The sequence below is a fragment of the Streptomyces sp. NPDC024698 genome (assembly GCF_055559015.1).
The window spans coordinates 625892-709535 of sequence record NZ_JBVHLK010000001.1; the positions used below are offsets into that span (position 1 = coordinate 625892).

Here is an 83644-nt window from a genome sequence, read left to right on the forward strand (position 1 = left end):
TCCTCGACAACGTCCTCTTGGGGGCGGAGGGCCGCGAGGCCGCCCAAAGGGGCCGTTCCGCCCTCGCCGAGGTGGGCCTCGCGGGGCGCGAACGGGCCTGGCCGAACGAGCTGTCCGGCGGCGAGGCACAGCGCGCCGCACTGGCACGCTCGCTCGTACGCGAACCCGAACTGCTCCTGGCGGACGAGCCGTTCGGAGCCCTGGACGCGCTCACCCGGATCCGGATGCATGTGCTCCTGCGCGAACTGTGGGAACGCCACCGGCCGTCGGTGCTGCTCGTCACGCACGACGTGGACGAGGCGATCGTGCTGGCCGACCGGGTGCTCGTCCTCGACCACGGCCGTATCGGCCTCGACCTGTCCATCGACCGCCCGCACCCCCGCTCGTACCGCGACCCGCTGCTCGGCGAATACCGCGAACGCCTCCTGACCGCCCTCGGGGTGACCGAGGACGTGACCGGACCGCGCCCGGACCCGGAGCAGGACCCGACCGCGACCCCGGCGACGACGGACGGCGCGGCCCGGAACGACGTGTCCGCGCAGCGGAAGGAGAAGCGCCCGTGACCAGCCCCCGCCGGCTCCATCTCAACGCCTTCCTGATGAACACCGGCCACCACGAGGCCTCCTGGCGGCTCCCGGAGAGCGACCCGTACGCCCATGTCGAGACGGCCCACTACGTGCGTCTCGCGCGGATCGCCGAACGGGGCACCTTCGACTCCCTCTTCCTCGCCGACGGCCCGGTCCTGTTCAACAGTGTGGGCCAGCGCCCTTCCGGCTCCCTCGAACCCATCACCCTGCTCACGGCGCTGGCCACCGCGACCGAGCACATCGGTCTGATCGCCACCGCCTCCACGTCCTACAACTCCCCCTACAACCTGGCCCGCAGGCTCGCCTCCCTCGACCACATCAGCGGTGGCCGGGCGGGCTGGAACATCGTGACCACGGCCGGCGCCGAGGCCGCCCGCAACTTCGGTCTCGACGACGAGCCCGCGCACGCCACCCGCTACGAACGCGCCGCGGAGTTCCTGGACGTGGCGCTCAAGCTCTGGGACAGCTGGGAGGACGATCTCGTCCTCGCCGACAAGGCGGCGGGTGTCTGGGGCGACCCCGGCAAGATCCATCCCGCCCGCCACAAGGGCACGTACTTCAGTGTGGAGGGCGCCCTCAACGTGCCCCGCAGCCCGCAGGGGCATCCGCTGCTCGTGCAGGCCGGCTCCTCGCAGGACGGCAGACGGTTCGCGGCCCGGTACGCGGAGGCGGTGTTCACCGCCCAGCAGACCCTCGCGGGCGCCCAGGAGTTCTACGCCGACCTCAAGTCCCGTACCGAGCGGGCCGACCGGAACCCGGACCACGTCAAGGTGCTGCCCGGCATCGTCCCGGTCATCGGCTCGACCGAGGCCGAGGCGCGCGCCCAGGAGTGCGTCCTTGAGGACCACATCGTGTACGAGCACGGGGTGAACCGGCTGGAACACCTGCTCCACCTGGAACCGGGCACCCTCGACCTGGACGCCCAACTGCCCGGCGGTCTGCCGCCGGAGGACGCGATCGAGGGGGCCAAGAGCCGCTACACCCTGGTGGTGGAACTGGCCCGGCGCGAGCGGCTCACCGTGCGCGAACTGATCGGCCGGCTCGGCGGCGGGCGGGGCCATCTGACCTTCGCCGGCACGCCCGGACAGGTCGCCGACGCGATCGAGGAGTGGTTCCGCGGCGGCGCCGCCGACGGCTTCAACATCATGCCCGCCGTGCTGCCGTCCGGTCTCGACCTGTTCGTGGACCACGTCGTGCCGATCCTGCGCGAAAGGGGCCTGCTCCGCCGGGAGTACGGCCCCCGGCAGACCCTGCGGCAGCGCTACGGACTCCCCCGCCCGGCCAACCGGTACACCACCTCGGTGTCCTCCCCTCCCGGCCCGGCCACCACCGCGGCCGCCACCGTTCCGCCCGCCGGCGTTCCGGCCACCGGCGTTCCGACCACCTCCACCGCACGCCCGATCCGCCGTCCCGAAAGGACCCGCACCTCATGACAGACATCGAGATCCAGAAGGTCACCGCGAACATCGGTGCCCGTGTCCTGGGCGTCGACATCTCCAAGCCCCTGGACGACATCACCGCCGCCGCCCTGCGCACCGCCCTCAACGAGCACAAGGCGCTGGTCTTCGACGACGTCGACCTGGACGACGAGGGCCAGCAGGCCTTCGCCCGCCACTTCGGCGACCTCACCACCGCGCACCCCACCGTGCCCGCCGTCGAGGGCGCCCCGAACGTGCTGCCGGTCGACAGCGAGCGCGGCCGCGCCAACCACTGGCACACCGACGTGACCTTCGTCCTCAACCCGCCGCAGGCCAGCACCCTGCGCAGCATCACCGTCCCGCCGTACGGCGGTGAGACGCTCATCGCCAACTCCGCGGCCGCCTACCGTGATCTGCCCGAACCGCTCCGCGCGTTCGCCGACACCCTGTGGGCCGAGCACACCAACGACTACGACTACGCGGTACCGGACGAGACCATCGACGAGGAACAGGCCGCGCAGCGCGCCCAGTTCACGTCCATCACGTTCCGCACCGCGCACCCCCTCGTCCGGGTCCACCCGCTGACAGGTGAACGCGGCCTGTTCATCGGCGGGTTCGCGCAGCGGATCGTCGGACTGTCGGTGGGCGAGTCCCGCAAGATCCTCGATCTGTTCCAGGCCTATGTCACCCGGCCCGAGAACGTCCTGCGCTGGCGCTGGTCCCCGAACCAGCTGGTCCTCTTCGACAACCGGATCACCCAGCACTACGCGATCGACAACTACGACGGACAGCCGCGCCGTCTGCACCGGGTGACCGTCGCCGGCGACGTGCCGGTCGGCGTCGGGGGCGAGGAGAGCCGCTCGATCGAGGGCGACGCCTCGCACTACACCGTGGTGGCCGGGTGACACCGTCCCGGCTCGGGTGACGTGAGACGGACGAAGGACGGCCCCCGCGAGGATCCCGCTCGCGGGGGCCGCCTCGTCACGGCTCGCTCGGCACGTTCAGCGAGAGCAGCGCCGCCGTCCCGTCCGCCATCCGGAGTTCGGTGACCGCCCCGTTGCGCAGGCCCGGCAGGACACGCCGGTACTCGCCCAACGGAATGGACAGCGCCTTGCACAGCACCAGGCGCAGCAGGGTGTTGTGGGCGACGACCAGCACGCGCCGGCCGGGGTGGGCGTCGGCGACGCGGCGCAGGGCGCGTGTCCCGCGGGCCGCCGCCGTGCGCGGATCCTCCGCCTCGGGGAACGGGTAGGACACCGGATCGGCCCGGAACGCCTTGGCCCGGACCGGGTTCTCCCGCTCGAACTCGGCGAGCGTGCGGCCCTCCATCACCCCGAAGTCGCATTCGCGCAGGCCCGGTTCGCGGTGCGCCACGAGTCCGAGGGCGCGGCACGCGGGCTCCGCGGTGGCGGCGGCTCTGGACATGGTCGAGGTCCAGATCGCGTCGACGGGGTGCGCGGCGGCCCAGCGGCCGAGGGCCTCCGCCTGGGCACGGCCCTCCTCGGTGAGCTGGACGTCGCTCACTCCGGCGTAGCGGTTCTCCGCGTGCCAGACGGTCTGCCCGTGCCGGACCAGGAGGAGGGTCGTAGCGCGGCTCGTAGTACTCATGAGGCGGAGTATCCAGGGCGGGCGGGGCTCGCGGGCGCTGCGCGGGAAGTCCCGGGACACGGCCGGCCCGTTCGCCCGTCGCGGGCCGCGCGAACGCATACGCTCGCGGGGCCGGCGTCCGGGTGTTCCCTCCCCGTCCCCCGTCCGCCGCGACAGTGACGGTTCTCGTACGGAGGTGTCGTCGTGGATGTGCGCTGCCCGAACTGCGGAGGTCCGCTCCAGCCGTTCCGCAGGCTCACCCGTCAGGAGCAGGAGGAGGTGCGCCGGATCAAGAGCGTGGACGATCCGGCCGCCTACCATCGCTGCACCCGCCCGGGCTGCCGCCGCTTCCAGCGCTGGAGCAACTGGCGCGACGGCGACAACTTCCCGGAGCCCGGGGCCTCCTGACCGGAGGCCTCCAGGTCCAGGTCCAGGTCCTCGTGACCGAAGGCCTACAGGTTGCTGAAGTCCGGCCCCGCCGTCCGCGTGCGCTTGATCTCGTAGAAGCCGGGCACCGAAGCGACCATCAGCGTGCCGTCCCAGAGCTTGGCCGCCTCCTCGCCCTTGGGGGTAGGGGTGACGACCGGGCCGAAGAAGGCGAGCTGCTCGCCGTCGGCGCCGGGGACGGCGATGACCGGGGTGCCGACGTCCTGGCCGACCTTGTCGATGCCCTCCTTGTGGGAGGCGCGCAGCTCGGCGTCGAACGCGAAGTCCTCCTGGTCGGCGTAGTCGATCAGGTCGGCGGGCAGGCCCACCTCTTCGAGGGCGCCGGCTATCGCCTCCTTGGTCGGGCCCGCGCCCTCGTTGTGGAAGCGGGTGCCGAGCGCGGTGTACAGCGGGCCGAGGACGTCCTCGCCGTGCTTCTGCCAGGCGGCGGTGACCACCCGGACGGACTGCCAGGCCGTGGTCGCGAGCATCTCGCGGTAGTGGTCGGGCAGTTCGTCGAGCTTGGGCTCGTTCAGTACGGCCAGGCTCATGATGTGCCAGCGGACCTCGATGTCACGGACCTTCTCCACCTCAAGCACCCAGCGCGAGGTCATCCAGGCCCAGGGGCACAGCGGGTCGAACCAGAAGTCGACGGGGGTCTTGCCGGTACCGGTCTCGACGGTCTGCTCGGGCATGGCTCTCCTCGGAACGGGGTGTTTCCCTGGGGAACACCGGCACGCGCCCGCACCATTCCCGGCGCGTCCGTGAGATTCCAGGGTCGCCATGGGGATTCCCCTGTGTCGCCGCCGTCGCGGTGCCCGCCGCGAGGAGCCCATGGCAGGATCGCCCTGTTCGCACATGTCTATGACGCCATGAGGGAGTGCAGCCGTGCCCGGTGAGAATCTGTCCCGCGACGAGGCCCAGGAGCGGGCGGCACTGCTGTCCGTCGACAGCTACGAGGTCTTCCTCGACCTGCGCTCGGCCGTCGGGGAGACGGAGTCCGGCGTCCCGGACGGAGGCCCCCGCACCTTCCGCTCGGTCACCACGCTCCGCTTCCGCTGCGCCGAGCCGGGCGCGGCGAGTTTCGCGGACCTGATCGCGCCGAGTGTGACGGCCGTCTCCCTCAACGGCAGGGATCTCGACCCGGGTGAGGTCTTCGACGGCTCCCGGATCCGTCTGGAGGACCTGGCCGCCGAGAACGAGCTCGTCGTGGACGCGCGGTGCGCCTACTCCCGCACCGGCGAGGGCATGCACCGCTTCGTCGACCCCGAGGACGGCGAGGTGTATCTGTACACGCAGTACGAGCCCGCCGACTCGCGTCGCGTCTTCGCGAACTTCGAGCAGCCGGACCTCAAGGCCCCGTTCCGCTTCGAGGCACGGGCCCCCGAGGGCTGGACCGTGTGGAGCAACGGCGCCGGCGAACTCACCGACGGCGTGTGGACGTTCGCCGAGACGAAGCCGATCTCGACGTACATCACCGCGGTCGTGGCGGGCCCGTACCACTATGTGACGGACTCCTACTCCCGCACCTTCGACGACGGTACGAAGCTGGAGATCCCGCTCGGCGCGATGTGCCGCAAGGGCCTGGCCCCCCACTTCGACGCCGACGACGTCTTCCTCGTCACCAAGCAGGGGCTGGACTTCTTCCACGACCACTTCGACTACCCGTACCCGTTCGGGAAGTACGACCAGGCGTTCGTGCCCGAGTACAACCTCGGCGCGATGGAGAACCCGGGGCTCGTCACCTTCCGCGAGGAGTACATCTTCCGCGGCAAGGTGACGCAGACGTCGTACGAGGCGCGGGCGAACGTCATCCTGCACGAGATGGCGCACATGTGGTTCGGCGACCTGGTCACCATGGTCTGGTGGGACGACCTCTGGCTGAAGGAGTCCTTCGCCGACTTCATGGGCACGTTCGCGAACGTCGGCGCGACCCGCTTCACCGACGCCTGGATCACGTTCGCCAACCGCCGCAAGGCCTGGGCCTACCGCGCGGACCAGCTGCCGTCCACCCACCCGATCACGGCCGACATCCGTGACCTCCAGGACGCCAAGCTGAACTTCGACGGCATCACCTACGCCAAGGGCGCCTCCGTGCTGAAACAGCTGGTGGCGTACGCCGGGCAGGACGCGTTCCTGGAGGGCGCCCGCCGCTACTTCAAGCGGAACGCGTACGGGAACACCCGGCTCGGCGATCTGCTGTCGGCGCTGGAGGAGACCAGCGGACGGGACATGGCCGCCTGGTCCCGGTCCTGGCTCCAGACCGCGGGCGTCAACTCCCTCACTCCGCAGGTGATCCTGGGCGCGGAGGGGCGCGTCACCGAGCTCGCGGTGCTCCAGGAGGCTCCCGAGTCCCACCCCGAACTGCGCCCGCACCGGGTGGCCGTGGGCCTGTACCACCGGGAGAACGGCGACGGCCCGCTCGTGCGGTACGCGCGCGCCGAGGCGGACGTCGACGGGCCCCGCACGGTCGTCACCGAGCTGGCCGGCGCGGAGGCCCCGGCGCTCGTCCTCGTCAACGACGACGACCTCACGTACTGCAAGATCCGCTTCGACGAGGGCTCGCTGGCCACGCTGCGCGAGGCGCTCGGCGAGATCACCGACCCGCTCGCCCGCGCGCTGTGCTGGTCGGCGCTGTGGAACCTCACCCGCGACGCGATCGTGCCCGCCCGGGACTTCATCTCCCTGGTGCTGCGCTTCGCGGGCCGCGAGTCCGACATCGGCGTCCTTCAGATGCTGCACGCCTGGGCGAACTCCGCGCTCGTCAACTACGCGGCGTCCGACTGGCGCGAGGAGGGCGGGGCGCTGCTCGCGGACGGCGCGCTGAAGGAGCTGCGGCTCGCCGAGCCGGGTGGCGAGCACCAGCTCGCCTGGGCCCGTTTCTTCGCCGTCGCCGCCTCCGGCGACGCCGATCTCCAGCTGCTCCAGGGCCTGCTGGACGGAACGGCGAAGATCGACGGTCTCGTGGTCGACCAGGAACTGCGCTGGGCGTTCCTGGAGCCGCTGGCCGCGCGGGGCGCCGCCGACGAGTCCGTCCTCGCCGCCGAACTCGCCCGCGACGACACGGCCTCCGGCAAACGGCACCAGGTCCGCTGTCTGGCCGCGCGTCCCTCGGCGGCGGTCAAGGCACAGGCCTGGGCGGCCGTCGTGGAGTCCGACGCGCTGTCCAACGCCCTGGTCGAGGCGACCATCTCCGGCTTCGGCCAGCCATCCCGGCGCGATCTGCTGGAGCCGTACACCGCCAGGTACTTCGCCGCGATCGACCGTGTCTGGGCGGAGCGGTCCATCCAGATCGGCATGGACGTGGTCCGGGGGCTGTTCCCCTCGCTCCAGGACTCGCCCGAGACCCTCGCGGCGACGGACGCCTGGCTCACCTCGCACGAGGACGCCCCGCCCGCGCTGCGCCGGCTGGTCCTCGAGTCGCGGGACGATCTCGCGCGGGCGCTGCGGGCGCAGGCCCGCGACATCGCCGCCGCGGGCTGATCACCCGGTCCGGACGGGACCCGGCAGCGGAGGGCACCGGCGCCACGGGCGTGCGGTGCCCTCCGCCGTGCACGGGTCCGACGGCGTGCCCGGGGTGCGTTGATCGACTGGTCCGCTGATCCGATGCGCGCATTGGTTACGAGATGCAGGTATTCAGAGCCGTAACCCCTATGAACACGCGACGGGACCAGCGTCTTTCGGCGGCCGAACACGCGTGCTTCCCGCAGCGGTTGTCCCGATTCTCCGACGGGCGGGTAACAGGGGTTAGGAGGCGGCACCACAGCGGGAACCCCCGGACCATGAACCACGGCGCCCCGCTCTCCCCCCGCACCCACCGCCCCTCGTCCCCCGTGCAGCACCGGGTCCTGACCACCGCCCAGTTGCGCGGCCACGGCGTGACCACCGCGGACGCCACCGAGCGGTGCCGTCCCGGGGGACCCTGGCAGCGGATCCTGCCCGGCGTGTTCCTGCTGCGTCCCGGCCCGCCGACCCCCGAGGAGCGGCTGCACGCGGCGCTGCTCTACACGGCCCGTCCCCCCTCGGCCCGCACGACGGCGCGCGTCCCCGCCCAGCCCGGCTCCGAGGAACCGCGCACCCCGCGGCCCGGCGCGGACGCGCTGATCACCGGTCTCGCGGCACTGGCCCTGCACGGTCTCTCCTGCGCCCCGGCGCTGCACTCGCTCGACACGATCGACGTCCTGGTCCCCCGGCTGCGCCGGCTGCGCTCGACCGGCTGTGTCCGCATCGTGCGCACGACCGTGCTGCCGGCGCCCTCGTTCGTGGCCGGGGTCCCGGTCGCGGCCGTCCCCCGCGCGCTGGCCGACGCGGTCGCCGAGCTGCCCGACGCGGAGTCCGTGCGCGGGCTGCTGACGGAGGCGGTGCGCCGCGGTTTCTGCGAACCGCGCTCGGTCGTGGAGGAGCTGACGGCGGCCCGGCTGCTGGAGCGCCCGCACGTCGTGGACGCCGTGGACTCACTGGTGGCGGAGGGCAGGGCGATCGCGGAGAACCGGCTGTACCGGATGGTCTTCGAGCACGGACTGCCCGACCCGGTCTGGAACGTCGACCTGCGGCTGCCCGGCGGCCCCGGCCTCGGCGGCGCGGACGCCTACTGGCCCGAGCAGGCGGTGGCGGTCGAGCTGGACACCCGGACCCCGCTCCAGGGCGCCGAGGCCCAGGAGTCCGAGCGGGCCCGCAGGCGCGAGCACCTGGAGCGGCTGGGCATCACCGTCGTCCACGTCACCCCGCGCGGGCTCAGGGACGGGATGGAGCAGCAGGCCACCGTCGTACGGACCGCGCTCATGGCCGCGACCGACCGCGATCCGGCCGCCTATGTCGTGGTGCTGCCCCGGTCGTGACGGACAGGGCGGTGCCCGGAGGGGAGGGTGGGGGCCCACGGGCTGTTCGCGTGGGCCCCCACCCGCGTCCCACGGGCCGCCCGCGTGGGCCCCGCCCGCGTTCCGGTGGCGTTGTCAGTGCCTCGATCTACTGTGGTGCGAGCGGGAATTCCCTGACCGGAGCCGGCTGGAAGCGCCCACGCCGACGAGCCGGAGACAAGCGACAGGAGAGCGCGATGACGACCCTGCCCGACCGCCCGAACACGGCGTTGCTGGTGATCGACATGCAGCACGGGGCGGTGGACGGTGCCCATGATCTGGCGGCGGTGACCGCGAACATCGGCGCGCTCGTCGCCCGGGCCCGCGCCGAGGCGGTGCCGGTGATCTGGGTGCAGCACTCCGACGATCACATGAAGTACGGCAGCGCGTCCTGGCAGTACGTGCCGGAGCTGGTCCGCGAGGAGGCGGAGCCCGTCGTCCACAAGAACTACGGCGACTCCTTCGAGGCCACCGATCTGGACGCCCTGCTCGGCGAGCGTGCCGTCGGCCATCTCGTGGTCACGGGCGCCCAGACGGACATGTGTGTCCGCTCCACCCTCCACGGCGCCTTCACCCGTGGGTACGACGTGACGCTGGTCGGCGACGCCCACACCACGGAGGACCTCACCGCGTACGGCGCCCCCGCCCCGGCCGAGGTCGTCGCCCACACCAACCTGTACTGGAAGGGCCAGCGCGCGCCCGGCCGGCGCGGGAACACCGTCGAGACGGCGAAGGTGAGCTTCGCCAAAAGAACCGAGGGCTAGGAGCGGCTCGCCAGGGGCCGGGCCGGTTTCTCAGCCCTTCTTGAGGATCAGCTCGGTGTTGCGGTCGCGGGAGGCTCCCGACAGGTCGGTACGGGAGCCGGGGGCGTTGAAGGAGAGCTCGCGGTACAGGGCGGCGAGGCCGGTCTGGGTGAGGTCGGAGAAGTCCGTGGCGTGCGGGGCCGAGGACTCGATGAGGGTGGTGAACAGCGAGAGCGTGCCGTCCTTGTTGTCGACCAGTTCGATGATGCGGGCGAGCTGGGGGAAGTCGATGTGGGAGGCGGTGGAGATCTCCCAGAAGGACCGGTTGCCCGCGGCGGCGTGCGGGATGATCTCGTTCTTGTGGGTGTGGCCGTTCACCCAGGCCAGGGTGTTGCTGAAGCGCGCGAGAAGGGCGACGACCTCGTCACCGCCGTGCCGCCTCTCGGCCGGGTGCGCGGGGTCGGCCTGGGTGTTGTGCATCGACTTGCTGGTGTGGTGGCTGAAGACGATGGCGTACGAGTCGTGGTTGTCGCGCAGTGTCTTCTCCAGCCAGCGCAGCTGCGCCGTGCCGATGGAACCCTCGTAGTGGCCGCCGGGGTCGGTGCTGTCGAGGCTGATGCCGATGACGTCGTCGGCGATCCGGAACGTGTAGTACTGGGTGCCCGCCGCGAGGTTGGCGGAGGAGTAGCCGTGGCCGATCGGGCCCGGTCCGGTGTGGGCCGGGTCGAGGTGCGCCTTGAGGTACTCGGCGGGCGTGAACGGGGCGCGCCTCTCGTCGGGGGTGACCGAGCGCATCTGCCGGGCGTGCGCCTGGAGCAGGGCGTGGAACGCGGCGCCCTTCGGGCTGGTGCCGTTCTTGATGCTCTTGGCGAGCGCGCTGCCCGCCGCGGCGTCCAGCGACATCAGCTTCTTGCCGCCGACGGCGAACTCGGTGAGGTACGAGTCGCGACGGGCTCCGTAGACGCCCATCAGGAGCGCGTCGTGGTTGCCGACCGTGGAGTACCAGGGCACGTTCAGACCGGGGCTGCGCAGCTCGCGGATGGCGGCCGCGAGGAAGCCCTGGATGCGCGGGAAGCCGATCTGCTTGTCGACGTCGCGCAGTGCCGCGTCGGGCTGCCAGTACCCCTTCAGGCCGCTGGACTGGACGCCCTCGTAGTGCCGCGGGTCACCGCTGTTGGGGGTGATGCGGCCCCCGCTCATGACCTTCAGGAACCAGTCCAGTTCCGTCTTGGAGTTGTTGTCGGTGTTGTCCCCCGTGGTCATGACGAAGTGCAGCGGGGATCCGGTGACGGGAGCTCCGTGCAGTGAGTTGACGCGCTCGACCAGCGAGACCGCGCCCGCGACGGTCAGTGCCTCCTGCGGGCGCCAGGCGCCCTTGTTCTGGGCGCGCAGGAACTCCGGGCGCAGCGGGTGCTGGGCGTCGACCAGGTGGAGGTCGGTGAGCTGCACGAACGAGGCGAGCGCGGTGCGCCGGTCGGCCCGGCCCGTCTTGGCCGGGGCCAGTTCGTCGCGTACGACCCGCTTCCAGCCGGCGCCGTCGCCGAGCCTGCGGTATCCGGTGGAGCCGGAGCGCGGGGCGGCGACGCTGCTGAGGGTCGTGCCGCGGGTGTACGGGGCGAGCGGGCCCGGTGCGGTGCGGCCGGTCGCGGCCGCCTGGTCCTGGGGGTGGGCGACGGAGTCGGCGACGGGTGCCTGGGCGGCGGTCGCGGCGTGCGCCGGAGACTGCCCGCGCAGGGTCAGGCCGATCCCCGCGGAGAGGGACACCGCTCCGGTGGCGGCCAGCAGGGTGCGGCGGTTGAGGGCGGGTACGGTGGCGACAGAGCGTATGCGCGGCATGGCGCGGTCTCCCCGAGTGCGAACGCGTCGGCAGTGGTCGCGGGGTGTTCGACTGGCGAACTCCCCGCTCGTACTGGATCGTTGGCACTGGGGATGACCTGCGCGTTAACTGGACGGCAACGGCCGACGCCGATCACCGTACGTGGATCTCGGCGCACCCTGGGCGTCCATGGAGTCCCCTCCGAACGGCCCGGGGGCGGTCACTCCGTGTTCATCTGACGGGGTAGGGGAGGTGAATCCGGCGGCTGGGCGGGGCCGTTCAGGGATTCGCCGGGGAGTAGGCGGGTGCGGACCAGCGCAGCGGGCTGGCGGCCGGTGTCTCGACGGTCGCGGTGAGGGTGAAGCGGAGGGTGCGTTCGCCGTCGGGGGTGAACTCGGTGCGGGCCGTGCCGGTGAGCTGGAGCACCGTTCCCGTGGTCCAGTCCAGGAAGAGCAGGCCGGCGCGCGGGTCGGCCGTGAGGTTGCCGAGGCTCAGGAACATGGAGTTGCCGGGGTAGTCGCGCCAGCTCAGTTCGCCCGGGGCCTCGACGCGCACGAAGCCGGGGTTGCCGCCGCGGTGGCTCGCGTCGGCGCCGTGCGGGTGGACGGTGGCGAGGAAGAAGGTGTCGGCGCTCTCGACGAACTCCCGCTGGGAGGGGGTGAGTTCCGTGCCGCGCCGGGCGGTGCCCGCCGTGCGGCCGGTCACCGTCTCGTACGTCTCTCGCTTCTGGAGGTACTTGGGGCAGTTGGCGAAGACCTGGTCGGCCTCGACCGCGAAGCCGCGCGGGGCCGGCCGGACCCGGCCGTTGAGGCGCATACGGCGGCGGGTGCGCGGGTCCAGGGCGATGGTGCCGACGGCGGTGCCCTCGGCGGCGAGGGCCTCGGTGAGCGGATCGCCGGCCGGGAGGCCGCCCGCGACCGAGATCCGGTGGGCCCCGGTGACCCGTACGAATCCGGGCTCCCCCGTGAGCAGCGAGGCCCAGACGCCGCCGCTCGCGGCATCCGGGGCCCGCTCCGCCCGGGTGCCGCTCCCCGGGGCCGCGGCGCCGACGACCAGCATCGGCTGGAGTTCGAGGAAGGCCGCGGCCACCGGCCGGATGCCCTGGCCGACGGCGCGGCCCACATGATCGGCGAGGTCGCGCACGCCCACGCGGTCCTGGATCGTCCGCGAGCCCGGGTGATACGTCATGACCGCTCCAGAGACTAGAAGAAACCGCAGGTCGGCGCGGACGCGTTCGGTGCCGGGGCCTCCTCGGCGCCGCTCGCCGCGAAGATCTCCAGACGGGTGCCGTCCGGGTCGTGGAAGAAGATGCCGCCCGAGGCCGCGCCCTCGCGGTGGGCGACCACGCCGTCGTGGGCGAACGACGCGCCGTACGCGCGCAGGGCCGTCTCGTACTCCCTGACCCGCTCGACGGATTCGGCTTCGAGGGCGAGGTGGTGCAGGCCCGCCAGGCCGCCGTCGTACGCGCCGCGCGCCTGCTGCCAGAGCGTGAGCACCGGGCGGCCGTCGCCGGACAGGGGGCCGAGGAACGCGTACCGCCGCTCTCCGTCGTCGTCCTTGCCCTCGCCGAGCACCCCGAATCCGAGGACGTCGCGGTAGAAGGCGAGCGAGCGGTCGAGGTCCGTGACGTTCAGGCCGACGTGGCCGGTACGCAGTGTCATGACAGTGCCTTTCCGCCGGTGGGGGTCCCGTCGAGAGACCTAACCCTTGTCGTTGACTTTAGAAGTTAGAATCGAGAACGTCAACCGGTGACCTACTCTTGAGCGGTTAGCAGCGAAGGGAGACTCCATGTCCACCAGCCCCGACCCCCGCCCCCTCACCGGCGAGCCGGTCTCGCTCGACCTGCTCAACACGCGCTGGGTCCACGAGGGCGCGGTGCGGGACCTGCTGGCCGACACCGAGGGCCTCGCGGTCTGGCTGGCGGGCAACGGCCTCGACTTCCCCGCCGACGACACCGTCCTGCGGCACACGCTCGAAGCCCGCGACGCCCTGCGCGCGGCCGTCGACACCCCCCGCGGACAGGACCCCCTGTTCCCGGCGCAGGCCGCCGCCCGCGTCGACGCCGTCCTCGCCCACGGACGCGTCCGGCTGACCTTGACCGGTCAAGGACCGGGTGGGACCCCGGAGTTCGACGACCCCTCCTGGGGCCCGGCCTGGCTCGCCGCGCGCGACTACCTGAAGCTGCTGGAATCGGCCCCCGACCGCATCCGCCGCTGCGCCCACGAGGCATGCGTCCTGCATTTCTTCGACACCTCGCGCAACGGCACCCGCCGCTGGTGCTCGATGGCGGCCTGCGGTAACCGCGCGAAGGCATCCCGCCACTACGCGCGCACAAAAGAGAGCTGAATCGACAAAGAGAGACGTTCGGGTCGTCCCGGATATCCCCTCATAGCGCGGAATCGACGGCATGACGCATGGCGGAAGTGCGCCATGCGTCCATCCCCGCTTGGTCAACTCTCCCCAAACAACTGCCCCTTGAGTAAAGCTGAGCGGTCATCCGGGCTCACATTCCGGACTGATGCGACCGGTCCCACAGGAAGCGCCGGAACCGGCCGTTCCACGCTCGTTCCTTTACCTACAAGGGATGCAGATGATCTCCGACCCTCAGCGCGCCCCCATATCGGGCGCGAGACGCGTGGCCCGCCTGGCCATGGCAGCGGGCCTGGTGGCCGCGCTGTCCGCGGCCGGGCCGATACCCATGGCCTTCTCCGCGGACGCGGGCGCGCCCACGGCCGACCCCGGCACCAAGTCCGCCGCCGCGAAACTCGGTTCGAACGACGCCGACCTGCTCGCCGAGGCCAAGGCCAACGGCGACAAGAACGTCACGATGATGATCGCGACGGCTCCCGGCCAGACCGAACAGGTCGCCAAGGAGCTGAACGCCGTCAAGGGCGGCTCGGTGGGCCGCAGTTACGACAAGCTCGGCTACGTCCGCGCCACCGTCCCGACGAGCAGGGCGGACTCGGCCATCGCCGCCGCCGTCAAACTCCCCTCGGTACACGGGATCGACCTGCGCCAGGAGATCGCGCTGGACGACCCCACCCCGAGCGCCGACACGGCCAAGCACGGCAACAACGCCTCCACGGCCGCCACTTACTCCGGTCCGGGCAAGGACACCCCCGCGAAGAACCCGTACAACCCGTCCTTCGAGACGGGCGCGGTCGACTTCGTCAAGGATCACCCGAAGGCGGACGGCCGGGGCGTCACCATCGGCATCCTGGACTCCGGCGTCGACCTGGGCCACCCCGCGCTCCAGAAGACCACCACCGGCGAGCGCAAGATCGTCGACTGGGTCACCTCGACCGACCCGATCGTCGACGGCGACGCGACCTGGCGCCCGATGATCACCCCCGTGGCCGGGCCCACCTTCACGTACAGCGGCAAGACGTGGACGGCGCCCGCGGGTTCGTACGAGATCAGCACGTTCCGGGAGTCGGCGACGGCGGGCGGCGACGCCGCGGGCGACGCGAACCGCGACGGCGACACCACCGACGCGTGGGGCGTGCTCTACGACCCGGCGGCGGGCACGGTCACCGTCGACCTGAACAACAACAACGACTTCACCGACGACACGCCGATGAAGCCGTACAAGGACGGCTACCAGATCGGCTACTTCGGCACCGACAACCCGGCGACGGACGTCGTCGAGCGGCAGCCGTTCGTCGTCGAGATCCGCAAGGACGTGCCGATGGACCCGTACGGCGGGTCCTGGATCGGCAAGACGGCCGACTTCGTCAACATCGGTGTCATCGAGGCCGAGCACGGCACCCACGTCGCCGGCATCACCGCCGCCAACGGCCTGTTCGGCGGGAAGATGAACGGGGCGGCCCCCGGCGCGAAGATCGTCTCCTCGCGCGCCTGCACCTGGACCGGCGGCTGCACCAACGTGGCGCTCACCGAGGGCATGATCGACCTCGTCGCCAACCGTGGCGTGGACATCGTCAACATGTCCATCGGCGGTCTGCCCGCGCTCAACGACGGCAACAACGCGCGCGCCGAGCTCTACACGCGTCTCATCGACACCTACGGCGTCCAGCTGGTGATCTCCGCCGGCAACTCGGGCCCCGGCGCGAACACCATCGGCGACCCGGGCCTGGCCGACAAGGTCATCTCGGTCGGCGCGACCATCTCCAAGGAGACCTGGGCCTCCAACTACGGCTCGCAGGTGGAGAAGAAGTACGCGATGCTGCCCTTCTCCTCGCGCGGCCCGCGTGAGGACGGCGGCTTCACGCCGACGCTGAGCGCGCCCGGCGCGTCCATCAACTCCACCCAGACCTGGATGCCGGGCTCCCCGGTCGCCGAGGCGGGCTACACCCTTCCGGCCGGCTACTCGATGCTCCAGGGCACCTCGATGGCCTCCCCGCAGGCCGCGGGCGCCTCGGCGCTGCTGCTGAGCGCCGCGAAGCAGAAGGGCATCAGCCTCACCCCGGCCGGCCTGCGCACCGCGCTGACGTCGACCGCCCACCACATCAAGGGCGTTCAGGCCTACGCGGAGGGCGCGGGCCTCATCGACATCAACGACGCCTGGGACTCCATCAAGGACGGCGCCACCGCCCACGACTACACCGTGAAGGCACCGGTCGACACCGCGATCGACTACGCGCTGAAGACGCCGGGCTTCGGCACCGGTCTGTACGACCGCGAGGGCGGCCTCAAGGCCGGGCAGCGCAAGACGTACGACATCACCGTCACGCGCACCTCGGGCGCGGACCGGCCGGTCCGGCACGAGCTGTCCTTCGTGAACAACGCCGGCGGCACCTTCCGGATCCTCGGCAAGGACGAGGTGAACCTCCCGCTGAACCAGCCGGTCACCGTCAAGGTCCAGGCCGCGCCGGAGTCGGCCGGGCTCAAGAGCGCGATCCTGGAGGTCGACGACCCGCGCACCGAGGGCGTCGACAAGCAGATCCTGTCGACCGTCGTGGTCTCGACCCCGCTGAAGTACACCTACAGCGCGTCGAGTTCGGTGCAGCGCAACAGCACCACCTCGTACTTCGTCACGGTCCCTGAGGGCGCCAAGTCCCTGGAGGTCGCGATCGGCGGGCTCAAGGACAAGAGCCAGACCCGGTTCATCGCGATCCACCCGTACGGCGTCCCGGTCGACAACACCAGCACCCCGTACTGCTACAACAACTACCTCGACGGCAACGGCTGCAAGCCCGACGTGCGGTCGTACGCGGACCCGCAGCCCGGCGTCTGGGAGGTCGAGGTCGAGGCGCGTCGCACCTCGCCGCTGCTCGACAACCCGTACAAGCTCGACGTCGCCGTGCTCGGCGCGGCCTTCGACCCGGCCGTCGTGACGGTCCCCGAGGCCAAGGTCGGCACCCCGGCCACCGCCTCCTGGACGGTGAAGAACAACTTCGCCGCGCTCGACGGCAGGCTGAAGGGCGGCCCGCTCGGTTCCTCCAAGACCGCGCGGCCGACCATCACCGAGGGCGCGACGCAGATCACCACGGTGGACGTGCCCGCGGGTGCCGCCTCGCTCGACGTGGCGATCGGGAACGTGTCGGACAACGCCGCCGACCTCGACCTGACGGTGAGGAACGCCGCCGGGACCGTGGTCGGACAGTCGGCGGACGGCGACTCGGAGGAGGCCGTCTCCATCGCCAACCCGGCCGCCGGGACGTACACCATCGAGGTCGCGGGCTACTCGGTCCCCTCGGGCTCGACCGCCTACGACTACCGGGACGTGTTCTTCTCGACCGCGCTCGGCACGGTCTCGGTGGACGACGCGACCCCGGTGAAGCTCGCCACCGGCGCCTCGGCCACGGTGTCCGGCTCGGTCACCGCCGCCGCGGCGGCGCCCGAGGGACGCGAGTTCTTCGGTCAGGTCCAGCTGGTGAACGCGCGCGGCACGGTCGCGGGCCTCGGCAGCGTGAAGATCGAGAAGGTCACGCCGTAGCGGTGTGATCCCCGGCCGCGCGAGCGGACCGGGGCAGGGGGCGGGCGTCCGGGAACGGGGGCCCGCCCTTTCGCGTGCCACCGGCCCGGCCGATGCCCTCGCCACGGCGGCGACCCCGGCCCGGCATCCCGGCCGGCGCCCTCGCCCCGGCACCGACCCCGGCCCCGGCGGCGTTCTTCACCGTCAGGTCGAGGTCGGGGCCGCTGTCACTGCTCGCACCGCGTTCCCCGTGCCTGTGGGAGGGCCTTGACGATCCAGGACCGGTCGCGGGCGATCTCCTGCTCCCCGGTGGTCCAGATGTCGGGGGCCGAGGCGTGCCGCTGGATGCCGACCAGGACCTCCTCGCCCTCGTGCAGCCGGGGGCTGACGTTCCGGTCCATCAGGAAGGTGACCTTCTTCCCGCCGGTGGCCGGCTTGTAGTAGTGGTAGACGTCGAGCGTGATCCGGTCCTGCGCGGTGCCGGGGACCGCGGCCAGCCCGGTGACCGTGCCCTCCACGATGAGCCGGGAGCAGGCGATGTAGCCGGGGGCACTGAGCGAGCCCCGACTGCCGCTGTCCGCCTTGGCGCCGGCCGCGCTCTTCTCGTCCGCCGCGTCCCCGCCGCCCTGGGTCACCAGCCAGCCCAGCCCGACGACCATCGAGGCCACCGCCGCCGCGGCCAGGGCGCCGGCCCCGGCGGCGAGGACGCCCCGGTGCCGTGCGCGCTTCCCCGGGGCGCCCCCCGGACGCCCGTCGCCCGACCTCCGCGACGCCCGGGACCTCCGGGCCCCTCTGGCGTTCCGGGACCCGCCGGCCGGCTCGGCCGTCCGACCGGAGCCCGCCAGCGCGTCACCGATGACGACCAGCTGCTCCCGGAGCACCTCCACGTCCGCGGCGGCCGACCGGTGCTCGGCCATGAACAGGACGTCGTGGCGGGCGCCCTCGGGCAGCTCGGCGTCCGTGATCGCGGCCAGCAGCGGGTCCAGACCTTCGTACTCGGCCACGTCACACCACCTCGTCCTCGTGCAGGCGGGCGCGCAGGGCGCGGACCGCCGTGTGCAGCCTGCTCTTGACCGTGCCCTCGGGCACGCCGAGCTCCTCGGCGATGTCCCGCACCGGCAGGTCGGCGTAGAACCGCAGGACGAGGACCTGGCGCTGGGCGTCGGGCAGTTCGTCCAGGCCCTGGGCGACGGCCAGCGAGAGCACGCTGCTCTCCTCCTCGCAGGACCGGTCCGGCTGGCGCAGCGAGGCCAGCCGCTCGCCCAGCCGCTCCTGCCGTCGCTTGGCCCGGTGCCAGTCCATCGCGAGGTTCGAGGCGACGACCGCGGCCCACGCGGACACGTCGCGCGGCGCCTCGTCCCCCTTGGCGGCTCGCTCCAGCAGCCGCAGCCGGACCTGCTGCACCCCGTCCGGCAGGTCCGCCTGCGGCACGCCTCCGAGCGCGAGCACGGCCCGCACCCGGCGTTCCTGCGTCGCGTCCAGGGGGTCGTCCGCCCCCGCTTCCCGACGTGGCCTTCTGCGCAGCACAGCGACCCCTCCCCTCCCCGCGTCCCCTCTACGACGCCGGTGCGGGCCGAAACGTTCGCTCCGGCGCGAGGCGTACGTCACACCGGGCGAACGGCCCCACCGGTGTCCGCACCGTACGGCTTGCGGTGGCCCTCCGTCGCCGGGCGATTTCTTCGTACCCGGACGCCCGGCCGCCGCAGGAACGGGCTCCGCCGGACGTGCGGCCGCGTCCCACGCTGTGAGCCGCGCGACGAAAGGATTGGACACGCGGGCCCCGGTCAGACGCATGATGGAAGCGCTGGACCACGTAGAACGCACGTCAAGGGAGTCGCCGTGAGGGTCGGAATCGTCGGAGCCACCGGGATGGTCGGCACAGCCATGCGCAGGATTCTGGTCGAGCGGGACTTCCCGGTCGACGAACTGCGTCTGTTCGCCTCGGCCCGTTCGGCCGGGACGGTCGTCGACGGGGTCACGGTGGAGGACGCTTCCACGGCGGACTACGCGGGCCTGGACATCGTGCTGTTCTCGGCGGGCGGTGCCACCTCCAAGGCGCTGGCCGAGAAGGTCGCCTCCCAGGGCGCGGTCGTCATCGACAACTCCTCCGCCTGGCGCAAGGACCCCGAGGTCCCGCTCGTCGTCTCCGAGGTGAACCCGCACGCGATCGCCGACCGCCCCAAGGGCATCATCGCCAACCCGAACTGCACGACGATGGCCGCGATGCCGGTCCTCAAGCCGCTGCACGAGGAGGCGGGCCTCGAAGCCCTGATCGTCGCCACCTACCAGGCGGTGTCCGGCTCGGGTGTCGCCGGTGTGGCGGAGCTGCACGGCCAGGCGCTGAAGGTCGTCGCCGACGCCGACAAGCTGACCCACGACGGCGAGGCGGTCGACTTCCCCGAGCCGCAGGTCTACAAGCGGCCCATCGCCTTCAACGTGCTCCCCTTCGCCGGTTCGATCGTCGACGACGGTCTGAACGAGACGGACGAGGAGCAGAAGCTGCGCAACGAGTCCCGCAAGATCCTGGAGATCCCCGCCCTCAAGGTCTCCGGCACCTGCGTCCGGGTCCCGGTCTTCTCCGGCCACTCCCTCCAGGTGAACGTCCGCTTCGCCCGCCCGATCTCGGTCGAGCGCGCCACCGAGCTCCTCGCGGGCGCCCCGGGTGTCGTCCTCTCCGACATCCCGAACCCGCTCCAGGCCGCGGGCAAGGACGCCTCGTACGTCGGGCGCATCCGGCAGGACGAGACCGCCGAGCACGGCCTCGCGCTGTTCGTCTCGAACGACAACCTCCGCAAGGGCGCCGCGCTGAACGCGGTCCAGATCGCGGAGCTGGTGGCGGCCGAGCTGAACGAGGGCTGACACCCGCGTCCATCACACGCCCGAGGGGGCGGTGCACCGGCCGGTGCACCGCCCCCTCGAGGTTTCGCGTGCTCCTAGGCGGTCGCCGACCTCGCGTCCGCCGCCTGTGCCTTCAGGGCCCGCTCGACGCCCGAGCGGGACTCCGAGACGAGCCGCCGCAGGGCGGCGTTGGGCTCGGCCGCGGCCAGCCACTCGTCCGTCTTGGCCAGGGTCTCCTCGGTGATGTGGATGCCCGGGTAGAGGCCGGTCGCGATCTGCTGCGCGATCTCGTGCGAGCGGGCGTCCCAGATCTCCTTGACCACGGAGAAGTACTTGTCCGTGTACGGGGCGAGCAGCTCACGCTGGTCGGCCTGCACGAAGCCGCCGATGACCGCTTCCTGCACGGCGTTCGGGAGCTTGTCGGACTCGACGACCGAGGCCCATGCCTCCGCCTTCGCCTCCTCCGTGGGACGGGAGGCGCGGGCGGTGGCCGCGTGCCGCTCACCGGCGGCGGTCTTGTCGCGCTCGTACTCGGCGGCGATCTCCGCCTCGTCGAAGCGTCCGACGGTCGCGAGCCGCTGGACGAACGCCCAGCGCAGCTCGGTGTCGACGGCGAGGCCCTCGATGCTCTCGCGGCCTTCGAGCAGCGCCTCCAGGAGGTCGAGCTGCTCGGGGGTGCGCGCGGTCAGCGCGAAGGCGCGCGCCCAGGCCAGCTGGTGGTCGCCGCCGGCCTCGGCCGCGCGCAGGTGGGCGAGCGTGGCGTCGGTCCAGCGGGTCAGCAGCGCCTCGCGGGCGGCCGGGTCGGCGTACAGCTCGATCGCGAGCTTGACCTGCCGGTGCAGCGACTGCACGACACCGATGTCGGACTCCTTGCCGATGCCGGACAGCACCAGCGCCAGGTAGTCGCGGGCGGCGAGTTCGGCGTCGCGGGTCATGTCCCAGGCCGAGGCCCAGCACAGGGCGCGCGGCAGGGAGGACGCGAAGTCGCCGAGGTGCTCGGTGACGTACGCCAGGGAGTCCTCGTCGAGACGGACCTTGGCGTACGACAGGTCGTCGTCGTTGAGCAGGATCACGGCGGGGCGGCGCCTGCCGGCGAGCTGCGGTACGGCGGTCAGCTCGCCGTCCACGTCCAGCTCGATGCGCTCGTCGCGCACCAGCTTGCCGCTCTCGGCGTCGAGGTCGTAGAGGCCGACCGCGATGCGGTGCGGGCGCAGCGTGGGCTCTCCCTGGGCGCCGGCGGGCAGGGCGGGGGCCTCCTGGCGGATGGCGAAGGAGGTGATGACGCCGTGGGCGTCGGTCTCGATCTCGGGCCGCAGGATGTTGATGCCGGCGGTCTGGAGCCACTTCTGCGACCAGGTGCCGAGGTCGCGTCCGGAGGTCTCCTCCAGGGCGCCGAGCAGGTCGGACAGACGCGTGTTGCCGAAGGCGTGGGCCTTGAAGTAGGCCTGGACGCCGCGGAAGAACTCGTCCATGCCGACGTAGGCGACGAGCTGCTTGAGGACGGAGGCGCCCTTGGCGTACGTGATGCCGTCGAAGTTGACGAGCACGTCGTCGAGGTCGCGGATCTCGGCCATGATCGGGTGGGTGGAGGGGAGCTGGTCCTGCCGGTACGCCCACGTCTTCATGGAGTTGGCGAACGTGGTCCAGGAGTGCGGCCAGCGGCTGTCGGGGTGGTAGGCCTGACAGGCGATGGACGTGTAGGTGGCGAACGACTCGTTGAGCCAGAGGTCGTTCCACCACTCCATGGTCACGAGGTCGCCGAACCACATGTGGGCGAGCTCGTGCAGGATCGTCTCGGCGCGCAACTCGTAGGCGGCGTCGGTGACCTTGGAGCGGAAGACGTACTGGTCGCGGATGGTGACCGCGCCCGCGTTCTCCATCGCGCCCGCGTTGAACTCGGGCACGAAGAGCTGGTCGTACTTCGTGAACGGGTACGCGTAGTCGAACTTCTCCTGGAACCAGTCGAAGCCCTGTCGGGTGACCTCGAAGATCGCGTCCGAGTCGAGGAACTCGGCGAGCGAGGGGCGGCAGTAGATGCCGAGCGGCACGGACTGGCCGTCCTTCTCGTACACGCTGTGCACGGAGTGGTACGGGCCGACGATCAGCGCGGTGATGTACGTCGAGATCCGCGGCGTCGGCTCGAAGACCCAGACGTCGTCCTTGGGCTCCGGGGTCGGCGAGTTGGAGATGACCGTCCAGCCGGTCGGCGCCTTCACCGTGAACTGGAAGGTGGCCTTGAGGTCGGGCTGCTCGAAGGACGCGAAGACGCGCCGCGCGTCCGGCACCTCGAACTGGGTGTACAGGTAGGCCTGCTCGTCGACCGGGTCGACGAACCGGTGCAGGCCCTCACCGGTGTTGGTGTAGGCGCAGTCGGCGACGACGCGGACGACGTTGCGCCCCTCCAGGAGACCGGGCAGCGCGATCCGCGAGTCCTTGAAGACCTCGGCCGCATCGAGCGGGTCGCCGTTGAGGGTGACCTCGTGGACGGCCGGGGCGACCAGGTCGATGAAGGACTCGGCGCCGGTCTCGGCGGAGTCGAAGCGCACCGTGGTCACGGACCGGTAGGTGCCGCCCTCCTGCGCGCCGGAGAGGTCGAGATCGACCTCGTACGAGTCAACGGTGAGCAGCTTCGCGCGCTGCTGCGCCTCTTCGCGGGTCAGGTTTGTGCCAGGCACGCGGTCATCTCCTCGTTATGTGTGGGTTGCGCCATCCTTCCACGGGACCCGCACACAGCGCGATGTCCGTTTCCCGCCGGTGCCCGGCCGTCGCGGGCGTGAGCCTTGGAGCATGACGACGTACACCGCACGGCCCATCGGCGCTGCCGCCCTGAAGGAGCTCCGTGACACCGACGACGCCGGCCGCCGGCCGGTCCCGCTGACCGATGGGGAGGGCGGCTCCCCGCTGCGCTGCTGCCTGCGCCGCAGCGAGCCCGGGGAGCGCGTCTCCCTGGTCTCCTACGCCCCGCTGCGCCGCTGGGCGCGGGAGACGGGGGCCGATCCGGGCCCGTACGACGAGACCGGTCCGGTCTTCGTCCACGCGGGCGCGTGCGCGGGCCCGGACGGGGACGGCCTTCCGTTCACGAACGCCCGTCGCACGGTCCGCCGCTACTCGGCCGCGGGGCACATCCTGGGCGGGCAACTGGTCGGGGAACCGGCCGGGTTCGGCGCGGCCTTCGCGGAGGCGTTCGCCGATCCGGAGGTGGCGCTGGTCCATGTGCGGGCGGTCGAGTACGGCTGCTTCCTGTACGAGGTGCGCCGGGACCGATAGCCCAGGCCCGACGGCTCCGAGAGCGACGGCTCCGGGAACGCGCCGAGGGAGTCCCCGCGCGGACCGATGCGGGGACTCCCTCGGCGAAGGCCGGTGCGAAGCGGGCGGGACTCAGCCCTGCTTCGGCTGCTTGTGGGACTTGTCGAGGACCATCACGAGGGCGGTGATGCCCCCGAACAGCACGAGCGGCAGCGCGACGTAGAGGCCGAGCGTCTCGATCACGCTCAGGCCGGAGCCGGGGTCGTCGCCGTCGTCGCGGGTCAGCGCGAGCGCGGGGGACGACATGAGCAGCATCATCAGCGTCGTACCGGCCGCCAGGGCACCGGCGCGCAGAGCGTTCTTCTTGTCCACGGTGCAAACGTAGCGAACACCCGCCGGGGCCGCGCGCCCGGGGGTGCCGTACGGAGGTCACGGGGCCCGGCGCGGGGAGCCGGGGGGACTCCCGGGCGCCCCGGCCTGCCCGTTCTCCGCCCGCACCACGTCGATCAGGGCGTGCAGCCGGGGCGAGGCGGCCAGCTGCTCCAGGGTCACCGGCGCGCCCTCGGCGTCGGCGACGGGCAGGCGCCAGTTGGGGTACTCGTCCCAGGTGCCGGGGAGGTTCTGCGGGCGGCGGTCGCCGACGGCGTCCGGGAGCCAGACGCCGATCATCCGGGCCGGGGTGCGCAGCAGGAAGCGGTGCACGGCCTGGATCTCGGCCTCCTCCGCGGAGGCGGGGGCTCCGCCGCTCGGGCCGCGCAGCAGGCCGAGCCGGGAGAGCAGCGCCAGCCACTCCCGGACGTCCGTGGCCGCGGCCTCCCGTTCCTCGGCCAGGGTGCCGGTCAACAGCCCGAGCCGGTCGCGGAGTTCGACGTGCTCGCCGGTGAACCGGGCGGCGGTGGACGGCAGGTCGTGGGTGGTGGCGGTGGCCAGGCAGTCGGCGCGCCAGGCGTCGGGGGGCAGGGGCAGGCCGTCCCCGTCCCAGTCGCGTTCGAACCACAACACCGAGGTGCCGAGCACTCCGCGTTCCTGGAGGGCCTCGCGCACCCCGGGCTCGACCGTGCCGAGGTCCTCGCCGATGACCAGTGCTCCGGCCCGCGAGGCCTCCAGGACGAGGACCGCGAGCATCGCCTCGGCGTCGTAGCGGACGTACGTGCCCTCGGTGGGCGGCTGTCCCGCGGGGATCCACCAGAGCCGGAACAGGCCCATGACATGGTCGATGCGCAGGGCGCCGGCGTGCCGCAGGAGCGCGCGCAGCAGCCGGCGGTAGGGGGCGTAGCCGCAGGCGGCGAGCCGGTCGGGGCGCCAGGGCGGCAGACCCCAGTCCTGGCCGCGGGCGTTGAAGGCGTCGGGGGGCGCGCCGACGGACATGCCGGCGGCGAAGTACTCCTGCTGGGCCCAGGTGTCCGCGCCGTCGGGGTGGACGCCGACGGCGAGGTCGTGCACGAGTCCCACGCTCATGCCCGCGTCGCGCGCGGAGCGCTGGGCACGGGCGAGCTGGGCCTCGGTGAGCCAGGCGAGCCTGCTGTGGAAGTCGACGCGGCCGGCCAGTTCGCCCCGGGCGCGGACGGTGGCCGGGGAGCGGGGGTCGCGCAGTGCCACGGGCCAGTTCCGCCAGTCGGAGCCGTGCACCTCGGCGAGCGCGTACCAGGTGGCGTGGTCCTCCAGTGCCTGGCCCTCCTCGGCGAGGAAGGCGGTGTACGCGGCCTGCCGTCCGGGTCCGAGCGGCACCGCGCACACGGCTTCGAGGGCCTCGCGCTTGAGGTCCCACACGGCGTCGCGGTCGATCAGCGCGCCCTTGCGCAGCACGCCGTCGCGCAGCCGTCCGGCGCGCTCCAGGATCGCCGCCAGCCGGTCCCGGTCCTCGGCGTAGGGGTATTCGGGGATGTCCTCGACGCGCAGGTGCACGGGGTCGGGGAAGCGGCGGGAGGACGGCCGGTAGGGGGACGGGTCGGTGGGGTCGCCGGGGACGGCCGCGTGCAGGGGGTTGACCTGGACGAATCCGGCGCCCAGGGCGCGCCCGGCCCAGGAGGTCAGCTCGGCGAGGTCGCCGAGGTCGCCCATGCCCCAGGAGCGGCGGGAGAGCAGGGAGTAGAGCTGGACGAGCAGTCCGTAGGTGCGTCCGGGCGGTGCGGGCAGCCGGGTGGGGGCGACGACGAGGTGGGCGTCGGCTTCGCGGCCGTCGGGGGCGGTGGCGCGCAGGGTGTGGACGCCGGGCGGAAGGTTCTCGGCGGACGCGCTCGACGCGCCCTGTTCGGTGGTGACGCGCAGGCGGGTGCCGGCCGGCAGCCCGGCGAGTCCGGCGGGGGCGAGGCCGCCCCAGCTCACCAGGGTCGGGGGCAGCAGCCGCTTCGCGGTCTCGGCCTCGTGCAGCGCGAGGGCGGCGCCGACGGCGTCCGGGGTGCTCGCGTCGACGCCGAGCGCCGCCAGGATCGCGACGAGCGCGCTGTCCGGGGCCGCGACCGTGCGGCCCGGGGAGGGGCTGTACTCGGGGGCGACACCGTGCAGTTCGGCGAGCCGGGACAGGAGGGTCCGCGGGGCCGGCTCCGATGCCGTGCGCGGTGGGCCGGCGGGCCCGGTGGGTGCCATCAGACCCCCGAGGCGGCGCCGGCCGAGGTGGGCTCGCTCGTCAGATGCGCGGCGTCCGCGAGCGGCGGCTCGCTGGTCAGCGGCTCGGCGTCGGGCAGCGGGGGTTCGCTGGTCAGCGGCGCCGCGAAGCAGGCGCTCTCCGAGCCGGCCGGACAGGGGTGGGCCCCCTCGGGCTCGGCGGACGCCCGGCTCGCGCGCGCGCCGGGGACGGACGGCCCCGCCGCGCGTTCGGACAGGGCCGTGAGGAGCAGGTGTGCCGATGCGGCCACGAGGGCCTCCTTGTCGAGGTCGGATACGGCTGCCGGGGGCATTCCGGTGGTTCGTGCCGGAAACGGATACCCCGGGCGGTCATCGCAGCCCTACCCCGTGGGCGCGAGAGCAGACGCGACCGGACGGACAACGTGCTTCCCCTCACACGCCGCCGCCGTCCCGCACGGTCCGGGCCATCCCTCCGGGCTGGGGTCTACCGCCCCTCAGGGCTGGGGTGATACCGCCCCTCCAGGCTGGGGTAATACCGGCACTTCGGCCACTCTCGTTGACACCTTCACCACCCGAATGGTGGGCTCGACGCCAACCGACGCCGTGGCCGGTACGGCCGGCTACGAGGGGGATCCGTGCGACTCGGGCGTGGCAGTGGAGCGACCGCACTGGCGTTCGCCGTGGTCGCGAGCGCGTTCGCCGCGGTTCCCGCCGCGGTGGCCGCGCCGCACGCTCCGGCGGCCTCCGCGGACGACGAGCCCGCCGGGAGCGGGGTGCCGACCGGGAGCGGGGTGCCCGCGGTCTGGCCCCGCCCGCAGTCGCTGCGCGCGAACGGCTCTCCGGTCACCGTCACGGACGAGGTGGTCCTGGTCACCCCGGCGCCGGAGAGCTCCGGCGGCTCGGGCCCGGCGGGTTCGTACGCACCGGGCGTCCCCCTGACCCCGTACGCCCCCGGCGTGAGCGTCGACGCGAACACCCCGGACAGCGACCTCGACCCGTACGCCCTCGAAGCGCTGCGCGCCCTGCTGCGACAGGCCGGTGCGCGCACGATCACGACGGCGCGTGACGGTGACGCGCTCCCGGCGCACGCTCTGGTGGTGCGCCTGGGCGCGGACCCGGCGGGCACCGGCGGGCCGGGCGCGGGTTCCTTCGGCGGCGCGCGGACCGCGCCGGGCTCCCTGGAGCGGGCGCTGACGGCGCTCGGCTCCGCGCCCCGCGCCGACCTCCCCTCCGGCGGCTACCGGCTGGCCGTGGGCCGCGCCGACGGCCGGGACACCGTCGCCCTCGCGGGCGTCGGCGAGGACGGCCTGTTCCACGCGGTGCAGACACTGCGCCAACTGCTCGGCGCCGACGGCCGGATCGCCGGTGCCGTCGTCCGGGACTGGCCCGGCACCGCCGTGCGGGGGGTCACCGAGGGGTTCTACGGCAGCCCGTGGACCCCTGAACAGCGCCTCGCTCAGCTGGACTTCATGGGCAGGACGAAGCAGAACCGCTATGTCTACGCGCCCGGCGACGACCTCTTCCGGCAGGCGCGCTGGCGTGAGCCGTACCCCGCCGGGGAGCGCGCCCGCTTCCGGGACCTGGCGGACCGGGCACGCCGCGATCACGTCACGCTGACCTGGGCGGTGGCCCCCGGGCAGGCGATGTGCTTCTCCTCGGACGCCGACGTGAGGGCGTTGACGCGCAAGCTCGACGCCATGTGGGCGCTCGGGTTCCGGGCCTTCCAGCTCCAGTTCCAGGACGTCAGCTACACCGAGTGGCACTGCGGGGCGGACGCGGACGCGTTCGGCTCCGGGCCCGCGGCGGCGGCGAAGGCGCAGGCCCGGGTGGCGAACGCCGTGGCCCGGCATCTCGCCGCCCGGCACCCGGACGTGGCCGCGCTGTCCCTGATGCCGACCGAGTACTACGAGGACGGCTCGACCGACTACCGCCGGCGGCTGGCGGGCGCCCTGGACGAGCACGTCGAGGTCGCCTGGACGGGCATCGGAGTCGTGCCGAGGACCATCACCGGCGGCGAACTGGCGCGCACCCGCTCGGTGTTCGGCAGCCATCCGCTCGTCACCATGGACAACTACCCGGTCAACGACTACGCGCAGGACCGGGTGTTCCTCGGCCCCTACCAGGGGCGCGAGCCGGCCGTGGCCACGGGTTCGGCGGCCCTGCTGGCCAACGCGATGCCCCAGGCGGAGGCCTCCCGCATCCCCCTGTTCACGGCCGCCGACTACGCCTGGAACCCGCGGGACTACCGGCCAGAGGAGTCCTGGGAGGCCGCGATCGAGGACCTCGCGGGCCAGGACGCCCGGGGCGCGGACGCGCTGCGCGCGCTGGCCGGGAACGAGGCGTCCTCGGTCCTCGGCGGCCAGGAGTCGGCGTATCTGCGCCCGCTCATGGACGCGTTCTGGCAGACGCGGACGACCACGGACCGGGCGACGGGCGACCGGGCCGCCGAGCGGCTGCGCGCGGCGTTCACGGTGATGCGCGAGACGCCGAAGCGGCTGGCGGGCCGCCCGATCGCCACCGAAGTGGGTTCCTGGACCCAGCAGTTGGCACGCTACGGCGAGGCCGGCGAGACGGCCGTCGCACTGCTGGACGCCCAGTCGGACGGTGACGCGACGGCCGCGTGGACGGCCTACCGCGCCCTGAACCGGCTGCGCGCCGAGCTCGCGGCGAGCGAGGTGACGGTCGGCGCGGGCGTGCTCGACCCGTTCCTGACACGGGCCCGCACGGCGTACGAGCAGTGGGCGGGCCTCGGCAACGAGTCCTCCACCGGTCCCGGCACCCCGAAGGACCCCGGAGCGAGGAGGGACGGCGGCACAGGCACCGGCGGCTCCCCGAAGGACACCGGCGGCGCGGCGGACGACGGCGGGACCGCGCCGAGCGGCCCCGCCCCCGAGGACGGCGCCGGCCGGGACGGCCGTGCCGTCCTGCTCCCCCGCCCCCGCGTCCTCACCGACGTGAGCGTGCTCACCGACCCGGGCGCGACGGGCCTCGTCGAGGGGCACGTCCCGGGCGAGGGCTGGCGGTATCTCGGCGACCTCACCCCTGGCGGCGCGACGGAGCTCGGGTCGGCGCGGATCGGCACGGCGGGCGTGCGCGTGGACGCGCTGCGGGTCGTGGGCCCGGAGCGGTCCGAGGTCCGCCATCTCGTGCCGTGGTTCGCCGACACCCCCGCCGCCGCACTGGAGCTGGCCCGCTCCACGACGGACATGGAGATCGGCGGCACGGAGCGGATCACGGCCCGGCTGACGTCACTGCGTCCCACCGGGGTCAGCGGTGAACTGACGGCGCGGGCTCCGAAGGGCATCCGGGTCAAGGTCTCGCGGCCCTCGCCGACGCTGGCGCGCGGCGCCGTCGTCGACAGCCTGGTGGAGGTCACGGTCCCGCCGGGGACGCCGTCGGGCACGTACGAGGTGACGGTCGCCTTCGGTTCGCAGACCCGCACCCTGACCGTCCGCGCCTTCCCGCGCACGGCGGGCCCCGACCTGGCCCGCACCGGCACGGCCTCCTCGTCCGCCGACGAGACCCCCGACTTCCCGGCCTCGGCGGCCGTCGACGGCGCCCCGTCGACCCGCTGGTCCTCCCCCGTCGACGACGGCGCCTGGTGGCAGGTGCGGCTCGCGGAGCCGGCACGCCTCGGCCGGCTCGTGCTGAGCTGGCAGGACGCGCACCCCTCGGCGTACCGCGTCCAGGTCTCCGCCGACGGGCGCGTCTGGCGCACCGCGACGACCGTGGACGACAGCCGGGGCGGGCGGGAATCGCTCCGCTTCGACGAACGGGACGTGCGCTACGTGCGCGTCCAGGGGCTGCGGCGGGCCACGGCGTACGGGTACTCGCTGTGGTCGGCCGAGGCGTACGCGGTCGCGGACTGACCCCGGGGCCGGGGTGCCACCGGCGATCCGCGGCCGGCCGTTCCGTGCACGTTGTCGGCCGTTCCGTGCGCCGTGACTGGCCGTTCCGTGCGCCATGACCCGCGGCCGGCCGGGCCGCGCCTCGCGGGGACCGCTCCCGGGCAGGTGTGCGGATCGCCCGCCCGGAGGAGGCGTGGCCCCGTGTGTCCCCTGACGGCCCTCGTGACGCTTCTCACCGGGCCCGCCCCCGTTTCCCGCGCCTCGGGCGGGTTCGGGACGGCCCCACCGCGCGTGTTCGGCGTGGCGATCGTCACGGGCCCCGGGGCCGTTCGGGCGAGCTTCCGGCGCCCCTGCGGCACGCGGGCAGCACCGGGTACCCGTACGGCACGGGTGGCGGCTGCCGGAAGGCACGGGGGTCCTCCCGGGCAGCCGGAGCCGGCGGCTGCCGAGGCCGGCGCCGCCAACGCGAAGACCCGGACCGTCAGGCTGAGATGCCGTCGATCCGGGCCATGGCGTCGTCCGCCCCGTACGGTTGCAGGTAGGGCATCCAGCGTGGGTCCCTGTGCCCGGTTCCGATGATGCGCCACGCGAGCCCCGTCGGCGGGGCGGGTTTGTGGCGCAGGCGCCAGCCGATCTCGACCAGGTGGCGGTCGGCCTTGGTGTGGTTGCAGCGGCGGCAGGACGCCACCACGTTGTCCCAGGCGTGCTGACCCCCGCGTGAGCGCGGGATGACGTGGTCGACGCTGGTTGCGACGCCACCGCAGTACATGCACCGGCCGCCGTCGCGGGCGAACAGAGCTCGCCTGGTCAGCGGGACGGGCCCTCGGTAGGGAACCCGTACGAACCTCTTCAGCCGGACCACGCTGGGTGCGGGGACAGTAACGGTCGCGCTGTGCATGAAGGCGCCGGATTCCTCGAGACAGACTGCCTTGTTCTCAAGGACGAGGACGAGCGCGCGGTGGAGCGGTACGACGCCGAGCGGCTCGTACGACGCGTTGAGGACCAGGACGTGCGGCACGGATGCCTCCTTGTACGCCGGCGGCGCGTGGCTCGCGCCGGGACGATCTGTAGGTCAGTCTCCCCTCATGCCTGGTGATGGCGCCACCATGTCCCGGTAACGGGCTGGGAGTGTTTTCGACCACATCCCCTACATCCCCAGGTGAGCACGGTCTCTCCCCTCAACATGACAACGATCCACACACGATGCCCCGTTAGTGTGGTGGTTCCGCCCTGACGGCACCCCTGTGTCCCCGCCGCGGGCGGACCGCTACGCCTGGAGGTACCTGCTGTGTCCTTGTCCGTCCTATCGGCCCTGGTCGCCGGTGCGAACCCCTCGCCGTCACCCTCGACGTCGACCGGCCCGCTCACGGTGACCCCCACGCTCCAGGACGCCCAGGAGAGTGCGACCCACGCCGCCAGCTGGGTCGAGGAGAACTGGTCGACCTGGCTGGCCATAGGTCTGCGCGTCCTGCTCATCCTGGTGATCGCCGCCGCACTGAGAGTGTTCGTGCGCCGGTCGATCACCAAGCTCATCGACCGGATGAGCCGCACCGCCGAGGCCGTGGACGGCACGACGCTCGGCGGTCTGCTGGTGAACGCGGAGCGCCGCAGGCAGCGCTCCCAGGCCATCGGCTCGGTGCTGCGCTCGGTCGCCTCCTTCCTGATCATGGGCACGGCCGCACTGATGATCCTCGGCACGTTCCAGATCAATCTGGCCCCGCTGCTCGCCTCGGCGGGTGTGGCCGGTGTCGCGATCGGTTTCGGCGCCCGCAACCTGGTGACGGACTTCCTCTCCGGCGTCTTCATGATCCTGGAGGACCAGTACGGCGTCGGGGACGTGATCGACGCTGGGGTGGCCTCGGGCGAGGTCATAGAGGTCGGTCTGCGGGTGACCAAGCTGCGGGGCGACAACGGCGAGATCTGGTACGTCCGCAACGGCGAGGTCAAGCGCATCGGCAACCTCTCCCAGGGCTGGGCCACGGCCGGGGTGGACGTCACGGTCCGCTCCTCGGAGGACCTGGACCACGTCCGGTCGGTCATCAACGAGGTCGCCGAGACCATCAGCAAGGAAGAGCCCTGGAACGAGCGGCTCTGGGGCCCGGTCGAGATCCTGGGCCTGGACAGCGTCCTCCTCGACTCCATGGTGGTCCGGGTCTCGGCCAAGACGATGCCGGGCAAGGCCAGCTCCGTGGAACGCGAGCTCCGCTGGCGGATCAAGCGCGCCTTCGACGCCGCCGACATCCGCATCATGGGCGGCCCGACCTCCCCCGTGGAGGAGGAACCCCTCGACCCGTCGGCCGCGGTGGCGGCCCCGTCGGCCCTGGGGAACCCGGCCTCTCCCCAGTCGGAGGCGACGGCACCGATCCCGTCCCCGGCGTCCTCGGCATCGGCGGGCGTGCCGAAGTAGGACCGAGGCGGCAGTACGCCCGAAGGGGCGGCACCCGGGACATCCGGGTGCCGCCCCTTCGGGCGTACGGGCCCGGGGCCCGTGAGTCGGCGCTCTTCACACGACCCCCGCATTCCGGCCACATCGTTGAACCGTCTACTGTCACCCCAACAGCGGGCCCTTGTTCTGGAGCTCAACGCCCAGGGGACCGCCTCGAATGTGGGGAATCCATGCGCAAATACGCCATCGGCGCCGTCGTTTCCGGCACCCTGGCCGTGTCCGCCCTGGCCGCGCCGTCCGCCACGGCCGCCACGCCGGACATCTCCTTCTCCAACGCCGTGGTCAACAACGGCAAGGCCATCGTCGTCGGCACCAACGCCGTGGTGAGCGTCCCGGTCAGGTTCACCCTGGTCCACCCGGTCGGGCTCGTCGTCAACAACATGACGGAGGACCTCGACTCCGAGGGCACGACGAACATGGCGGGCATCGCCCTGTACCGCGGGACGACGCTGGCCAAGGCGGTGAACGAGATGGAGCCCGACGACTCCCCGAAGTGCACCCCGACGGCGACGACCGCCACGACGGTCACCGAGTCCTGCACCGAGGTCATCGCCGTCGACCCGCAGAACTACCTGTACGAGGCGGCCGACGCGGGCACCTGGAAGGTCGCCGGCTTCTACGGCCGCGTCAGCGTGGGCAGCGACGACGACGGCAACCACGTCAGCTTCGACTACGGCTACGACATGTGGGGCATCCCGGGGACCGCCCAGGTCAAGCGCGCCGCCCGGCTCACGGTCAACGCCGGCCCCGAGCCGGTGAAGAAGGGCGGCACGCTCACCGTCAAGGGCACGCTGACCCGCGCCGACTGGTTCAGCGGCAAGTACACCGGCTTCAAGGGCCAGCCGGCCGCCCTCCAGTTCAGGGCGAAGGGCGCCACCGCCTACAAGACCGTCAAGACGGTGACCTCCGGCACCGCGGGCGCCCTGAGCACCACGGTCAAGGCCTCGGCCGACGGCACCTACCGCTACACGTTCGCGGGCACGACCACCACGGGCACCGCCACCGCCACGGGCGACTACGTCGACGTGAAGTAACCAGGACCGGCCCCTGCCGGGCCCACCCCGAATCGCCCCCGCGAACGACGCACCCGTCGGCCGCGGGGGCGACTTCGTTCCGCCCCGCGCACGCCGCCCGGGTAACGACTCCGTCGTCTCGGCGGCATTCTCTCTTGACGCCTCCGCCCCCTCCGGCCTACTTTCCTCGCACGGCAATAGGAAACTTTCCTAACAATGATCTCGCGGTGGACTTCCCGAAGGCCTCCCTGGGAAGCTGGTCGGTCGAGAAGGGCAGGTGGCAGACATGGCAGGTTCCGCCGGCACGCCGGGCACTCCGCGCGTCCTGCGCGCGATGAACGACCGCGCCGCCCTCGATCTGCTGCTCGCGCACGGCCCGCTCTCCCGGACCCGGATCGGCAAGCTCACCGGCCTGTCCAAGCCCACCGCCTCCCAGCTCCTCGCCCGCCTGGAAGCCGCCGGGCTCGTCCTGGCCACCGGCACCAGCGAGGGCAGGCCCGGCCCCAGCGCCCAGTTGTACGAGGTCGATCCGAGCGCCGCCCACGCGGCGGGACTCGACGTCACCCCCGAGCGCGTCCTCGCCGCCGTCGCCGACATCACCGGCCGCACGGTCGGCACGTACGAACTGCCCACCCCGGGCCGCCGCCCCGCCCAGCCCGTCGTGCGCCAGGTCACCGAAGCCCTGGACGGCGCGGTGAAGGCCGCCGGGCTCGCCCGGGACGACGTCCGCCGCCTGGTCATCGGCACCCCCGGCGCCTTCGATCCCAACACCGGCCGGCTGCGCTACGCCTCCCACCTTCCCGGCTGGCACTCCCCGGCCCTCCTCGACGAACTGGCCGCGGCCCTGCCGATGCCCGTCGAGTACGAGAACGACGTCAACCTCGTCGCCATCGCGGAGCAGCGGCTCGGCGCCGCACGGGGGCACGAGGACTTCGTCCTGCTCTGGAACGAGGGCGGTCTCGGCGCGGCCCTCGTCCTCGGCGGACGGCTGCACCGCGGCTGGACCGGCGGCGCCGGCGAGGTCGGTTTCCTCCCGGTGCCCGGCGCGCCCCTGGTCCGCCAGGTGACCCGGGCCAACAGCGGCGGCTACCAGGAGCTGGCCGGCTCCCAGGCCATCCCGAAACTGGCCCGCGAACTCGGCATCACGGACCTGCCCACGGGCCCGTACGCCGAGGTCGCGGCCACCGCCGTCGAACGGGCCGCCGCCGTCGACACGGGTCCCTACCGCCAACTCCTGGAGAGGTACGCGACCGGGCTCGCCACCGGTCTGGCCTCGCTCGTCTCCGTGCTCGACCCCGAACTGGTCGTCCTCAGCGGGGCCTCGCTCACCGCGGGCGGCGAACCGCTGCGCGCCCTGGTCCAGGCCGAACTGGAGGAACTGGCCGCGTCCCGGCCGCGCCTCGTCGTCGGTGACGTACACGAACACCCCGTGCTGCGCGGCGCGTTGGAGAGCGCCCTGGCAGCCACCCGCGACGAGGTCTTCGACACCTCCCGCTGAACCCGCCCCGACCCCTTCGACGCCCCGCACCCCCGACCCCTTCGACCCCGCCGCGGGCCGGCGCCCGCCCGCCCCGCCCGGCCCGCACCTTCCCGTGTCCCGCCCCGTCCCTCGCAGGGAGATCTCGCCATGCCCGGAATATCCCGAAAGGCAGCCGTCGCGCTCGCCGCCTCCGCCTCGATAGCCCTCCTCGCCACCGCCTGTACCGGCCAGCCCGACAGCGGCGGAGGGGACGACGCGTCCAAGGAACAGACGATCAACTTCTGGCACGGCTGGAGCGCGGACAACGAGGTCGCGGCCGTGAAGTCGCTGGTCGCGGGCTTCGAGAAGACGCACCCCAACATCCACGTGAACGTCGTCGGCAACATGACCGACGACAAGATCAACCAGGCGCTGCGCGCGGGCGGCGACAAGGCCCCCGACGTGGTCTCCTCCTTCACCACCAACAACGTGGGCAAGTTCTGCTCGTCCGGCGCCTTCGTCGATCTGAACCCCCGCTTCAAGAAGGCGCACATCGACCCCGAGGCGACCTTCCCGAAGGCGATGAACGAGTACACCCAGTTCGACGGCAACCGCTGCACGGTGCCGCTCCTCGGTGACGCGTACGGGCTCTACTACAACAAGGACGCGTTCAAGAAGGCCGGGATCGCCTCCCCGCCGAAGACGTGGTCGGAGTTCGAGACCGACGCCAAGAAGCTGACGATCACCAAGGGCGACTCGTACTCCCAGCTCGGCTTCATGCCGGACTACCACGGCTGGGAGTCCACCACCGAGCACTACTTCGGGCAGTTCTCGCCGACGTACTTCGACAGCAGCGGCAAGTCGAACATCGCCAAGGACCCCGCCTTCGCGGCGGGGTTCACCCTCCAGAAGAAGCTGGTCGACGAACTCGGCGGCTTCAAGAAGCTGGAGACCTACCGCTCCAAGCTCGGTGACGAGTGGGGCCCCAAGCACCCCTTCCACACCGGCCAGGTGGCCATGCAGCTCGACGGCGAATGGCGGCTCGGCATGGCCGAGGAGGCCAAGCCGGACTTCGAGATCGGCGTCGCCCCGCTGCCCGTCCCCGACGACCAGGCGGACCAGTACGGCAAGGGCTACATCACCGGCACGATCGCGGGCATCCCGTCCACCAGCCACAAGCAGAACGCGGCCTGGGAACTGGTGAAGTACATGACCACGGACACGGACGCGGTGGTCGGATTCGCCAACGGCATCCACAACGTGCCCTCGACGCTCGCGGCCCTCAAGTCGCCGAAGCTGACGTACGACCCGCGGTTCAAGACGTTCCTGGACATCGCCTCGAACCCGAACTCGACGACGACCCCGGCGTCCATCAACGGCGGCACCTACCTCGTGACGATCCAGCAGTTCGGATACGACTACGAGAGCGGCAAGGCCAAGGATCTGAAGGCGGGCCTCGCGGCCACGGCCCGGCAGATCGACACGGACATCGCGCAGGCGAAGTAGCCGCACGGACATGAGTACTGTCACGCTCGCCTCCAAGCGCCGCAGGTCGGCGCTTCGGACCCTCGCCTTCATGTCGCCCTGGCTGATCGGGTTCGCGGTCTTCTTCGCCTACCCGCTGATCTCGACCGTCTACTTCTCCTTCATGCACTACGACGGCTTCAGGCCGCCGACGTGGAGCGGGACGAAGAACTGGCGCTACGTCTTCGAGAACTACCCGCTGTTCTGGCCCGCGTTGCGCAACACCCTGTGGCTGGTCCTGGTCATGGTGACCCTGCGGGTGGTGTTCGGACTCGGCGTCGGACTGCTGATCACGAAGATCAGGACGGGCACGGGTGTCTTCCGCACCCTCTTCTATCTGCCCTACCTCGCCCCGCCCGTGGCCGCCACCATGGCCTTCGCCTTCCTCCTCAACCCCGGTACGGGACCGGTCAACTCGATCCTGGACAAGGTCGGCATCACGGCCCCCGGCTGGTTCAACGACCCGGCCTGGTCCAAGCCCGCGCTGACCCTGCTCGCCCTGTGGGGCATCGGCGACCTGATGGTCATCTTCATGGCCGCGCTGCTCGACGTGCCCACCGAGCAGTACGAGGCCGCCGAGCTGGACGGTGCCTCCGCCTGGCAGCGGTTCCGGTACGTCACGCTGCCGAACATCTCGCCCATCGTGATGTTCGCCGTGGTCACCGGGGTCATCCAGACCATGCAGTACTACACGCAGCCGCTGATCGCCGGGAAGGTCGCCTCGGGCGTCATCCAGGGCGCCGGAACGCAGTTCGAGCCCGGCTATCCCGACAAGTCGACGCTCACCCTGCCCCAGCTCGTCTACAACCTCGGCTTCCAGCGCTTCGACTACGGCTCCGCCTGTGTGGTCGCGCTCGTGCTGTTCGCCCTGTCCATGGTGTTCACCGCGTTCCTGATGCGGCGCCGGGGCGGTCTCATCCAGGCAGGTGACTGACCGATGACCCACGTACTCGACCAGCCGGCGGAGCTGGCGCAACCCCTCTCCCCCGCCGAACGCACCGCCCGCCGAAGGGCCCTCCTGCAATGGGTCGCGGTCCACTCCCTCGGCGTCGCGGCCGCCCTCTTCTTCGTGCTGCCCTTCGTGTTCGTGTTCCTGACCTCGCTCATGAGCGACAGCCAGGCACTGAGCCGTGACCTGATCCCGCACACCTGGGAATGGGGCAACTACAAGAAGGTCTTCGACACCCCCGGCTTCCTCACCTGGTGGAAGAACACGCTGCTGTACGCCGGTGCCGGCACGGTCCTGACGGTCGTCTCGTCGATCCCCGTCGCCTACGCGCTCGCCAAGTTCCGCTTCCGGGGCCGGAATCTGTCCCTGATGCTGGTCATCTCGATGATGATGCTGCCGCCGCAGGTCGTGATCATCCCCATGTACCTGTTCTGGGCGAAGCAGCTGGACCTGTCCGGCACCCTGTGGCCGCTGATCATCCCGATGGCGTTCGGGGACGCGTTCTCCATCTTCCTGCTGCGCCAGTTCCTGATGACCATCCCGAACGAGTACCTGGACGCCGCCAGGGTCGACGGCTGCGGGGAACTGCGGACCCTGCTCAAGGTCGTCCTGCCGATGGCGAAGCCGGGGATCGCGGCCGTCGCGCTCTTCCAGTTCTTCTACGCCTGGAACGACTACTTCGGCCCGCAGATCTACGCGTCCGAGAACCCGGGCGCCTGGACGCTGAGTTACGGCCTGGAGTCGTTCAAGGGCGCGCACCACACCGACTGGAATCTCACCATGGCCGCGACCGTGCTGGTCATGGCCCCCGTGATCCTCGTGTTCTTCTTCGCGCAGAAGGCGTTCGTCGAAGGCGTCACGCTCACCGGAGTGAAGGGTTAACCATGAAACTCACCGTGGTCGGCGGAGGGTCGACCTACACCCCCGAACTCATCGACGGCTTCGCCCGGCTCAGGGACACTCTGCCCGTCGAGGAACTCGTCCTCGTCGACCCGGCCGCCGAGCGCCTTGAACTCGTCGGCGGCCTGGCCCGCCGGATCTTCGCCCGGCAGGGCCACCCGGGCCGGATCGTCACCACCTCCGACCTCGACGCGGGCGTGGAGGGCGCCGACGCCGTGCTCCTCCAGCTGCGCGTCGGCGGCCAGGCGGCCCGCGAGCAGGACGAGACCTGGCCGCTGGAGTGCGGCTGCGTCGGACAGGAGACGACCGGCGCGGGCGGCCTCGCCAAGGCGCTGCGCACGGTTCCGGTGGTCCTCGACATCGCCGAACGGGTCCGCCGTGCCAACCCGGACGCGTGGATCATCGACTTCACCAACCCGGTCGGCATCGTGACGCGCGCCCTGCTCCAGGCCGGCCACAAGACGGTCGGCCTGTGCAACGTGGCGATCGGCTTCCAGCGGAAGTTCGCCGGCCTGCTCGGGGTCTCCCCCACCGACGTCCATCTCGACCATGTGGGCCTCAACCACCTCACCTGGGAGACCGGTGTGCGGCTGGGCGGGCCCGAGGGCGAGAACGTGCTGCCCCGGCTGCTCGCCGAGCACGGGGACGCCGTCGCCGCGGACCTGCGGCTGCCCTGCACCCTCGTCGACCGCCTCGGCGTGGTCCCCTCGTACTACCTGCGCTACTTCTACGCCCACGACGAGGTGGTCCAGGAGCTGCGCACCAAGCCGTCCCGGGCCGCCGAAGTCGCGGAGATGGAAAGGCAGTTGCTGAGCATGTACGGCGATCCGGCGCTCGACCGGAAGCCGGAGCTGCTGGCGAAGCGGGGCGGCGCGTACTACTCGGAGGCGGCCGTCGACCTCGCCGCCGCGCTGCTCGGCGGGGGCGGCAGCCCCTACCAGGTGGTGAACACGCACAACCGGGGAACCCTGCCGTTCCTGCCGGACGACGCGGTGATCGAGGTGCAGGCCGCGGTGAACGCCAAGGGGCCCTCCCCGCTGCCGGTGCCGACCGTGGACCCGCTCTACGCGGGCCTCATGGCGAACGTGACCGCGTACGAGGACCTGGCCCTGGACGCCGCTCTGCGCGGCGGCCGCGACCGGGTCTTCCGGACGCTGCTCGCCCACCCCCTGGTCGGCCAGTACGCCCTGGCCGACACCCTGACCGACCAGCTGATCGCGCACAACCGGGAGCACCTCGCGTGGGCATGACGTCGACGGAAACCGGTGCCGGGACGGCCGCCGGGTCCGGTCCCTCGGACACCGGGTCCGATCCCGCGGGCCTCGTCCTGGCCATCGACGCGGGCAACAGCAAGACCGACGTCGCCGTGGTGGCAGCGGACGGCCGGGTGACCGGCACCGCGCGCGGGGGCGGGTTCCGGCCCCCGGCCGTCGGTGTCGAGACGGCGGTGGACGTGCTCGCCGACGCGGTGCGGCGGGCCTTCGCCGAGGCGGGCGTCACCGCCGTCGGCCATGTCTCCGCCTGTCTCGCCAACGCCGACCTCCCGGTGGAGGAGGAGCGTTTGGCGGAAGCGCTGCACGCGCGCGCGTGGGGCGCGGGGGTGGAGGTGCGCAACGACACCTTCGCGATCCTGCGCGCCGGGATCGCCGAGCCGCGCGGTGTCGCCGTGGTCTGCGGGGCCGGCATCAACTGCGTCGGCATGCGGCCCGACGGCGAGACCGCCCGCTTCCCCGCCATCGGCCGCATCTCCGGTGACTGGGGCGGCGGCTGGGCTCTGTCGGAGGAGGCGCTGTGGCACGCGGCGCGGGCCGAGGACGGCCGGGGCGGGGAGACCGCCCTGGCCCGCACCCTGCCCGCGCACTTCGGCCTGGACTCCATGTACACGCTCATCGAGGCCCTGCACCTGGAGCACATCCCGGGCGCGCGCCGGCACGAGCTGACCCCGGTCCTGTTCACCACCGCGGCCGACGGCGACCCGGTGGCCCGCGCGATCGTCGACCGGCTCGCGGAGGAGGTGGTCGCGATGGCGACGGTGGCCCTGAACCGTCTCGGTCTGCTCACCGAGGAGACCCCGGTCCTCCTCGGCGGCAGCATCCTGGCCGCCCGTCACCCCCGGCTCGACGACCGCATCCACGAACTCCTGGCCGTGCGCGCCCCCAAGGCGGTCCCCCGCGTGGTCACCGCCCCGCCGGTCCTCGGGGCGGCGCTGCTGGGCCTGGACCACGTACGGGCCGCGGGCGAGATCCACGCGCGGGTACGGGCGTTCTACGAAGGGGGCTGAGGGGGCCCGCGGGGCGGACGGCGCCGAGGCGGGCGCGCGCGGCCCCCGGAGCGCCGTGACCTGGCACGAAGGGGCGGGAACCAAACGGATCCGGAACACGTGTTCATGAGAAGGGGGGTGGCGCGGGGGAATCGTGCTGCGCCGTGATCCGAACAAGATCCAGGCAAGGCCTGTGCGGATGCCGGTACGGGCGGCGATACTTGCCGCCGTGCACGTACGCCGCCGGCCGCGCCTCCCGCGTCCGCGGTGGGCGTGACCGAGCGGATGACCATGGGGGAGGTCGACAGTGACACACCCGCCTGAGGGCAGCGCGGCGCCACCGGGGCGGGGCGCGCCCACGATGCCGGCCGTTCCGGCACAGTCCGGCTCCCCCCGGCCGCCCGACGGATCTCCCGTGCCCCGGGGCGGGTTCGGCCCCCCGCGAAGCGCTCCCCCCGCGCCCCCCGGCCCCGGCGCGCCGCCGCGGCGCACGGTGTGGGCCGAGGGCGTGGACCGGCTGCGCGCCGCGGCGACGACGGAACCGGGGCGGCTGCGGATCATCGGCGCCGTCCTCGCCCTGCTCGTCGTCGCGTTCGGCGCGGTCACCGCCTGGCAGATGACGGAACGTTCGGCCGCCGCGGACAACGTGCTGCACCGCAGCCAGCCGCTGAGCGCGAGCGCCGCGGACATCTACCGCTCGCTCGCCGACGCCAACACCGCCGCCTCCAGCGGCTTCCTGGCGGGTGGTCAGGAGACCCAGGAGACCCGCGAACGCTACGAGCAGGACATCAGGACGGCCGCCGCGAAGCTGATCACCGCGGCCAACAGCTCCGAGGCGGGCTCCCCAGCGGCGAAGACCATCTCGCAGCTGAACGAGCTGCTGCCCGAGTACAAGGGCCTGATCGAGCGGGCCCGTGCCAACAACCGCCAGGGCTACCCGCTGGGCGGCGCGTATCTGCGGTACGCGAACGACACGATGCAGCAGCAGATGCTCCCGAAGGCCGAACAGCTCTATCTGAGCGAGAACCGGCGGCTGAACGCCGACTACGCCGACGCCAAGCCCTACCCGTGGGCCGCGATCGCCCTCGGTCTGCTCGCGCTCGCCGCCCTGGTCTGGGCCCAGCGCCGCAACTACCGCCGTACGAACCGGGTGCTGAACCAGGGCATGGCCGCCGCGACCGCCGCGTCCCTGGTCGTGCTGCTGTGGCTCACCGTCGGGCACACCCTCGCCCGCTCCGGTCTCGACGAGTCCTACGACCACGGGGTCCTCTCCCTGAACGCGCTGCACAACGCGCAGATCGCGTCCCTGAAGGCCCGGGGCAACGAGAACCTCACCCTGGTCAGCCGGGGCGCGGAGACCAAGGTCCTGGCCGACGGCAAGACGACCGTCGACCTGTACGACTACAACTTCGACCAGGACATGAAGACGCTCACCCGGCGCCTCGCCGTCGCGGCGAGCCTCGCGGACGACAGCGCGGGCGAGAAGCCCGTACAGGCCGCGACCGCGAACATGAAGGTCTGGAAGCAGCGTCACGCGCAGGCCCGCAGGGCCGACAACGACGGCGAGTACCAACTGGCGCTCGACCGGGTCATCGGCTCCGCCGACAAGAAGCCCACGCGCGTGTGCTTCGACGGCGTCGACTCCAGCCTGAGCACCGCGCTGACGCACGAGCAGGACGAGTTCCGGCGGGCGGCCGGCGACGGCCTGGGAGCCATGACCGGCCTCCCGGTCGGCGCGGCGGTCCTCGGTGTGCTGGCCGCCGCGGGCGCGGTGCTCGGGATCGGCCGCAGGCTTTCGGAGTACCGGTGAGAGGGGGAGCGGCGATGATCGCACGACGGCTGAGGGCGAGCCTGCGGGGCTGGGGCGGCGTGGGCGCGATGGCGCTCGCCTGCGCGACGGCGCTGATCCTCGCGCTGATGCTGCCGGACTCCGCCCGCGGGAACGGCGGCACGGCCACCGGCGGACCGGGCCTGGCCCTGGGCACCCAGGCCAAGGCCGCCCGGTGCACCGACCCGCAGAACCAGAGCCTGCCCCCGTCGGGCGCGGACGGGCCGACGATCGACGCCATCAAGAACCGCAAGGACCGGCGGCTGATCGTCGGCGTCGACCAGAACAGCTACCACTGGGGCTACCGCGACCCGAACAACCCGAAGGCCGGCGGCGACCTGGAGGGCTTCGACATCGACCTGGTGCACGCGATCGCCAAGAGCGTCCTGGGCGACGAGAACGCCGTCCAGTTCCGCGCCATACCCACCAGCCAGCGCATCCCCGCGATCCAGAGCGGCAAGGTCGACATGGTGGTGCGCACCATGACGATCACCTGTGAGCGTCTCGACCAGGTCGCGTTCTCCGCGCCCTACTTCAAGACCGGACAGCAGGTGCTGGCCCCGGTGAACTCCACCGTCACGGGGTACGACAAGAGCCTGGCAGGCAAGAGGATCTGCTCGGCCGCCGGATCCACCGCGAACGACCGTCTGACGGCGGACCGGCGCGCGGGCACACTCGCCTCCTCCGCGATCGTCCTGCCGCCCGTGCCCAACCAGCTGGACTGCCTGGTGCGCCTCCAGCTCGGCGAGGCCGACGCGGTGGTGACCGACGGCGCGCTCGCCGCGAGCCAGGCCGCCCAGGACCCCACGGTCGAGCTCAAGGGCGGCGCTTTCACCACCGAGTACTACGGCGTGGCGATGAAACAGGGCGCCAAGGATCTGGTCCAGCGGGTCAACCAGGTCCTGGCCGACTACCGCAAGGACGGCTGGCGGCAGTCGTACGACAAGTGGCTCGCCCCGACCCTCGGGCCCGACTCCAGCTCGGAGGATCCACCCTCCGCCGAGTACAGGCAGTCCGCCTGACACGACGGAAGAGTCGACCCGGCCGCACACCCCGAGCGCGCCGGGAACGCACGAGAACGAGAGGTGATCGATGGGCGTCACGGGACCCCCCGGGCCGGTGATGGACCGGGACGAGGCGGACCGTGCGCTGGCGCGCCTCGGCGCGGAGCACGAGGCCATCGAGACCTCGCTCCTCGCCCTCCAGGACCACGCGGGCCGAAGACTCCTGGAGGGCGCCGAACTCACCGGCTCGACCCAGGAGCGCTGGGCGTCAGCGGAGGCGTCGATCACCCTGCTGTGGGCGTACTTCGACGCCTACAGCGACGCGCTGCGCTCCGCGCGCGAGATCCGCTCCCGCCGGCGCTGGTCCAGCCGTGAGGACCTGGTCGAGCTCACCGAGCTGCTGCGCGGTTCGGGCATCACGGTCGCCGGTTCCACCACGGCCACCGCGAACGCGCCGACCCTGGCCGGCACCGGCAAGCTCAGCGAGCGGTTCTCGCTCGCGGCCCTGGTGGACCGGATGAACGAGCTGTACGCGTCCTCGCTCGACATGGTCGTCACCGCGGACGCCGTCTGGTCCGCGCTGCCCGCCCGGATAGATTTACTGGCCGCGGAGCTCCAGCGCACCCGCGCGCTCGCGCACTCCGTGGGCGTGCGCCCCGGCGAGCACCCCTCGGGCGACGACCTGGAGCGGATCACCAGGACCCTGACCGTCCTGCGCGAGCGGGTGATCTCCGACCCGCTCGCCTTCTGGGTTCCCGCGCAGGGGAGTTCGGCCCCGGGCGGCGGGCGTCCGGACACCACGGCGTACGACCGTGAGGCGCGCGCCCTGGAGGAGGTGCGCCGGGAGATCGACGCGGTCCTGACGGTGCGCCAGGACGCCGAGGCGCGGCTGGTGAAGCTGCGGGACGTGCTCAGCCGCGCCGACCGCACGCTCGCCGAGGCGCGCAGTGCCCGCGGCGAGGTCCTCGCCAAGATCGCCGCGTCCGAGGTGCCGGCGGTCAGCGGTCCGCCGACGGCGCTCCAGGAGCAGCTCGCGACGGCCGCGGAGTACCGCAGGCACGCGCAGTGGCACCGCCTCTCGCCGCTGCTGGAGGCGCTGGAGGAGAAGGCGGAGGACGAACTCCTGCGGGCCCGCGAGTCGTTGACGGCGGTCACGCAGCCGCTGGCGGTCCGCGCCGAGCTGCGCGGCCGCCTCGACGCGTACAAGGCGAAGGTCTCCCGGCTCGGCTTCGCCGAGGACCCCTTCCTGGTGGAGCGCTACGACGCGGCCCGGCGGATGCTGTGGAGCGCCCCCTGTGATCTGCGGGTGGCGGAGGAGGCGGTGCTGCGCTACCAGCGGGCGGCGGCCGAGGTGCTGAGCCCGCCGGTGCCCGAGCAGGGCGGACCTCATGACCGTGCGGACCGGAGGGGGCCCGACGCGTGAGCGGTGAAGGGATGCGGTGTGAGCGAGCAGCCGGTGAGTGAGCGGACGTGCGGCCGGCCCGGCTGCGAAGGGTCGTACGAGGACGTGGGCGGGGGCGAGCTGTACTGCGACACCTGCGGCCTCGCCCCGGCCGAACAGACCTCCGGGTCCGCCGGGTCCAAGAGCGTGCCCGCGCAGGGGTCGGGTGAGGGGCCCGCGGGTGAGCGGACGTGCGGCCGGCCCGGCTGCGAAGGGTCGTACGAGGACATGGGCGGGGGCGAGCTGTACTGCGACACCTGCGGCCTCGCCCCGGCCGAACAGACCTCCGGGTCCGCCCGGTCCGGGAGCGTGCCCGCGCAGGGGGCGGGCGCGGTGGCGTCCGGGTCCTCCGCGCTCGGCGCGGCCGGCGCCGACAGCGGCAGCGTGCGCGGCGGTTCACCCGCCAGTTCGCGGACGTCCTCGCGCTCCTCGCAGTCGCGGCGCTCGGTCTCCGGCAGGCTGTCGCGGTCGCTCACGGGCCGGTCGACGGGCCGCTCGGTGTCGGTGCGCAGCTCTGGTTCGACGGCCTCCTCCTCCGGGCGGGGCCGGCTCGGCGCCGGACTCGTCGAGGTCCCCGGCGTGCCGCGCCCGGACCCGCGCGCGATGGTCCTGGAGAACCCGGAGGTGCCCGAGCGCAAGCGGTTCTGCTCGCGCTCCGACTGCGGTGCCCCGGTGGGGCGTGCGCGCGGCGAGAGGCCCGGCCGGACCGAGGGGTTCTGCACGAAGTGCGGTCACCCGTACTCGTTCGTGCCGAAGCTGCGCACGGGTGACGTCGTGCACGGCCAGTACGAGGTGATGGGCTGTCTGGCGCACGGCGGGCTCGGCTGGGTGTACCTCGCCGTGGACCGCGCGGTGTCCGACCGCTGGGTCGTCCTCAAGGGTCTGCTCGACACCGGCGACCAGGACGCGATGGCGGCGGCGATCTCCGAGCGGCGCTTCCTCGCGGAGATCGAGCACGCCAACATCGTGCGCATCTACAACTTCGTGGAGCACCTCGACCAGCGGACGGGTTCGCTGGACGGGTACATCGTCATGGAGTACGTGGGCGGCAAGTCGCTCAAGGAGCTCGCCAACGGGCGCCGTACGGCGGACGGCAAGCGCGACCCGCTGCCGGTGGAGCAGGCCTGCGCGTACGGCATCGAGGCCCTGGAGGCGCTCGGTCATCTGCACAGCCGCAATCTGCTGTACTGCGACTTCAAGGTCGACAACGCGATCCAGACCGAGGACCAGCTCAAGCTGATCGACATGGGTGCCGTGCGCAGGATGGACGACGACGAGTCGGCCATCTACGGCACGGTGGGCTACCAGGCGCCCGAGGTGGCCGAGGTGGGCCCCTCCGTCGCCTCCGACCTGTACACCGTCGCCCGGACGCTCGCCGTCCTGTCCTTCGACTTCCAGGGCTACACGAACGTCTTCCTGGACTCCCTGCCCGACCCGGACAACATCGAGGTCTTCCGCCAGTACGAGTCGTTCTACCGGCTCCTCGTGCGGGCCACCGACCCCGACCCGGCCCGGCGGTTCGCCTCGGCGCAGGAGATGTCCGAGCAGCTGACGGGTGTGCTGCGCGAGGTGGTCTCGCTCCAGACGGGGCGGGCGCGGCCGGCGCTGTCGACCCTGTTCGGGCCGGAGACCAGGGTCACCGACACCGAGCTGTTCGAGAAGGCGGCCGGGGACGTGTCGAGGCTGGGGGGCCGCGTGGTCCCCGTACGGGCGAAGAAGGGCGCGCTCGCGCCGCCCGTGGGAGTGAACGGGGCAGGGCCCCTGCCGCCCGGCCCGCCGGCCTCCGCCGCCCTGGTCAGACCCGTCCGGGCGGCGGCCACCGCGCTCGCCCTGCCCGTGCCGCGGGTGGACCCGGGCGACCCGAACGCCGGTTTCCTCGCCGGGCTCATCGCGTCCGCGCCCGCGGAGCTGATCGCCGCGCTGCGGGCGGCCCCGGCCCCCTCTCCGGAGCTGCGGCTGCGGGAGCTGCGGGCGCTGCTGGAGATGGACGGGACGAGCGCCGCGGGTTCGGCCGTCGACGCGCTGGAGGCGGATCACCCGGACGACTGGCGCGTGGTCTGGTACCGCGGGCTCACAGCGCTCGCGGCCGGCGAGAACGAGACCGCGGCGCTGTCCTTCGACGCGGTCTACGACGCCTTCCCGGGCGAGCCCGCGCCGAAGCTGGCCCTCGGGGTGTGCGCCGAGGTGCTGGGCCAGCTGGACAACGCCGCCGAGTACTACCGGCTGGTGTGGACGACCGACCCGAGCTATGTGAGCGCGGCGTTCGGGCTGGCCAGGGTGCAGCTCGCGGCGGGCGACCGCGCCGGTGCCGTACGCACGCTGGAGTCCGTGCCTGAGTCGTCGATCCACTACACGGCGGCCCGGGTCGCCGCCGTGCGGGCGCGGTTGCGGCAGCGACCGGTCACCGAGGCGGCGGCACCGTTCCTGGACGAACTGACCGCGGCTGCCGGGCAGGTGGAGGCGCTCGACGGCTTCGGTCTGGACGCGGTGCGGCGGGAGCAGTTGTCGACGGAGGTCCTCGGCTCCGCGCTGGACTGGGTACTCTCCGGTAGCCAGGGTTCCGCTCCGGCTTCCGGAGTGGGAACCGCGCTGCTCGGCAGTGAGTTGGACGAACGTGGCCTCCGTTTCGGCCTCGAACGTTCGTACCGGACGCTGGCCCGGCTCGCGCGGGGCGGCGAGGAGAGGATCGACCTGGTGGAACGCGCAAACCGTTACCGCCCCCGGACGTGGGTGTGATTGATGTCCCAGATGCCCCAGCCGACGGCCCTTTCGCGGTGCCCCAGTTGCGAGGAGCCGCTGGAGGCGGCCGACCGTTTCTGCGGTGCCTGCGGCTACGACCTGTCGACGGTGTCCGCACCGTCGCAGGACCACCCCGCGATCGCCGTGAACGGCGGCGCGGCCGGTCTCCCGCCGGCCGCCCCGTCCGTGGACTGGCCGCTCGCGGAGCAGCCGGGCAGCACGGACACACCCGCGCCGGTGCACCGTGCCGCCGACATCCAGGGCACCGATTCGGGTGGCTCCGAACTCCCGCACCCGGAGCACCCGGTTCACGCGCATCACCCTGACCAGGAAGAACACGCGGAACGCCCTGAACACGCGGAACACGCACAGGGTGATCCGGCGGGCGTCCGGCCGCCGGCCCCCAGGCGGCCCTCGGGGCAGCCCACGGGCGTGCGCTTCGACCGGCCCTCGGAGCCCGACGAGTACCCGCTCGCCCCGCCGGCCGGCGGCACCGGCCGCGAGGTCCCCGCCGATCCGCGGACCGGAGACCTCCCGGCTCCCCCCGCGGGAGCCAAGCTGTGCGTGGCCTGCCGCGCGGGCCAGGTGGACACCGACGGCTACTGCGAGAACTGCGGACACGCGCAGCCACGGGAACGGGACCACATGGAAAAGGAGTTGGGCGCGGTCGCCGCGGTCAGCGACCGGGGCCTGCGCCACCACCGCAACGAGGACGCGTTCGCGGTCTCCTCGACCGCGCTGCCCGACGGCTCCCCCGCCGTCGTGGCGATCGTCTGCGACGGGGTCTCCTCCGCGACCCGTCCGGACGAGGCCTCGCTCGCCGCCTCCCACGCGGCGAACGAGGCGCTCCTCGCGGCTCTTCCGCTGGGCACCCATCCGCAGACGGCCCTGCACGAGGCGATCGTCGCTGCCTCGGAGGCCGTCAACGCGCTGGCGGGACCGGACACCGCGCAGGGCGAGCACGCCCCGCACGTGAACGCGCCCGCCTGCACCATCGTCGGCGCCCTGGTGACGCCCACGCTGCTGATCGTCGGCTGGGTCGGCGACAGCCGCGTCTACTGGGTGCCCGTCGACCGCACCTCGCTGCCGGCCCGGCTCACCGAGGACGACTCGTGGGCCGCGCAGATGGTCGCCGCGGGCCTGATGAACGAGGCGGAGGCGTACGCGGACGAGCGTGCCCACGCGATCACCGGCTGGCTCGGCGCCGACGCCTACGAACTGGAGCCGCACACCGTCTCGTTCAAGCCGGACCGGCCGGGTGTGGTCGTGGTGTGCACCGACGGGCTGTGGAACTACGCGGAGACGGCGGAGGAGATGGCCGAGATCGTCCCGCTCGACGCCGCCGACAGGCCGCTGCACGCGGCCCAGGTTCTGGTCGGCCACGCCCTGGACGGCGGGGGCCACGACAACGTAACAGTGGCCGTCATGCCGTTCCCCGCCCCCTCGCAGGGGGCAGGATCGGCCTGAGGCCGCGAACGAACGGGGGCGGCCGCGGACCGGAGGGGACCGGTCCGCATCCAGTCAGCACCTCCGCCGGGGGCGGAGGCCCGAGGGGGACACAGTAGGCATGGCCAATTTCTCGAAGTCGAACGTGCCACAGTTCTCGGTCGACGTGTACCAGAACGAGTACCTGCCGGAGGGCGGCCGCGAGGTCAACGCGATCGTCACGGTGAGCGCCACCGGCGGCGGCACCGTCGGAAGCGCGGTCGCGGCACCGCACCTGTACACGGCTGGCCAGGCACCGGACGCCGCCGTGGCGATCATGGTCGACTGCTCGGGCTCGATGGACTATCCGCCGGCCAAGATGCGCAACGCCCGCGACGCCACGGCCGCCGCGATCGACACCGTGCGCGACGGGGTCCACTTCGCCGTGATCGGCGGCACGCACGTCGCCAAGGAGGTCTATCCGGGCAACGGACGGCTCGCGGTGGCGGACCCGGCCACCCGCGAGCAGGCCAAGCAGGCGCTGCGCAAGCTGAGCGCGGGCGGCGGTACGGCGATCGGCACCTGGCTGCGGCTCGCCGACCGGCTGCTCTCCTCCGCGGACGTGTCGATCCGGCACGGCATCCTGCTCACCGACGGCCGCAACGAGCACGAGTCGCCCGAGGACCTGAGAGCCGCGCTGGACTCCTGCGCCGGACACTTCACCTGTGACGCGCGCGGGGTGGGCACCGACTGGGAGGTCAAGGAGGTCACCGGGATCGCCTCGGCGCTGCTCGGCACCGCGGACATCGTCGCCGACCCCGCCGCCCTCGCCGCCGACTTCACGCACATGATGGAGACGGCCATGGGCAAGGAGGTCGCCGACGTGGCCCTGCGGGTGTGGACGCCGGTCGGCACCGAGATCAAGTTCGTCAAGCAAGTGGCGCCCACCGTCGAGGAACTGACGGACCGTCGCAGCGTGGCCGGCCCCCGCGCCGGCGACTACCCGACCGGGTCCTGGGGCGACGAGTCGCGGGACTACCACGTGTGCGTCCAGGTCCCGACGGCCGCGATCGGCCAGGAGATGCTCGCCGCCCGGGTCTCGCTGGTGATCCCGCACAGCGACGGCTCCGTGCAGAACCTCGGCGCGCAGGGGCTCGTACGGGCCGTGTGGACCGACGACATGGCCGCCTCGACGACCATCAACCCCCAGGTCGCGCACTACACCGGCCAGGCCGAACTGGCACAAGTCATCCAACAAGGCCTCGACCTTCGCAAAGCGGGAGATGTCGACGGAGCAACGGCCAAGCTGGGACGGGCCGTTCAACTCGCCGGAGCCTCCGGAAACGCCGATACCGCGAAACTCCTGGCGAAGGTGGTGGACGTGGTCGACGTCGCGGCAGGTACTGTGCGATTGAAAGCGCGTGTCGCGGAAGCGGACGAGATGACCCTCGAGACACGGTCCACAAAGACTGTTCGTGTAAAGAAGTAGGGGAAGCAGCGAGCCCGGTTCCCGTCGGGATCCGGAGAAACCCGGTCATGACGACCGGAAAAGGAAGGGGGAAGCGCCGACATGCCGACATGCCCGAACGGACACCAGTCGGGTTCCGACGATTGGTGCGAGATCTGCGGTCACCGCATGGCCGGTGCGGTGCCCCCGCTCCCGCCACCGCCGCCGCCCGGCGCCGGATACGGCTACCCGGCGCCCGGTTCGCCACCGCCCGGGCCCGGTGCCCGGTCCGGCGTCCCGGACCCCAACGCCGAGCTCTGCCCGCAGTGCCGCACGCCCCGTGAGGGCGCGGCGCCGTTCTGCGAGGAGTGCCGGTGGAACTTCCTGACCAACACCGCGACCTCGTACACACCGGCGGCACCGCGTCCGTCGGCGGGCGCTCCGGGCGGTCCTGGCGGCCCCGGCGGCCTGGGCATTCCCGGCGTACCCGGTGTTCCCGGTGGACAGTCGCCGTACGGCGGCCCCGGCGGCCAGAATCCTCCGCCCCGGTTCCCGCAGCCCGCCACGGGACAGCCGGGCGGTCCGGGTGCCCCCGGCCCCGGTCACGACCCGTTCGAGTACCAGAGCTCGCGGCCCTCGCAGATGAACCGGCCCGCCGAACCGATCCCGCCGGGTCCCGGGGCCCAGCCGTACGGCGGCCCCCAGGGCTACGGCGGCGAGCCGTCCCGCCAGCAGGCGCCGCCCGCGTCCGGTGACCCCGGCGCCCCGCGGCAGGCCTACACCCAGCAGCCCTCCCCGCCGCCCTTCACCCAGGGCGGAGCCCCGCAGCAGGGCGGCCCCGGGTCCGGCGGTCCGGGCTTCGGCGGCGGTGACGACGACTGGGTGATCACCCCGCCGTCGTCCGGCCCGCCCGGCGGCCCCGGTGGCATGGGCGGCCAGGGCGGCCCTGGTCAGGGAGGCGGCTACGGCTATCCGCAGCCCGGCGCCACCCAGGCCCCGCCCGGACCCGGCTACCAGCAGCAGCCGCCTCAGCAGCAGCAGTCGCTGTCCTGGAGCGCGACCATCGCGCCGGACCGTGAGTACTTCATGGCGATGATGCAGCGCTCCGGGCCCGAGGCCGCGGGCCTGAACCTGCCCGCGTACTCGCCGGAGCTCCAGCGCCCGCTCCTCGGCAACCAGATCACGATCGGCCGCCGGCGACACTCCACCGGCGAGTCCCCGGACATCGACCTGTCGGTGCCGCCGGAGGACCCGGGCGTCTCGCACCAGCACGCGGTCCTGGTCCAGCAGCCGGACAGCACCTGGGCGGTCGTCGACCAGAACTCGACGAACGGGACCACGGTCAACGGCGGCGAGGAGCCCATCCAGCCGTTCGTGCCGGTGCCGCTCCAGGACGGCGACCGGGTGCACGTGGGCGCCTGGACGACGATCACGATTCGACGGGGCTGAGCACGCTCCCGCCGGGCCCACCGTGGCCCGGCGGGTGTCCGGCCGGGACGGATCTCAGGGCAGCGGCCAGGTGTACGGCCCCTCGGGGTCGTCCAGCCAGGCCCGGGCGCCCTCCTCGCCGACCGTGACCCCGTACCGCTCGCGCTGCGGCTGCCCCTCGCTCTCCCACAGCGTGTAGGCGTCCCTCGGATCCAGCCGGCCCGCCGTCAGGGCGAGCAGGAACCGGAACAGATCGTGGCCGCGGGCCCGGCGCGGCACCCCGTCGGTCCGGGCCGGCTCCGGCTCCGGTCCGGACCGGGTGGCACCGCGCAGCGGCACGAAGAAGGCGGACGTGTGCAGGAAGCGTCCCTCGGCACGGCCCTGCCCCTCGGTCTCCAGCGCGATCAGACCGGTGGCCAGCGGCGCGAGGACGCGTGCTCCCGGGCCGCACTGGGTCAGCCAGGGGCGCGGGATCGTGGTGAGCGTGCAGGTGGCCACGATCCGGTCGAAGGGAGCGCGCTCGGGGACCCCGCACGCTCCGTCGCCGGTGACGACGGTCGGGTGGTACCCCGCCAGAGCCAGATGGTGCCGGGCGGACTCGGTGATCTCGACGTCGAGGTCGACCGTGGTGACCAGCTCGTCGCCGAGACGGTACGCGAGCAGGGCCGCGTTGTAGCCGGTCCCGGCACCGATCTCCAGGACGGCGTCCCCGTCCCGCACCTCCAGCTCGGCGAGCATCTTCGCCATCAGCGACGGCTGGCTGCTGGAGGAGACCAGTTCCCCGTCCCGCACCCGGGTCGCCAGCGGGGCGTCCGCGTACGCTCCGCGCAGCCAGCGGTCCCGGATCCGCGGGTCCGGGTCCTCGCCCCACAGCCGCTCGTAGCCGCCGGTGACACCGACGAAGTAGTACGGCACGAAGAGGTGCCGCGGAACGGCCTCGAAGGCCTCCCGCCAGACGGGATCACCCTCCCAGGCCCCGCTCCGCTCGATCTCGCGCACGAGGGCCGCCCGCGCCGGATCGGCGGGGTCCTCGGGTCCGGGGCCGGTTTCACGAGCGTGCGCGCCCATACCTCCACTGTCCTGCCGAACCCGCCCCGGGGCGAGCGCCGGGCCGGCCACGCGCGTGCCCCCCGTGCGGAGACCTAAGCCTTGAGTCCTCGGCCGCCCCGTCTGAGAACATGGGGGCGTGAAAGAGATTCGGCGCGGCACGCTTCAGGAGCAGACCTTCTACGAGCAGGTCGGCGGCGAGGAGACCTTCCGGCGCCTCGTGCACCGTTTCTACGAGGGTGTCGCCGAGGACCCGCTGCTGAAGCCCATGTACCCCGAGGAGGACCTGGGCCCGGCCGAGGAGCGCCTCACGCTGTTCCTGATCCAGTACTGGGGCGGCCCGACGACGTACAGCGAGAACCGCGGCCACCCCCGGCTGCGGATGCGGCACGCGCCGTTCAAGGTGGACCAGGCGGCGCACGACGCCTGGCTGAAGCACATGCGGGTGGCCGTCGACGAGCTCGGCCTCTCCGAGGAGCACGAGCACACGCTGTGGAACTACCTGACGTACGCGGCGGCCTCGATGGTGAACACGGCGGGCTGACCAGCGCTCCCGGTGACCGGTCACACACGCCGGTCACGGGGGCGTGGTGCGCGTGTGGGGTCACCGAGGTGTGACGCGCCGAGGGGGATCGCCGAGGTGCGGTGCGCGTGCGGGAGTCACCGAGGTGCGGCGCACGCATGGGGGTCGCCGAGGCCCGGCGCGCCCGTGGGAGTCACCGAGGTCCGGTGCGCGCGTGGGGGTCAGCGGACGGTGACGCCGAGTGTCCCGAGTCCCGACCGGCGGACGGCGATCGACCCGAACGGTGTCCGCAGCCGCAGCCAGGCCCCCGAGGAGTACAGCGCCAACGGACCGCCGTCAGGGGCCGCGTCGCCCGACGGGCGCTCGTCCGAGGGCACTTGGCCTTCGGCGGACAGAGCCGCGGGCGGCACGGGCCGCAGGAATCCGAGGGACTGCGCCGCGTGCGCGGCCCGCACGGGAAGTCCGGTGTCACCGACCGGCCGGGACCATATCTCCCGCCCCACCCGGTCGAGTTCGGCACGGGTGCGCAGCTCGGGTGCCAACTCCCCGGCGCGCGAACGGAATTCGGCCACCACTGCGGCGACCTCGGCCCGTACGGCGTCCGGGGCGGGCAGCCCCGGCTCCTGCCGCCAGCCGCCCTGGGGCGGCAGCACACCGGCCCACGGGGGCCCGGTGACGGCGGCCGGGACGACGGCTGTGGCCGCCGACTCCTCGACGGACTCCAGGAGTTCACCCGCGGAGACGGTCACGTCGAGCGTGACGTCGAGCCCGCTCTCGTACGGCTTGGCGAGCCGTGCCGTACGGATCGCGAGGACCTCGAACGACGGCGGCCGGCCGAAGACCGCGAGCGTGGTGCCGCCCGCCTTGAGGCGCACGGCGGCCGCGCGGTCGTAGTGGACGAGCCGGGAGAGGAAGGCGGCCAGATCGGCCGCCTCCCCCGCGTCGGCGAGATACAGGACGGTCATGCCGCGACGGCCTCGTCCTCGTCGTCGCGGTACGACTCCAGGAAGTCGCGTTCCTCGGCCGTGATCCGGCGAGGGCGCTGCCGCTCGAAGTCGAACGGCACGATCACCGTCGACGCGGTGACGTAGACCTGGTCGGGGTCCTTGACCTCGTACGTGATCGTGAAGGACGCCGCCCGGATCTGCGTCACCCAGAGCTCGATGTCCACCGGCGCGTGCCGGTGGACCAGCTGACGCTTGTAGTCGATCTCATGGCGCGCCACCACGGAGCCCTGCTTGAAGTCCTTCTCCGGGCGGAACAGGAAGTCGATACGGGCTTCCTCCAGGTAGCGGAGGAACACCACGTTGTTGACGTGGCCGTACGCGTCCATGTCCGCCCAGCGCAGCGGGCAGTGGTAGATGTGCCGCAAGATCGATCAGCCCCGTGTCAGCTTCTTGTAGGTGGCGCGGTGCGGGCGCGCGGCGTCGGCGCCGAGCCGCTCGATCTTGTTCTTCTCGTACGACTCGAAGTTGCCCTCGAACCAGTACCACTTCGACTCACCCTCGTACGCGAGGATGTGCGTCGCGACCCGGTCCAGGAACCAGCGGTCGTGGGAGATGACCACGGCCGCACCCGGGAACTCCAGGAGCGCATTCTCCAGCGACGACAGGGTCTCCACGTCGAGGTCGTTGGTGGGCTCGTCGAGGAGCAGCAGGTTGCCGCCCTCCTTGAGGGTCAGCGCCAGGTTCAGCCGGTTGCGCTCACCGCCGGAGAGGACACCCGCGGGCTTCTGCTGGTCCGGGCCCTTGAAGCCGAAGGCGGACACGTAGGCGCGCGACGGCATCTCGACCTGGCCGACGTTGATGTAGTCGAGCTCGTCGGAGACGACCGCCCACAGCGTCTTCTTGGGGTCGATGTTGGCGCGGCTCTGGTCGACGTAGCTGATCTTGACCGTCTCGCCGACCTTGATCGCGCCGGTGTCCGGCGTCTCCAGGCCCTGGATCATCTTGAACAGCGTGGTCTTGCCCGCGCCGTTCGGGCCGATGACGCCCACGATGCCGTTGCGCGGCAGGGTGAAGGACAGGTCGTCGATGAGGACCTTGTCGCCGAACGCCTTGGAGAGGTTCTGGACCTCGACGACGATGGAGCCCAGTCGCGGGCCCGGCGGGATCTGGATCTCCTCGAAGTCCAGCTTCCGCATCTTGTCGGCCTCGGCCGCCATCTCCTCGTAACGGGCGAGGCGGGCCTTGGACTTGGTCTGACGGCCCTTGGCGTTGGACCGGACCCACTCCAGCTCTTCCTTGAGCCGCTTGGCGCGCTTCTCGTCCTTGCGGCCCTCGACCTTGAGGCGGGAGGCCTTCTTGTCCAGGTACGTGGAGTAGTTGCCCTCGTAGGGGATCGCGCGGCCGCGGTCCAGTTCGAGGATCCACTCGGCGACGTTGTTCAGGAAGTACCGGTCGTGCGTGACGGCGACGACGGCGCCCGCGTACTTCGTGAGGTGCTGCTCCAGCCAGTTCACCGACTCGGCGTCGAGGTGGTTGGTGGGCTCGTCGAGGAGGAGCAGGTCCGGAGCCTCGATCAGCAGCTTGCAGAGCGCCACGCGGCGCTTCTCGCCACCGGAGAGGTTGGTGACCGGCCAGTCGCCGGGCGGGCAGCCCAGCGCGTCCATGGCCTGTTCGAGCTGCGCGTCGAGGTCCCAGGCGTTGGCGTGGTCCAGGTCGTCCTGGAGCTTCCCCATCTCCTCCATGAGCGCGTCCGAGTAGTCGGTCGCCATCAGCTCGGCGACCTCGTTGAAGCGGTTGAGCTTGCCCATCAGCTCGGCGGCACCGTCCTGGACGTTCTCCAGCACCGTCTTGGAGTCGTCCAGCTCCGGCTCCTGCATGAGGATGCCGACGCTGAAGCCCGGCGACAGGAACGCGTCACCGTTGGAGGGCTGCTCGATGCCCGCCATGATCTTGAGAACGGTGGACTTACCGGCACCGTTCGGACCGACCACACCGATCTTGGCGCCAGGCAGGAAGCTCAAGGTGACGTCGTCGAGGATCACCTTGTCGCCGTGCGCCTTGCGCGTCTTGCGCATGGTGTAAATGAACTCAGCCAAGAGAAACCGTCCGGACGCTTGAAATCGGCAGTGGGCAGATACACCCCATCTTGCCTGACGGCTACCCCTCGGGGGAAACCCGTTCGGCGCCGCGGCCGTGACCTGGCCTTTCCTCGCCCTCGCTCGTAGCTGATCTGTCACTGGTTGTCGCCGCGGGTCACTGTCGAGCGGCCTCGCACGGCCCAGGGACGGCCCAGGGACGGCCCAGCGATCGCGCGTCTGCCCCAGCGGTGAATAAGAACTCTGGGCGCGACGGTCAATAAGGTCCGCTCGGCCGGCCAGAAGGATCTGCGGGATTCGCAAGCGCGTGTCCACAGTGCCAGAATTGTCCTGAATGGTGGTGGCTGCCATGGGTTTCTACGCCGAGCACATCGTTCCGCGCATCGTCAACGTCGCTTGCGGCATGGGGGAGGCCAAGGAGCTGCGACGCCGGGTGTGCGAAGGCCTGGAGGGCGAAGTCCTGGAGATCGGCTTCGGTTCTGGGCACAACGTTCCCTTCTATCCGCCCGCCGTCACGCGGGTGGCCGCCGTCGATCCCTCGGACGTGGGCTGGAAGCTGGCCGGTAAGCGCCTCGGCGCGACCGCCACCCCAGTGGAGCGCTGCGGGGTGGACGGCCAGTCGCTGCCCTTCGCCGACGACAGTTTCGATGCCGCCCTGTCGACCTGGACGCTCTGCACCATCCCCGACGCGGACGCCGCCCTGCGCGAGGTTCGACGCGTCCTCAAGCCCGGAAGGACCCTGCACTTCGTCGAGCACGGCCTGGCCCCGGACGAGCAGGTACGCCGTTGGCAGCACCGCCTCGACCCGATGGAGCAGCGCGTCTTCGACGGCTGCCATCTCACCAGGCCCATCGTCGACCTGCTCACCTCCGCCGGCTTCACCATCGCCGAACTCGACGTCTTCTACGAGAAGGGTGCCCCCAAGGCCATGGGCGCCGACTCCCTGGGGATCGCCGTATCTCCATGACAGCGGCGCCGCGACTCATCCACCAACGACACCAGCCGGACAGACGGGCGTCGTCACTGGGCGTACGGCGGGATCAGTTCTTCCTGCCGTCCACGATGACCGGCGTCCCGCCGGCGTTCGTACCGCACGGCACCGCGTACACGGGGTTGGACTTCGCGGCTTCCTTGTATGCCTCGAGGCACTGGTTGTACAGCACCTTGTCGCTCAGCGACCTCTCGATGATCTTGTTGGCCGCGGCGATGCCCTCCGCCTCGATCCGCTTGCGCTCCGCCTCCGCCTTGGCCGTACGCGCCGCCTCGGTGGCCCGCTCGGTGGCCTGCTCCTGCTGGATCTTCTTGTCGATCTGGTCCTGCAACTGCTTGGAGGGCCTCACATTGCGCAGGTTGACGGACGTGACGTCGATGCCGCGGGGGGCCAGCCGTTCCTTGATCAGGCCGGCGATCTCCGTACCGATCTGCTCGCGGGCGGACGCGTAGCCTTCCTCGCTGGTGTGCTTCGCGAAGACGTTGCGGATGATCTCGCGGCTGTCCGGCAGCACCAGCCGCCCCTCGACGGCTTCCTCGCTGCCCGCCAGCCGGTACAGCGCGGCCGCCTTGGCCGGAACCACGGCCCACTTGACGGTGACGTCCGCGTAGAGGACGCCGCCCTGCGAGGAGCGGACCTCCACCACGTCCTTGTTGATGAGGTCGAGGTCCACCGGGCGGGTGGAGAAGGACGTGACGTCGGTGAACGGTGACCTGAAGTGGATGCCCGAGGTCATCGGCGTACCGATCTTGCCGAGGGTCACCGGCACGCCGACCTCGGAGGCACTCACGACATGGACACAGGCGAAGACGCCCGCCAAGAGGCCCGCGACGGCACCGAGTGCCCCCCAGAGTCTCCAGCGACCGGCATCGGCACGGCCTCGGCCGACGAGAAACAGCACGACCGCCGCTATGAGCAGCACGATGGACAGCACGAACACGAAGATCCCCCCTGAAAACCTCCACGCGCCCCCTCGGGCGCGCCCCCGGCGCATCGTAGCGATCCGGGCCGGGCTGAGTGCAGGGCAACTGGCGCAGCAATCAGCACAGTTCACTCGAACCCGGTGAACGAGGGAGCGGCGGGCAACGCGGTCCGCGAGGGAGGCGTCCGACGCCGATCCCTGAAGCGACCCTCACCGCGTATCGCGGTCTACAGCACTACCCCTGCACACACGATTCCGGTCAAGTGGCCGACTTCACATGGATCGTTCAGCCTGCGCGATACCCCTCACCAAAACGGGGCGAACCATCCAAGGTTCACCATGAGACCGCCATATGCAGGTAATGAGTCATGAATGCCGCAGGCCCGAGGGCGGCGACCCCAAGATGTTGATCTTGTTGGCCGCTGGTCAGCCGTGTGAAGATCCCCCGGCCGACGAGGTCGGCACAGACCAAACAGGGGGAACTGTTTTGCGCATATCGAGAGTTGGACACCTGACCCTCGTTGCAGGAGCGGCGGCACTGACCATGCTCGCCGCACCCTGCGCCATGGCTGACGCGTCATCACACACCGCGACCCCGTCGACGGTGATCGAGAAGGCGACGGGCACACAGGAAATTCTCAAGGGCTCGGGCACGGTGGCCGCAGAAGGCGCCCGGGTGTCGCTTCCGAACCGCGCCGACGACCCGATCAGCGCGACCAAGGGAGACGCCACCGTCGAACTCGCCCTTCCCGGAGTCGGCGAGAAGGAAGCCTCCAGCACGAGCGGCACGACCGTCTTCGCCGGCCGCGACGACTCGGTCTCCACCGCCGCGCAGGCGACGACGGACGGTGGCTTCCGCGCGCTCTTCACGCTGGACGACGCCAACGCTCCACGGCAGCAGTCGTTCAAGCTGACGCTGCCGACGGGCGCCACCATACGGCCGACCGCCGAGGGCGGCCTGGTCGTCTTCGACGCCTCCGGAAAGATCATCGGCGGGCTGGAGACCCCGTGGGCGAAGGACGCGAACGGCACACCCGTGCCCACCACTTACCAGGTCGAGGGAGACACCGTCACCCAGACCGTGGAGACCGGTGCGAACACCGTGTACCCCATCGTCGCCGACCCGAAGTGGACCTGGGGAATCATCAGCGGAACGGTCTACTTCAACAAGAAGGAGACGGCCCACCTCGCTTCCAATGCCGGGTTCGTGGCTGTGCTGTTCGCGGCCGCTCCGCCGCCGTTCGACGCGTACGGCATCCTGAACGCGGCGAACATATCCCGGGTGGCCTGGAACGCGGGCTCCGACGGCAAGTGCGTAGAGGTGAAGGTTCCGACCTTCCTTCCGTACGAATACAAGGGCGGATACTGCAAGTAGGTCCGCCGTACGTCGCGGGGAACTCGCGGGGGAACATCGCGAGGGGACGTCACGGGGAGTTCACCACGGGGGAGTTCACCCACGGGGAAGCAGAGAGGGCACACGTAGGTTATGGACAGCTTTGCAGGACCGACCATCCTGGTATTGGTTGCCGCGGTGATCGTCGTTCTCAAATACCGTCGGCGCGCGGCTGGGCAGGCTCGCCTGCTCGCGGTCAGCGGAACGCCCGGACGGATCGCCGTGGCCGTGGCCTTCGCGGTCGGCTGCGCCTGGGCTTGGTCGCAAGGTCCCTCGGTCATCAACGCGGGTGTCCTGGGTCTGGGCCTTGCCCTGCTGGCCGGAGCGGCCGCCGAGTTCCTGGCGCGCAGGAGTGCCCGGCGCATGTGATGAGCGCGGGCGGCTGAACGGCGACCCGGCGAGCCCGCCGGACGCGGTCCCGGTCCCCTTCCGCGGGACGGGCGGCTTCTGCATCAGCGGCACGCGCAGGGCGTCGACTCGAACCCGGCAAAGGGCCGGCCCGGGAGGGAACCCCTCCGGAGCCGGCCCTTGTTCCGCGCCGCCGTCCGGCAGTGTCGACGCCGGCCGTGAAGGCCGGCGGCAGTCTGCTTGGATTCCGGAGATGACGACGCGTTCCCCCGCCCCTCGCGCAGACGACGCCGACTCCGACCGCCTGAAGGCCCTGCTGGAGCGTGCGGCCACGGGCCCGGACAGCCAGGCGTGGAGCGACCTCTGGACGGAGCTCTACCACAACGGCTCGTTGGACGTGGCTCATCCGCTGGTGCCGCGCACGCTGGCCGACGTGGCGGAGGCCGGAGAAGCCGGTCAGGCGGCTTCGGCCCTTCATCTGGCCGGCGCCCTTCTCGTCCAGGCCGACCAGCGGTACGAGACCCGGAACCTGCGGCAGCGGTACGCGCCGGACGTCGCGCGCCTCCTGGGCGCCGCCAATCGTTGGCGGCAGGTCACCCCTGACCGGAACGACTACTGCTACCTGGTCGAGGCGGTCCTGAACCTTGAGGGCGACATCCCTTGGGCGGAAGGCCTGGTCTGGGGGCTCGTCAGCGAGGAGTACGAACTCGAGTGCCCCGATCCCGGCGGCTGCACGTCGCTGTGGGTGGTTCTCGGAGAGCGCGGCTTCTTCAGCACGGCGGAGGACCAGGCCGTCTCCGACGGCGGCGAGACCTTCCCTCTGCATCCAGCCGACCCTCGCGCCCTGGAAGGCCTCGGCCGACGCCTGCACGACCTCGCCCTGGCCGACGGCCACGAGGACGTCGCGCACGCCCTGACGTATGCCTTCGGCGAGGCGACCTGCCCGGAGTGCCGACAGCGTTTCTCGGTCGTCGAGCAGGTCGCCACCGCCTCCGGCTGAGAACCGCGTCGCGGGGCCGTGACCTGGGCCAGCCTGACCTGACCGCCCGACCTGACCGCCCGTCCTGCCCTGGCCGGACCTGGCCGTTCACCGGCACTCCGGGACCTCGCCCGGCACCGCACACCACCACCGTCGGCAACGCCCCGCCCCGCCGTCACCACCGCCGTCGGCACCACCCGCCGGCACGGCCCCACCACACGCCGTGACCCACGGGGCCTCGCCTCGTGTCCCGCCTGCCCGAGGAGGACACTTCTTCTTAGGGGCTCCATCAGTCTCCGAGGGGGTTCACCGGGGGCAGCGGCTTCGGAGGTGATCGCGATGACACAGATGACAGCGATGCAGGCACGGACCACGGTCGGCTGGCACGTCGACCTGGAGTTCCAGGAGGACGACCACCGCACCCGCGCGGCCGCCCTGCTGCGTCTCCCCGACGGAAGCGAGGTACGCGCCCACGGCTACGCCAGCCGCCACCCCTCCGACTCGAACCAGCCCAGGGTCGGCGAGGAGGTCGCGGGCGCGAGGGCGCTGAACGAACTCGCCATGCAACTGCTGACGAAGGCCCACGACGAGATCGACGCGGAGTCGGGCAGGACGTCTCACACGCTGAGGTGACACCGGCGTGATCGCGGATCACCGAAGCTGATCCGCTTCGCACCCCCGGGCTCGTTCGAACTCGTCCCGGGGGCTCGGCCGTTGCCGCGCCGAGCCGAGTGGACACCTTCCGGGCCGACACCAGCCGGGCGGACACCTTAGGGGACCCTGCACGATTCCCACACGGATTCCACGCGACTCCCACAGATGCGCTCGATGGGCGCTACAGTCACCCGCGCGCCGATCACCGCACGTCACAGGGCACAAGACGGCAGCGCGAAGGCGTCGGCGCACCCGAGTCGCATCGTTTGGGGGGCTTCATGCGTGAAATGGTCAAAGGGTCGAATGTTTCCCTCGCGGCATTGAGCGAGAACATCGATTCGGTGATCGTCAGTCTGGGCTGGGGGAGCCCGACCGGGGAGGGGGACGCCGATGTGTCCGTCCTCCTGTTGGACGCGAACGGCAAGGTCCGCAGCGACGCCGACTTCTGCTTCTACAACAACCCGGTCGCCGCGGACGGAAGCGTGCAGCTTCTGGGCAAGACGCCGACGGCGGACGGCAACGAGGACCGGATCAGCTTCGACCTGACCGCGGTGTCCTCCGACGTGGAGCGCATCGTCCTGGCGGCCAGCCGTGACGAGGGTGCCCGCTTCGGAGAACTGGACTGCGTGCGGCTGGCGTTGGCGGACGGCGGAGGCGAGGAACTCCTGCGTTTCGCCATCGACGACGCCGATTCGGTGAGCGCGATCATCTTCGGCGAGCTGTACAGGCGCGCGCAGGAATGGAAGTTCCGCGCCGTCGGCCAGGGTTACGAGGCCGGTCTCGCCGGTCTGGCCACGGACTTCGGGGTCGACGTCGACGATGACCCGGTGGCCGAGGAGGCGCCGCCCGAGGCCTCCGGTGACGCCCAGGCGGCCACGGAGGCCATGGAGGCCACGGAGGCGGGAGGGGCCACTGCGGCAGCGGAACCCGAGCCGTCGTCGGCGCCGGCTGCCGTCCCGTCCCCTCGCCGGCCCGAGGACGAGGTCCGGCCGGACCAGGCGGCAGGGCGGCCCCGTACGGCCAAGAAGAAGGTCACCCTGCCCAAGGCCGCCAGGAAGACGCTGGCGGAGAACGAGTCGTGGCGGGACGCACGGCTCTTCCCGGCGTCCGCGCTCAAGAGCGACCGGGAGCGCGAAACACGCGCCACCTCGGTGCTGCTGTCCGTGATGGCCCAGGTGCCCGAGTTCGGCAGGAGACTCACCGCCGCGTTCGGAGCACCGGCCGGCCGTATGGAGACCTTCACCGAGGTCACCCTGCCGCACGGCGACACCCCGCGCCGCCCCGACGGAGTGATCCGCGTCGAGCGGGCCGGCAAGTTGTGGACGGCACTCGTCGAGACGAAGACCAACGGTGCCTCGCTCAGGACCGAACAGGTGCAGGCGTACATGGACATCGCCGCGCGCCGCGGCTACGAAGCCGTGATCACGCTGTCGAACGACGTGGCGCTGGAGGGCAGCCCGCTCGTCGAAGTCAAGATCGACAAAAGGCGCAAGCACAAGGTGGCGCTGTGGCATCTGTCGTGGGCGGAAGTCGCCCATCAGGCGCAGCTGTTGATCCGGCACGAGGGTGTCGGCAACGCGGCGCACGCCTGGCTCCTCCAGGAACTGCTGCACTACCTGCGGCACGAGAACTCCGGCTGCCACGGCTTCCAGAACATGGGACCCGCCTGGGTACCGGTACGCAACGGAATCGACCACGAGACCTTGTGCCAGGGAGATCCACGCGCGCTGGAGGTCGTGGAGAGCTGGGAGCGGCTCATCCGCCAGGTCTGTCTGCGGCTGGGCGGCGAGCTGGGGCAGAAGGTACTGCCCGTCCAGCGCACCAGGCGCGGAACCGATCCGAAGGCTCTCCGCGAACGCCTCGCGGACCAGCTCTGCCTCGACGGGAGGCTTCAGTCGGAGCTGCGCATCGAGGGCACGCCCGGTGTCCTGGCGATCACCGCGGATCTACGAACGGGCAGGCTCCGCACCTCGATCGAGATCCCGGCGCCTGAGCAGGGCTATCCCCTGTCGTCGGCCAAGCGACTGCTCCGGCGCCTGGCCGAGGCCCCCGCGGATCTCCACGTCGAAACCCTCGTGGAGGGCGGCGCGGCGGGCCCGCGAGGCACCCTCGAACGCCTCCGCCCCGAGCCGGCGGACCTGCTCCCCAAGGCCGCCGCCTCCCAGATCACCGGCTTCCGCCTGTCCCTCCTCAAGGGGATGGGAAGCACCCGCGGCAACGCGGAGTCGGGCTTCATCCGGAGCGTCGACGACGCGGTGCACCGCTTCTACACCGGCGTGGTGGTCCAACTGGAGGCGACGGCACCTCGCCGAACCCCGGCCCGGGAGCTGTCGCCGACGAGCTGAGACCCGACGATCGCTCCGGCCGACGGACCGCCCGCACGTCCACGTCGGCCGACTCGACCGAGGGACCGCCCCCGTGCCCGGCACGATCGGCAGCCACCTGGCCGGAAAAGGCGCCCCGAACCCATCAGAGGCCCCTTCCGGGCCCCCGGCATCTGCCGCCGCACCTCGCCGAGGACTCGGCACGTATTCACGCCAGATACGACACGGTCACCCGGCAACCCGCCCGACAGCCGGACCGCCCCGGACCCCTCCCCTGATCCCCGGGAAGGTGTTCGGGGCCTCGCCACATCGAGTGAAACGTACTCCGACCAGCAAAAAGCCCTCCCGAACGGGAGGGCGGAGACTGGCGCCCCCGGCAGGACTCGAACCTGCGGCCAAGCGCTTAGAAGGCGCCTGCTCTATCCACTGAGCTACGGGGGCCGGTTGTGTCGGCCTGTGTCCAGGTGCCCGGGTGTGGGCGGATCCGTGACCTTGCCGGGGACAAGGATAGGGCTCTCGCCTCCCTGCCCCTCATACTGCGCCTCCGTGGCTCGATGTGGAGGTTCAGTGAAGCGGTCCTGATAATCGCAGGCGGGTACGAATCGTGCACCGCTTTTGGCGTCTCGCGCATCGGGTGTTGTGCACTCGTTATGCCTGTGCCCCAGTCATCCCTTCCGCCCCGTGTGTCCTGTCGGCGCGCAGACATACCCATATGCTTCAGAAAGACTCCAAAATTGGGCATTCTTCGCATGTGGTGACCTTGGACGTACGGCCTCAGCTGCTCGACGCACTTTCCGCCCTGCGCGACCGTGTCGCCGCCGCACGCTTTCCGCTGCCCCTGGCAGGGGCTCCACGCGCGCGTGCCAACCGCGACGAACTCCTCGCACAGCTCGACGACTATTTGGTGCCCCGGTTGAAGGAGCCCGAAGCACCCCTTCTCGCCGTCATCGGCGGGTCCACCGGCGCCGGCAAGTCGACCCTCGTCAACTCCCTTGTGGGGCGCCGGGTCAGCGAAGCGGGCGTCCTGCGCCCGACCACTCGGACACCGGTACTGGTGTGCCATCCGGAGGACCATCACTGGTTCAGCGGCATGCGCGTGCTGCCCCAGCTCACGCGCGTGTGGATGCCCCATCAGGAGCCCGGCGACGATCTTCCCGCCCCCAACGGCCGCGGAGAGCGGGTGCTGCGCATCGAGACCGCCGACACGCTCCCCCGCGGCCTCGCCCTCCTCGACGCGCCCGACGTCGACTCCCTGATGGCCGACAACCGGGTGCTGGCCGCCGAACTGATCTGCGCCGCCGACATCTGGGTGATGGTCACGACGGCGGCACGCTACGCCGACGCCGTGCCGTGGCATCTGCTGCGTACGGCCAAGGAGCAGAAGGCGACCCTGGTGACGGTCCTCGACCGGGTGCCGCACCAGGTCGTGTCCGAGGTCTCGCGGCAGTACGGCGCGCTGCTGGCCAAGGCGGGACTCGGTGAGGCGCCCCGCTTCACCGTGCCCGAACTGCCCGAGTCCGCCTGGGGCGGCGGCCTGCTGCCCGCCACGGCCGTCGCACCCCTGCGTACGTGGCTCACGCACCAGGCCCAGGACCCCGGAGCCCGGCACGGCGCCATGGCCCGTACGGCCCATGGTGTCCTCGACTCCCTGAAAGCGCGGATGCCGGAGCTGGCCAGCGCCACCGCCGCGCAGTACGCCGCCGCGACACGGCTCACCGCGGCCGTGGAGGGCGCCTACGACGGCGAGCACACGCGCGCGAAGGGACGCCTCCAGGCCGGGGCCGTGCTCGCGGGGGATGCTCTCAAACGCTGGCGCGCCTATCCCCTCGACTGCACCGCCGAGGAACTGCTGGACGCGCTCGTGGAGAGCCTGTCGGCCCTGCTGCTGTGCTCCGTCACGGCCGCCGACGAACGCGTGGACAACGCCTGGCGCCGGGAACCCGCCTCGGGCGCGCCGGAGCTGACGGACCGTGATCCGGCGCTGGAGAGCGCGGAGCACCGGATCGGTCTGGCGGTACGGCGCTGGCGGCGGGTCCTGGAGGAGTACGCCGAGGACGAGGTGCGCGACCTCGACAAGAGTGTCGCGCCGGACTCGGCGGTGGTGGCCGCGCTGGTCGCCACCGCGCTCCTGGGCGGCCGCAGGGCGCGCAGCGCGGGCGAGGGGCTGGCCGAGCGGATCGGGGCGCACGGCGCGCTGCGGCTGCGCGACAAGGGCGGCCGGCTGCTCACGGAGCTCGTCGACAAGGCAGTACACGCCGAACGCGAGCGACGTCTGGCGCCCCTCGAAGCGCTCGACGTCCATCCGGAACCCCAGGCCGAACTCATCGCCGCGCTGTCCGTACTTCAGAAGGAGAGGTGACCGCGGTGACCGCCGTCACTGACCACACAGATCAGGCCGACCGTCCCGGAGACGGACGCCCGGGAGACAACCCTCCTGGAGACGGAGGTCCGGGAAACGGCCGCCCTGTGGAGGACCGTTCCGAAGGGCGCGCCGAAGACCACTCCAGGGACCCCTCCGGGGACCGCTCCGAGGCCGGCGTCACGGAAAACGCCCCTCCCGGGGAGGACGCACCGGCCGGCGAACGCACCGAGCACGCCGACCGCGACACGACAGGCGGCACGGCAGGCGGCACGGCCCGTCCCGGCGCCGGGACCGCGGAGGACGCCAGGAAGGCCTCTGGGCAGGCCGGCGGGGGAGGTGAGCGGAGCGGGAGCGGGGCGGCCACGCGGAACGGCGGTACGGCCGCACGGGGCGCCCCGCGGAACGCGTCCGCGGCGGAGCCCCACGCGCGCGGGGACGGCAGCGGCCCGGCAGGCGCCGAGGACGGCCCCGTCTGGGACGACGGCCTCATCGCGCGCCGCGTGAGCGAGGCGGCACCCGCCCGGTACCAGACGCCGTTGGCGGAGGCCAAGGCCGGCGTCCCCGCGGTGCCGGCACCGCTCGCGTACGACGCCACGCTCCGGTCGCGCCTGGACGCGCTCCGCGAGCTCGTGGGCCTCTCCCGCGCGCGTCTGGACAGCGGGACGCTCGCCGAGGCGGGCCGGGTCCTGGAGGAGGCGGCCGCGCGCCGCAGGCTCTCCGGGGAACACACCGTCGTCGCCATCGCCGGGGCGACCGGCAGCGGCAAGTCGCAGCTCTTCAACGCGCTCGCGGGCGTGGCGATCTCGGAGACCGGTGTCCGCAGGCCGACCACCTCGGCGCCCATCGCCTGCACCTGGAGCGACGGCGCGGCCACCCTCATCGACCGGCTCGGCATTCCCGGAAGGCTGCGCAGGCGGCCGTTGCAGAGTGCCGAGGCGGAGGCGCAGCTGCGCGGCCTGGTCCTGGTCGACCTGCCCGACCACGACTCGGCCGCCGTCCAGCACCGCGAGCAGGTGGACCGGGTCCTCGCGCTGGTCGACGCGGTCATCTGGGTGGTGGATCCGGAGAAGTACGCGGACGCCGTCCTCCATGAGCGCTATCTGCGGCCGCTCGCGGGGCACGCGGAGGTCACCTTCGTGGTCCTCAACCAGGTGGACCGGCTCCCGGGCGAGGCCGCCGACCAGGTGCTCGACGATCTGCGGCGGCTGCTCGACGAGGACGGCATCGCGCTCGGCGAGTACGGCGAACCGGGCGCGACCGTCCTGTCGCTGTCCGCGCTCACCGGGGCCGGGGTCCCCGAACTGCGCGAGTGCCTGGGCCAGTTCGTGGCGGAACGCGGGGCCGCCGCACGGCGTGTCTCGGCCGATGTCGACGCCGCCGCGGCCCGGCTGCGGCCCGTCTACGCGACGGGGCGGCGGGTCGGGCTGAGCGAGGAGGCGCGGGACGAGTTCGCGGATCGGCTCGCGGACGCGGTCGGCGCCGTGGCCACCGGCGAGGCGGCCGAGCGGTCCTGGCGCCGCAACGCCAACCGCGCGTGCGGCACGCCGTGGCTGCGGCTGTGGCGCTGGTATCTGGAGCGGCGCGAGCCCCCGACCGGGCGTCTGCCCGTGCGCGCTCCGGCGGACGAGGAGGCCACCGCGCGCCAGCGCGTGGAGCAGGCGGTACGGACGGTCGCCGACCGGGCCGCGTACGGGCTCCCGGCGCCCTGGGCGCAGGCGGTGCGGGAGGCGGCCGTACGGGGTGCCCAGGGCCTGCCCGAGGCGCTGGACGACATGGCGGCGCGCGCGACGGCACCGGCGGGACGCCCGCCCAGGCCGGGCTGGTGGCCCGTCGCGGTGCTGGCGCAGGCCGCGATGACGATCGTCCAGGTCGTCGGCGGGCTCTGGCTGGTGGGCCAGATCATCGGGGTCATGTCGCCGAATCTGGGGGTTCCCGTACTGCTGATGCTGTCGGGCATCGTCGGCGGGCCCGCCGTCGAGTGGGCCAGCAGAATGGCGGCCCGGGGGCCGGCGCGGCGCTACGGCCTGGAGGCGGAGAGACGCTTGCGCGAGGCGGCCGCCGGATGCGGGAGGGCCCGGGTGCTGGATCCCGTGGCGGCGGAGCTGCTGCGGTACCGCGAGGTGCGGGAGCAGTACGTGCGGGTCACGGGGGCTCCGGCGGCTGGGACCACGGCGGGTACCCCGGTCGGGTGACGCGGATTTCCACAACCTTGCGGCGGCCCACAGCGCCGAGCGGGCCCGGCCCGGCGGAGGCAGTCTGATCCCGCGGCGATCGCAGCGCATGCGATCGCCGCGGCAGACGCAACCGCACGGGAGGGATCGACGATGAACGAGACGATGGTGTGCGCGGTGGGCAATGTGGCGACACGGCCCGTGTACCGGGACCTGGCGAACGGCGCCTCGGCGCGGTTCAGGCTGGCGGTGACCTCGCGGTACTGGGACCGGGAGAAGAACGGGTGGACGGACGGGCACACCAACTTCTTCACGGTGTGGGCCAATCGCGCCCTCGCCACGAACGTGGGGGCCTCGGTGTCGGTGGGCGATCCCGTCATCGTGCAGGGCAGGCTGAAGGTGCGCACCGAGACGCGCGACGGGCAGAGCTGGACGTCGGCGGACATCGACGCGGTGGCGATCGGCCACGACCTCTCCCGGGGTACGTCGGCCTTCCGCCGTCCGTCCAAGGAGGGCGAGCCGGCTGCGGCGCAGCGCCCCGAGCCCCGTTGGGAATCGGACCCGGACGCGGTGCCGGAGGGTGTGCCCCAACCACGTCCGGAACCGGTCGGGGTGACGTGATGTCAGAGAGAGGCCCGATCTGACCGAACTGCGGCTTATCGACAAATACACGGCGAACAGCCAACGTTGATTTGTCGATAGGCGCAGCTCACGGAACTGATCGCGATAACGATTCCGAGTCGGATCGGTTATCGGACGACATGACCGGGGGGAGCGATGCGGCGCTTCTTTAGGATGCCTGACACAGCTTTCGGGGCTTCTGATTCTGCTGGCGGGACCGTCCCCCATGTCAAAGGGTCCTGCACGAAGGGGAATTCTGTGTCTTCTGCGTTCTCTGTCCTGTCCGCGCGAGGGCGAGGCGCAGCCCGGCTCGCCGCCGCGGCCGTGGTGTGGGGGCTGGCCGCCGCGGGGACACTGTCCGCGGCCGGCCCGGCCGCCGCCGACGAGATCCCGCAGAACCAGGGCGGAGCGACCGCCACCATAGGAGACCTGAAGACGTACGGCTCGGCCATCGTTCACGAGAACGGCGAGGACTCCTGGGTCTCGGCGGGCCTGTTCGAGATGACCGTCGAGAACGGCGGCATGCTCCAGACCTACGGCATCGACCTCCACAACCCGACCCAGCGGGACGCCAGATACCAGGAGACCTCCTGGAGCGGCACGTCGCTGAGCGGCAACAAGAACGCGGGCAAGATCCGCTGGATCCTCGAGAACTCCTATCCGCAGGTGAACGACCTGGCGGCGCTGGCGGACAAGGCCGGAGTCGCCGGCCTCACCGAGCAGGACGCCGCGGCCGGCACCCAGGTGGCGATCTGGCGGTACTCGGACGGCGCCGACGTGGACGCGGCGGACCCGCGGGCGGAGAAGCTCGCCGACTATCTCCAGAAGAACGCGCGGAACCTCGCGGAGCCCGCGGCCTCGCTCACGCTCACTCCGGCCGCGGTGTCCGGCCACCCCGGTGAGCGGCTCGGCCCGGTCACGGTGCACACCGGCGCGGGCAGTGTGACGGTGACCCCGCCCACGGACATCGCGGCAGGCGGTGTGAAGGTCGTCGACAAGGACGGCAGACCGGTCACCTCGGCGAAGAACGGCAGCCGCCTCTTCTTCGACGTGCCGAAGGACGCCGCGGACGGCTCCACCGCCCTGACCGTGCAGGCCTCCACGACCGTGCCGGTCGGCCGCGCCTTCACCTCGGAGACCCGCAGCCAGACACAGATCCTCGCCGGATCCAGCGAGTCCACCGTCTCCGCCGGCGCGACCGCGAACTGGGCGGCGAAGGGCGCGATACCCGCCCTGTCCGCCCAGAAGGACTGCGCCAAGGGCGGCGTCGACATCACGACCGCGAACAAGGGCGAACAGGCGTTCACGTTCGAGCTGATGGGCGTCGAGCACACCGTCGCGGCGGGCGTCTCCGAGACCCTCACGATCCCGCTCCAGGAAGACCAGGCCTACGACTTCACGATCGGCGGCGCGGACGGCCTCGGGAAGCGGTTCAAGGGCGTACTGGACTGCAAGACCCAGAGCGGCACGAGCGGCATCTCGGCCCAGACGTTCAGCGAGCCCAGCCCGGCGTCCGTCGGAGGCTCCAGCGGGGGCACCGACCTCGCTGAGACCGGCGGCTCCGGACTGACCCCGGTCATCGCGGGCGCGGCCATCGCCCTCGTCGTGATCGGCGGCGCCGTGGTGGTCCTCCTCGGCAGGAAGCAGAACCCGCCGCAGCTCTGACGGCACAGCGCCGGACCGGGGGCCGCTCCGGCACTCCGGCACTCCGGCCACCAAATGAACAGCCGCCCCGGCCAAGCGAGTCGGCGGGGCGGCGGTCGCGACGGGAACGACGGGAACTAGGAGCGGGTGCTCCGGACGCGGACGACGGCGAAGGCGGCCGCGACCAGGCCGAGGACACCGACGATCAGACCCGCGGTGCCGAGGGCGCGCGCGGTGGAGTCACTGCTCTTGGCACTGGCTGTCGACTTCTCGGCGGCCGAGGGCGCGGACGGGGAGGACGTCGAGGACGAGCCGGAGCCGGAGGCGCCGGTGCCGGCCGAAGCGGGCGCGGCTCCCGCGCCCTTGGCGGTGAGGGCGAGCGCCGGAGCGGGGCTCTCCGGCTCCTCCTGGCCCTTCTGCTGCTGCTCGATCCAGCGGACCACGTTGCCGTCCGAGTAGGTCTGGAGGGTCTTGAAGGTCAACTGGTCGACGTCGTCGGGGAGCTGGCCGAAGGCGACCTGGAAGTCCTGGAACTCGCCGTGGCGGATCCGGCCGCCGGTCCAGGTGATCTCGGAGACGGCGTCGGTGATCGTGCCGTCGTCCGTCTTGACGGGCTTCTTCAGCTTGACGGTCGTCGCCTTGGCGGTCCAGCCCGCCTGCGGCGTGACCAGGACACCCAGGAGGGGGTGATCGGTCGGCAGGAAGATCTGCACCTTGGTGGTGCTGGCGGTGTCCTCCTCGTTGGGGACACGGAAGCTCAGGAGACCGTCCGTGGCTCCCTTGGTGTAGCTCTCGGGGTGGACCGTCACATGCGCGGAGGCGGCGCCCGCGGCGGCGAGGACGCCCGCGGTGACGAGGGCGGCGACGGTACCGGTGCGGCGCAGGGTGGTGCTGATCGAGGACATCCGGGGAACTCCGTACTGAGGGGGAACATGGTCAGGGCGTGGGAGCAAGCCCTGTCGGCGGTCCCCGCCGCGAGACGGCGTGACGCAGCAGCGCCCGGCCGAGCGGCCACGGCGCGGCCGGTGTACGGCCGGTGGTGTCCCCGTACGGGCGTACCGGACGCGCGCCCGTCCTCGTCCTCCACCACGCGGCGAGGCCCGGCACGAACGACACGGCCCGGCGCAGCAGGGACCACAGGGCCGCCTCACCGCGTCGCAGCCACCAGGTCGCCAGCAGGGCCGCGACGACATGCGCGGCCGTGGCGTGCGGGGTCAGCGCGTGGACGGACGGCTGTGCCATGTGCATCCCGGGCATGGTCATCGCCATGCGCGGCCCGGCGGCCCCGAAGCCGAGGTGGAGTCCGGCCTGTGCGACCAGCATGGCGCCGCCTATGCCGGGCAGGGACCGTTCGCGGCCGCCCAGGGCACAGCCGGCGGCGAAGACGGAGAGGAGCCCGGCGCCCTCGGCCCAGAGCGGCGGCGCCTGTCCGGTGGCGAGCAGGTGCCCGCCCGCGGCCAGCAGCACGCACAGGACGGCGAACACCGCGGCGCGCAGACTCCGTACCGCCGGCGACGCATTCATGGTGCCCAGATACTCCCATGGGGAGTCGGTGGCCGTGCGGCTTCCCCCCGCGGTCCGCGTCACGGTCCGCCCGGCTCCCCCGGACGTGGCTCGGGTAGGGTCCGGATGAGCCTGGAAGGGACCCGTCATGCGTCTTCGCTGTGCCGTGCTGGACGACCATCAGGGCGTCGCGACGGAGGTCGCCGACTGGTCGCCCGTCGCGGACACCGTGGAAGTGACCTGTTTCGAGCGGCACTTGGGTGATGAGGACGCGCTGGCCGCGGCGCTGGCCGACTTCGACATCGTCGTCACGCTGCGCGAACGCGTGCCCTTCCCCGGATCTCTGATCGAACGGCTTCCGCGGCTGAAGCTGCTGATCGCCTCCGGGATGCGCAACGGCGTGATCGACTACGTCGCGGCCGGGGCGCACGGGGTGACCGTGTGCGGCACGCCGAGTTCCTCGACTCCCCCGGTCGAGCTGACCTGGGCCCTGCTGCTCGGCCTCGCGCGGGGGATCGTCACGGAGAACGGCGCCCTGCGGGCGGGCGGTCCCTGGCAGAGCACGGTCGGTGCCGACCTGCACGGGCGCCGGCTCGGGCTGCTGGGGCTCGGCAGGATCGGCGGCAAGGTGGCCCAGGTGGGGCTCGCGTTCGGTATGCGGGTCGGCGCGTGGAGCCAGAACCTGACCGCGGAACGGGCCGAGGAGGTGGGAGTGGAGCTCGCGCCCTCCAAGGAGGAACTGCTGTCGGGCAGCGACTTCGTCTCCGTGCATCTGGCGCTCGGCGATCGCACCCGGGGGCTCGTGGGCGCCGCCGAGCTGGCCCTCCTCAAGCCGACCGCCTTCCTCGTCAACACCTCGCGCTCGGCGATCGTCGACCAGGACGCCCTGCTGGCCGCGCTGCACGCGGGACGGATCGCCGGGGCGGGCGTCGACGTGTTCGACACCGAGCCGCTGCCCGCCGGTCATCCGATGCGCTCGGCCCCGCGGCTGCTGGCCACCCCGCACCTCGGATACGTGTCCCGTTCCAACTACGAGACGTACTACGGCGCGGCCGTCGAGAACATCCGGGCGTTCCTGGCGGGCACACCGCTGCGCCTCCTCGGCTGACCCCGCCCCGCCCCTGTCCGCCTCTCCTCCTTCCCCGCCCCACGCGGGCCGGGCCGGACGAACGGCCGCTCTTGCGGCCCCTGTTCGAAGAGTGATCCCCTGCCGGGTGCCCGTGACCAGGTGTGGACGGACGCGTTGAACGGGACGTGCGGTCGCGTTTGAGCCATCGCACTCATCGACTCATAAGGAGAACGTGATGTCTCGCATCGCGAAGGCCGCCGCAGTGGTCGTGGGCACGGGCGCCGTGGCCCTCAGCGGGGCCGGTATGGCCATGGCTGACGCCGGCGCCCAGGGCGGGGCCGTCGGCTCGCCCGGTGTCCTGTCGGGCAACGTCGTCCAGGCGCCGATCAACGTGCCGGTCAACCTGTGCGGCAACACGATCGACGTCGTCGGTCTGCTGAACCCGGCCTTCGGCAACACCTGCGTGAACGGCGGCGGCCACCTCAAGCAGCACCACACGCACAACACGCACGACACCCACGGCGCGCACGGCTACGGCAACTGAGCGCAGCACGCACGAGGCCCCGGCGGGAAGTCACCGCCGGGGCCTCGTCGTGTCCGCCGCGTGGGGCCGGACGTACCGGCGGGTGCGGTTACGCGTACCGGTAGATGTGGCTGTGGTCCTCCATCGACTCCGGCGTCACGCCCCACGGGGGCATCTTCTCGCGCCGGGCGACGATGCGCCGGTACTGGGAGTCGCGGGGTCCCGGCGGCCGCTCGGGCAGATAGCGGGCGCCCTGGTGCCGTTGCTGCCAGCGGGTCCACTGGAGGTCGACGAAGGCGTGGTGCAGCCAGAAGACGGGGTCGTTGACGGAGGCACCGCCGAGCATGTGGCCGCCGACCCAGCGGTGGACGCGGTTGTGGTTCTCCCAGGTGGCGTTGCCCGTCCCGTGCCCCCAGCCCTCCAGCCGGTTGCGGAAGCCGCGGGTGGTCGTGGAGTCATAGGGGGCCGTGTCGTAGACCGGGTCGGCGAGCGCGGTGTTCAGTGCGGCCGGGGTGGGCAGCTGGATCGGCTTGCTCGGGCGGCCGAACTCCCGCATGAGGAACGCCCCGTCGGTCACCCCCTCCTTGATCGTCCACTTGCCCGTGGCGTAGGCGAAGGGGCCGGTCATGACCTGCCGGTCCGTCCGGCGCCCGTTGCCGCCGAGCAGGTCCTTGGTCCACGGCGCCGAGGTCGCCGTACGGTTCCGCGTCCAGTCCCAGTACGGCACGCTCACCCCGGAGTCGACGCGTTGCAGCGCCTGTTCCAGGTCCAGCAGGAAGCACCGGTGCCAGGGCAGGAACGAGGGCGCCATGTGGGCCGCGCGCAGTCCGCCGTCGCCGTCGGAGACGTAGTAGTCGATGTGCCGGCGGACGAACTCGTCGTACTCCCCGCGGCGCTTGACCTCCAGCATCGCGGTGACGAAGCGGCGCCGCTCCGCGCTCGTGAGGGTGCTGACGTTCTTACGCGCGTACACCATGGTGGTGGACACCACCCTCCGTGGCGTTCTCCCGCCCGCCGTCCGTCACGCCGTTCATGCCCGTCATGCCCGCCATGCCTCTGAGCTGCTCGGACGGGCCCAGCTGGTCGACGGCCGCGCGGGCCGCCTCCAGGGGTGTCGGGTACGACTCGTAGTGGTCCACCATGCTGAGGTAGCTGCCGTCCGCGCGGCGCATCAGGTGGAGGGGCCGCCCGTCGACCGTGACCTGCCACTCACCGCCGGCGAACGCGGCCCGGCCGTCCGTGCCGCTCCTCGTGCCGAGGATGTGCCGGCCGCGGTACATCTCGTCGAAGGACAGGTCCCGGGAGTGGCGGCGCGGCGGCCGTGACGCCGCGACGACGGGGGCCAGCGCCACGCCGACGGCCGACACGAGCAGTCCCCGCAGCGCGCCGCGCCGGGTCAGCGCCAGTCCGCCCGCCATCCGTTCCGTCCTGCGGCCGCGTGCCGGGGCGGCGGGCACCCGGCCCCGTCCGCGCCTCGGCACTCTGTCCGACATCCAGCTGGCGAACATGCTTCTCTCCTCGACGGGTTGAGGCTGTTTCGGTCGGCTTCGGGACGTTCGCGGGAGGTTCGATCGACGGCGACGGCCGGCCAAGGCCCCGACCTCCGGCCCCGGCCCCCGCCCGTGAACGCCCGCGAACCGCCGACGCGGCTCGGGGTCCGTAGCACGTAACGATTGCGGGAACGTCATCGGATCAAGATTCCCCCGACGGACACATTAGTCTTCAGATAGGCGGATTCAGCTCGTCCAGAAATCCCACCAGCGGGTGAGGATCAGCATTCCGACGACTCCGATGTGCAGCGTCGGGAGAACCCAGGTGAACTCCGCGAAGAAACCCTTCAGCCATTCCGGTGCGGGCAGGAAATTGTTTCGTACGGTGAAGGACGTGACGTACCAGAACATGATGATCGTGGCGATCCAGGCCAGACAGCACCACAGGCACAGTGCGTTGATCCGGTAGAACGACTGGAACTGGAGCCAGCTGACGAATCCGACGCCGAACAACGTGCCCGCGTCGAACGTCAGCCAGTACCACCGGGGAAATCCCGCACCGGTCAGCAGACTCACGCCGACGCAGATCACCACGCTGTACGCGACCAGACCCAGCATCGGGTTGGGGAACCCGAAGGCCGAGGCCTGCTCGCTCTTCATGACGCTGCCGCAGGAGACCACCGGGTTCAGGCTGCACCCCGGGACGAAGTTCGGGTTCTCCAGCAGTTTGAACTTGTCGATCGTGATGACCCACGCGGCCAGCAGACCGGCGGCCCCGGTGATCACCATCAGCAGGGCGAAGGCCCGGCTGCTGCCCGCGGTGTGTCCGCGCGCACCGAGCCCGCCGCCCGTCCCCGGGCCCGCGGCGGCCGTCATCAGCGACGCAGGCTGCGCGCGGGCAGCAGCACGTGGGACGCGCTGAGCAGGGTCTCCTCGTCGCCCGCGAAGGCCGTCAGGTCCTCGGCCGCGACGGGCTTGCCGGGCTGGGCCACGGGCCAGGCGCGGGTGGCGAACAGGAAGTAGGCGTAGCCGCGCTTGTCCACCGCCGCCAGCCACTCCGGCGGCGCGAGGCACTGGGCGTTGAGGTGCGGCATGCTGACGACGGCCTGGCCCGCCTCGACGAGCAGGGTGAGCGGCAGGCTCGGGTGCCGGGATCCGTCGATGAGCGTGTCGCCCACGGGCAGTCCGTTGTCGATCAGCAGCTGCCGGATGGCGGCCGCGGATCCCTCGGGACCCCCGTCGCCGTCTCCCAGCGAGTAGGCGAGGAGATAGGGCATGTCGCCGTCGGGGGCTTCTCCGCTGAACGCCATGACGGCGAGCGTGCCGAGATCGGCGTCCTGAAAGGGACGCATTTCGCTTGAGGTCGAGGTCATTGCGGAACCCTATCGATGCGCCCGTTCGGGTTCCCGACCGAAATCACCCGACCGGGCGATACCCAAGAGCGTGACCACACGAATGAGGTACGGGACTCGAACAGCGGGAAGGGCCGATTCCCTGCCTTCGGAATCAGCCCTTCCCGCCACGACTGCCGTACGGCGTCAGTGGTTGATGCAGGTGTTGCCGAAAGTCGGGTTCAGCAGACCGATGACGTCGACCGTGTTGCCGCAGACATTGACCGGGATGTGCACCGGAACCTGAAGGACGTTGCCCGACAGGACACCCGGAGAATTGACCGCGGCACCCTCGGCGCCGGAGTCGGCAGCGGCACTCCCCGCGGCGGCACCCGCGGCCATTCCGGCGGTGGCGAAAATAAGAGCGGCCTTCTTGGCAGTGTTCATTGTGATTCCTTTCATCGGAGCATTTCCTCAGAGCCTAGGGAAATGCTCGCGGGCATTGCGGAAAGACACGCGCGCAAGGGTTGCGACTAACCCTGAAGGGGAAGTCCGCCGAGGAGCTGGGCGGGAGAGGCGGTCGTGTTCAGCGTCTTCGTCGCGCCGTTCACGCCGTTGAGCACGGAGCCCTTGTTCTCACTGTCGAGCGCGTTCGACTGGTGCTGGAGGGGAAGGGCATCCTGCACGCTGAGCGAGTGCTGGCTGGTGACGGTCTCCAGGGCGCCGTTGAGGCTGGAGGGCGTGAGGCCGGAGGCACCGGCGGCGAACGCGGGCCCCGCGGCACCGGCGACGGCCAGGGAACCGGCGATCACGGCGGCGACCTTGAGCGACTTCATCGTGTTCCTTTCTTCGGCGACGGATGTCGCCGGAGGGAATTCCTCTGTGCGCTGCCTAACGAGCCCCGAACGCGACGGAAACTCCGCGTGCCGACATTCCTGCAACCACCGGGCCGCACGGACCGGTTCACCGTCCGGCGAGGCGGACCGGCCGCCCCTCGACGGGAACGCGGACCGATTGCCCCTCGACGCGACAACGCGGACCGGCCGCCCTCCGTTTCGGGAGGGCGGCCGGCCGGCCGGAAGGGTCCGCGACGGCGTCAGCCGTTGACGCAGGTGTTCCCGAACGCGGGGTTCAGCAGGCCGATGACGTTCACGGTGTTGCCGCAGACGTTGACCGGGATGTGAACGGGAACCTGAAGGACGTTGCCCGACAGGACGCCCGGGGAGTGGGCGGCCGCGCCGTGCGCGCCGCTGTCGGCGGCGGCGATACCGGCGGTGCCGGCCACGGCGGCGGCGGCAACGGAGGTCAGGGCCAGGCCCTTCGCGATACGCGACATGGAGAAGTGCTCCTTGGAAATCGACACAACATCCGGGCGGGATGCCCGGCTCCGAGTTCAACGCGCGGCGCACACAGGGGTTGTGCCTCCAAAGGAGTGATGTCCCGGACGGCCACGCTCCACCATTCCGACACACATCACAGCTTTCGATGACAAAGCGGGACAACAGCTAGAGTCTGGCTCTCCGAGGGCGCCCGGAAGCGGGCGTCGAGGGGCGCCGGGGGCTCGCGGGGAGCCGACGCGTACGTGTCTGATTTCTCGGATTTTCCGTCCGTCTGCTGGTCCAGAACCTTTTCCCCGAAAGGGCACCGCCGGTCATGCGTACTTCCCCGACCCTGTTGCTGCGCCGTGCGTTCGTGGGCTGTTGCGCCCTCGCCGCCCTCTGGGCGACGGGTGCGCCCGTGCCGGCGGGGGCAGCCGTGCCCGCCGGGAGACCCGCCGACAGTCCGCCCGCCGCCCAGGCGGAGTCGCTCCCGTTCACGCGGCGGTACCACGCGCTCCAGCACGGCGGCATCGTGCGGGCCGCCAACTCCTCGATCAGCTGCCGGAGTTCCACGAGGTCCGCCCTGCCCCGCGGCTCGTCGAGAACGGCCGGGGTCACCCGCGCGGCGACTCCCTCCTGTCCCGCGGTCCGCCGGGGCGCCCCGGCGTCCAACGGCGACTTCGACATGCTCTACATCGACGTCGACCACGACCCGAACACCTACAACTCTAGTCGCGCGGAGGTCCGTCTGCCGAAGGGCGCCCGGGTCACGTACGCGCGGCTGTACTGGGGCGGCAACCTCCGGGTCGGCGAGCAGAAGCCGCCGAAGGACGACGGGCGGGTGCTGATCGCCGAGCCCGGCGGCGCGTACAAGGAACTGCGCGCGGACCGCGTGGTCGGACACCGGGCGGCCCGCGGGGCGGACGCGTTCCAGGCCTCGGCGGACGTCACCCGGCTGGTGCGGGCGAGCGGTGCGGGCCTCTACACGGTGGCCCAGGTCAGTGTGGCGAAGGGCCGGTCCGCCGCCGGGGCGTGGGGCGGCTGGACGCTGATGGTCGCCTACGAGAAGAGGTCGGAGCCGCTGCGGCGGCTCTCGGTCTGGGACGGCTTCGGGACGCTCGGCCCCGGCGAGGAGCGGGTGATCCCGTTCGGCGGGCCGGACCTCCCCGGGCGGGTGCGGGGCACGGTGGGCCTGGTCGCGTACAACGGCGACCGCGGACGTACGGGCGACTCGCTGTCCGTCTCGACGGGCCAGGGCGCGCCGACGGCGCTGGGCGATTCCGCCAACCCCCGTGACGACGTGCTGAATTCGACCATCAGCGAGCCGGGGCCCGGTGCCGTCCGGCGGGTACCGGCGTACGCGAACACGCTCGGCTACGACTCCGACGTCCTCGAACTGGGCAAGGGGATCCGCGCCGGGGGTGACCAGTTGGCCTTCCGGATCGTTTCGCAGCGGGACGCGGCCTGGGTCGGAGCACTGTTCGCCGCCGTCGACGCGAAGCAGTGACGCGCGCACCGGCGCGCCGCCCGTCAGCGAGGAACCGCGCATGCATCTGCCAACAGACCCTCCGCCGCGGGTCCTTCATGTCACGCAGCCGGTCGACGGCGGTGTCGCCCGCGTGGTCGGCGACCTCGTCGGGGCGCAGCTCGCCGCCGGAACACGGGTGACCGTCGCCTGCCCGGACGGCAACGCCTTCGCCCGGGAGATCCGGGCACTCGGCGCGGACGTGCGCCCCTGGCACGCGACGCGGGCACCGGGGCCGCAGCTGGCCCAGGAGGTACGGCGGCTCGGCCGGGTGCTGGCGCGGGTGCGGCCCGACGTGGTGCACGCGCACAGCGCGAAGGCGGGGCTCGCGGCCCGGCTCGCCCTGCGAGGACGGGTGCCGACGGTGTTCCAGCCGCACGCCTGGTCGTTCGAGGCCGTCGACGGTGCCGCCGCGGCGCTCGCGCTGCGCTGGGAGCGCTGGGGGGCGCGCTGGGCGTCCCGGGTGGTGTGCGTCAGCGAGGCGGAGCGCGCGACCGGCGTACGAGCCGGAGTGCGCGCCCCCTGGAAGGTGATCCCGAACGGCGTCGACCCCGGGCGTTTCCACCCCGCCGCCGTGGACACCGTACGAGCCGCTCTGCCGCTGCTCGCGGGGGTCGATCCGGCGGCTCCGCTGGTGGTGTGCGTGGGGCGGCTGTGCCGGCAGAAGGGGCAGGACATCCTGCTCGACGCCTGGCCCTCGGTGCTGCGGCGGGTGCCCACGGCGCGACTCGTGCTCGTCGGGGACGGACCCGACGCCGCGCGGCTGGGCGCCGGGGCACCACGTGATGTGCTCTTCGCCGGGGCCGCCGCCGACACGGTCCCCTGGTACCAGGCCGCCGATCTGGTGGTGCTGCCCTCCCGCTGGGAAGGCATGGCCCTGGCCCCGCTGGAGGCCATGGCCTGCGGGCGCCCGGTCGTCATGACGGACGTCGACGGCGCCCGCGAGAGCCTGCCGCCGGACCACGACACCCGCTGTCTGGTGGCCTCGCCCGAACCGGCACCGCTCGCCGAGGCGATCGGCGCGCTGCTGGCCGATCCCCTGCTGCGCGAATCGCTCGGCCACCAGGGGCGCCGCCACGTACTGACCACGCACGACGTGCGCCTGACGGCCGACGCGGTCGCGGGGGTGTACCGCGACCTGCTGTCCGGCCGACCACCGCAGCACTCCGGGAGCGTCCTGTGCACGCACCCCGGGAGCGTCATGTGCGCGGACCACACCGAGTGCAGGGAGTCCATCCACTCGTGACTGCGGAAAGCACCGTTCCCTCCCCCGGCGGCCAGCCCCGGGAGTACGGATCCTCGTCCGTCTCGGTCATGCCTTCGCGCGAGACCGACGGCGGTTTCAGATTCCCGGCCGGACAGCGGAACACGGTCCGGCGGGCCTCCTGGCTGCCGCTGGCCGCCCTGGACGCGGCCGCGGCGCTGGTGGCCGGAGAGACGCTCACCGAGATCCAGCGGCATCCGCCGATCGTCGTGGCCCTGCTGCTCGGAGTGCTCTGCCTCAACACACGGGCGGCGCTGTACCGGCCGGTGCCGCTGCCCGCCCTGCTCGACGAACTGCCCGCCGTCTGCGCGCGGATCGCGGTCACCTGGTGCGCCCTGGCCGCCGCCTTCGCCGCCTTCGCGCCGGACGAGGCGCTGTCGGCCCGGACGCTGGCCCTGGGCTGCGCCGTACAGTCGCTGATCAGCTGTGCGGGCCGCGGCACGGTGCACTGGCGGCGCCGCCGCTTCCTCGCCCAGCACCCCGGTGCCGCTCTGGTGGTCGGTCCCGCCGGGACGGCGCAGCGGGTGGCCGCGGCCTTCCTGCGCCGTCCCGACTGCGGCGTACGGCCGGTCGGTGTCGTCTCCGACCGGCCGACCGGACTCGACGGACTGCCCGTGCTCACCACCGGCGAGGAGGTGCAGCGGGCGCTCATCCAGAACGGCGTCCGGGCCGTGCTGGTGGTGGAACCGCCGAGCCGGCGCGGACCGATGCTGCGGGCGCTGGCGCTGGCGGGCTGCGAGCTGTGGGAGGTCGACCCGGACTGCCCGTCGTACGACCGCGAGGGCCGGCACACGCTGGCCGGCTTCGCCTGCCGCCCCCTGTCGATCGGCGGGCGGCGGGCGGGCCTCGCGAAGCGGCTCCTCGATGTCGCCGTCTCCGGAAGCCTGTTGCTGCTGGCCAGTCCGCTGCTCCTGGTGTTCGCGGCCGTCCTCCGGCTGACCGACGGGCCCGGGGTGGTGTTCCGGCAGGAGCGCATCGGCAAGGACGGACGGCCGTTCACGCTGCTGAAGTTCCGCACCCACCGCCCGGTCGACGCGCACGAGGCCGCGACCCGCTGGAGCGTGGCGGGCGAGCAGGAGATGAGCCGCTTCTGCCGCTTCCTCAGACGCACCTCGCTCGACGAACTGCTCCAGCTCCTGAACGTCCTGTGGGGGGACATGAGCCTGGTCGGACCACGCCCCGAACGGCCGTACTTCGTGGCCAAGTTCAGCCAGACCTACCCCGGCTACGCGGCCCGTCACCGGATGCAGACCGGCATCACCGGACTCGCGCAGGTGCACGGGCTGCGCGGCGACACCTCGATCGAGGACCGCTGCCGGTTCGACAACGCGTACATCGACAACTGGTCGATGTGGCAGGACATCTGCATCCTGCTGCGCACGGCCGCGGCGCTGGTGCGCCCGACGGGGAGCTGAGCCGGTGAGCCAGGTCCTGCCCCTCACTCCCCTGGACAGCCTGACCGCCGCCCTGCGGCGCGCGCTGCCGGTGCTGCCCGTCGTCGCGGTGATCGCGCTGCTCGCCCTGCCGATCGCGCCGAGCGGCGAGGGCGGCGCGAACATCGCGGACGCCATGTCGGGTCTCGTGGTGCTCTGCTGCGCGATCCATCTCCTGCGGACCCGCCGCCGCCCCCTGTCCAGGACCGCGGCCCTGGTCCTCGGGCTCCCGGTGGTCGGCATCTCGGTCGCGGCGGCCGGGGCGGCGAACCCGGGGGCCGGGATCACCGGCCTCACCCGCTATCTCCAGATCTTCGTGCTGGTGCCGGCCGCGGTCCTGCTGCTCGTGCGCGACCGGCGCGATCTGCGGCTGCTGGCCTGGTCGTTCGTCGCGCTGGCGCTGTGGCAGGGGGCGGTCGGGGTACGGCAGTACGTCACCGGGACCGGCGCCTCCTACCAGGGCGAGGACGTCCGCGCGGTCGGTACGTTCGGGCCGACCGACGTGATGGGCATGGCCACGGTGGTCGCCTTCGGGCTGGTGTGCGCGGTGGCCCTGGCCCTGGGAACGGCCGACGCACGGCAGCGTTCCGTCGCCGTGCTGTGCACGCTCGTCCTGCTGCCGCCGCTGGCCGTCTCGTTCAGCCGGGGCGCGTGGATCGCCACGGCCGTGGCCTGCGGGGCACAGCTGGTCCTCGCGGGGCTGCGGCGCGCGGTGAAGGTGGTCGCGGCGCTGGCGGCGGCCGGGGTGATCATGGTGGGCGGCCTCGGCCTCGGCAGCGCCATGCTCCAGGAGCGGATCGCCAGCATCACGCAGGTCACCGACGCGCCGGACCAGTCGGTGACCGACCGGTACACGATGTGGGCGGCGGCCGCGGGCATGTGGCGCGAACACCCGCTGACGGGCGTCGGGCTGAAGGGCTTCCCCGACAACCGGGACGGTCACGCCTCGCTCGCGCTCTCCTCGGGCAGCGACATCGCGGGCGCGGGCGCCGCCTATCACAAGCAGGCGCTGCTCTCGCCGCACAACATGTACCTCCTGGTGCTCAGCGAGCAGGGCCTCATCGGCCTGCTCGCCCTGGCCGGCAGCTGGCTGGCGCTGCTGGTGTGCGCGCTGCGCGGACTGGTCCGCGTACGCCGCGCGCCACGGGAGGTCACGCGCCACGGCCCCGCCACCGGACCCTCGCTCACCGCAGGCCCCGCCCGGCGCGGCACGGACTGCGGGCTCGTGGCGTGCGGGCTGCTCGTCTGGCAGCTGGTCGACTTCGTGTACGCGGACATCGGCGGCCCCTCCACGGTCCTGACGGCCGTCGTCTTCGGCGTCATCGGCTGGTGGGCGCTGATGGACCCGTCCGCGGCACCCGCGGGCGACGCGTCGGCACCGGCCGCCGTACGGGAAGAGGCCGCGGCGCGATGACGGTGACGCCACCCAGGGCGGGGGAAGGCCAGGACACGGGGCCGGGCTCCGGCACGAAGGCCCGTGCGGGAACCGGGGTC

Annotated in this window: 70 protein-coding genes and 1 tRNA gene (1 of these 71 only partly in view); 44 read left to right on the plus strand and 27 right to left on the minus strand. The window is 72.1% G+C overall.

Annotated elements, in window-relative coordinates; all coding sequences use genetic code 11:
* The 3 genes in view from ACZ4AA_RS02710 to ACZ4AA_RS02720 are tightly spaced (each overlapping or abutting the next) and all read left to right on the plus strand, a layout consistent with a single transcriptional unit that may run on beyond the window.
* Positions 1–563: the 3' portion of an ABC transporter ATP-binding protein gene (locus ACZ4AA_RS02710; protein WP_467594068.1), read on the plus strand. It extends 277 nt beyond the left edge of the window; 563 of the gene's 840 nt are visible here — the last part of the coding sequence; the start codon falls outside the window, past its left edge; its stop codon occupies positions 561–563.
* Positions 560–2020 (plus strand): LLM class flavin-dependent oxidoreductase, encoded by a 1461-nt coding sequence (locus ACZ4AA_RS02715; protein WP_467594071.1) that lies wholly within the window; start codon positions 560–562, stop codon positions 2018–2020. Before ACZ4AA_RS02710 ends, ACZ4AA_RS02715 begins: the two co-directional genes overlap by 4 nt.
* Positions 2017–2910, plus strand: coding sequence for a TauD/TfdA dioxygenase family protein (locus ACZ4AA_RS02720; RefSeq protein WP_467594074.1), 894 nt, complete (start codon positions 2017–2019; stop codon positions 2908–2910). The genes ACZ4AA_RS02715 and ACZ4AA_RS02720 overlap by 4 nt, the downstream gene beginning before the upstream one ends.
* 76 nt (positions 2911–2986) lie before the next feature.
* Here the strand turns inward: ACZ4AA_RS02720 and ACZ4AA_RS02725 are convergent, their stop codons facing one another.
* Positions 2987–3613: a histidine phosphatase family protein gene (locus ACZ4AA_RS02725; protein ID WP_467594076.1), complete on the minus strand. Its 627-nt coding sequence runs from the start codon at positions 3611–3613 to the stop codon at positions 2987–2989.
* A 183-nt stretch (positions 3614–3796) separates the two neighbouring features.
* On the opposite strand from ACZ4AA_RS02725, the gene ACZ4AA_RS02730 reads away from it, so the two are divergent.
* Positions 3797–4000, plus strand: a complete 204-nt coding sequence (locus ACZ4AA_RS02730; protein WP_467594079.1) for a hypothetical protein — start codon at positions 3797–3799, stop codon at positions 3998–4000.
* Positions 4001–4044: 44 nt separating this feature from the next.
* On the opposite strand, the gene ACZ4AA_RS02735 is transcribed toward ACZ4AA_RS02730, so the two are convergent.
* Entirely contained in the window at positions 4045–4713 is a 669-nt protein-coding gene (locus ACZ4AA_RS02735) for a mycothiol-dependent nitroreductase Rv2466c family protein (RefSeq protein WP_467594082.1), read from the minus strand.
* Positions 4714–4906: 193 nt separating this feature from the next.
* Between ACZ4AA_RS02735 and pepN (ACZ4AA_RS02740) the strand changes: the two genes are divergently transcribed.
* From pepN (ACZ4AA_RS02740) to ACZ4AA_RS02750, 3 genes are all read left to right on the plus strand, one after another.
* Positions 4907–7501, plus strand: coding sequence for an aminopeptidase N (pepN, locus tag ACZ4AA_RS02740; RefSeq protein ID WP_467594085.1), 2595 nt, complete (start codon positions 4907–4909; stop codon positions 7499–7501).
* 299 nt (positions 7502–7800) lie between these two features.
* The gene (locus tag ACZ4AA_RS02745) at positions 7801–8856 is read left to right on the plus strand and encodes a hypothetical protein (protein WP_467594088.1); all 1056 of its coding nucleotides are present in this window, start codon (positions 7801–7803) and stop codon (positions 8854–8856) included.
* A 215-nt stretch (positions 8857–9071) separates the two neighbouring features.
* Entirely contained in the window at positions 9072–9638 is a 567-nt protein-coding gene (locus ACZ4AA_RS02750) for an isochorismatase family protein (protein ID WP_467594091.1), read from the plus strand.
* 30 nt (positions 9639–9668) lie between these two features.
* Here ACZ4AA_RS02750 and ACZ4AA_RS02755 read toward each other — a convergent pair whose 3' ends face one another.
* The 3 genes from ACZ4AA_RS02755 to ACZ4AA_RS02765 form a co-directional block, all read right to left on the minus strand.
* Entirely contained in the window at positions 9669–11453 is a 1785-nt protein-coding gene (locus tag ACZ4AA_RS02755; RefSeq protein WP_467594094.1) for a TIGR03767 family metallophosphoesterase, read from the minus strand.
* A 259-nt stretch (positions 11454–11712) separates the two neighbouring features.
* A complete protein-coding gene (locus ACZ4AA_RS02760) occupies positions 11713–12621 on the minus strand; it encodes a pyridoxamine 5'-phosphate oxidase family protein (RefSeq protein WP_467594097.1) in 909 nt (302 codons plus the stop codon).
* Between the two features lie 14 nt (positions 12622–12635).
* On the minus strand, positions 12636–13094 hold the full coding sequence (locus tag ACZ4AA_RS02765; protein WP_467594099.1) for a VOC family protein: 459 nt from the start codon (positions 13092–13094) through the stop codon (positions 12636–12638).
* Positions 13095–13221: 127 nt separating this feature from the next.
* Between ACZ4AA_RS02765 and ACZ4AA_RS02770 the strand changes: the two genes are divergently transcribed.
* Together ACZ4AA_RS02770 and ACZ4AA_RS02775 are read left to right on the plus strand one after the other, a co-directional pair.
* Positions 13222–13779: a CGNR zinc finger domain-containing protein gene (locus ACZ4AA_RS02770; RefSeq protein ID WP_467594102.1), complete on the plus strand. Its 558-nt coding sequence runs from the start codon at positions 13222–13224 to the stop codon at positions 13777–13779.
* A 244-nt stretch (positions 13780–14023) separates the two neighbouring features.
* Complete coding sequence (locus ACZ4AA_RS02775) at positions 14024–17332, plus strand: S8 family serine peptidase (protein ID WP_467594105.1); 3309 nt, start codon at positions 14024–14026, stop codon at positions 17330–17332.
* Positions 17333–17538: 206 nt separating this feature from the next.
* On the opposite strand, the gene ACZ4AA_RS02780 is transcribed toward ACZ4AA_RS02775, so the two are convergent.
* Positions 17539–18315: a hypothetical protein gene (locus tag ACZ4AA_RS02780; RefSeq protein WP_467594108.1), complete on the minus strand. Its 777-nt coding sequence runs from the start codon at positions 18313–18315 to the stop codon at positions 17539–17541.
* A 1-nt stretch (position 18316) separates the two neighbouring features.
* Positions 18317–18838: a sigma-70 family RNA polymerase sigma factor gene (locus ACZ4AA_RS02785; protein ID WP_467594111.1), complete on the minus strand. Its 522-nt coding sequence runs from the start codon at positions 18836–18838 to the stop codon at positions 18317–18319.
* Positions 18839–19150: 312 nt separating this feature from the next.
* Here ACZ4AA_RS02785 and ACZ4AA_RS02790 point away from each other — a divergent pair, with 312 nt between their 5' ends.
* Entirely contained in the window at positions 19151–20170 is a 1020-nt protein-coding gene (locus ACZ4AA_RS02790) for an aspartate-semialdehyde dehydrogenase (protein WP_467594113.1), read from the plus strand.
* A 74-nt stretch (positions 20171–20244) separates the two neighbouring features.
* On the opposite strand, the gene pepN (ACZ4AA_RS02795) is transcribed toward ACZ4AA_RS02790, so the two are convergent.
* Complete coding sequence (gene pepN, locus ACZ4AA_RS02795; RefSeq protein WP_467594116.1) at positions 20245–22824, minus strand: aminopeptidase N; 2580 nt, start codon at positions 22822–22824, stop codon at positions 20245–20247.
* Between the two features lie 112 nt (positions 22825–22936).
* On the opposite strand from pepN (ACZ4AA_RS02795), the gene ACZ4AA_RS02800 reads away from it, so the two are divergent.
* Positions 22937–23416 (plus strand): DUF1203 domain-containing protein, encoded by a 480-nt coding sequence (locus tag ACZ4AA_RS02800; protein WP_467594119.1) that lies wholly within the window; start codon positions 22937–22939, stop codon positions 23414–23416.
* 111 nt (positions 23417–23527) lie between these two features.
* Here the strand turns inward: ACZ4AA_RS02800 and ACZ4AA_RS02805 are convergent, their stop codons facing one another.
* The 3 genes from ACZ4AA_RS02805 to ACZ4AA_RS02815 are packed head-to-tail and all read right to left on the minus strand — an operon-like array spanning position 23528 to position 26250.
* Positions 23528–23767, minus strand: coding sequence for a hypothetical protein (locus ACZ4AA_RS02805; protein ID WP_339129379.1), 240 nt, complete (start codon positions 23765–23767; stop codon positions 23528–23530).
* Positions 23768–23824: 57 nt separating this feature from the next.
* Entirely contained in the window at positions 23825–25981 is a 2157-nt protein-coding gene (malQ, locus tag ACZ4AA_RS02810) for a 4-alpha-glucanotransferase (protein WP_467594122.1), read from the minus strand.
* Entirely contained in the window at positions 25981–26250 is a 270-nt protein-coding gene (locus ACZ4AA_RS02815; RefSeq protein ID WP_467594125.1) for a hypothetical protein, read from the minus strand. Before ACZ4AA_RS02815 ends, malQ begins: the two co-directional genes overlap by 1 nt.
* 345 nt (positions 26251–26595) lie before the next feature.
* Here ACZ4AA_RS02815 and ACZ4AA_RS02820 point away from each other — a divergent pair, with 345 nt between their 5' ends.
* Complete coding sequence (locus ACZ4AA_RS02820) at positions 26596–29829, plus strand: beta-N-acetylglucosaminidase domain-containing protein (RefSeq protein ID WP_467594128.1); 3234 nt, start codon at positions 26596–26598, stop codon at positions 29827–29829.
* 460 nt (positions 29830–30289) lie between these two features.
* Here the strand turns inward: ACZ4AA_RS02820 and ACZ4AA_RS02825 are convergent, their stop codons facing one another.
* Positions 30290–30826, minus strand: a complete 537-nt coding sequence (locus tag ACZ4AA_RS02825; protein WP_037618871.1) for an HNH endonuclease — start codon at positions 30824–30826, stop codon at positions 30290–30292.
* Between the two features lie 270 nt (positions 30827–31096).
* Between ACZ4AA_RS02825 and ACZ4AA_RS02830 the strand changes: the two genes are divergently transcribed.
* The 15 genes from ACZ4AA_RS02830 (at position 31097) to ACZ4AA_RS02900 (ending at position 51692) form a co-directional block, all read left to right on the plus strand.
* Positions 31097–32215, plus strand: a complete 1119-nt coding sequence (locus ACZ4AA_RS02830; RefSeq protein WP_467594134.1) for a mechanosensitive ion channel family protein — start codon at positions 31097–31099, stop codon at positions 32213–32215.
* 209 nt (positions 32216–32424) lie between these two features.
* On the plus strand, positions 32425–33288 hold the full coding sequence (locus ACZ4AA_RS02835; RefSeq protein WP_467594137.1) for a hypothetical protein: 864 nt from the start codon (positions 32425–32427) through the stop codon (positions 33286–33288).
* A gap of 265 nt (positions 33289–33553) precedes the next feature.
* The gene (locus ACZ4AA_RS02840) at positions 33554–34765 is read left to right on the plus strand and encodes an ROK family transcriptional regulator (protein ID WP_467594139.1); all 1212 of its coding nucleotides are present in this window, start codon (positions 33554–33556) and stop codon (positions 34763–34765) included.
* 129 nt (positions 34766–34894) lie between these two features.
* Positions 34895–36232, plus strand: coding sequence for an ABC transporter substrate-binding protein (locus ACZ4AA_RS02845; RefSeq protein WP_467594142.1), 1338 nt, complete (start codon positions 34895–34897; stop codon positions 36230–36232).
* A 10-nt stretch (positions 36233–36242) separates the two neighbouring features.
* Positions 36243–37184, plus strand: coding sequence for a carbohydrate ABC transporter permease (locus ACZ4AA_RS02850; RefSeq protein WP_467594145.1), 942 nt, complete (start codon positions 36243–36245; stop codon positions 37182–37184).
* 3 nt (positions 37185–37187) lie between these two features.
* The gene (locus tag ACZ4AA_RS02855) at positions 37188–38081 is read left to right on the plus strand and encodes a carbohydrate ABC transporter permease (RefSeq protein WP_467594148.1); all 894 of its coding nucleotides are present in this window, start codon (positions 37188–37190) and stop codon (positions 38079–38081) included.
* Between the two features lie 2 nt (positions 38082–38083).
* On the plus strand, positions 38084–39349 hold the full coding sequence (locus ACZ4AA_RS02860) for a 6-phospho-beta-glucosidase (protein ID WP_467594151.1): 1266 nt from the start codon (positions 38084–38086) through the stop codon (positions 39347–39349).
* On the plus strand, positions 39346–40380 hold the full coding sequence (locus ACZ4AA_RS02865) for an N-acetylglucosamine kinase (protein WP_467594154.1): 1035 nt from the start codon (positions 39346–39348) through the stop codon (positions 40378–40380). The genes ACZ4AA_RS02860 and ACZ4AA_RS02865 overlap by 4 nt, the downstream gene beginning before the upstream one ends.
* Before the next feature lie 286 nt (positions 40381–40666).
* Positions 40667–42169, plus strand: a complete 1503-nt coding sequence (locus tag ACZ4AA_RS02870) for a hypothetical protein (protein ID WP_467594157.1) — start codon at positions 40667–40669, stop codon at positions 42167–42169.
* 14 nt (positions 42170–42183) lie between these two features.
* On the plus strand, positions 42184–43209 hold the full coding sequence (locus ACZ4AA_RS02875) for a glutamate ABC transporter substrate-binding protein (protein WP_467594161.1): 1026 nt from the start codon (positions 42184–42186) through the stop codon (positions 43207–43209).
* 70 nt (positions 43210–43279) lie between these two features.
* Complete coding sequence (locus ACZ4AA_RS02880; RefSeq protein WP_467594164.1) at positions 43280–44614, plus strand: zinc ribbon domain-containing protein; 1335 nt, start codon at positions 43280–43282, stop codon at positions 44612–44614.
* Positions 44615–44632: 18 nt separating this feature from the next.
* Entirely contained in the window at positions 44633–47368 is a 2736-nt protein-coding gene (locus tag ACZ4AA_RS02885) for a serine/threonine-protein kinase (RefSeq protein ID WP_467594167.1), read from the plus strand.
* A 3-nt stretch (positions 47369–47371) separates the two neighbouring features.
* On the plus strand, positions 47372–48838 hold the full coding sequence (locus tag ACZ4AA_RS02890) for a PP2C family serine/threonine-protein phosphatase (protein WP_467594170.1): 1467 nt from the start codon (positions 47372–47374) through the stop codon (positions 48836–48838).
* 100 nt (positions 48839–48938) lie between these two features.
* A complete protein-coding gene (locus ACZ4AA_RS02895) occupies positions 48939–50285 on the plus strand; it encodes a VWA domain-containing protein (protein ID WP_467594172.1) in 1347 nt (448 codons plus the stop codon).
* Positions 50286–50366: 81 nt separating this feature from the next.
* Complete coding sequence (locus ACZ4AA_RS02900; RefSeq protein WP_467594175.1) at positions 50367–51692, plus strand: FHA domain-containing protein; 1326 nt, start codon at positions 50367–50369, stop codon at positions 51690–51692.
* Positions 51693–51746: 54 nt separating this feature from the next.
* On the opposite strand, the gene ACZ4AA_RS02905 is transcribed toward ACZ4AA_RS02900, so the two are convergent.
* Positions 51747–52739, minus strand: a complete 993-nt coding sequence (locus ACZ4AA_RS02905; protein ID WP_467594178.1) for a methyltransferase domain-containing protein — start codon at positions 52737–52739, stop codon at positions 51747–51749.
* 118 nt (positions 52740–52857) lie between these two features.
* Between ACZ4AA_RS02905 and ACZ4AA_RS02910 the strand changes: the two genes are divergently transcribed.
* Positions 52858–53262: a globin gene (locus tag ACZ4AA_RS02910; RefSeq protein ID WP_355984332.1), complete on the plus strand. Its 405-nt coding sequence runs from the start codon at positions 52858–52860 to the stop codon at positions 53260–53262.
* A gap of 200 nt (positions 53263–53462) precedes the next feature.
* Here the strand turns inward: ACZ4AA_RS02910 and ACZ4AA_RS02915 are convergent, their stop codons facing one another.
* From ACZ4AA_RS02915 to ettA, 3 genes are read right to left on the minus strand one after another with little or no spacing between them, the layout of a single operon-like run.
* Positions 53463–54206, minus strand: coding sequence for a DUF8010 domain-containing protein (locus ACZ4AA_RS02915; protein WP_467594182.1), 744 nt, complete (start codon positions 54204–54206; stop codon positions 53463–53465).
* Positions 54203–54613, minus strand: a complete 411-nt coding sequence (locus tag ACZ4AA_RS02920; RefSeq protein ID WP_355763110.1) for an acyl-CoA thioesterase — start codon at positions 54611–54613, stop codon at positions 54203–54205. The genes ACZ4AA_RS02915 and ACZ4AA_RS02920 overlap by 4 nt, the downstream gene beginning before the upstream one ends.
* A gap of 6 nt (positions 54614–54619) precedes the next feature.
* The gene (gene ettA, locus ACZ4AA_RS02925; protein WP_467594185.1) at positions 54620–56284 is read right to left on the minus strand and encodes an energy-dependent translational throttle protein EttA; all 1665 of its coding nucleotides are present in this window, start codon (positions 56282–56284) and stop codon (positions 54620–54622) included.
* Between the two features lie 334 nt (positions 56285–56618).
* On the opposite strand from ettA, the gene ACZ4AA_RS02930 reads away from it, so the two are divergent.
* Positions 56619–57251, plus strand: coding sequence for a class I SAM-dependent methyltransferase (locus tag ACZ4AA_RS02930; RefSeq protein WP_467594187.1), 633 nt, complete (start codon positions 56619–56621; stop codon positions 57249–57251).
* Positions 57252–57324: 73 nt separating this feature from the next.
* Here ACZ4AA_RS02930 and ACZ4AA_RS02935 read toward each other — a convergent pair whose 3' ends face one another.
* Positions 57325–58209, minus strand: a complete 885-nt coding sequence (locus tag ACZ4AA_RS02935; RefSeq protein ID WP_467594192.1) for a prohibitin family protein — start codon at positions 58207–58209, stop codon at positions 57325–57327.
* A gap of 553 nt (positions 58210–58762) precedes the next feature.
* Here ACZ4AA_RS02935 and ACZ4AA_RS02940 point away from each other — a divergent pair.
* From ACZ4AA_RS02940 to ACZ4AA_RS02960, 5 genes are all read left to right on the plus strand, one after another.
* Entirely contained in the window at positions 58763–59572 is an 810-nt protein-coding gene (locus ACZ4AA_RS02940; RefSeq protein WP_467594195.1) for a hypothetical protein, read from the plus strand.
* 111 nt (positions 59573–59683) lie between these two features.
* Positions 59684–59959 carry a hypothetical protein gene (locus ACZ4AA_RS02945; RefSeq protein ID WP_467594200.1) on the plus strand — a complete coding sequence of 92 codons (276 nt, stop codon included), beginning with the start codon at positions 59684–59686 and terminating at the stop codon, positions 59957–59959.
* A 232-nt stretch (positions 59960–60191) separates the two neighbouring features.
* Positions 60192–60938 (plus strand): hypothetical protein, encoded by a 747-nt coding sequence (locus tag ACZ4AA_RS02950; protein ID WP_467594203.1) that lies wholly within the window; start codon positions 60192–60194, stop codon positions 60936–60938.
* 318 nt (positions 60939–61256) lie between these two features.
* Positions 61257–61550 carry a DUF1876 domain-containing protein gene (locus tag ACZ4AA_RS02955; protein ID WP_467594206.1) on the plus strand — a complete coding sequence of 98 codons (294 nt, stop codon included), beginning with the start codon at positions 61257–61259 and terminating at the stop codon, positions 61548–61550.
* Positions 61551–61849: 299 nt separating this feature from the next.
* A complete protein-coding gene (locus tag ACZ4AA_RS02960) occupies positions 61850–63916 on the plus strand; it encodes a TerD family protein (RefSeq protein ID WP_467594208.1) in 2067 nt (688 codons plus the stop codon).
* Positions 63917–64260: 344 nt separating this feature from the next.
* Here the strand turns inward: ACZ4AA_RS02960 and ACZ4AA_RS02965 are convergent.
* Positions 64261–64336: transfer RNA gene (locus tag ACZ4AA_RS02965), tRNA-Arg, on the minus strand.
* Between the two features lie 310 nt (positions 64337–64646).
* On the opposite strand from ACZ4AA_RS02965, the gene ACZ4AA_RS02970 reads away from it, so the two are divergent.
* The 4 genes from ACZ4AA_RS02970 (at position 64647) to ACZ4AA_RS02985 (ending at position 70714) form a co-directional block, all read left to right on the plus strand.
* Entirely contained in the window at positions 64647–66254 is a 1608-nt protein-coding gene (locus ACZ4AA_RS02970; RefSeq protein WP_467594211.1) for a dynamin family protein, read from the plus strand.
* A complete protein-coding gene (locus tag ACZ4AA_RS02975; RefSeq protein WP_467594214.1) occupies positions 66251–68449 on the plus strand; it encodes a YfjP family GTPase in 2199 nt (732 codons plus the stop codon). The genes ACZ4AA_RS02970 and ACZ4AA_RS02975 overlap by 4 nt, the downstream gene beginning before the upstream one ends.
* Before the next feature lie 132 nt (positions 68450–68581).
* Positions 68582–69049 (plus strand): single-stranded DNA-binding protein, encoded by a 468-nt coding sequence (locus tag ACZ4AA_RS02980; protein WP_467594217.1) that lies wholly within the window; start codon positions 68582–68584, stop codon positions 69047–69049.
* Positions 69050–69307: 258 nt separating this feature from the next.
* Entirely contained in the window at positions 69308–70714 is a 1407-nt protein-coding gene (locus tag ACZ4AA_RS02985) for a Cys-Gln thioester bond-forming surface protein (protein ID WP_467594220.1), read from the plus strand.
* 116 nt (positions 70715–70830) lie between these two features.
* Here ACZ4AA_RS02985 and ACZ4AA_RS02990 read toward each other — a convergent pair whose 3' ends face one another.
* Both ACZ4AA_RS02990 and ACZ4AA_RS02995 read right to left on the minus strand, forming a co-directional pair.
* Positions 70831–71598 (minus strand): YcnI family protein, encoded by a 768-nt coding sequence (locus tag ACZ4AA_RS02990; RefSeq protein ID WP_467594223.1) that lies wholly within the window; start codon positions 71596–71598, stop codon positions 70831–70833.
* 31 nt (positions 71599–71629) lie between these two features.
* On the minus strand, positions 71630–72217 hold the full coding sequence (locus ACZ4AA_RS02995) for a hypothetical protein (RefSeq protein ID WP_467594226.1): 588 nt from the start codon (positions 72215–72217) through the stop codon (positions 71630–71632).
* A 127-nt stretch (positions 72218–72344) separates the two neighbouring features.
* Between ACZ4AA_RS02995 and ACZ4AA_RS03000 the strand changes: the two genes are divergently transcribed.
* Together ACZ4AA_RS03000 and ACZ4AA_RS03005 are read left to right on the plus strand one after the other, a co-directional pair.
* Positions 72345–73304: a D-2-hydroxyacid dehydrogenase family protein gene (locus ACZ4AA_RS03000; RefSeq protein ID WP_467594229.1), complete on the plus strand. Its 960-nt coding sequence runs from the start codon at positions 72345–72347 to the stop codon at positions 73302–73304.
* Between the two features lie 196 nt (positions 73305–73500).
* On the plus strand, positions 73501–73809 hold the full coding sequence (locus tag ACZ4AA_RS03005; protein WP_467594233.1) for a chaplin: 309 nt from the start codon (positions 73501–73503) through the stop codon (positions 73807–73809).
* Between the two features lie 88 nt (positions 73810–73897).
* On the opposite strand, the gene ACZ4AA_RS03010 is transcribed toward ACZ4AA_RS03005, so the two are convergent.
* From ACZ4AA_RS03010 to chpG, 7 genes are all read right to left on the minus strand, one after another.
* Complete coding sequence (locus ACZ4AA_RS03010) at positions 73898–74764, minus strand: tyrosinase family protein (protein WP_467595109.1); 867 nt, start codon at positions 74762–74764, stop codon at positions 73898–73900.
* The gene (locus tag ACZ4AA_RS03015) at positions 74748–75206 is read right to left on the minus strand and encodes a tyrosinase family oxidase copper chaperone (RefSeq protein WP_467595112.1); all 459 of its coding nucleotides are present in this window, start codon (positions 75204–75206) and stop codon (positions 74748–74750) included. The genes ACZ4AA_RS03010 and ACZ4AA_RS03015 overlap by 17 nt, the downstream gene beginning before the upstream one ends.
* A 318-nt stretch (positions 75207–75524) precedes the next feature.
* A complete protein-coding gene (locus ACZ4AA_RS03020; RefSeq protein WP_467594236.1) occupies positions 75525–76154 on the minus strand; it encodes a vitamin K epoxide reductase family protein in 630 nt (209 codons plus the stop codon).
* Positions 76154–76651 carry a DUF5949 family protein gene (locus tag ACZ4AA_RS03025; RefSeq protein ID WP_467594239.1) on the minus strand — a complete coding sequence of 166 codons (498 nt, stop codon included), beginning with the start codon at positions 76649–76651 and terminating at the stop codon, positions 76154–76156. Before ACZ4AA_RS03025 ends, ACZ4AA_RS03020 begins: the two co-directional genes overlap by 1 nt.
* Before the next feature lie 165 nt (positions 76652–76816).
* Complete coding sequence (locus ACZ4AA_RS03030; RefSeq protein WP_398457204.1) at positions 76817–77056, minus strand: chaplin; 240 nt, start codon at positions 77054–77056, stop codon at positions 76817–76819.
* 86 nt (positions 77057–77142) lie between these two features.
* Positions 77143–77445 (minus strand): hypothetical protein, encoded by a 303-nt coding sequence (locus tag ACZ4AA_RS03035; protein ID WP_467594243.1) that lies wholly within the window; start codon positions 77443–77445, stop codon positions 77143–77145.
* 260 nt (positions 77446–77705) lie between these two features.
* Positions 77706–77945 (minus strand): chaplin ChpG, encoded by a 240-nt coding sequence (chpG, locus tag ACZ4AA_RS03040; protein ID WP_339129423.1) that lies wholly within the window; start codon positions 77943–77945, stop codon positions 77706–77708.
* 317 nt (positions 77946–78262) lie between these two features.
* On the opposite strand from chpG, the gene ACZ4AA_RS03045 reads away from it, so the two are divergent.
* From ACZ4AA_RS03045 to ACZ4AA_RS03060, 4 genes are read left to right on the plus strand one after another with little or no spacing between them, the layout of a single operon-like run.
* Positions 78263–79435 (plus strand): DUF3344 domain-containing protein, encoded by a 1173-nt coding sequence (locus tag ACZ4AA_RS03045; RefSeq protein ID WP_467594248.1) that lies wholly within the window; start codon positions 78263–78265, stop codon positions 79433–79435.
* Between the two features lie 40 nt (positions 79436–79475).
* On the plus strand, positions 79476–80699 hold the full coding sequence (locus ACZ4AA_RS03050; RefSeq protein ID WP_467594251.1) for a glycosyltransferase family 4 protein: 1224 nt from the start codon (positions 79476–79478) through the stop codon (positions 80697–80699).
* Complete coding sequence (locus ACZ4AA_RS03055) at positions 80696–82132, plus strand: exopolysaccharide biosynthesis polyprenyl glycosylphosphotransferase (RefSeq protein ID WP_467594254.1); 1437 nt, start codon at positions 80696–80698, stop codon at positions 82130–82132. The genes ACZ4AA_RS03050 and ACZ4AA_RS03055 overlap by 4 nt, the downstream gene beginning before the upstream one ends.
* Positions 82133–82136: 4 nt before the next feature.
* On the plus strand, positions 82137–83564 hold the full coding sequence (locus tag ACZ4AA_RS03060) for an O-antigen ligase family protein (RefSeq protein WP_467594256.1): 1428 nt from the start codon (positions 82137–82139) through the stop codon (positions 83562–83564).
* Positions 83565–83644: the final 80 nt, after the last annotated feature.

Coding starts and splice junctions, on each gene's coding strand:
- ACZ4AA_RS02720 (WP_467594074.1), top strand. CDS start 2,017: ATGACAGACATCGAGATCCAGAAGGTCACCGCGAACATCGGTGCCCGT.
- ACZ4AA_RS02725 (WP_467594076.1), bottom strand. CDS start 3,613: ATGAGTACTACGAGCCGCGCTACGACCCTCCTCCTGGTCCGGCACGGG.
- ACZ4AA_RS02735 (WP_467594082.1), bottom strand. CDS start 4,713: ATGCCCGAGCAGACCGTCGAGACCGGTACCGGCAAGACCCCCGTCGAC.
- ACZ4AA_RS02745 (WP_467594088.1), top strand. CDS start 7,801: ATGAACCACGGCGCCCCGCTCTCCCCCCGCACCCACCGCCCCTCGTCC.
- ACZ4AA_RS02750 (WP_467594091.1), top strand. CDS start 9,072: ATGACGACCCTGCCCGACCGCCCGAACACGGCGTTGCTGGTGATCGAC.
- ACZ4AA_RS02755 (WP_467594094.1), bottom strand. CDS start 11,453: ATGCCGCGCATACGCTCTGTCGCCACCGTACCCGCCCTCAACCGCCGC.
- ACZ4AA_RS02760 (WP_467594097.1), bottom strand. CDS start 12,621: ATGACGTATCACCCGGGCTCGCGGACGATCCAGGACCGCGTGGGCGTG.
- ACZ4AA_RS02765 (WP_467594099.1), bottom strand. CDS start 13,094: ATGACACTGCGTACCGGCCACGTCGGCCTGAACGTCACGGACCTCGAC.
- ACZ4AA_RS02770 (WP_467594102.1), top strand. CDS start 13,222: ATGTCCACCAGCCCCGACCCCCGCCCCCTCACCGGCGAGCCGGTCTCG.
- ACZ4AA_RS02775 (WP_467594105.1), top strand. CDS start 14,024: ATGATCTCCGACCCTCAGCGCGCCCCCATATCGGGCGCGAGACGCGTG.
- ACZ4AA_RS02800 (WP_467594119.1), top strand. CDS start 22,937: ATGACGACGTACACCGCACGGCCCATCGGCGCTGCCGCCCTGAAGGAG.
- malQ (WP_467594122.1), bottom strand. CDS start 25,981: ATGGCACCCACCGGGCCCGCCGGCCCACCGCGCACGGCATCGGAGCCG.
- ACZ4AA_RS02835 (WP_467594137.1), top strand. CDS start 32,425: ATGCGCAAATACGCCATCGGCGCCGTCGTTTCCGGCACCCTGGCCGTG.
- ACZ4AA_RS02840 (WP_467594139.1), top strand. CDS start 33,554: ATGGCAGGTTCCGCCGGCACGCCGGGCACTCCGCGCGTCCTGCGCGCG.
- ACZ4AA_RS02845 (WP_467594142.1), top strand. CDS start 34,895: ATGCCCGGAATATCCCGAAAGGCAGCCGTCGCGCTCGCCGCCTCCGCC.
- ACZ4AA_RS02850 (WP_467594145.1), top strand. CDS start 36,243: ATGAGTACTGTCACGCTCGCCTCCAAGCGCCGCAGGTCGGCGCTTCGG.
- ACZ4AA_RS02855 (WP_467594148.1), top strand. CDS start 37,188: ATGACCCACGTACTCGACCAGCCGGCGGAGCTGGCGCAACCCCTCTCC.
- ACZ4AA_RS02860 (WP_467594151.1), top strand. CDS start 38,084: ATGAAACTCACCGTGGTCGGCGGAGGGTCGACCTACACCCCCGAACTC.
- ACZ4AA_RS02865 (WP_467594154.1), top strand. CDS start 39,346: ATGACGTCGACGGAAACCGGTGCCGGGACGGCCGCCGGGTCCGGTCCC.
- ACZ4AA_RS02875 (WP_467594161.1), top strand. CDS start 42,184: ATGATCGCACGACGGCTGAGGGCGAGCCTGCGGGGCTGGGGCGGCGTG.
- ACZ4AA_RS02880 (WP_467594164.1), top strand. CDS start 43,280: ATGGGCGTCACGGGACCCCCCGGGCCGGTGATGGACCGGGACGAGGCG.
- ACZ4AA_RS02890 (WP_467594170.1), top strand. CDS start 47,372: ATGTCCCAGATGCCCCAGCCGACGGCCCTTTCGCGGTGCCCCAGTTGC.
- ACZ4AA_RS02895 (WP_467594172.1), top strand. CDS start 48,939: ATGGCCAATTTCTCGAAGTCGAACGTGCCACAGTTCTCGGTCGACGTG.
- ACZ4AA_RS02900 (WP_467594175.1), top strand. CDS start 50,367: ATGCCGACATGCCCGAACGGACACCAGTCGGGTTCCGACGATTGGTGC.
- ACZ4AA_RS02905 (WP_467594178.1), bottom strand. CDS start 52,739: ATGGGCGCGCACGCTCGTGAAACCGGCCCCGGACCCGAGGACCCCGCC.
- ACZ4AA_RS02915 (WP_467594182.1), bottom strand. CDS start 54,206: ATGACCGTCCTGTATCTCGCCGACGCGGGGGAGGCGGCCGATCTGGCC.
- ACZ4AA_RS02930 (WP_467594187.1), top strand. CDS start 56,619: ATGGTGGTGGCTGCCATGGGTTTCTACGCCGAGCACATCGTTCCGCGC.
- ACZ4AA_RS02940 (WP_467594195.1), top strand. CDS start 58,763: ATGGCTGACGCGTCATCACACACCGCGACCCCGTCGACGGTGATCGAG.
- ACZ4AA_RS02945 (WP_467594200.1), top strand. CDS start 59,684: ATGGACAGCTTTGCAGGACCGACCATCCTGGTATTGGTTGCCGCGGTG.
- ACZ4AA_RS02950 (WP_467594203.1), top strand. CDS start 60,192: ATGACGACGCGTTCCCCCGCCCCTCGCGCAGACGACGCCGACTCCGAC.
- ACZ4AA_RS02955 (WP_467594206.1), top strand. CDS start 61,257: ATGACACAGATGACAGCGATGCAGGCACGGACCACGGTCGGCTGGCAC.
- ACZ4AA_RS02960 (WP_467594208.1), top strand. CDS start 61,850: ATGCGTGAAATGGTCAAAGGGTCGAATGTTTCCCTCGCGGCATTGAGC.
- ACZ4AA_RS02980 (WP_467594217.1), top strand. CDS start 68,582: ATGAACGAGACGATGGTGTGCGCGGTGGGCAATGTGGCGACACGGCCC.
- ACZ4AA_RS02990 (WP_467594223.1), bottom strand. CDS start 71,598: ATGTCCTCGATCAGCACCACCCTGCGCCGCACCGGTACCGTCGCCGCC.
- ACZ4AA_RS02995 (WP_467594226.1), bottom strand. CDS start 72,217: ATGAATGCGTCGCCGGCGGTACGGAGTCTGCGCGCCGCGGTGTTCGCC.
- ACZ4AA_RS03000 (WP_467594229.1), top strand. CDS start 72,345: ATGCGTCTTCGCTGTGCCGTGCTGGACGACCATCAGGGCGTCGCGACG.
- ACZ4AA_RS03005 (WP_467594233.1), top strand. CDS start 73,501: ATGTCTCGCATCGCGAAGGCCGCCGCAGTGGTCGTGGGCACGGGCGCC.
- ACZ4AA_RS03010 (WP_467595109.1), bottom strand. CDS start 74,764: ATGGTGTACGCGCGTAAGAACGTCAGCACCCTCACGAGCGCGGAGCGG.
- ACZ4AA_RS03015 (WP_467595112.1), bottom strand. CDS start 75,206: ATGGCGGGCGGACTGGCGCTGACCCGGCGCGGCGCGCTGCGGGGACTG.
- ACZ4AA_RS03020 (WP_467594236.1), bottom strand. CDS start 76,154: ATGACGGCCGCCGCGGGCCCGGGGACGGGCGGCGGGCTCGGTGCGCGC.
- ACZ4AA_RS03025 (WP_467594239.1), bottom strand. CDS start 76,651: ATGACCTCGACCTCAAGCGAAATGCGTCCCTTTCAGGACGCCGATCTC.
- ACZ4AA_RS03030 (WP_398457204.1), bottom strand. CDS start 77,056: ATGAACACTGCCAAGAAGGCCGCTCTTATTTTCGCCACCGCCGGAATG.
- ACZ4AA_RS03035 (WP_467594243.1), bottom strand. CDS start 77,445: ATGAAGTCGCTCAAGGTCGCCGCCGTGATCGCCGGTTCCCTGGCCGTC.
- chpG (WP_339129423.1), bottom strand. CDS start 77,945: ATGTCGCGTATCGCGAAGGGCCTGGCCCTGACCTCCGTTGCCGCCGCC.
- ACZ4AA_RS03045 (WP_467594248.1), top strand. CDS start 78,263: ATGCGTACTTCCCCGACCCTGTTGCTGCGCCGTGCGTTCGTGGGCTGT.
- ACZ4AA_RS03050 (WP_467594251.1), top strand. CDS start 79,476: ATGCATCTGCCAACAGACCCTCCGCCGCGGGTCCTTCATGTCACGCAG.